The organism is Streptomyces sp. TRM49041, assembly GCF_008271805.1.
Lineage (GTDB): Bacteria > Actinomycetota > Actinomycetes > Streptomycetales > Streptomycetaceae > Streptomyces.
The window spans coordinates 1-92,634 of record NZ_VSRY01000014.1; the positions used below are offsets into that span (position 1 = coordinate 1).

84 protein-coding genes, 2 pseudogenes and 1 riboswitch are annotated in these 92,634 nt (G+C 71.9%); of the genes and pseudogenes, 65 read left to right on the forward strand and 21 right to left on the reverse strand.

The window, feature by feature from the left end:
- Window positions 1–31 precede the first annotated feature (31 nt).
- The gene (locus FVS66_RS00280; protein WP_149178902.1) at window positions 32–445 is read right to left on the reverse strand and encodes a helix-turn-helix domain-containing protein; all 414 of its coding nucleotides are present in this window, start codon (window positions 443–445) and stop codon (window positions 32–34) included.
- 135 nt (window positions 446–580) lie between these two features.
- On the opposite strand from FVS66_RS00280, the gene FVS66_RS00285 reads away from it, so the two are divergent.
- Window positions 581–1,171, forward strand: a complete 591-nt coding sequence (locus tag FVS66_RS00285) for a flavodoxin family protein (protein ID WP_149178903.1) — start codon at window positions 581–583, stop codon at window positions 1,169–1,171.
- Between the two features lie 112 nt (window positions 1,172–1,283).
- On the opposite strand, the gene FVS66_RS00290 is transcribed toward FVS66_RS00285, so the two are convergent.
- The gene (locus FVS66_RS00290; protein WP_149178904.1) at window positions 1,284–2,183 is read right to left on the reverse strand and encodes a CAP domain-containing protein; all 900 of its coding nucleotides are present in this window, start codon (window positions 2,181–2,183) and stop codon (window positions 1,284–1,286) included.
- Window positions 2,184–2,362: 179 nt separating this feature from the next.
- On the opposite strand from FVS66_RS00290, the gene FVS66_RS00295 reads away from it, so the two are divergent.
- The 4 genes from FVS66_RS00295 to FVS66_RS00310 all read left to right on the forward strand — a co-directional run bounded on the left by FVS66_RS00295 (window position 2,363) and on the right by FVS66_RS00310 (window position 8,640).
- Window positions 2,363–2,644: an acylphosphatase gene (locus FVS66_RS00295; protein ID WP_149178905.1), complete on the forward strand. Its 282-nt coding sequence runs from the start codon at window positions 2,363–2,365 to the stop codon at window positions 2,642–2,644.
- Window positions 2,645–3,043: 399 nt separating this feature from the next.
- Window positions 3,044–3,256: a hypothetical protein gene (locus FVS66_RS00300; RefSeq protein ID WP_149178906.1), complete on the forward strand. Its 213-nt coding sequence runs from the start codon at window positions 3,044–3,046 to the stop codon at window positions 3,254–3,256.
- 245 nt (window positions 3,257–3,501) lie between these two features.
- The gene (gene smc, locus FVS66_RS00305; RefSeq protein WP_149178907.1) at window positions 3,502–7,059 is read left to right on the forward strand and encodes a chromosome segregation protein SMC; all 3,558 of its coding nucleotides are present in this window, start codon (window positions 3,502–3,504) and stop codon (window positions 7,057–7,059) included.
- A 162-nt stretch (window positions 7,060–7,221) separates the two neighbouring features.
- Complete coding sequence (locus FVS66_RS00310; RefSeq protein ID WP_149178908.1) at window positions 7,222–8,640, forward strand: sugar porter family MFS transporter; 1,419 nt, start codon at window positions 7,222–7,224, stop codon at window positions 8,638–8,640.
- Here the strand turns inward: FVS66_RS00310 and FVS66_RS00315 are convergent.
- A complete protein-coding gene (locus FVS66_RS00315; RefSeq protein WP_149178909.1) occupies window positions 8,637–10,067 on the reverse strand; it encodes a cytosine permease in 1,431 nt (476 codons plus the stop codon). The genes FVS66_RS00310 and FVS66_RS00315 overlap by 4 nt on opposite strands.
- Before the next feature lie 74 nt (window positions 10,068–10,141).
- Here FVS66_RS00315 and ftsY point away from each other — a divergent pair, with 74 nt between their 5' ends.
- Window positions 10,142–11,377, forward strand: coding sequence for a signal recognition particle-docking protein FtsY (ftsY, locus tag FVS66_RS00320; protein ID WP_149178910.1), 1,236 nt, complete (start codon window positions 10,142–10,144; stop codon window positions 11,375–11,377).
- Between the two features lie 142 nt (window positions 11,378–11,519).
- Here the strand turns inward: ftsY and FVS66_RS00325 are convergent, their stop codons facing one another.
- On the reverse strand, window positions 11,520–12,224 hold the full coding sequence (locus tag FVS66_RS00325; protein WP_149178911.1) for a bifunctional DNA primase/polymerase: 705 nt from the start codon (window positions 12,222–12,224) through the stop codon (window positions 11,520–11,522).
- Window positions 12,225–12,654: 430 nt separating this feature from the next.
- Here FVS66_RS00325 and FVS66_RS00330 point away from each other — a divergent pair, with 430 nt between their 5' ends.
- The 5 genes from FVS66_RS00330 to ffh all read left to right on the forward strand — a co-directional run bounded on the left by FVS66_RS00330 (window position 12,655) and on the right by ffh (window position 20,431).
- Window positions 12,655–14,124 (forward strand): hypothetical protein, encoded by a 1,470-nt coding sequence (locus FVS66_RS00330; protein WP_149178912.1) that lies wholly within the window; start codon window positions 12,655–12,657, stop codon window positions 14,122–14,124.
- Window positions 14,125–14,499: 375 nt separating this feature from the next.
- Entirely contained in the window at window positions 14,500–15,858 is a 1,359-nt protein-coding gene (locus FVS66_RS00335; RefSeq protein ID WP_149178913.1) for an ammonium transporter, read from the forward strand.
- Entirely contained in the window at window positions 15,855–16,193 is a 339-nt protein-coding gene (locus FVS66_RS00340; RefSeq protein WP_058944845.1) for a P-II family nitrogen regulator, read from the forward strand. Before FVS66_RS00335 ends, FVS66_RS00340 begins: the two co-directional genes overlap by 4 nt.
- A gap of 12 nt (window positions 16,194–16,205) precedes the next feature.
- Window positions 16,206–18,656: a [protein-PII] uridylyltransferase gene (locus FVS66_RS00345; protein WP_149178914.1), complete on the forward strand. Its 2,451-nt coding sequence runs from the start codon at window positions 16,206–16,208 to the stop codon at window positions 18,654–18,656.
- A gap of 221 nt (window positions 18,657–18,877) precedes the next feature.
- A complete protein-coding gene (gene ffh, locus FVS66_RS00350) occupies window positions 18,878–20,431 on the forward strand; it encodes a signal recognition particle protein (protein ID WP_149178915.1) in 1,554 nt (517 codons plus the stop codon).
- 95 nt (window positions 20,432–20,526) lie between these two features.
- On the opposite strand, the gene FVS66_RS00355 is transcribed toward ffh, so the two are convergent.
- Window positions 20,527–21,411, reverse strand: a complete 885-nt coding sequence (locus FVS66_RS00355; RefSeq protein ID WP_187645315.1) for a methyltransferase domain-containing protein — start codon at window positions 21,409–21,411, stop codon at window positions 20,527–20,529.
- A 529-nt stretch (window positions 21,412–21,940) separates the two neighbouring features.
- On the opposite strand from FVS66_RS00355, the gene FVS66_RS00360 reads away from it, so the two are divergent.
- The 17 genes and pseudogenes from FVS66_RS00360 to FVS66_RS00440 all read left to right on the forward strand — a co-directional run bounded on the left by FVS66_RS00360 (window position 21,941) and on the right by FVS66_RS00440 (window position 34,989).
- Complete coding sequence (locus FVS66_RS00360) at window positions 21,941–22,534, forward strand: hypothetical protein (protein ID WP_149178916.1); 594 nt, start codon at window positions 21,941–21,943, stop codon at window positions 22,532–22,534.
- A gap of 187 nt (window positions 22,535–22,721) precedes the next feature.
- Window positions 22,722–23,165 carry a 30S ribosomal protein S16 gene (rpsP, locus tag FVS66_RS00365; protein WP_149178917.1) on the forward strand — a complete coding sequence of 148 codons (444 nt, stop codon included), beginning with the start codon at window positions 22,722–22,724 and terminating at the stop codon, window positions 23,163–23,165.
- A gap of 2 nt (window positions 23,166–23,167) precedes the next feature.
- Window positions 23,168–23,407 (forward strand): RNA-binding protein, encoded by a 240-nt coding sequence (locus FVS66_RS00370; RefSeq protein ID WP_005311361.1) that lies wholly within the window; start codon window positions 23,168–23,170, stop codon window positions 23,405–23,407.
- A gap of 82 nt (window positions 23,408–23,489) precedes the next feature.
- On the forward strand, window positions 23,490–24,089 hold the full coding sequence (gene rimM / locus FVS66_RS00375; RefSeq protein WP_149178918.1) for a ribosome maturation factor RimM: 600 nt from the start codon (window positions 23,490–23,492) through the stop codon (window positions 24,087–24,089).
- Window positions 24,089–24,910: a tRNA (guanosine(37)-N1)-methyltransferase TrmD gene (gene trmD, locus FVS66_RS00380; RefSeq protein ID WP_149178919.1), complete on the forward strand. Its 822-nt coding sequence runs from the start codon at window positions 24,089–24,091 to the stop codon at window positions 24,908–24,910. Before rimM ends, trmD begins: the two co-directional genes overlap by 1 nt.
- Before the next feature lie 129 nt (window positions 24,911–25,039).
- Window positions 25,040–25,390 (forward strand): 50S ribosomal protein L19, encoded by a 351-nt coding sequence (gene rplS, locus FVS66_RS00385; RefSeq protein ID WP_149178920.1) that lies wholly within the window; start codon window positions 25,040–25,042, stop codon window positions 25,388–25,390.
- A gap of 71 nt (window positions 25,391–25,461) precedes the next feature.
- The gene (gene lepB, locus FVS66_RS00390; RefSeq protein WP_149178921.1) at window positions 25,462–26,214 is read left to right on the forward strand and encodes a signal peptidase I; all 753 of its coding nucleotides are present in this window, start codon (window positions 25,462–25,464) and stop codon (window positions 26,212–26,214) included.
- Window positions 26,207–27,206, forward strand: a pseudogene (lepB, locus tag FVS66_RS00395) (signal peptidase I). The gene lepB (FVS66_RS00390) and the pseudogene lepB (FVS66_RS00395) overlap by 8 nt, the downstream one beginning before the upstream one ends.
- Complete coding sequence (lepB, locus tag FVS66_RS00400) at window positions 27,178–28,200, forward strand: signal peptidase I (RefSeq protein WP_399224584.1); 1,023 nt, start codon at window positions 27,178–27,180, stop codon at window positions 28,198–28,200. Before lepB (FVS66_RS00395) ends, lepB (FVS66_RS00400) begins: the two are co-directional and overlap by 29 nt.
- Window positions 28,201–28,304: 104 nt before the next feature.
- Window positions 28,305–29,057 (forward strand): signal peptidase I, encoded by a 753-nt coding sequence (gene lepB / locus FVS66_RS00405; protein ID WP_149178922.1) that lies wholly within the window; start codon window positions 28,305–28,307, stop codon window positions 29,055–29,057.
- Window positions 29,058–29,079: 22 nt separating this feature from the next.
- On the forward strand, window positions 29,080–29,631 hold the full coding sequence (locus tag FVS66_RS00410; RefSeq protein WP_149178979.1) for an NUDIX hydrolase: 552 nt from the start codon (window positions 29,080–29,082) through the stop codon (window positions 29,629–29,631).
- A 43-nt stretch (window positions 29,632–29,674) separates the two neighbouring features.
- Complete coding sequence (locus FVS66_RS00415; RefSeq protein WP_149178923.1) at window positions 29,675–29,983, forward strand: DUF2469 domain-containing protein; 309 nt, start codon at window positions 29,675–29,677, stop codon at window positions 29,981–29,983.
- Between the two features lie 106 nt (window positions 29,984–30,089).
- Window positions 30,090–30,452, forward strand: a complete 363-nt coding sequence (locus FVS66_RS00420) for a YraN family protein (RefSeq protein WP_149178924.1) — start codon at window positions 30,090–30,092, stop codon at window positions 30,450–30,452.
- Complete coding sequence (locus tag FVS66_RS00425) at window positions 30,452–32,059, forward strand: YifB family Mg chelatase-like AAA ATPase (RefSeq protein ID WP_149178925.1); 1,608 nt, start codon at window positions 30,452–30,454, stop codon at window positions 32,057–32,059. Before FVS66_RS00420 ends, FVS66_RS00425 begins: the two co-directional genes overlap by 1 nt.
- A gap of 27 nt (window positions 32,060–32,086) precedes the next feature.
- Window positions 32,087–33,286: a DNA-processing protein DprA gene (gene dprA, locus FVS66_RS00430; protein ID WP_149178926.1), complete on the forward strand. Its 1,200-nt coding sequence runs from the start codon at window positions 32,087–32,089 to the stop codon at window positions 33,284–33,286.
- A 234-nt stretch (window positions 33,287–33,520) separates the two neighbouring features.
- Complete coding sequence (whiG, locus tag FVS66_RS00435; protein WP_149178927.1) at window positions 33,521–34,357, forward strand: RNA polymerase sigma factor WhiG; 837 nt, start codon at window positions 33,521–33,523, stop codon at window positions 34,355–34,357.
- A 71-nt stretch (window positions 34,358–34,428) separates the two neighbouring features.
- Window positions 34,429–34,989: a TetR/AcrR family transcriptional regulator gene (locus tag FVS66_RS00440; protein ID WP_149178980.1), complete on the forward strand. Its 561-nt coding sequence runs from the start codon at window positions 34,429–34,431 to the stop codon at window positions 34,987–34,989.
- 204 nt (window positions 34,990–35,193) lie between these two features.
- Here the strand turns inward: FVS66_RS00440 and FVS66_RS00445 are convergent.
- Window positions 35,194–35,679: pseudogene (locus FVS66_RS00445) on the reverse strand (peptidoglycan DD-metalloendopeptidase family protein); the annotation flags it as partial.
- A 255-nt stretch (window positions 35,680–35,934) separates the two neighbouring features.
- On the opposite strand from FVS66_RS00445, the gene rpsB reads away from it, so the two are divergent.
- The 9 genes from rpsB (at window position 35,935) to FVS66_RS00490 (ending at window position 45,862) form a co-directional block, all read left to right on the forward strand.
- Complete coding sequence (gene rpsB, locus FVS66_RS00450; RefSeq protein ID WP_149178928.1) at window positions 35,935–36,834, forward strand: 30S ribosomal protein S2; 900 nt, start codon at window positions 35,935–35,937, stop codon at window positions 36,832–36,834.
- Between the two features lie 139 nt (window positions 36,835–36,973).
- Entirely contained in the window at window positions 36,974–37,810 is an 837-nt protein-coding gene (tsf, locus tag FVS66_RS00455) for a translation elongation factor Ts (protein ID WP_149178929.1), read from the forward strand.
- Window positions 37,811–37,965: 155 nt separating this feature from the next.
- The gene (gene pyrH, locus FVS66_RS00460) at window positions 37,966–38,730 is read left to right on the forward strand and encodes a UMP kinase (RefSeq protein ID WP_149178930.1); all 765 of its coding nucleotides are present in this window, start codon (window positions 37,966–37,968) and stop codon (window positions 38,728–38,730) included.
- 127 nt (window positions 38,731–38,857) lie between these two features.
- The gene (gene frr / locus FVS66_RS00465; RefSeq protein WP_149178981.1) at window positions 38,858–39,415 is read left to right on the forward strand and encodes a ribosome recycling factor; all 558 of its coding nucleotides are present in this window, start codon (window positions 38,858–38,860) and stop codon (window positions 39,413–39,415) included.
- Window positions 39,415–40,530 (forward strand): phosphatidate cytidylyltransferase, encoded by a 1,116-nt coding sequence (locus tag FVS66_RS00470; protein ID WP_149178931.1) that lies wholly within the window; start codon window positions 39,415–39,417, stop codon window positions 40,528–40,530. Before frr ends, FVS66_RS00470 begins: the two co-directional genes overlap by 1 nt.
- A gap of 100 nt (window positions 40,531–40,630) precedes the next feature.
- Window positions 40,631–41,737, forward strand: a complete 1,107-nt coding sequence (gene rlmN, locus FVS66_RS00475; protein WP_149178932.1) for a 23S rRNA (adenine(2503)-C(2))-methyltransferase RlmN — start codon at window positions 40,631–40,633, stop codon at window positions 41,735–41,737.
- A gap of 148 nt (window positions 41,738–41,885) precedes the next feature.
- Window positions 41,886–41,995: riboswitch (TPP riboswitch) on the forward strand.
- A gap of 77 nt (window positions 41,996–42,072) precedes the next feature.
- Complete coding sequence (locus tag FVS66_RS00480; RefSeq protein ID WP_149178933.1) at window positions 42,073–43,173, forward strand: thiamine ABC transporter substrate-binding protein; 1,101 nt, start codon at window positions 42,073–42,075, stop codon at window positions 43,171–43,173.
- Window positions 43,174–43,211: 38 nt separating this feature from the next.
- On the forward strand, window positions 43,212–44,834 hold the full coding sequence (locus FVS66_RS00485) for an iron ABC transporter permease (protein ID WP_149178934.1): 1,623 nt from the start codon (window positions 43,212–43,214) through the stop codon (window positions 44,832–44,834).
- A 2-nt stretch (window positions 44,835–44,836) separates the two neighbouring features.
- Complete coding sequence (locus tag FVS66_RS00490; RefSeq protein ID WP_149178935.1) at window positions 44,837–45,862, forward strand: ABC transporter ATP-binding protein; 1,026 nt, start codon at window positions 44,837–44,839, stop codon at window positions 45,860–45,862.
- Window positions 45,863–45,893: 31 nt separating this feature from the next.
- On the opposite strand, the gene FVS66_RS36485 is transcribed toward FVS66_RS00490, so the two are convergent.
- From FVS66_RS36485 to FVS66_RS00515, 5 genes are all read right to left on the reverse strand, one after another.
- Window positions 45,894–46,394 (reverse strand): hypothetical protein, encoded by a 501-nt coding sequence (locus FVS66_RS36485; protein ID WP_149178936.1) that lies wholly within the window; start codon window positions 46,392–46,394, stop codon window positions 45,894–45,896.
- Window positions 46,395–46,507: 113 nt separating this feature from the next.
- Window positions 46,508–47,707 carry a hypothetical protein gene (locus tag FVS66_RS00500; protein WP_149178937.1) on the reverse strand — a complete coding sequence of 400 codons (1,200 nt, stop codon included), beginning with the start codon at window positions 47,705–47,707 and terminating at the stop codon, window positions 46,508–46,510.
- Window positions 47,689–48,417, reverse strand: a complete 729-nt coding sequence (locus tag FVS66_RS00505; RefSeq protein ID WP_149178938.1) for an ABC transporter ATP-binding protein — start codon at window positions 48,415–48,417, stop codon at window positions 47,689–47,691. Before FVS66_RS00505 ends, FVS66_RS00500 begins: the two co-directional genes overlap by 19 nt.
- 215 nt (window positions 48,418–48,632) lie before the next feature.
- Window positions 48,633–50,012, reverse strand: a complete 1,380-nt coding sequence (locus FVS66_RS00510; protein WP_149178939.1) for an aspartate aminotransferase family protein — start codon at window positions 50,010–50,012, stop codon at window positions 48,633–48,635.
- The gene (locus tag FVS66_RS00515; RefSeq protein ID WP_149178940.1) at window positions 49,997–50,503 is read right to left on the reverse strand and encodes an Lrp/AsnC family transcriptional regulator; all 507 of its coding nucleotides are present in this window, start codon (window positions 50,501–50,503) and stop codon (window positions 49,997–49,999) included. Before FVS66_RS00515 ends, FVS66_RS00510 begins: the two co-directional genes overlap by 16 nt.
- Window positions 50,504–50,704: 201 nt before the next feature.
- On the opposite strand from FVS66_RS00515, the gene FVS66_RS00520 reads away from it, so the two are divergent.
- The gene (locus FVS66_RS00520) at window positions 50,705–52,141 is read left to right on the forward strand and encodes a gamma-aminobutyraldehyde dehydrogenase (RefSeq protein WP_149178941.1); all 1,437 of its coding nucleotides are present in this window, start codon (window positions 50,705–50,707) and stop codon (window positions 52,139–52,141) included.
- A 75-nt stretch (window positions 52,142–52,216) separates the two neighbouring features.
- Here FVS66_RS00520 and FVS66_RS00525 read toward each other — a convergent pair whose 3' ends face one another.
- Window positions 52,217–53,398, reverse strand: a complete 1,182-nt coding sequence (locus FVS66_RS00525; protein WP_262386724.1) for a beta-ketoacyl-[acyl-carrier-protein] synthase family protein — start codon at window positions 53,396–53,398, stop codon at window positions 52,217–52,219.
- Window positions 53,399–53,638: 240 nt separating this feature from the next.
- Here FVS66_RS00525 and FVS66_RS00530 point away from each other — a divergent pair, with 240 nt between their 5' ends.
- Both FVS66_RS00530 and FVS66_RS00535 read left to right on the forward strand, forming a co-directional pair.
- The gene (locus FVS66_RS00530; RefSeq protein ID WP_149178942.1) at window positions 53,639–54,049 is read left to right on the forward strand and encodes an HXXEE domain-containing protein; all 411 of its coding nucleotides are present in this window, start codon (window positions 53,639–53,641) and stop codon (window positions 54,047–54,049) included.
- A 31-nt stretch (window positions 54,050–54,080) separates the two neighbouring features.
- Window positions 54,081–54,614 (forward strand): hypothetical protein, encoded by a 534-nt coding sequence (locus FVS66_RS00535; RefSeq protein ID WP_149178943.1) that lies wholly within the window; start codon window positions 54,081–54,083, stop codon window positions 54,612–54,614.
- An 88-nt stretch (window positions 54,615–54,702) separates the two neighbouring features.
- Here the strand turns inward: FVS66_RS00535 and FVS66_RS00540 are convergent, their stop codons facing one another.
- Window positions 54,703–55,395: a glycerophosphodiester phosphodiesterase gene (locus tag FVS66_RS00540; RefSeq protein ID WP_149178944.1), complete on the reverse strand. Its 693-nt coding sequence runs from the start codon at window positions 55,393–55,395 to the stop codon at window positions 54,703–54,705.
- 25 nt (window positions 55,396–55,420) lie between these two features.
- The gene (locus FVS66_RS00545; protein ID WP_149178945.1) at window positions 55,421–56,446 is read right to left on the reverse strand and encodes an adenosine deaminase; all 1,026 of its coding nucleotides are present in this window, start codon (window positions 56,444–56,446) and stop codon (window positions 55,421–55,423) included.
- Window positions 56,447–56,533: 87 nt separating this feature from the next.
- Between FVS66_RS00545 and FVS66_RS00550 the strand changes: the two genes are divergently transcribed.
- Window positions 56,534–57,244, forward strand: coding sequence for a DUF4190 domain-containing protein (locus FVS66_RS00550; protein ID WP_149178946.1), 711 nt, complete (start codon window positions 56,534–56,536; stop codon window positions 57,242–57,244).
- A 110-nt stretch (window positions 57,245–57,354) separates the two neighbouring features.
- The gene (locus FVS66_RS00555) at window positions 57,355–57,825 is read left to right on the forward strand and encodes a DUF4190 domain-containing protein (RefSeq protein WP_149178947.1); all 471 of its coding nucleotides are present in this window, start codon (window positions 57,355–57,357) and stop codon (window positions 57,823–57,825) included.
- Window positions 57,826–57,918: 93 nt separating this feature from the next.
- On the opposite strand, the gene FVS66_RS00560 is transcribed toward FVS66_RS00555, so the two are convergent.
- Complete coding sequence (locus FVS66_RS00560) at window positions 57,919–58,503, reverse strand: NADAR family protein (protein WP_187645319.1); 585 nt, start codon at window positions 58,501–58,503, stop codon at window positions 57,919–57,921.
- A 177-nt stretch (window positions 58,504–58,680) separates the two neighbouring features.
- Here FVS66_RS00560 and FVS66_RS00565 point away from each other — a divergent pair, with 177 nt between their 5' ends.
- From FVS66_RS00565 to FVS66_RS00595, 7 genes are all read left to right on the forward strand, one after another.
- Window positions 58,681–60,237, forward strand: coding sequence for a gamma-aminobutyraldehyde dehydrogenase (locus FVS66_RS00565; protein ID WP_149178949.1), 1,557 nt, complete (start codon window positions 58,681–58,683; stop codon window positions 60,235–60,237).
- A 53-nt stretch (window positions 60,238–60,290) separates the two neighbouring features.
- Window positions 60,291–61,538: a spermidine/putrescine ABC transporter substrate-binding protein gene (locus FVS66_RS00570; RefSeq protein WP_149178950.1), complete on the forward strand. Its 1,248-nt coding sequence runs from the start codon at window positions 60,291–60,293 to the stop codon at window positions 61,536–61,538.
- A 102-nt stretch (window positions 61,539–61,640) separates the two neighbouring features.
- The gene (locus FVS66_RS00575) at window positions 61,641–62,810 is read left to right on the forward strand and encodes an ABC transporter ATP-binding protein (protein ID WP_149178951.1); all 1,170 of its coding nucleotides are present in this window, start codon (window positions 61,641–61,643) and stop codon (window positions 62,808–62,810) included.
- Window positions 62,807–63,739: an ABC transporter permease gene (locus FVS66_RS00580; protein ID WP_149178952.1), complete on the forward strand. Its 933-nt coding sequence runs from the start codon at window positions 62,807–62,809 to the stop codon at window positions 63,737–63,739. Before FVS66_RS00575 ends, FVS66_RS00580 begins: the two co-directional genes overlap by 4 nt.
- The gene (locus FVS66_RS00585; RefSeq protein ID WP_149178953.1) at window positions 63,736–64,542 is read left to right on the forward strand and encodes an ABC transporter permease; all 807 of its coding nucleotides are present in this window, start codon (window positions 63,736–63,738) and stop codon (window positions 64,540–64,542) included. The genes FVS66_RS00580 and FVS66_RS00585 overlap by 4 nt, the downstream gene beginning before the upstream one ends.
- A 32-nt stretch (window positions 64,543–64,574) precedes the next feature.
- Entirely contained in the window at window positions 64,575–65,993 is a 1,419-nt protein-coding gene (locus tag FVS66_RS00590; RefSeq protein ID WP_149178954.1) for an FAD-binding oxidoreductase, read from the forward strand.
- 147 nt (window positions 65,994–66,140) lie between these two features.
- Window positions 66,141–66,653 (forward strand): hypothetical protein, encoded by a 513-nt coding sequence (locus FVS66_RS00595; protein WP_149178955.1) that lies wholly within the window; start codon window positions 66,141–66,143, stop codon window positions 66,651–66,653.
- A 117-nt stretch (window positions 66,654–66,770) separates the two neighbouring features.
- Here the strand turns inward: FVS66_RS00595 and FVS66_RS00600 are convergent, their stop codons facing one another.
- Together FVS66_RS00600 and gabT are read right to left on the reverse strand one after the other, a co-directional pair.
- Window positions 66,771–67,289: a phosphatase PAP2 family protein gene (locus FVS66_RS00600; RefSeq protein ID WP_399224575.1), complete on the reverse strand. Its 519-nt coding sequence runs from the start codon at window positions 67,287–67,289 to the stop codon at window positions 66,771–66,773.
- Between the two features lie 385 nt (window positions 67,290–67,674).
- The gene (gene gabT / locus FVS66_RS00605) at window positions 67,675–69,009 is read right to left on the reverse strand and encodes a 4-aminobutyrate--2-oxoglutarate transaminase (RefSeq protein WP_149178957.1); all 1,335 of its coding nucleotides are present in this window, start codon (window positions 69,007–69,009) and stop codon (window positions 67,675–67,677) included.
- 242 nt (window positions 69,010–69,251) lie between these two features.
- Here gabT and FVS66_RS00610 point away from each other — a divergent pair, with 242 nt between their 5' ends.
- The 12 genes from FVS66_RS00610 (at window position 69,252) to FVS66_RS00665 (ending at window position 86,560) form a co-directional block, all read left to right on the forward strand.
- Window positions 69,252–71,453 (forward strand): ATP-binding protein, encoded by a 2,202-nt coding sequence (locus tag FVS66_RS00610; RefSeq protein ID WP_149178958.1) that lies wholly within the window; start codon window positions 69,252–69,254, stop codon window positions 71,451–71,453.
- Between the two features lie 136 nt (window positions 71,454–71,589).
- Complete coding sequence (locus FVS66_RS00615; RefSeq protein ID WP_149178959.1) at window positions 71,590–73,155, forward strand: PucR family transcriptional regulator; 1,566 nt, start codon at window positions 71,590–71,592, stop codon at window positions 73,153–73,155.
- 70 nt (window positions 73,156–73,225) lie between these two features.
- A complete protein-coding gene (locus FVS66_RS00620) occupies window positions 73,226–74,203 on the forward strand; it encodes an EamA family transporter (RefSeq protein WP_149178960.1) in 978 nt (325 codons plus the stop codon).
- A 65-nt stretch (window positions 74,204–74,268) separates the two neighbouring features.
- Window positions 74,269–75,714 (forward strand): aldehyde dehydrogenase family protein, encoded by a 1,446-nt coding sequence (locus tag FVS66_RS00625; protein ID WP_149178961.1) that lies wholly within the window; start codon window positions 74,269–74,271, stop codon window positions 75,712–75,714.
- Between the two features lie 154 nt (window positions 75,715–75,868).
- Window positions 75,869–77,806: an acyl-CoA dehydrogenase family protein gene (locus FVS66_RS00630; protein WP_149178962.1), complete on the forward strand. Its 1,938-nt coding sequence runs from the start codon at window positions 75,869–75,871 to the stop codon at window positions 77,804–77,806.
- A gap of 76 nt (window positions 77,807–77,882) precedes the next feature.
- On the forward strand, window positions 77,883–79,112 hold the full coding sequence (aroA, locus tag FVS66_RS00635) for a 3-phosphoshikimate 1-carboxyvinyltransferase (RefSeq protein WP_149178963.1): 1,230 nt from the start codon (window positions 77,883–77,885) through the stop codon (window positions 79,110–79,112).
- Between the two features lie 138 nt (window positions 79,113–79,250).
- Window positions 79,251–80,519: a 1-deoxy-D-xylulose-5-phosphate reductoisomerase gene (dxr, locus tag FVS66_RS00640; RefSeq protein ID WP_149178964.1), complete on the forward strand. Its 1,269-nt coding sequence runs from the start codon at window positions 79,251–79,253 to the stop codon at window positions 80,517–80,519.
- Window positions 80,516–81,817: a site-2 protease family protein gene (locus FVS66_RS00645; protein ID WP_149178965.1), complete on the forward strand. Its 1,302-nt coding sequence runs from the start codon at window positions 80,516–80,518 to the stop codon at window positions 81,815–81,817. The genes dxr and FVS66_RS00645 overlap by 4 nt, the downstream gene beginning before the upstream one ends.
- 170 nt (window positions 81,818–81,987) lie before the next feature.
- Window positions 81,988–83,142, forward strand: coding sequence for a flavodoxin-dependent (E)-4-hydroxy-3-methylbut-2-enyl-diphosphate synthase (ispG, locus tag FVS66_RS00650; RefSeq protein ID WP_149178966.1), 1,155 nt, complete (start codon window positions 81,988–81,990; stop codon window positions 83,140–83,142).
- A gap of 201 nt (window positions 83,143–83,343) precedes the next feature.
- On the forward strand, window positions 83,344–84,189 hold the full coding sequence (locus tag FVS66_RS00655; protein ID WP_149178967.1) for a GNAT family N-acetyltransferase: 846 nt from the start codon (window positions 83,344–83,346) through the stop codon (window positions 84,187–84,189).
- 29 nt (window positions 84,190–84,218) lie between these two features.
- Window positions 84,219–84,794: a GNAT family N-acetyltransferase gene (locus tag FVS66_RS00660; RefSeq protein WP_149178968.1), complete on the forward strand. Its 576-nt coding sequence runs from the start codon at window positions 84,219–84,221 to the stop codon at window positions 84,792–84,794.
- 68 nt (window positions 84,795–84,862) lie between these two features.
- Window positions 84,863–86,560: a proline--tRNA ligase gene (locus tag FVS66_RS00665; protein ID WP_149178969.1), complete on the forward strand. Its 1,698-nt coding sequence runs from the start codon at window positions 84,863–84,865 to the stop codon at window positions 86,558–86,560.
- 91 nt (window positions 86,561–86,651) lie between these two features.
- Here FVS66_RS00665 and FVS66_RS00670 read toward each other — a convergent pair whose 3' ends face one another.
- The 4 genes from FVS66_RS00670 to FVS66_RS00685 all read right to left on the reverse strand — a co-directional run bounded on the left by FVS66_RS00670 (window position 86,652) and on the right by FVS66_RS00685 (window position 89,958).
- The gene (locus FVS66_RS00670) at window positions 86,652–87,641 is read right to left on the reverse strand and encodes a slipin family protein (RefSeq protein WP_149178970.1); all 990 of its coding nucleotides are present in this window, start codon (window positions 87,639–87,641) and stop codon (window positions 86,652–86,654) included.
- A gap of 147 nt (window positions 87,642–87,788) precedes the next feature.
- Window positions 87,789–88,709, reverse strand: a complete 921-nt coding sequence (locus FVS66_RS00675) for an aminoglycoside phosphotransferase family protein (protein WP_149178971.1) — start codon at window positions 88,707–88,709, stop codon at window positions 87,789–87,791.
- Between the two features lie 57 nt (window positions 88,710–88,766).
- Complete coding sequence (locus FVS66_RS00680; RefSeq protein ID WP_149178972.1) at window positions 88,767–89,183, reverse strand: DUF4439 domain-containing protein; 417 nt, start codon at window positions 89,181–89,183, stop codon at window positions 88,767–88,769.
- Window positions 89,184–89,307: 124 nt separating this feature from the next.
- Window positions 89,308–89,958 (reverse strand): hypothetical protein, encoded by a 651-nt coding sequence (locus FVS66_RS00685; protein ID WP_149178973.1) that lies wholly within the window; start codon window positions 89,956–89,958, stop codon window positions 89,308–89,310.
- 158 nt (window positions 89,959–90,116) lie between these two features.
- On the opposite strand from FVS66_RS00685, the gene rimP reads away from it, so the two are divergent.
- From rimP to FVS66_RS00705, 4 genes are all read left to right on the forward strand, one after another.
- Window positions 90,117–90,617, forward strand: a complete 501-nt coding sequence (rimP, locus tag FVS66_RS00690; RefSeq protein ID WP_149178974.1) for a ribosome maturation factor RimP — start codon at window positions 90,117–90,119, stop codon at window positions 90,615–90,617.
- A gap of 2 nt (window positions 90,618–90,619) precedes the next feature.
- Window positions 90,620–91,630 carry a transcription termination factor NusA gene (gene nusA, locus FVS66_RS00695; protein WP_149178975.1) on the forward strand — a complete coding sequence of 337 codons (1,011 nt, stop codon included), beginning with the start codon at window positions 90,620–90,622 and terminating at the stop codon, window positions 91,628–91,630.
- Window positions 91,631–91,830: 200 nt separating this feature from the next.
- Window positions 91,831–92,109 carry a YlxR family protein gene (locus FVS66_RS00700; protein WP_149178976.1) on the forward strand — a complete coding sequence of 93 codons (279 nt, stop codon included), beginning with the start codon at window positions 91,831–91,833 and terminating at the stop codon, window positions 92,107–92,109.
- Between the two features lie 152 nt (window positions 92,110–92,261).
- On the forward strand, window positions 92,262–92,634 hold a 373-nt coding region (locus FVS66_RS00705; RefSeq protein ID WP_187645320.1), incomplete at its 3' end, for a translation initiation factor IF-2 N-terminal domain-containing protein.

Consider the following 92,634-nt stretch of genomic DNA (forward strand, 5'->3'; position numbering starts at 1 on the left):
GCGGGGCAACGCCCGGGGCCGCCGCCGCGTCTCAGGCCCCCGGCCCGCCGCGCGCCACGTCGTACCGCTCGCGCGCCGCGAGCACCTCCGGCATACGGCCCTCCACGAGGTGGATCAGCCCCAGGAGCCGCTCGGTGACCTCCCGGCCGAGCGGCGTCAGATCGTAGTCCACGCGCGGCGGGTTCGTCGGCTGCGCCTCACGGTGCACCAGTCCGTCCCGCTCCAGCGCGTGCAGCGTCTGGGACAGCATCTTCTCGCTGACGCCGTCCACGCGTCGCCGCAGCTCGTTGAAGCGAAGGCTGCCCTCGTGCAGCGCGCCCAGGGTCAGGCCGCCCCAGCGGCCTGTGACGTGCTCCAGTGTGCCGCGGGACGGGCACTGCTTGGCGAACACGTCGAAGGCGAGATCCTCGTCGCGGGTCACGTCCGCTGCCGCCGCTTCTCTCATACCACCACCATACGCTCCCACAGCGCTAACTGTCGGGTTGCACTAACTAGAAGTTAGTGCTTTTCTTGGAGCCGCCGACGCGGCACGCCGGTACGCAGCACGCGGCCGCCCATCCCGCCGAACCAGGAGACCCGCATGACCAAGCCTGTCGTCTCGATCGCCTACCACTCCGGCTACGGCCACACCGCCGTCATCGCCGAGGCCGTCCGCGACGGCGCCGCCTCCGCCGGAGCCACGGTCCACCTGCTCAGCGTCGACGAGCTCACGGACGCGGAGTGGGAACTGCTCGACGCCTCGGATGCGATCATCTTCGGCTCGCCCACCTACATGGGCACCGCGTCCGGCGCCTTCCATGTCTTCGCCGAGGCCACCTCCAAGCGCTGGTTCGCCGACGCCTGGCAGGACAAGCTGGCCGCCGGCTTCACCAATTCCGCCTCCAAGAGCGGCGACAAGCTGCACACCCTGCAGTTCTTCCAGATCCTCGCCGCGCAGCACGGCATGCACTGGGTGAACCTGGGTCTGAAGCCGGGCTGGAACTCCAGCACCGCGTCCGAGCACGACCTCAACCGCCTGGGAATCTTCGCCGGCGCCGGCGCCCAGACCAACAGCGACGAGGGCCCGGACGCCGTACACAAGGCGGACATCGCGACCGCCGAGCACCTCGGCCGCCGGGTCGCCGACGCCGCCCGCACCTTCATCGCGGGCCGCGCGGCCGTCACCGCCTGACGAGCACACCCACGGATACGGCCGAGGGCCCCGCCACCGAGAAGGTGACGGGGCCCTCGGCCCTATCCGTATACGGAGAACGGGTGGTCGGAACCGGTGGTCGGAACCGAGGTCAGAAGCCGAAGTTCTGGGTCCACCAGGGGCCGCCGTCCCCGAAGTGGACACCGACGCCGAGCGTCTTGAAGTCGCAGTTCAGTATGTTCGCGCGGTGGCCCTCGCTGTTCATCCACGAGGACATCACCGCCTCGGCGTCCGCCTGGCCGCGGGCGATGTTCTCGCCGCCCAGCCCCTCGACGCCCGCCTGCGCGGCCCGGTCCCAGGGGCCGTCGCCGTCCGGGTCCGTGTGGGAGAAGAAGTCCCGCGCCGCCATGTCCCTGCTGAACGCCCTGGCCAGGTCGGCGAGGTCCGACGAGGCGCGCAGCGGGCTGCAGCCCGCCTTGGCGCGCTCCTTGTTGACCAGGTCCAGCACGGCGGCCTCCGCCGCGGCCTCACGGCTGGTCGTCTTCTGCAGCGTGGTCGGCGCGGTGGTCTTCGGCGCGGTCGTCGCCGTGCGGGGCGCGGTCGTGGCGGTCTTCGTGGGCGTGGGGGACGCCGTCTTCGTACGCGGGGGCGATGAGGGCGAGGCGGTCGTCGGCGTGGGCGACGGGGTCTTCGACGGGGCCGCCAGGGACGGCGACGGGCTCGGCGTCGGCGAGGCGGAGGAGTGCGTCGCGGTCGGCGCGGCTGTGGCACCGCCCTGCGCGTTCAGCTCCGGGCTGCTCCCGGAACGTATCTGCTCGCCGGACGAGCCGCTGCCGAGGCTGAACTTCTCACCGCCGGGCAGGAGCCCCGAGGTGACGGCGACGGCACCCACCGCCATCGCGGCCGAGGCGCCGAGCAGCCCGCCCCGCGTCGGCAACCCGGCGCTCTTCTTCCGGCGCGCACCGCGGCGGCGGCCGGACGAACCGGCCGCCCCGCCGGCCGCGTACTCGTCGGCTGCGGCTGCGGCGCCGGAGCGTCGATGGCGTCCCATCTGCCCTGCCTCCTGCTTCCAGCTGCTTCCTGCTGTCTCGGGTCGATCTCTTCGATCTCCGAGCCCCGTGTTTCCGGTGTGATTCACCCGAACGAGTGAGGCTCATTGGGTGGGGACTGTACGCCATGACACGCGGGGGTGAAGTGTTGACGGCCCCATTGGCCGGTTAGCGTGCAGTCATGAACGACGACGCACGGCTCACCGCCTGGGTACGCGGACAGGTACAGGGAGTGGGCTTCCGTTGGTTCACCAGGGCCAACGCCCTGGAGATCGGCGGTCTCAACGGCTTCGCCCTGAATCTGGACGACGGCCGCGTCCAGGTCGTCGCCGAGGGCCCGAGTGAGAATTGCCACCGTCTCCTGGAGTGGCTGCGCTCCGGCGACACGCCCGGCCGTGTCGACGGGGTGACTGAGATCTGGGACACGCCGCGCGGCGGATACGACGGCTTCGCGGTCCGCTGAGACCGTCCGCCACACGGTGTCGCCGAGGGGTGTGAGAGCGTCACGGGGGCGTCCGGGCGGCCGTGCGCGCGGTCGGCTGGGGCAGAAATGACCAGGTGATTGCCGAGAAGGGGTTGTGATGGCGACCCGGGCACGCAAGGATGATCTCCACGCCCCATTAGGCACCGCGCGCGAGGCACCGCCGCACATTCAGCGGCCGCAGCCCCCGGTCGTCCCTTGATGCGGGGCGTGATCGTGTTGACCGTCAAACTTTTTGGTGAGACTCTGGAAGCCCCGCGCACCTTAGCTGTTTGGCAGTAAGAACCGCAGCGGCATCACGTACTGCCAGGCACTGCGGGTGCGATTCCCTCACGACCCACACCGCTTCGGTCGGTCACTCATTGTGGAGGACCATCCATCATGGCAAAGGCGCTTCTCGGTTATGTCGGCGGTACCGACCCGCGACTGCTCGCCGAGATGCGACGGCTTCAGCAGCGCGTCCAGGACCTGGAGTCCGAGCTGGTACGGATCCAGTCCGAGAACGACGCGCTCGCCGCTGCCGCCGCTCACCGCGAGCCGCTGCTCGAGGGCATCGACATCGACGTACCCAAGGGCGAGCCTGCGCTCACCTGACACCCGCAAGGGAACCCCGTAGCACTTGGGCCTGCGGGTTGGTGAGAAACATTCTCGCGAGAAACAGATATGCAAGGGACGCTACGGCGTCCCTTCTTTCTTTTCAGCCGGTGATCACCTGAGTGCGCGAGCGTGTTCACGCGTGTGTTCATGGAGTGTTCACCGCTGCACGCGCCGTACTTACCGACTGATCTGCCCTTCACGTTCATGGGTCAAACGAAACCCGGCCGGTAGAGTCCGGGAGCGTGCACCTCAAGGCCCTGACCCTTCGCGGTTTCAAGTCGTTCGCCTCCGCCACCACACTGCGGTTCGAACCGGGCATCACCTGCGTCGTCGGCCCCAATGGCTCCGGCAAGTCCAATGTGGTCGACGCGCTCTCCTGGGTCATGGGAGAACAGGGAGCGAAATCCCTGCGCGGCGGCAAGATGGAAGATGTGATCTTCGCCGGAACGACCGGCAGACAGCCCCTCGGACGCGCCGAGGTCTCCCTCACGATCGACAACTCCGACGGCGCGCTGCCCATCGACTACGCGGAAGTCACCATTACACGGATCATGTTCCGCAACGGTGGCAGCGAATACCAGATCAACGGAGACACCTGCCGTCTCCTCGACATCCAGGAACTCCTCAGCGACTCCGGCATCGGCCGGGAAATGCACGTCATCGTCGGGCAGGGCCGGCTCGACTCCGTCCTGCACGCCGACCCGATGGGCCGCCGCGCCTTCATCGAGGAGGCCGCGGGCGTACTCAAGCACCGCAAGCGCAAGGAGAAGGCGCTGCGGAAGCTGGACGCGATGCGGGCCAACCTCGCCCGCGTCCAGGACCTCACCGACGAGCTCCGCCGCCAGCTCAAGCCCCTCGGCCGGCAGGCCGCCGTCGCCCGCCGTGCCGCCGTCATCCAGGCCGAGCTCCGGGACGCCCGGCTGCGCCTCCTCGCCGACGACCTCGTACGGCTCCGGGAGGCGCTGAGCGCCGAGGTGGCCGACGAGGCCGCGCTCCGGGAACGCAAGGAGCAAGCCGAGGCGGAGCTGAAGGCCGCCCTGGCCCGCGAGGCCGCCCTGGAGGACGAGGTGGGACTCCTCGCGCCCCGCCTCCACCGCGCCCAGCACACCTGGTACGAGCTGTCCCGGCTGGCCGAGCGGGTGCGCGGCACGATCTCCCTGGCCGACGCCCGCGTCAAGAGCGCCACCGCGCAGCCCGTCGAGGAACGGCGCGGCCGCGATCCCGAGGACCTGGAGCGCGAAGCCGCCCGCGTCCGTGAACAGGAGGCCGAGCTGGAGGCCGCCCTGGAGGCCGCCGAGCGCGCCCTGGAGGACACCGTCGCGCACCGCGCCGAACTCGAGCGCGCCCTCGCCGCCGAGGAGCGCCGCCTCAAGGACGCCGCCCGAGCCATCGCCGACCGCCGCGAGGGCCTCGCCCGGCTCACCGGCAAGGTGGGCGCCGCCCGCTCCCGCGCCGCCGCCGCACAGGCCGAGATCGACCGGCTCACCGCCACCCGCGACGAGGCCCGGGAGCGCGCCGCCACGGCCCAGGAGGAGTACGAGCGGCTCCAGGCCGAGGTGGACGGCCTCGACGCGGACGACGCCGAACTCGTCGGCGCCCACGAGGCCGCCAAGCGCGAGCTGGTCGACGCCGAGGCCACGCTCACCACCACCCGCGAGGCAGCCACCGCGGCCGAGCGCACGCGTGCCGCCACCCAGGCCAGGCACGACGCCCTCGCGCTCGGGCTGCGCCGCAAGGACGGCACCGGCGCCCTCCTCGACGCCGCCGACCGGCTCGCCGGACTCCTCGGCCCCGCCGCCGAGCTGCTCACCGTCACCCCCGGCCACGAGGTCCCCCTCGCCGCCGCCCTGGGGGCCGCCGCCGACGCGCTCGCGGTGAACGGCCCGGCGACCGCCACCGAGGCGATCCGGCTCCTGCGCAAACAGGACGCGGGGCGCGCCGCGCTGCTCGTCGCCGGCCTCCAAGGGCCCGAGGAGCCGCGCCCGGCCCTCCCCGACGGCGTGTCCTGGGCGGCCGACCTGGTGCGCGGGCCCGAGGATCTGCTGCCGGCCGTGCGCCGCCTGCTGCGGGACATGGTGGTCGTCGGCACCCTCGAGGACGCCGAGGACCTGGTGTACGCGCGGCCCGGGCTGACCGCCGTCACCGCCGAGGGCGACCTGCTCGGCGCGCACTTCGCGCAGGGCGGCTCCGCCGGGGCGCCCAGCCTCCTGGAGGTCCAGGCGTCCGTCGACGAGGCCGCCACCGAGCTGGCCGAGCTGGCCGTACGGTGCGAAGACCTCGCCGTGCGGCAGCAGGAGGCCGCCGAGCGGCGGCGCACCCGCGCGGCGAGGGTCGAGGAGCTGGCGGAGCGGCGCAGGGCCGCCGACCGGGAGAAGTCCGGCGTCGCCCAGCGGCTGGGACGCCTCGCCGGACAGGCCAGGGGCGCCGCCGAGGAGGCCGAACGCGCGGGCGCCGCCGTGGCCCGCGCCCAGGAGGCCCTCGACCGGGCGGCGGAGGAGGCCGAGGAGCTGGCCGAGCGGCTCCTGGTCGCCGAGGAGGCGCCCGCCGAGGAGGAGCCCGACACCTCCGTACGCGACCGCCTCGCCGCCGACGGGGCCAACGCCCGCCAGACCGAGATGGAGGCCCGCCTCCAGGCCCGCACCCACGAGGAACGTGTCAAGGGCCTGGCCGGCCGGGCCGACTCCCTGGACCGCGCCGCTCGCGCCGAACGCGAGGCCCGGCTGCGGGCCGAGCGGCGCCGCACCCGGCTGCGCCACGAGGCGGAGGTCGCCGCGGCCGTCGCCTCGGGCGCCCGGCAGCTCCTCGCCCATATCGAGGTGTCCCTCGTCCGCGCCGAGCAGGAACGGTCCGCCGCCGAGACCGCCAAGGCCGCCCGCGAACAGGACCTGGCCGCCGCCCGCACCCGCGGCCGGGACCTGAAGGCCGAGTTGGACAAGCTCACCGACTCGGTGCACCGCGGCGAGGTGCTGGGCGCCGAGAAGCGGCTGCGCATCGAGCAGCTGGAGACCCGGGCCCTGGAGGAACTGGGCGTCGAACCCGCCGCGCTCGTCGCCGAGTACGGCCCCGGCCAGCCCGTGCCGCCCGCCCCGCCGGCCGACGGCGAGGAGGTCCCCGAGGACCCTGAGCACCCCCGTAACAGCGCCCGGCCGTTCGTACGGGCCGAGCAGGAGAAGCGGCTCAAGGCCGCGGAACGGGCCTACCAGCAGCTCGGCAAGGTCAACCCGCTCGCCCTGGAGGAGTTCGCGGCACTGGAGGAGCGCCACAAGTTCCTCTCGGAGCAGCTGGAGGACCTGAAGAAGACCCGCGCCGACCTTCTCCAGGTCGTCAAGGAGGTCGACGAACGTGTCGAGCAGGTCTTCACCGAGGCGTTCCGGGACACGGCCAGGGAGTTCGAGGGTGTCTTCTCGCGGCTGTTCCCGGGTGGCGAGGGGCGCCTCGTCCTGACGGACCCCGACAACATGCTGTCCACGGGCGTCGACGTCGAGGCGCGCCCGCCCGGCAAGAAGGTCAAGCGGCTGTCGCTGCTCTCCGGCGGCGAGCGGTCGCTGACGGCCGTCGCCATGCTCGTGTCGATCTTCAAGGCGCGGCCGAGTCCGTTCTATGTGATGGACGAGGTGGAGGCCGCGCTGGACGACACCAACCTCCAGCGGCTCATCCGGATCATGCAGGAGCTCCAGGAGAGCTCACAGCTGATCGTCATCACCCACCAGAAGCGGACCATGGAGGTCGCGGACGCCCTCTACGGCGTCTCGATGCAGGGGGACGGCGTCTCCAAGGTCATCAGCCAGCGTCTGCGCTGATCAGCGACTGATCTTCAATTAATGAACACAAGCTTCATAGGTCGGTCTTCAGATTCGCATCGAACAGGCTCTTGACTTCGAAACTTGAAGGCATAGTCTCTGCAACGTTGCTTTTACCTTCAAGTGCGGCCCCCGGCGACGGCGCCGGGCCCAGGAGTACACGTGACCAGCACAGCGCGGCCCCCTGCCTCCGGGGCCAGGCAGGCCCACCCCGACCACCTCAGCCACGTCATCTTCATCACGGCCGCCGCCGCGATGGGCGGCTTCCTCTTCGGCTACGACAGCTCCGTCATCAACGGCGCTGTCGAAGCCATCCGGGACCGCTACGACATCGGCTCCGGGACGCTGGCCCAGGTCATCGCCGTCGCCCTGATCGGCTGTGCCGTCGGCGCCGCGACCGCGGGCCGGATCGCCGACCGCATCGGCCGTATCCGGTGCATGCGGATCGCCGCCGTCCTCTTCACGGTCAGCGCCATCGGCTCCGCCCTGCCGTTCACCCTCTGGGACCTCGCCTTCTGGCGGGTCGTCGGCGGCTTCGCCATCGGCATGGCCTCCGTGATCGGCCCCGCGTACATCGCCGAGGTGGCACCCGCCGCCTACCGCGGCCGTCTCGGCTCCTTCCAGCAGGCCGCCATCGTCATCGGCATCGCCGTCTCCCAGCTGGTCAACTGGGCCATCCTCAACACGGCCGACGGGCAGCAGCGCGGTGAGATCGCCGGCCTGGAGGCATGGCAGTGGATGCTCGGCGTCGAGGTCCTCCCGGCCGTGCTGTACGGACTGCTCTCCTTCGCCATCCCCGAGTCGCCGCGCTTCCTGATCTCCGTCGGCCGCCGCGACCGCGCCCGCGAGGTCCTCACCGAGGTCGAGGGCCACGGCGTCGACCTCGACGCCCGCGTCGCCGAGATCGAGAACGCCATGCACCGCGAGCACAAGTCCACCTTCAAGGACCTGCTCGGCAGCCGGTTCGGCCTCCTGCCGATCGTCTGGGTCGGCATCGGCCTCTCCGTCTTCCAGCAGCTCGTCGGCATCAACGTCGCCTTCTACTACTCCGCGACGCTGAGGCAGTCGGTCGGCGTCGACCCGTCGAGCTCGTTCCTCTACTCGTTCACCACGTCGATCATCAACATCGTCGGCACCGTGATCGCGATGGTCCTCGTCGACCGGGTCGGCCGTAAGCCCCTCGCCCTCGTCGGGTCCGCCGGCATGGCCGTCGCCCTCGCCTGCGAGGCGTGGGCCTTCTCCGCCGACCTCGTGGACGGCAGGCTGCCCGGCACCCAGGGCGTCGTCGCCCTGGTCGCCGCGCACGCCTTCGTCCTGTTCTTCGCCCTCTCGTGGGGCGTGGTGGTCTGGGTCCTCCTCGGCGAGATGTTCCCCAACCGCATCCGCGCCGCGGCCCTCGGCATCGCCGCCTCCGCCCAGTGGGTGGCCAACTGGGTGATCACCGCGAGCTTCCCGTCCCTCGCGGAGTGGAATCTGTCCGGCACCTACGTCATCTACACGGTCTTCGCCGTGCTCTCCATCCCCTTCGTGCTCAAGTTCGTGAAGGAGACCAAGGGCAAGGCGTTGGAGGAGATGGGCTAATCCCCGCTGCCCCTCTCCTCGATCTCCCGACTGCCCCGGCCCGCCCCTTCCGCGCGCGCCGGGGCAGTCGGCCGTCCCGGTACGCCGTACACCACGGCCGCCACCAGCACGGTCACCACCCAGCCGAGCCCGTTACGGCCCGGCCAGCTGTCCGCCAGCGGCCCCGCGAACCAGTCCACCCGGGTGAACAGCAGCCCCACCGCCAGTGCCGCACCCCACCCGGCCACGGCCCGCCACGCGAACCCGCCGCGGTACCAGTACGCACTCGACCGGCCCGTGTCCAGCAGCGCCGTACCGTCGTACGACCTCCGTCGCAGCATGTCCGCGCCGAACACGCCGATCCACGCGGAGAACGCCACCCCCAACAGCGTCAGGAACGACAGGAACGCCCCCAGGAAGCTGCTCACCACCAGCATCAGCAGAAGACCCAGCACCAGGCTGATGACCGCGTTCACCGCCACCGCCCAGCCACGTGGCAGCCGCACCCCGAGCGTCTGAGCGGTGAAGCCCGCCGAATACATCGACAGCGCGTTGATCAGCAGCATGCCGACCAGCGCGATCAGCAGATACGGCACAGAGAGCCAGAGCGGCAGCAGGGCCCCGATGAACGACACGGGGTCATGGGTCTGCGCCAGGCCCGGCGTCGACACCGCCATCACCGTGCCCATCAGCACCAGCGGCACCACCACGACCGCCGCCCCCGCGACCGTCGCACCGACCATGGCCCGGCTCGACGCCGTACGCGGCAGATAGCGCGTGAAGTCCGGCGCCGACGGCGCCCAGCTGATCGCCCCGGCCGCGAGCGTCCCCACCCCCACCGCCATCATCGACGCCTGCCCCGGCGGCCGCCCGAACACCGCACCCCAGTCGGTCCGCGCGATCAGATGGACGAGGATCAGCACCGAGAACGCCCCGAACAGATACGCCGACCAGCGGCAGCACACCCGGAGCGCCCCGATCCCCAGCCCCGACAGCAGGAATGTCGCCCCGACGAAGAGCAGCAGCGTCACCACGACGAGCGGTGTGCCGCCCCGCACCCCGAAGAGCAGGTCCAGGACGCTCAGCAGCGCGTACGCGCCGGTCACCGCGTTGATCGTCTCCCAGCCCCACCGAGCCGCCCAGATCAGTGCCCCCGGCAGCAGGTTCCCGCGCTGCCCGAAGACCGCACGCGACAGCGCCATGCCCGGCGCCCCGCCGCGCTTCCCCGCGATCGAGACCAGACCCACGATCCCGAACGAGACGAGCGGCGCCGTCACCGCGACGACCAGCACCTGCCAGAAGTTCAGCCCGTGCAGAACCACCAGGCCCGCGCCCACGGTGAGCAGCAGCACCGTGATGTTCGCCGCGACCCACGTCGGGAAAAGCTCACGGACCCGGCCCACGCGCTCGGCGTCAGGCACGGGCTCCAGACCCCGCCTCTCATACATTCACCGCAGAATTGCCCAAATGGGACGTCGCGGCAAGAGGGCGCGGCAGCGGCTTCACGCATACTGGACGGACCATGGAATTCGTCATCCTTGCTGTAGTAATCGCCCTGGTCGCGGTCGGAGTGATCAGCGGCCTCGTCGTCAGCAGCCGCCGGAAGAGGCAGCTGCCGCCGCCCGGGGCCCCGTCGACCACGCCGACCATCACCGCTCCGCCCGCCGAACCGCATGTCGGCGAGGAGGCGGAGACACCGCGCGAAGAACCGCGCCGAACCATCGAGGAGGTCGACCTCCCGACCGCCGAGGAGATCGTCGAGGAGCCGACCGCGGTCGAGGACCCGGTCATGGCCGCGCCTCCGGTCCGTGAGATCGAGGTCCCGGCGCCGACCGCCGGCCGCCTCGTCCGGCTGCGCGCCCGCCTCGCCCGCTCCCAGAACTCCCTCGGCAAGGGGCTGCTCACGCTCCTCTCGCGTGAGCGCCTCGACGAGGAGACATGGGAGGAGGTCGAGGACACCCTCCTCACCGCGGACGTCGGTGTCGCCCCGACGCAGGAGCTCGTGGAGCGCCTCCGCGAGCGCGTCCGCGTCCTGGGCACACGCGCCCCGGAAGAGCTGCGCACGCTCCTCCGTGAAGAGCTCCTCACCCTGCTGGGTCCCGACTTCGACCGCACCGTCAAGACAGAGGGCGGCCTCGACACCCCCGGCGTCGTGATGGTCGTCGGCGTGAACGGCACCGGCAAGACCACCACGACCGGCAAGCTGGCGCGCGTCCTGGTCGCCGACGGCCGCTCCGTCGTGCTGGGCGCCGCCGACACGTTCCGCGCGGCCGCCGCCGACCAGCTCCAGACCTGGGGCGAGCGTGTCGGCGCCCGTACGGTACGGGGGCCGGAGGGCGGCGACCCGGCGTCCATCGCCTTCGACGCGGTGAAGGAAGGTATCGCCGAGGGCGCCGACGTCGTGCTCATCGACACCGCGGGCCGCCTGCACACCAAGGCCGGCCTCATGGACGAGCTCGGCAAGGTCAAGCGTGTCGTCGAGAAGCACGGCCCGCTGGACGAGGTCCTGCTCGTCCTGGACGCCACCACCGGCCAGAACGGCCTGGTACAGGCCCGCGTCTTCGCCGAGGTCGTCGACATCACCGGCATCGTCCTCACCAAGCTGGACGGCACGGCCAAGGGCGGCATCGTCGTAGCCGTCCAACGCGAGCTCGGCGTTCCCGTCAAGCTCGTCGGCCTGGGTGAGGGCCCCGACGACCTGGCCCCCTTCGAGCCCGAAGCCTTCGTGGACGCGCTCATCGGCGAACCGACGGCCTGACGCGGCCGCGGAGTCCGTAGCCCGGGGGAGGGTGGGCGCAAGGGACGCTGCCCCCTCCGGGCTCACCTCCTCGGGGGCGGCTGCCCCGGGCGATGGAGACCCGTCGGTCGGCCGATGCCGCCGGCCCCTGCGGGGACGTCCCTCAGGCCCCTGAGCGGTGGCAGATGTAGGCCAAGGTGCCCAGCAGCAACCGCGCCTGCGGCGGCGCGTGCGTGGCGTCCAGGGACGGGGCCCGCAGCCAGCGGACCGGGCCGAGGCCCGCGTGGTCCGACGGCGGGGCCGTGATCCAGGAGCCCGCCCCCAGGCAGTGCAGATCCAGATCCGCGTCGTCCCACCCCATCCGGTACAGCAGCCGCGGCAGCTCCGCCGCCGCACCGGGCGCGACGAAGAACTGCGCCCGCCCCGTAGGCGTCACGCACACCGGCCCCAGCGGCAGCCCCATCCGCTCCAGCCGCACCAGCGCCCGGCGCCCCGCCTCCTCGGCGACCTCCAGTACGTCGAACGACCGCCCGACCGGCAGCAGCAGCGCCGCACCCGGGAACCCCGACCACGCCTCGGCGACCGCGTCCAGCGACGCCCCGGCGGGCACCTCGGGGGCGAACCCCAGCGGATGGGCCCCCGGCGCCGTACAAGCGGCGTCGCCGCACGAGCACGCTCCGGACGCCGCGCGGGCCCCCGGCGCCACGTCCCAGCCCCACAGGCCGGTGTACTCCGCCACCACGGTGCACTCCGCCGCCCTGGTCGCACGGCGGCGGGCCCCGGACAACGTCAACCCTGTGAGGCCGGTCAATCCCGTCCATCCGGACCGCATTTCGCGGATGCGCGTGCCGCCGATCGTGAAGCCCATGCCCCCTCCAACGGGTTGAACTCGCCGGTGGTTACGACCCGGAGTCTTGTCGTGACACTGTGTCGCACGGTCCCTCGTTCGGGTGGCGTGCGGAGGCGCGCAGGGTGGCGTAGCACCTTTCGAGCGCTGCCTCACACGTCAGCGCGCCGGGCTCCCGATCGTCATGTGTCAAGTGAATCGCGCCCCGCGCCGGGCGAGTTCATTCGAAGGGGTGGCGAATGGTGGCGTTTATGGAATCGGGCTCGCGGGGCGGGTGATCGTAGGGCTACTTTCGGTGCACGAACTCCGGGTAGCGTCTGCACCCGTGGGTATGCCCGAGGCAAGGCGGCGTCCGGTTCGAAGGGTGCGAACCCCGGACGCGGGACCACAACTGACGGCATTCTGACAAGGGTTCGGGCAATACGGCGAGACGGCGGATGGGGGCCTTTCAGTGGGCGGCAGCGGCACAGACGGTACGAATGCCGGTAAGCGCCCGAACGACCAGCTCAGCTCGTGGTTCGTGCGCAGCGGCTGGTCGAAGGGCGAGCTCGCGCGTCAAGTGAACCGCCGGGCACGCCAGATGGGCGCACACCACATCAGCACGGACACCTCCCGCGTAAGGCGCTGGCTCGACGGCGAACAGCCGCGCGAGCCCATCCCGCGCATCCTCTCGGAGCTGTTCTCCGAACGCTTCGGCACCGTCGTCGCCATCGAGGACCTCGGGCTGCGCACGGCCCACCAGTCACCCTCGGTGTCCGGCGTCGACCTCCCCTGGGCAGGTCCGCAGACCGTCTCGCTCCTCAGCGAGTTCTCCCGGAGCGACCTCATGCTTGCCCGACGCGGATTCCTCGGCTCCTCGCTCGCCCTCGCCGCCGGCCCCTCCCTCATCGAGCCGATGCAGCGCTGGCTGGTGCCCACCCCCGCGACCGACCGCGCCGGGCCGCCGTCCCAAGGCCGCCGCCCCTACCGGCTCTCCAAGGCCGAACTGGAGATGCTGGAGTCCACCACCACCATGTTCCGCAAATGGGACGCCCAGTGCGGCGGCGGGCTGCGCCGCAAGGCCGTGGTGGGCCAGCTCCACGAGGTCACCGACCTGCTCCAGGAGCCACAGGCCGGCGCCACCTCCCAGCGCCTCTTCCGCTGCGCGGCCGAACTGGCCGAGCTCGCCGGGTGGATGAGCTACGACGTGGGCCTCCACCCCACCGCCCAGAAGTATTTCGTCCTCGCCCTCCACGCCGCCAAGGAAGCCGGCGACAAGCCCCTCGGCTCGTACATCCTCTCGTCCATGAGCCGCCAGATGATCCACCTCGGGCGGCCCGACGACGCCCTGGAACTCATCCACCTCGCCCAGTACGGCAGCCGCGACTGCGCCACCTCCCGGACCCAGTCGATGCTGTATGCGATGGAGGCCCGCGCGTACGCCAATATGGGCCAGCCCAGCAAGTGCAAGCGGGCCGTGCGGATGGCCGAGGACACCTTCGCCGACGCCGGGCTCGACGACGGTCCTGAGCCCGACTGGATCCGCTTCTTCTCCGAGGCCGAACTCAACGGCGAGAACTCCCACTCCTTCCGCGACCTCGCCTACGTCGCGGGCCGCAGCCCCACCTACGCCTCCCTCGCCGAACCCGTCATGGAACGGGCCGTCGACCTCTTCGCGAAGGACCAGGAGCACCAGCGCTCCTACGCCCTGAACCTCGTCGGCATGGCCACCGTCCACCTGCTCAAGCGCGAACCCGAACAGGCCACGGCCCGAGCGGCGGACGCCCTCACGGTCGCCCGCCGCGTCCGCTCCGAGCGCGTCAACACCCGGCTCCGCAAGACCGTCGACACCGCCGTACGCGACTTCGGCGACGTGGCGGAGGTCGTCCGGCTCACCGAGCGCCTCGCCACCGAACTGCCGGAGACCGTCGAGGCCGTCTGACCCGAGCCGACGGGCCCTCCCGCGGGCCCTCCGGCAGGCGCCCCACCCGGGCCCCCACCAGGCCCGCTCACCAAGACCCCGGCCGCGACAGCCACCCCGTACAGCCCGACTCGGTTCCCCCACCGCCAGGTCAACGGGTAGCTGTCGCGGCCGGTCCATGACAGGGGCAGAGGATACGCCGTGACACATCCGTGACCCGGCGGTTCACGGCGACGTAACACACCCGCCCTCTTCGTCACTGCGCCGAAACATCGAGTGGCATCTGCGGAAACCGCGCTGCGCCAACCTCCTGCGACATAACCGGCCACCCCTCATAGCCGCGCAGCCCCCGCTCCGCGCCCCCGCACAGGCCGACCGACGACGAGGAGAACGCCGATGCCCCCAGGCATCCTGACGCTTGCCGCAGAGGAAGCTCCCACCCTCTCTGCCGCCAACACCGGATTCATGCTCATCTGCTCCGCCCTGGTGATGCTCATGACCCCGGGCCTGGCCTTCTTCTACGGAGGCATGGTCCGCGTCAAGAGCACCCTGAACATGCTGATGATGAGTTTCATCAGCCTCGGGATCGTCACCATCCTCTGGGTGCTCTACGGCTTCAGCATCGCCTTCGGTACCGACATCGGATCGGTCATCGGCTGGTCCTCCGACTTCGCCGGCATGAGCGGCATCGGCCGCGACGCCCTCTGGGGCGAGACGAACATCCCGATCTTCGTCTTCGCCGTCTTCCAGCTGATGTTCGCGATCATCACCCCCGCCCTGATCAGCGGCGCCCTCGCCGACCGCGTCAAGTTCGGCGCCTGGGTCCTCTTCATCACCCTCTGGGTCACCGTCGTCTACTTCCCGGTCGCCCACTGGGTCTGGGGTGACGGCGGCTGGCTCTTCGACATGGGCGTCATCGACTTCGCCGGCGGTACCGCCGTCCACATCAACGCCGGTGCGGCCGCCCTCGGCGTGATCCTGGTCATCGGCAAGCGCGTCGGCTTCAAGAAGGACCCGATGCGGCCGCACAGCCTGCCGCTCGTCATGCTCGGCGCCGCCCTCCTGTGGTTCGGCTGGTTCGGCTTCAACGCCGGCTCGTGGCTCGGCAACGACGACGGCGTCGGCGCGGTGATGTTCATCAACACCCAGATCGCCACCGCCGCCGCCGTGCTCGCCTGGCTCGCCTACGAGAAGATCCGCCACGGCGCCTGCACCACCCTCGGTGCCGCCTCCGGCGCAGTCGCCGGCCTCGTCGCCATCACGCCGGCCGGCGGCTCCGTGAGCCCCCTCGGCGCGATCGCCGTCGGCGCCATCGCCGGTCTCCTCTGCGCCATGGCCGTCGGCCTCAAGTACAAGTTCGGCTACGACGACTCCCTCGACGTCGTCGGCGTCCACCTCGTCGGCGGTGTCATCGGCTCGCTCCTCGTCGGCTTCTTCGCCACCGGCGGCGTCCAGTCCGACGCCAAGGGCCTCTTCTACGGCGGCGGCGTCGACCAGTTGATCAAGCAGGCCATCGGTGTCGTCGCGGTCCTCGCCTACTCTCTGATCGTCTCCGCCGTCCTCGCCCTGATCATCCACAAGACCATGGGCATGCGGGTCAGCGAGGACGACGAGATCTCCGGTATCGACCAGGTCGAGCACGCCGAGACCGCGTACGACTTCAGCGGAGCCGGCGGCGGCGCCGCCCCCCGCAAGTCCGTGCCCGCGGCCGGTGAGACCGTGGCAGCAGCGCAGCAGAAGAAGGTGGACGCATGAAGCTCATCACCGCGATCGTCAAGCCGCACCGGCTCGACGAGATCAAAGAGGCCCTCCAGGCATTCGGAGTCCATGGCCTGACCGTCACGGAGGCCAGCGGCTACGGACGCCAGCGCGGCCACACCGAGGTCTACCGCGGCGCCGAGTACACCGTCGACCTCGTCCCGAAGATCCGCATCGAGGTCCTCGTCGAGGACGACGACGCCGAACAGCTCATCGACGTCGTCGTCAAGGCGGCCCGCACCGGCAAGATCGGTGACGGCAAGGTGTGGAGCGTCCCCGTCGAGACCGCCGTACGTGTCCGCACCGGCGAGCGCGGACCCGACGCACTGTAAGGGAGCTGCTGGGTGACGAGCCTCGAAGCGACAGAGAAGACCGAAGACTCGGGACCCAGCGGTTACGCGGCGGCCCGGTTGCGCCTCCTCCAGCAGGAGGCGCGGCCCGGGCCGCCGCGCCGTGCCGCCCTGGCCCGGCTCACCGACGACTGGCTGGCCGCACTCCACGCCGCCGCCGCCCCGCCCCGCGGCACCGCCCTCGTAGCCGTCGGCGGCTACGGGCGCGGCGAACTCTCGCCGCGCAGCGACCTCGACCTGCTCCTCCTCCACGACGGAACCGCCGACCCCGGCGCCGTCGCCGCCCTCGCCGACCGCATCTGGTACCCGGTCTGGGACCTCGGCCTCGCCCTCGACCACTCCGTACGCACCCCCGGCGAAGCACGCAAGACCGCCGGCGAGGACCTCAAGGTCCAGCTCGGGCTGCTCGACGCCCGGCCCGTCGCCGGAGACCTCGGCCTCGTCGCCGGCCTCCGCACCGCCGTCCTCGCCGACTGGCGCAACCTGGCACCCAAGCGCCTCCCCGAACTCAACGAGCTCTGCCAGGAGCGCGCCGAACGCCAGGGCGAACTGCCCTACCTCCTCGAACCCGACCTCAAGGAAGCCCGCGGCGGACTCCGCGACGCCACCGCCCTGCGCGCCGTAGCCGCCTCCTGGCTCGCCGACGCCCCCCGCGAAGGGCTCGCCGACGCCGCCCGCGCCCTCCTCGACACCCGCGACGCCCTCCACCTCACCACCGGACGCGCCACCGACCGGCTCGCCCTCCAGGAACAGGACCAGGTCGCCAAGGCCCTCGGCCTCCTCGACGCCGACACCCTGCTCCGCGAGGTCTACGAGGCCGCCCGCACCATCTCGTACGCCTCCGACGTCACCTGGCGCGAGGTCAACCGCGTCCTGCGCGCCCGCTCCGCCCGCCCACGGCTCCGCGCCCTCCTCGGCGGCGGCAAACCCCAGCCGGAGCGCACCCCGCTCGCCGAAGGCGTCGTAGAGATGGACGGCGAGGCCGTCCTCGCCCGGACCGCCAAGCCCGAACGCGACCCGGTCCTGCCGCTCCGCGCCGCCGCCGCGGCCGCCCAGTCCGGCCTCACCCTCTCCCGGCACGCCGTACGCCGCCTCGCCACCACGGCCAAACCGCTGCCCGTGCCCTGGCCCGCCGAGGCCCGCGAACAGCTCGTCACCCTCCTCGGCGCAGGCGAACCGACCGTCGCAGTCTGGGAGGCCCTGGAGGCCGAGGGCCTGGTGACCCGGCTCATCCCCGACTGGGAACGCGTACGGTGCCGGCCACAGCGCAACCCCGTGCACACCTGGACCGTCGACCGCCACCTCGTCGAGGCCGCCGTACGCGCCTCGTCCCTCACCCGCCACGTCGGCCGCCCCGACCTGCTCCTCGTCGCCGCCCTCCTGCACGACATCGGCAAGGGCTGGCCGGGCGACCACTCCGTCGCCGGCGAGACCATCGCCCGCGACGTCGCCGCCCGCATCGGCTTCGACCAGGCCGACGCCGCCGTTCTCGCCACTCTCGTCCGCCACCACCTGCTGCTCGTCGACACCGCGACCCGCCGCGACCTCGACGACCCGGCCACCGTCCACTCCGTCGCCAAGGCCGTGGGCAGCGTCTCCACACTGGAGCTCCTGCACGCCCTCACCGAGGCCGACGCACTGGCGACCGGGCCCGCCGCCTGGTCCTCATGGCGGGCCTCACTCGTCGCGGACCTGGTCGAGCGGGTGGCCGGAGCCCTGGCCGGCGACGCCCCGCCCGCACCCGAGCCGCCCGCGCCCAGTGCCGAGGAGGAGCGCCTGGCGGTCGAGGCCCTCCGTACGGGTGAGCCGGTCCTGGACCTGCACGCCCAGAGCGCGACGTCGGCGCAGGAGGGCGACGACCCCGAGCCGGTCGGCGTGGAGCTCCTCATCGCCCTGCCCGACCAGCCGGGCGTCCTGCCGGCCGTCGCCGGGGTCCTCGCCCTGCACCGGCTCACCGTCCGCTCGGCCGACCTGCGGGCCATCGACCTCCCGGCGGAGCTCGGCCCCGGGACCAGCTCGGTACTGGTCCTGAACTGGCGTGTCGCCGCCGAGTACGGCTCCCTCCCGCAGGCCGCCCGCCTCCGCGCCGACCTCGTCCGCGCCCTGGACGGCTCCCTGGACATCCGCTCCCGCCTCGCGGAACGGGAGGCCGCGTATCCCAGGCGGCGGGGCGTGCAGGCCCCGCCGCCGCGCGTGACGGTCGCCCCGACCGGCTCGTTCCGGGCGACGGTCATCGAGGTCCGCGCCCAGGACGCACCGGGGCTGCTGCACCGCATCGGGCGGGGACTGGAGGGCGCGGACGTGCGGGTGCGGAGTGCGCACGTGAGCACGCTGGGTGCCAACGCGGTGGACGCCTTCTACGTGACGGATGTCAAGGGAGCGCCATTGCCCGGGGAGGAGGCGTCGGGGCTGGCCCGGACCCTGGAGGAGACATTGCGCGCGTGACCTGACGGCGGCCTGTCCGTCAACCGGATGCGTTCCCCGCTGATGCGGGGTGGACCACCGGCACAGCAGTCATGAAGGTGGGCGACGATCGGTCCCCGCGTACGCGGGGCCGACTCCCTTGTCTGCCGGATCCGGCAGGCGAGGGCGTTCTTCTTGCGCGGCCGGATACCCTTGAGTCCGACTGTCCGCTCGCCCCCTAGACCCGAGGATCCGCGACCGCCGTGTTCGATACCCTCTCCGACCGCCTCAGCGCGACTTTCAAGAACCTCAGGGGCAAAGGTCGCCTCAGCGAGGCCGACATCGACGCCACGGCACGTGAGATCCGTATCGCGCTGCTCGAGGCGGACGTGGCCCTGCCGGTCGTCCGGGCTTTCATCAAGAACGTGAAGGAACGGGCGTTGGGGGCCGAGGTCTCCAAGGCGCTCAATCCTTCGCAACAGGTGATCAAGGTCGTCAACGACGAGCTGGTCTCCATCCTCGGCGGCGAGACGCGCCGCCTGCGCTTCGCCAAGACCGCCCCAACCGTGATCATGCTGGCCGGTCTCCAGGGTGCCGGTAAGACCACCCTCGCGGGGAAGCTCGGCAAGTGGCTCCAGGGCCAGGGACACACCCCGCTGCTCGTCGCCTGTGACCTTCAGCGGCCGAACGCGGTCAACCAGCTCAGCGTCGTCGCCGAGCGGGCCGGTGTCGGGATCTACGCGCCGGAGCCGGGCAACGGCGTCGGCGACCCGGTCCAGGTCGCGAAGGACTCGATCGAGTACGCGCGGACCAAGCACTACGACATCGTGATCGTCGACACCGCCGGCCGCCTGGGCATCGACCAGGAGATGATGCAGCAGGCCGCGGACATCCGTGACGTGGTCTCGCCTGACGAGATCCTCTTCGTCGTCGACGCGATGATCGGTCAGGACGCCGTCAACACCGCCGAGGCGTTCCGCGACGGCGTCGGCTTCGACGGTGTCGTCCTGTCCAAGCTCGACGGCGACGCCCGCGGTGGTGCCGCGCTCTCCATCGCCCACGTCACCGGCCGTCAGATCATGTTCGCCTCCAACGGCGAGAAGCTGGACGACTTCGACGCGTTCCACCCGGACCGCATGGCGTCCCGCATCCTCGGCATGGGTGACGTCCTCTCGCTGATCGAGAAGGCCGAGCAGACCTTCAGCCAGGAAGAGGCCGCCAAGATGGCCTCCAAGCTGGCGAGCAGCAAGGGCAAGGACTTCACGCTCGACGACTTCCTGGCCCAGATGGAGCAGGTCCGGAAGATGGGCAGCATCAGCAAGCTGCTCGGCATGCTGCCCGGCATGGCCCAGATGCGGGACCAGATCAACAACATCGACGAGCGGGACGTCGACCGCACCGCCGCGATCATCAAGTCGATGACCCCGGGCGAGCGTCAGGACCCGACGATCCTCAACGGCTCCCGCCGTGCCCGTATCGCGCGGGGTTCGGGTGTCGACGTCAGTGCCGTGAAGTCGCTCGTGGAGCGGTTCTTCGAGGCGCGGAAGATGATGTCCCGGATGGCGCAGGGCGGCGGGATGCCGGGCATGCCGGGGATGCCGGGCATGGGCGGCGGCGCCGGCCGGCAGAAGAAGCAGCAGAAGCAGGCCAAGGGCAAGCGGCGCAGCGGCAACCCGATGAAGCGGAAGGCCGAGGAGCAGGCCGCCGCCGAGCGCCGGGAGCAGGCGGCACAGCAGGGCGGGGCGTTCGGGCTTCCGGCGGGTCAGCCGGACAAGGACTTCGAGCTGCCCGACGAGTTCAAGAAGTTCATGGGCTGACGTTCGGTCGCAGTGCTCGGGTAAGGGGCGCCCATCCATGGTGGGTGCCCCTTACGCGTGCCGGGGCGGCCGGGTGGCCGCGCCCCGGCACGGGGTCAGGGGATTCTGGCGACCAGGTAGCGGAAGACGTTCGGCATCCAGACGGTCCCGTCGTGGCGGGTGTGCGGATGGAGCGCCTCGACGATCTCCTTCTCGACGGTCGCCTGGTCGGCGGCCTTCACGGCCGAGTCGAAAAGACCGGTGGAGAGCAGTCCGCGCACGGCGCTGTCGGCGTCCGCGTAGCCGAAGGGGCAGGCCACCCGGCCGGAGCCGTCGGGGCGGAGCCCGGCCCGTGAGGCGACGTCCTCGAGGTCGTCGCGGTGGGCGGGGCGCCAGGCGCCCTGGCCGCGCAGCCGCTCGGTGAGCCGTCCCGCGACCCGGAACACGCCGGTCGTGGCGCAGCGCTCGGGCGGGCCCCAGCCGGCCAGGACGACGGCGCTGCCGCGTTCGGCCAGCCGGACGGCGGCGGTCAGGGTGGGGACGAGACCGTCGGAGTCGCCCGCGGTGCAGCCGATCGGCTGGAAGGCGGTGACGAGGTTGTACGCCGGGCTCACGGCGTCCGCGGCTGCTGCGGCTTCGTCGGGGCCGCCGTACAGGAGTCTGGTCTCCAGGGTGGGGCCGCTGCGGCGGGGGCTGCCGCCGTGGCCGGAAGGGTCGGGGAGCAGCCGTTCTCGGGCCAGGTCCACGCGTGCGTGGTCGGTGTCGACACCCGTTACCCGGGCGCCTCGGGTGGCGGCCATGAGCAGCGCGAGCCCCGAGCCGCAGCCGAGACCGAGGAGCCGTGTCCCGGTGCCGACCTCCAGGTGCTCGTACACCGCTTCGTAGAGCGGTACCAGCATCCGCTCCTGGATCTCCGCCCAGTCTCGGGCGCGGCCCGGCGCGTCTGTCGCCGGAGGGGCCGAGGCCGGGTGGGGGTGGTGCTGGACGAGCATAGGTGTCATCGAAAGCGCCCCAATCAGCCGAGAGGTCCATCTGTGCGTCCGTGCCCTGATTGACAGCCCCCGTGTGCGTGCGCTCGCACGTTGCCGTAAGCCAGGGAACTCCGCATCCGCCCCCGCGTCCAGGGGGTTGGGCCGCAATGCTTGCGTGCCCCGGTCGTGCGCCCCCTGGCCCGGCACGAACCACCTCCCATAGTGGAGCCGCCGCGCGATTCCCGCCATGGCAACCGGGCCGGTGGCGCGCGTCGTCCTCCACCGGGGTACTGTCGCCCGCGGCGATGTGCCGTCGCCCGCTTCCGCACAGCGAGCGGGGGCCGGCGCATGGACGCGGACACGCGCCGGGGCGCGCGCCTCGGCTGTCGCTCCGTGGTCGTGCCACTACGTACCACCTTGATGCGAGCTGTGTGGCTTCTCCGCAGATCAGCGCACTGGCCCTCGTGAGGACACATCAATGGCAACTGACGGGTACGTGCAAAATATTTGGGATGCCCCGGAATGGAACCCCAGGGCTTCCCGGCTCGTTGTTCACGACGTGAGCACGACACCACCTGTCCTCGCCGCAGAACTGGCACAGGCGTGGGCCGACATTCAGCGGCACCACCCCGAGCTGCCCGATCTCGCCGCGCCCGAATCACTGATCGGAGAGTCGTCGTCCGCCTGTGGCGCCGAGCTCTCCTTCGAGCGACTGCTCCATGAGGCAGTCCACGGCATCGCCGCCGCCCGAGGTGTCCGGGACACCTCGCGCGCCGGCCGCTATCACAACCGTCGATTTCTGGCGATCGCCGAGGAGATGGGCCTCGACCACTCCGAGGAGCCGCACCCGAGCAGCGGTTTCTCGCTGGTCACGCTCAGCCCCGAGGCGAAGCGCCGGTACCGGCAGACCATCGAGCGACTGCAGCGCGCCCTCAAGGCGCACACGGCCGCCACGGCCGCCGACACCAAGCGCTCCTTCCGCGGACCCGCCGCGCGGCACGGTTCGTCGGGCGGTGGCGTACGGGTCAAGGCCGTGTGCGACTGCGGCCGGAACGTAAGAGTCGTCCCGTCGGTCCTCGCCCAGGCGCCGATCGTCTGCGGCGGCTGCGGGAAGCCCTTCCGCATCCCGGAAGCGGTGGGCGCCGCCAGATGATCCACAGCCGGGTTCCCCCCTGGGCCCGGCGACCGTGCGGGGTGTGGCACAATGGCTAGCTGTACTCGACAGTCGAACAGGACCCCTCTCTCCTACGGCTGACGCGTCCATCGGGCACTCGGGTACCGCAACCCCACGTGGCATCTCGTTGTGCCCAACCACGTCAAGACCAGGAGACACCACACCCGTGGCAGTCAAGATCAAGCTGAAGCGTCTGGGCAAGATCCGTTCGCCTCACTACCGCATCGTCGTCGCCGACTCCCGCACCCGCCGTGACGGCCGGGCCATCGAGGAGATCGGTCTGTACCACCCGGTGCAGAACCCCTCGCGCATCGAGGTCAACTCGGAGCGCGCGCAGTACTGGCTGTCCGTCGGCGCCCAGCCGACCGAGCCGGTTCTCGCCATCCTGAAGCTGACCGGCGACTGGCAGAAGGCCAAGGGCCTGCCGGCCCCCGAGAAGCCGCTGCTGGCCCCGGCCACGAAGGAAGACAAGCGCGCTTCCTTCGAGGCGTTCGCCAAGGCGATCGAGGGTGACGAGGCCAAGGGTGAGGCCATCACCCCGAAGGCCAAGAAGGCCGACAAGAAGGCGGACGAGGCCGAGGCCGCGTCCACCGAGTCGACCGAGGCCTGAGCATGCTCGAGGAGGCTCTCGAGCACCTCGTGAAGGGCATTGTCGACAACCCCGACGATGTGCAGGTCGCCTCGCGCAACCTGCGCCGCGGTCGTGTGCTGGAGGTCCGGGTCCACCCCGACGACCTTGGCAAGGTGATCGGCCGCAACGGCCGCACCGCGCGCGCGCTGCGTACGGTCGTGGGTGCCATCGGCGGCCGGGGGATCCGGGTCGACCTCGTCGACGTGGACCAGGTTCGCTGAGCGAAGTTGAACACCGGCGCACGGGCCGGGGAGGGCTACGGCCCACCCCGGCCCGTCGTCGTCCGACAGGAGAGTTCAGAAAGTGCAGCTGGTAGTCGCACGGATCGGCCGCGCCCACGGCATCAAGGGCGAGGTCACCGTCGAGGTACGTACGGACGAGCCCGAGCTGCGGCTGGCGCCCGGAGCCGTACTCGCCACCGACCCGGCCGCCGCCGGGCCCCTGACCATCGAGACCGGCCGGGTCCACAGCGGCCGTCTGCTGCTGCGTTTCGCGGGCGTGCGCGACCGGACGGCCGCCGAGGCGCTGCGCAACACCCTGCTGATCGCGGACGTCGACCCGGAGGAGCGCCCCGAGGAGCCCGACGAGTTCTACGACCACCAGCTGATCGACCTCGATGTGGTCCTCGCCGACGGTACCGAGATCGGCCGGATCACCGAGATCTCCCACCTGCCGTCCCAGGACCTGTTCGTCGTCGAACGGCCCGACGGCAGCGAGGTCATGATCCCGTTCGTCGAGGAGATCGTCGGCGACATCGACCTCGACGAACAGCGGGCGGTCATCACTCCGCCGCCCGGCCTGATCGACGACCGCGCCGTGATCGCCTCCTCGCGCGCGGAGGAGGGCTCCGACGCCTCCCCCTCGGCGGGGGACACCGAGGCGTCACCCGAGGACGGTCGCTGATGCGGCTCGACGTCGTCACGATCTTCCCCGAGTACCTCGACCCCCTGAACGTCTCGCTCGTCGGCAAGGCACGCGCGCGTGGACAGCTCGACGTCCATGTCCACGACCTGCGCCGGTGGACGTACGACAGGCACCACACGGTCGACGACACGCCCTACGGCGGCGGCCCCGGCATGGTCATGAAGACCGAGCCCTGGGGCGCCGCCCTCGACGAGATCACGTCCACCGGGTACGAGGCCGGCGCCCACGGCCCCGTACTCGTCGTGCCCACCCCCAGCGGGCGGCCCTTCACCCAGGAGGTCGCCGTGGAGCTCTCCCGGCGGCCCTGGCTGATCTTCACCCCCGCCCGCTACGAGGGCATCGACCGCCGCGTCATGGACGAGTACGCCACCCGGATGCCCGTCTACGAGGTCTCCATCGGCGACTATGTGCTGGCCGGGGGAGAGGCCGCCGTACTCGTCATCACCGAGGCCGTGGCCCGGCTCCTGCCCGGTGTCCTGGGCAACGCCGAGTCCCACCGCGACGACTCCTTCGCCCCCGGCGCCATGGCCAACCTGCTGGAAGGCCCCGTCTACACCAAGCCGCCCGAGTGGCGCGGCCGCGGCATCCCCGACGTCCTCCTCAGCGGCCACCACGGCAAGATCGCGCGCTGGCGGCGGGACGAGGCGTTCCGCCGTACCGCCCTGCACCGCCCCGACCTCATCGAGCGGTGCGACCCCTCCGCCTTCGACAAGAAGGACCGCGAGACCCTCTCCATCCTCGGCTGGGCCCCCGAACCCGGTGGCCGATTTTGGCGGAGGCCGGAGGCCGTGGAAGAATAGACCGCTGCCGTACGCCCGGCCGGCGCCCCTGCCACAGGGGGACACGACGCCGCCCCTGACGAACGGCCACCGAACCCCGTTTCTAGTTGCCGCTGATGACCTGTGGCATCAGTGAGGAAGCAGACGACCATGTCTCATGTGCTCGACACCGTCAACGCCGCATCCCTGCGGACCGACGTCCCGGCGTTCCGTCCCGGTGACACCGTGAACGTCCACGTTCGCGTCATCGAGGGCAACCGCTCCCGTATCCAGCAGTTCAAGGGCGTCGTCATCCGCCGCCAGGGCTCGGGCGTCTCCGAGACCTTCACGGTCCGCAAGGTCTCCTTCTCCGTCGGCGTCGAGCGCACCTTCCCGGTGCACAGCCCGATCTTCGAGAAGATCGAGCTCGTCACCCGCGGTGACGTCCGCCGCGCGAAGCTGTACTACCTCCGTGAGCTGCGCGGCAAGGCCGCGAAGATCAAGGAGAAGCGCGACAACTGAGCCCCGGCTCGGCCCGCACGCTCACGCTTCGGATGATCCCTCACAGGGTGGCCGGATAGGCTCTGGCCCCAATGGACACCGAAGCACAGCACACGGAGCGCGACCTCACTCCCGACGCCGACCGGCGTACGGAGGCGAGGCCGCGCTTCGCGCTTTCCTGGCGCACGGCCGGTCTGATCGGCCTGGTCTGCACCCTCTGCCTGCTGCTCGTCAGCCACTTCGTGATCCGGCCCTTCCAGATCCCCAGCGGATCGATGGAGCCCACGCTCCGGGTCGGTGACCGGGTGCTCGTCAACCAGCTGGCGTACCGTTTCGGCGCCCAGCCCGCTCGCGGGGACGTCATCGTCTTCGACGGAACCGGGTCCTTCGTCCGTAACGTTCCAGAGGAGGGCCCGATCGCCGGGCTCCTGCACGGCGCCGCGGCGGCGCTCGGTCTCGCGGAGCCCGCCGACACCCACTTCGTCAAGCGCGTCGTGGGCGTCGGAGGCGACCGGGTGACGTGCTGTGACAAGGAGGGCAGGATCGAGGTGAACGGCGTACCCGTCGAGGAGGGGTATCTGTACCCCGGCGACGCCCCCTCCCAGGTGCGGTTCGACATCGTGGTGCCGCAGGGCACCCTCTGGGTCATGGGCGACCACCGCAGCAACTCCCGCGACTCCCGCGACCACCTGGGCGCCCCGGGCGGCGGCATGGTCCCGGTCGACATGGTGATCGGACGGGCCGACTGGATCGGCTGGCCCGCAGGGCGCTGGGCCACCGTCGAGCCGACCGGCGCCTTCAGCGCCGTACCCGCGGTGCCGACGCCGGGCGGAGGCCATGGGTAGCCGCGGCCGGCGCGCCGGACACCGTGCCGACGACCGGCTGCCCACGGGGTCACGGCCGACCGACGGCCGCCCGCTGCCCGGACGTGCGGAGCGGCGCAGGCTCGCCCGCAGGGTCAAGCGGCGCCGACGCCGTTCCGCCGTCAAGGAGATCCCCCTCCTCATCACGGTGGCGGTGCTCATCGCGCTCGTCCTGAAGACGTTCCTGGTGCAGGCGTTCGTCATCCCGTCCGGCTCCATGGAACAGACGATCCGGATCGACGACCGTGTGCTCGTCGACAAGCTCACCCCATGGTTCGGGTCCCGGCCGCAGCGTGGCGACGTCGTCGTCTTCGAGGACCCCGGCGGCTGGCTCCAGGCGGAGCAGACACCGACGAAGGACGACCCGGTCGTCGTCAAGCAGGTCAAGCAGGGGCTGACGTTCATCGGTCTGCTGCCCTCCGACGACGAGCAGGACCTCATCAAGCGCGTCGTCGCCGTCGGCGGCGACACCGTCAAGTGCTGTGACCAGAACGGGCGCGTGACCGTCAACGGCGTACCTCTGGAAGAGCCCTACCTTCACCCGGACAACGCGCCTTCGGAAATCAAGTTCGACGTCAAGGTCGCATCGGGTCGGCTTTTCGTCATGGGAGACCACCGCTCGAACTCCGCCGACTCCCGCTTCCACCTGGACGAGGCGTTCCAGGGCACGATCTCGGAGGAGCAGGTGGTGGGGCGTGCCGTGGTCATCGCCTGGCCCTTCGACCACTGGCGACGGCTCGGTGAGGAGGACGCGTTCGCCTCCGTGCCGGACGCGCCGCCCGGGACCACGACGACGCTCGGCGCGTCGCATAGTGTGTCCCGGTATCCGAATGGATCGCTACGGCTCCCGACCCCTGCGGAACTCCCGCTCGTTATGGGAGTGATGGGCCTGCCCCTGCTCAGGGGGCGGGCAAGGGCACGGACTGAGGAGTGGATGTGGGGGATCTGGCGGTCGGCGCACGATCCGGACGTGAGGAGCCGGAGAAGGGGCGCGAGCAGTTCGCTGAGTCATCCCCCTCCCCGGGCGGGACGCCCGCCGCGGGTGTGACCGAGAACGCGGCCGTCCCGGGTGACGCGACGGGCGGCGCGAACAGCGCGGAGGACGCCGAGAACGGCGAGGGCGACAGCGTGGACGACGACACCGTGGACGGCGGCGAGAGGCAGCAGCCCAAGAAGCCGCGCTCCTTCTGGAAGGAACTGCCGCTGCTGATCGGTATCGCGCTGCTCCTCGCGCTGCTGATCAAGACGTTCCTGGTGCAGGCGTTCTCGATCCCCTCCGAGTCGATGATGAACACGCTCCAGCGTGGCGACCGGGTGCTCGTGGACAAGCTGACCCCTTGGTTCGGCTCCGAGCCGGAGCGCGGCGAGGTCGTCGTCTTCCACGACCCCGGCGGCTGGCTCAACGAGCCCGCCCCCGAGCCCAACCCGCTCCAGCGGTTCCTGAGCTTCATCGGCCTGATGCCGTCCTCGGAGAAGCAGGACCTGATCAAGCGGGTCATCGCGGTCGGCGGCGACACCGTCGAGTGCAAGAAGGGCGGCAAGGTCGTCCTCAACGGCAAGGTGCTGGACGAGACCGCGTACCTGTACCCGGGGTCCACCCCCTGCGACGACGAGCCGTTCGGGCCGATCAAGGTCCCCGACGACCGGATCTGGGTCATGGGCGACAACCGGCAGAACTCGCTTGACTCCCGCTACCACCAGGAGCTCCCGGGCAACGGCACGGTCGCCGACAAGGAGGTCGTGGGCCGCGCGATCGTCGTCGCCTGGCCGATCGGCCGCTGGTCGACGCTTCCCGTGCCGGACACCTTCGACCAGCCCGGGCTGAGCGCGGCCGCCGCGGCCGCCGCCGGGCCCGGTGCCCTGGGGCTCGCCGGGGCGCTGCCGCTGGTTCTGTGGCGGCGTCGTCGGCTCCTCGCGCGCGAGGCGGCGGGCGCGGCGGACGGTGTGCGGGCGCACGGCCGGGCGTGACGACCCCGAGGCGGACCGGCGTTCCGGCCGGCGTACCGCCTGGTAGCGGGCGCGGGTAGGGTGCCGTCCCGGGGCACCGATCTGCTGACGCGGGGAGCGCTGGGATGAGCGGAACGATACGTACGGGCGGCCACGGCCGCCTCGGCAGTGTGCTGTCGGGGCTGGCCGTGGCCGTCGGCTGTGTGCTCTTCCTGGGCGGCTTCGCCTGGGGGGCGGTCCTCTACCAGCCCTACATCGTGCCCACCGACTCCATGAACCCGACGGTCACGGCGGGCGACCGTGTGCTGGCCCAGCGGATCGACGGCGACGAGGTCCGGCGGGGCGACGTCGTCGTCTTCACGGACACCACGTGGGGCAACGTCCCGATGATCAAGCGGGTGGTCGGCGTGGGCGGCGACAAGGTCGCCTGCTGCGACGCCGACGGCCGCCTCACCGTCAACGGAACGGCTGTCGAGGAGCCGTATCTGCGCTCCCAGGGCTGGGGCGTGGAGGAGGCCGCGTCACCGAGCGAGTTCGCCGCGACCGTGCCGGACGGGCATCTGTTCCTCCTCGGCGACCAGCGCGCCGCGTCCCAGGACTCCCGCGTCCACCTCCAGGACGCCGGGCAGGGCTCGGTGCCCAGGAGTGCCGTCAGCGCCCGGCTGGACGCCGTCGTGTGGCCCCTGGACGGGCTGGCGGCCGTCGACCGGCCGCAGGGCTTCGCCGAGCTGCCGGGCGGGGTGTCCCAGCCAGGGCCCGTACGGCCGCTGGCGTGGGCCGTCGTGGGCGGAGCGGCACTGATTCTGGGCGGGGCGGCGTACGGGCCGCTCGCGCGGCTGGGCTCCCGGGCACGCCGGAAGGCGACCGCGCGTGGCTGACCCGGCGGCGCGTGGCGAGCGGATGGACGGGCCCGAGCCGGCGCGGGAGCAACCGCTGCCGGAGGGGCTGCCTCCGGGTGAGCTGCGCAGGGTCGCGCGGGTCGTACTGCTCGACCCCGACGACCGGATCCTGCTCCTGCACGGCTTCGAACCTGACGACCCCGCGCAGACCTGGTGGTTCACGCCGGGCGGTGGCGTCGAGGGCGACGAGACGCGCGAGCAGGCCGCGCTGCGCGAACTGGCCGAGGAGACCGGCCTCACGGACGTCCGGCTGGGGCCCGTGCTGTGGCGGCGCATCTGCTCGTTCCCGTTCGACGGGCGCCGGTGGAACCAGGACGAGTGGTACTACCTGGCCCGTACCCGGCACACCGCGGTGTCCCTGGGCGCGGACCTGACCGAGCTGGAGACCCGCAGTGTCATGGGGCTGAGGTGGTGGACGTCCGCCGAACTGTCGGCGGCCCGTGAGACGGTGTACCCGACACGACTCGCCGAGCTGCTGCGGACGCTGCTCGACGACGGCCCTCCGTCTGCGCCGGTGGTCCTGTCCCCGGAAATCGTCCAGGGGTACGGATGACTGGCGCACAATGGGAGCACGCACGGCTGAAGGGGAACATGCCATGAGCGCCGAGGACCTCGAGAAGTACGAAACCGAGATGGAGCTGAAGCTCTACCGGGAGTACCGCGACGTCGTCGGGCTGTTCAAATACGTCATCGAGACCGAGCGTCGTTTCTACCTGACGAACGACTACGAGATGCAGGTGCACTCGGTGCACGGCGAAGTCTTCTTCGAGGTGTCGATGGCCGACGCCTGGGTCTGGGACATGTACCGGCCGGCCCGGTTCGTCAAGCAGGTCCGCGTGCTCACGTTCAAGGACGTGAACATCGAGGAGCTGAACAAGACCGATCTGGAGCTCCCGGGCAGCTGAAACCACCCGTGAGGGTGATCGCGTTCTCCACAACGGGCAAGTTGTCCACCAAGATCCACAACTGAGTGCCCGAAGCGTCACAGTCGGTACCGGAGGTGGTGCCGGAATGAACGCGACGGGGGCACTCGGGCAGTACGGAGAGAGGCTGGCGGTACGCCGGCTCGGCGAGGCGGGCATGGCAGTCCTCGCCAGGAACTGGCGCTGCGGGCGCGGCGGGGAGATCGACATCGTCGCCCGGGACGGCGACGCGGTCGTGGTGTGCGAGGTGAAGACCCGCAGGGCGAGCGCCTTCCAGCACCCCTTGGCGGCGGTCACACCCGCCAAGGCCGACCGCCTGAGAAAGCTCGCCGAGTGCTGGCTCGACCGGCACGGCGGGCCACCGCCCGGCGGGATCCGGATCGACCTGGTGGGAGTCGTGCTGCCCCGGCGCGGGGCACCCGTCGTCGAGCATGTGCGGGGGGTGGCCTGATGGGCTTCGCACGGACGTGCTCGGTGGCCCTGATCGGCGTCGACGGAGTGGTGGTGGAGGTCCAGGCGGACCTCGAACCCGGAGTCGCGGCGTTCACGCTCGTCGGCCTGCCGGACAAGAGCCTCTCGGAGAGCCGCGACCGCGTGCGGGCGGCGATGGTCAACTCCGGGGCGGAGTGGCCGCAGAAGAAACTCACCGTCGGGCTGAGCCCGGCGTCCGTACCGAAGGCCGGCTCCAGCTTCGATCTGGCCGTCGCCTGCGCCGTGATGGGCGCCGCCGAGCTGATCGACCCACGCTCGATCGCCGACCTCGTGCTCATCGGCGAACTGGGGCTCGACGGGCGGGTCAGGCCCGTGCGGGGCGTGCTCCCGGCGGTCATCGCCGCCGCCGAAGCCGGGTACGAGCAGGTCGTCGTCGCCGAACAGAACGCGGGGGAGGCGTCCCTGGTACCCGGCGTCGCGGTCCTCGGCGTGCGGAGCCTGCGGCAGCTCGTCGCGGTACTCACCGACGGACCGGTACCGGAGGAGGAGCCCGCCGAGGAGGGCAGGCCCGACGCCATGCTGGCCGGCCTCGTCGTACCCGGAGCCGGGATCGGCACCGGCCTGGCCGCCGACCCCGCCGACGGACCCGACCTCGCCGACGTCGCCGGGCAGCGCGCCGCACGGCTCGCCCTGGAGGTCTCCGCGGCCGGCGGCCACCACCTGCTGCTGTCCGGCCCGCCGGGCGCCGGCAAGACCATGCTGGCCGAGCGCATGCCCGGTCTCCTACCGCCGCTCACCCCGAGCGAGTCCCTGGAGGTCACCGCCGTCCACTCGGTGGCGGGCATCCTGCCGCCCGGGAAACCCCTGGTGAGCAGGGCGCCGTACTGCGCGCCGCACCACTCCGCCACGATGCAGTCGCTCGTCGGCGGCGGGAACGGCATGCCACGCCCGGGAGCCGTGTCGCTCGCACACCGGGGCGTCCTCTTCCTGGACGAGGCCCCCGAGTTCTCCGGCAAAGCCCTGGACGCGCTGCGGCAGCCCCTGGAGGCCGGCCATGTGGTGGTGGCCCGCGCCGCGGGCGTGGTGCGGCTCCCGGCGCGGTTCCTGATGATCCTCGCCGCCAACCCGTGTCCGTGCGGGCGGCACAGCATCCAGGGCGACACCTGTGAGTGTCCCTCGTCGGTGATCCGCCGCTACCAGGCCCGCCTGTCGGGCCCGCTCCTGGACCGGGTCGATCTGAGGATCGAGGTGGAGCCCGTCAGCCGCGCCGACCTGCTGGCCTCGGACGGCGAGTCCACCGCCACGGTCGCCGCCCGCGTCCAGGGAGCCCGTGAGCGTGCCACCGCCCGCCTGACCGGCACCCCGTGGCTCCGTAACGCCGAGGTTCCCGGGCATGAACTGCGCACCCGCTGGCAGCCCGCCCCGGGTGCCCTGGCCGCCGCCGAACGCGACATCGAACGCGGCCTCCTCACCGCCCGTGGCCTCGACCGGGTCCTTCGCGTCGCCTGGACCCTCGCGGACCTCGCCGGCCGCGACCGCCCCGAGACCCGGGACATCAACCTTGCCCTGGAACTCCGCACGGGCATCTCCCGGGGCGTACCGGTGGGCCTGGGGCAACCGCTGTGAGCGGCGGCCGGGCACGGTCGACGGTCGATGTGGACGGACGTGTATCGACGTGGGGGTGTGGATGTGGTGGTCACCGATGAGGAACGGGTCGCCCGGGTGGCGCTCTGCCGGGTCGTCGAGCCGGGGGACGAGCACGGGGGGCGGTGGTTGCGTGAGTTGGGCGCCGTGGAGCTGTTGCGGCGGCTCACCGCGGAGCCGTATCGGGACGGAGCGCTGACCGGGGCCGGTGAGCGGCGGATCCGGGGATACCTGGCACGCGTGGCGAGGGTGCGGCCGTACCAGGACCTGGAGGTGGTCGACTCCGCCGGTGGGCGGTTCGTCGTGCCGGGGGACCAGGAGTGGCCCAGCCAGCTGGACGACCTGGGAGACGCGCGGCCCGTGGGCCTCTGGGTGCGGGGGCGGGCCGACCTGCGGCGGTGGGCGCTGCGCTCCGTCGCCGTGGTGGGCGCGCGGGCGTGCACGCCGTACGGGGCGCACATGGCGGCGGCGCTCGGGGCCGGGCTGGCGGAGCGGGGATGGGTCGTCGTCTCCGGCGCGGCGTTCGGCATCGACGGGGCCGCACACCGCGGTGCCATGGGCGCGGAGGGAGCCACGGTCGCCGTCCTCGCCTGCGGCGTCGACGTCGCCTACCCGCGCGGCCACGCCGGACTGATCGGACGCATCGCCCAGCAGGGGCTCGTCGTCGGAGAGCTGCCGCCCGGCGACCACCCCACACCGGGACGGTTCCTGCTCCGGAATCGCGTCATCGCCGCCCTCACCCGGGGCACCGTCGTCGTCGAAGCCGCCTACCGCAGCGGCGCGCTGGCCACCGCCCGCGACGCCCAGCGGCTCGGCCGCCACACCATGGGAGTCCCGGGCCCGGCCACCAGCGGCCTCTCCGCGGGCGTCCACGAACTCCTGCGCGGTGGCGCGGTCCTCGTCAGCGACGCCGCGGAGATCGCCGAACTCGTCGGCGACATCGGGGACCTCGCACCCGCCCGCCGTGGTCCCGTCGTCCCGAGAGACCTCCTCGACCCGGTCACCGCACGCGTGCTCGAAGCGCTTCCACCCCCCGACCGGACAGCCGCCGTCCCCGACGTGGCGGCGGCCGCGGGGACGTGCGTTGACGACGTTCTCGGCAGACTGTACGAACTCCACTCGCTCGGATACGTCGCGCGCAAGGGCGACCGATGGCGGCTGGCGCCCCCCTCCGCACGCCACCCGAACGCCCGGCGAGGCGGTGCTTGACCTGGAGCATTCGGGTGAAAAGGTGAACCCGACGGCCTACTCGGGCTCCCCCGGCGACGGCGGAGGGACCGGCACGCGCGCCGTCGGCCCATTCGAAGATGCGGCCGACGGCACGCCCCCGCCAGGGACGATCCATCCGTCTTCGCTCACCGCAACGGCCCAGTCACGCTACGCTCACCGCTACCACGCCCCCTTCATCCCCGCACACCACGGCAGAACGGCTCAAGGCGACGTATGCCCCAGCACACCTCCGGGTCCGACCGCGCGGCTGTACCCCCCGCTGCCCGGAGCAGCGTGCGGCCGACTGCTCCCTCGTCACTCGACGAGCTGTGGCGGTCGTACAAGGACACGGGTGACGAGCGGCTTCGGGAACAGCTGATCCTGCACTACTCACCCCTCGTGAAGTACGTCGCGGGCCGGGTCAGCGTCGGCCTGCCCTCCAACGTCGAACAGGCCGACTTCGTGTCCTCCGGGGTCTTCGGACTCATCGACGCCATCGAGAAGTTCGACATCGACCGGTCGATCAAGTTCGAGACCTACGCGATCACCCGGATCCGCGGCGCCATGATCGACGAACTGCGGGCCCTGGACTGGATCCCCCGCTCCGTACGGCAGAAGGCGAGAGCCGTCGAGCGGGCCTACGCCACCCTGGAGGCGCAGCTGCGGCGCACCCCCTCCGAGAGCGAGGTGGCCGCCGAGATGGGTATCGCCGTCGAGGAGCTCCACGGCGTCTTCAGCCAGCTGTCCCTGTCGAACGTCGTCGCCCTGGAGGAACTGCTCCACGTCGGCGGGGAGAACGGCGACAGGCTCAGCCTCATGGACACCCTCGAGGACACCGCCGCGGACGACCCCGTGGAGGTCGCCGAGGGCAGGGAGCTGCGCCGACTGCTCGCCCGGGCCATCAACACCCTTCCCGACCGCGAGAAGACCGTCGTCACGCTCTACTACTACGAGGGCCTCACGCTCGCCGAGATCGGCAACGTCCTCGGCGTCACGGAGAGCCGTGTCAGCCAGATCCACACCAAGTCCGTCCTCCAGCTCAGGGCGAAGCTGGCGGATGTGGGACGCTGACGGCCGACGGGCCACCGACGTCGAACGGACAGCCGTACAGTGGTCCCGTGCCAAGGATTCGAGCGGCCTCCGTGGCCGAGCACCGGACGATGCAGCGCGCCGCCCTGCTGGACGCGGCGCGCTCTCTGCTGTCCGAGGGCGGCACGGAGGCGCTGACCTTCCCCGCCCTCGCCGAGCGCACCGGCCTCGCCCGGTCGTCGGTATACGAGTACTTCCGCTCCCGCGCGGCCGTCGTGGAGGAGCTGTGCGCGGTCGACTTCCCCGTCTGGGCCGCCGAGGTCGAGACCGCCATGGAGCGGGCGGAGACGCCGGAGGCCAAGATCGAGGCGTATGTGCGCCGCCAGCTGGAACTCGTCGGCGACCGCCGGCACCGGGCGGTCGTCGCCATCTCCGCCGGCGAACTCGACGACGGCGCCCGCGAGAAGATCCGCGCCGCGCACGGCGGGCTCATCGCGATGATCGTCGAAGCCCTCGCCGAACTCGGCCAGGCGGAACCGCGGCTCGCCGCGATGCTGCTCCAGGGCATGGTCGACGCGGCCGTCCGCCGCATCGAGCTGGGCGCCGCCGAGGAGCCCGCGGCCATCGCCGACACGGCGGTCGCACTGGCTCTCAACGGAGTGCACGGCTCCTGACAGGCCCCCGGCGTAGACGCCTCCCTCCGGGGCGGTCGAGCCGCAACGGCCCCGACCGACGACGCGGCGGTCGCCGACCAGCAACCCCAGCGGCAGCAGCCGGGACGGCGCGCGTCGTAGGTGCCGGGGCGGCAGTAGCGACAGCGGGTTCAGATAGGTGTCGTCGTGCCGGAGTCCCCAGTGCAGACACGTGCCCGCACAGTGCGACGCCGCGTCGGCGGTCGTAACCGCGACCACCTGGCCTGCCCGGACCTCCGCATCCACTGCCACCAGGGCGCGCACCGGCTCGTATGTGGTGCGCAGCGGCACCGAACCCGGCAGGGTCACGGACAGGACGCCCCGGCCCGCGATGGGTCCCGCAAACGACACCCGTCCGTCGGCGGCGGCCCGCACGGGCGTGCCCGGCGGCGCGGCCAGGTCAACACCGCGGTGCCCGGGCCCGTACACCGACAGGGGTGGCTCCCAGCCCCGTACGACCGAGGGGCGTGGCGGTCCCACCGGCCACACGGCGTCCTCGACCGGCAGTGCGCCGCCCGACGGTCCGTCGGCGCGGGCCGGGCCGGCGCGTGACGCGGGGGCCGACCGTGCCGCCTGCGGCGTCCCCGCGGGTGCGGCCGCCAGGAGCAGGAGAAACGCCAGCAGAACGGCGAGCGTGGGGCGGGGCCGTGATATCGGGCTGTGTCGGTACATGGGCAGCACTGTCCTACCGAACCGTCCAACGGGCGGATCATGGACAGGATCTGTGGACAACCGGCCCGGTTGTCCACAGCGCCGTCACCTGGTGGTGTCCAGGTCCCGTACACTTCTTCTGGCGACTCGGGCCACCGGGTCGACTTCGCACGCCCCGCCACCGCCTTCATCGGCCGTGGCAGCGCTCATCGGTCCATTCGTGGAGCAGCGCGCCGGGGCGTCAGGACACAACCGACAATTCAAGGAGATACGGCCATGGCCGTCGTCACGATGCGGGAGCTGCTGGAGAGCGGCGTCCACTTCGGTCACCAGACCCGTCGCTGGAACCCGAAGATGAAGCGCTTCATCTTCACCGAGCGCAACGGCATCTACATCATCGACCTGCTCCAGTCGCTGTCGTACATCGACCGCGCCTACGAGTTCGTCAAGGAGACCGTCGCGCACGGCGGCTCCATCATGTTCGTCGGCACGAAGAAGCAGGCGCAGGAGGCCATCGCCGAGCAGGCCACCCGCGTCGGCATGCCGTACGTCAACCAGCGCTGGCTGGGTGGCATGCTCACCAACTTCTCCACCGTCTACAAGCGCCTTCAGCGTCTGAAGGAGCTTGAGGCGATCGACTTCGAGGACGTGGCCGCCTCCGGCCTGACCAAGAAGGAGCTCCTGGTCCTCTCGCGTGAGAAGACCAAGCTGGAGAAGACCCTCGGTGGTATCCGCGACATGCAGAAGGTGCCGAGCGCCGTCTGGATCGTCGACACCAAGAAGGAGCACATCGCCGTCGGCGAGGCGCGCAAGCTCAACATCCCGGTCGTCGCGATCCTCGACACCAACTGTGACCCGGACGAGGTCGACTACAAGATCCCGGGCAACGACGACGCGATCCGCTCCGTCACCCTGCTCACCCGCGTGATCGCCGACGCGGTCGCCGAGGGCCTCATCGCCCGCTCCGGCGCCGCCACCGGTGACACGAAGCCGGGCGAGAAGGCCGCCGGCGAGCCGCTCGCCGAGTGGGAGCGCGACCTGCTCGAGGGCGAGAAGAAGGCCGACGAGGCCGAGAAGCCGGCCGAGGCCGCCGCCGCGGAGGCCCCGGCTGCCGAGGCCCCGGCCGCCGAGGCGCCCGCCACGGAGGCTCCGGCCGCCGAGGCCGAGCAGGCCTGATCAGCGGTCCAGATCCGAAGGTCCGGGCCCCGGGGCCCGGCCTGACCGGTCCGGTCGTCGACGGTGGGGGCCACAAGCCCCCGCCGTCCACCCCCCGATCTTTGTAGATCTTCCAGACTTCGAGAGAGATTCACAGATCATGGCGAACTACACCGCCGCTGACGTCAAGAAGCTCCGTGAGCTCACCGGCGCCGGCATGATGGACTGCAAGAAGGCGCTGGACGAGGCCGAGGGCAACGTCGACAAGGCCGTCGAGGCCCTGCGCATCAAGGGCCAGAAGGGCGTCGCCAAGCGCGAGGGCCGCTCCGCCGAGAACGGTGCCGTCGTCTCCGAGATCGCCGACGACAACACCTCCGGCGTCATCGTCGAGCTGAAGTGCGAGACGGACTTCGTCGCCAAGGGCGAGAAGTTCCAGTCCGTCGCCAACCAGCTCGCCGCCCACGTCGCCGCGACGAGCCCGGCCGACATCGAGGCGCTGCTCGCCTCCGAGATCGAGCCCGGCAAGACCGTCCAGGCGTTCGTGGACGAGGCCAACGCGAACCTCGGCGAGAAGATCGTCCTGGACCGCTTCGCGCAGTTCACCGGCGGCTACGTCACCGCTTACATGCACCGCACCATGCCCGACCTGCCCCCGCAGATCGGTGTCCTTGTCGAGCTCGACAAGGAGAACGCCGAGGTCGCGAAGGGCGTCGCGCAGCACATCGCCGCCTTCGCCCCGAAGTACCTCTCCAAGGAGGACGTCCCGGCCGAGGTCGTCGAGGCCGAGCGTCGCGTCGCCGAGGAGACCACCCGCGCCGAGGGCAAGCCCGAGGCCGCGCTCCCGAAGATCGTCGAGGGTCGTCTCAACGGCTTCTTCAAGGACGCGACGCTGCTCGGCCAGCCGTACGCGCTCGACAACAAGAAGTCCGTCCAGAAGGTCCTGGACGAGGCCGGTGTCACCCTGAAGCGCTTCGCGCGCATCAAGGTCGGCATCTGAGTCCGTACACGACGGACACCGGACCCCGATAGGGTCGAAGCAGTCGTCCGCGTCCGCGCCGGACGACCGCAGATCTGACGAGGAGGCCATTGCCGCACAGGGACACCAACACCCCCGGCAATGGCCTTCTTCGTATGTGCACGAGGAGATCTCCAATGAATCAGGGCGCCGCACAGGGCGACGACAGCACCGGTAAAAAGGCCGGCCGCTTCCTTCTGAAGCTGTCCGGCGAGGCGTTCGCCGGCGGCGGTGGCCTCGGCGTCGACCCCGACGTCGTACGTGCCATGGCACGCGAGATCGCCGCGGTCGTCCGCGACGGCGCGCAGATCGCGGTCGTCATCGGCGGCGGCAACTTCTTCCGCGGCGCCGAACTCCAGCAGCGCGGCATGGACCGGGCCCGCTCCGACTACATGGGCATGCTCGGTACGGTCATGAACTGCCTCGCCCTCCAGGACTTCCTGGAGAAGGAGGGCATCCAGTCCCGCGTCCAGACCGCCATCACCATGGGCCAGGTCGCGGAGCCGTACATCCCGCTGCGCGCCGTACGCCACCTGGAGAAGGGCCGTGTAGTCATCTTCGGCGCCGGTATGGGCATGCCGTACTTCTCCACCGACACCACCGCCGCCCAGCGCGCCCTGGAGATCGACGCAGAGGCTCTCCTCCTGGGCAAGAACGGCGTCGACGGGGTCTACGACTCCGACCCCAAGACCAACCCGGACGCCGTGAAGTTCGACGCCCTGGAGTACGGCGAGGTGATCACCCGCGACCTCAAGGTCGCCGACGCCACCGCCATCACGCTCTGCCGCGACAACAAGCTGCCGATCCTGGTCTTCGAGCTCCTCGCGGCCGGCAATATCGCGCGCGCGGTGAAGGGTGAGAAGATCGGCACTCTCGTGAGCGACCAGGGCACCCGGCACTGACCCCGGGTCCCCCCGCCCGGGGATGGACAAAGCCCTGCCGGTCGGACACCGTGCAGGAGAAGACGCGACGCAGGTTCCGCGGCCGTGGTGCACGCCGGGACAAACCCAAAGACACGCAGGAGCAATGGTGATCGAAGAGACCCTCCTCGAGGCCGAGGAGAAGATGGAGAAGGCCGTCCTGGTCGCCAAGGAGGACTTCGCCGCGATCCGCACCGGGCGTGCGCACCCGGCCATGTTCAACAAGATCGTGGCCGACTACTACGGTGCCCTCACGCCGATCAATCAGCTGGCCTCCTTCTCGGTGCCGGAGCCGCGCATGGCCGTCGTGACCCCGTTCGACAAGACCGCCCTGCGCAACATCGAGCAGGCGATCCGCGATTCGGACCTCGGCGTCAACCCGACCAACGACGGCAACATCATCCGGGTGGTCTTCCCCGAGCTCACCGAGGAGCGCCGCCGGGAGTACATCAAGGTCGCCAAGGGCAAGGGCGAGGACGCGAAGATCTCGATCCGCTCCGTCCGCCGCAAGGCCAAGGAGACCATCGACAAGTTCATCAAGGACGGCGAGGTCGGCGAGGACGAGGGCCGCCGTGCGGAGAAGGAGCTCGACGACACCACCGCGAAGTACGTCGCGCAGGTGGACGAGCTGCTGAAGCACAAGGAAGCCGAGCTGCTCGAGGTCTGATGAACGACGCTTCCTGGGGGGCCCCGCCACGAGGCGGATACTGGGGTCCGCCCGACCAGGGGCGCGCTCCGGCCGCCCCGGCGGGTCCCGCCTACGATGAGCATGCCGCGCAGCAGACTCGGCCCGTGCCCATCGTGCCCGACGTCCCCGCTGACGGAGACCAGGACGACCATGACCGGGGGGCCGCTCGGCTGAGCGGTCCCCTGTTCCATGACGAGATGCCGCAGGAGCCCATGCCCTCGGAACCACCGGAGCCCTCCCGGCCGCAGGCTCGCTCGCAGAAGAAGCAGAGGCAGAAGAAGCAGGCCGGCCGGGACCTGCGGGCAGCCATAGGGGTCGGCGTCGGGCTCGGCGCCGTCATCGTCGCCTCGCTCTTCGTCGTCAAGGCCGTGTTCGTCGGCGTGATCGCGGTCGCCGTCGTCGTCGGCCTGTGGGAGCTCACCTCCCGGCTCGAGGAGCGCAAGGGCATCAAGGCGCCCCTCGTACCGCTCGCGGTCGGCGGCGCGGCGATGGTCGTCGCCGGGTACGTACGCGGCGCCGAGGGCGCCTGGGTGACGATGGCGCTCACCGCGCTCGCGGTGCTCGTGTGGCGTATGACGGAACCGCCCGAGGGCTATCTCAAGGACGTCACGGCCGGTGTGTTCGCCGCGTTCTACGTGCCGTTCCTGGCGACGTTCGTGGCGCTGATGCTGGCCGCCGACGACGGGCCGCAGCGGGTGCTGACGTTCCTGGTGCTGACCATCGTCAGCGACACGGGCGCGTACGCCGTCGGCTGGCGGTTCGGCAAGCACAGGCTGGCGCCGCGCATCAGCCCCGGCAAGACCCGCGAGGGGCTGCTCGGCGCGGTGGCGTTCGCGATGGCGGCGGGCGCGCTGTGTACCGAGTTCCTTATCGACGGCGGCACCTGGTGGCAGGGCCTCCTGCTGGGCCTGGCCGTCGCCGCGAGCGCGACGCTGGGCGACCTCGGCGAGTCGATGATCAAGCGCGACCTCGGCATCAAGGACATGGGCACGCTCCTGCCGGGGCACGGCGGCATCATGGACCGGCTCGACTCGCTGCTGCCCACGGCTCCGGTGGTGTGGCTGCTGCTGGTGCTGTTCGTCGGGGTGGGCTGACGCCGGTTCGGCCTCGCTGACCTGCTGTTCCTCGGGTGAAGGGCTCGTTGTCCACAGGGCGGCGAGCCCTACGTCGTATCTCTGCGACACTGGTGGGACCATGCCCAAGCCCGGAGAACTCACTTTCGTCGCCCCCCGCGGAGCCAAGAAGCCGCCGCGGCACCTCGCCGACCTCACGCCCGCCGAGCGCAAGGAGGCCGTGGCCGCGATCGGCGAGAAGCCGTTCCGCGCCAAGCAGCTGTCCCAGCACTACTTCGCGCGGTACGCCCACGACCCCGCCCAGTGGACCGACATCCCCGCCGGCTCCCGCGAGAAGCTCGCCGGTGAACTGCTGCCGGAGCTGATGACCGTCGTCCGGCATATCTCGTGCGACGACGACACCACCCGCAAGACGCTGTGGCGGCTGCACGACGGCACGCTCGTCGAGTCGGTGCTCATGCGCTACCCCGACCGTGTGACGATGTGCATCTCGTCGCAGGCCGGCTGCGGCATGAACTGCCCGTTCTGTGCCACCGGCCAGGCCGGTCTCGACCGGAACCTGTCGACCGCCGAGATCGTCCACCAGATCGTCGACGGGATGCGCGCCCTGCGCGACGGCGAGGTCCCCGGAGGGCCCGCGCGGCTGTCGAACATCGTGTTCATGGGCATGGGGGAGCCGCTCGCCAACTACAACCGGGTCGTGGGCGCCATCCGCCGCCTCACCGACCCCGAGCCGGACGGCCTCGGCCTGTCACAGCGCGGGATCACGGTCTCCACGGTCGGTCTCGTCCCGGCGATGCTGCGCTTCGCCGACGAGGGCTTCAAGTGCCGCCTCGCCGTCTCCCTCCACGCGCCGGACGACGAACTGCGCGACACGCTCGTCCCCGTCAACACACGCTGGAAGGTCCGCGAGGTCCTCGACGCGGCCTGGCAGTACGCCGAGCGGTCCGGGCGCCGCGTCTCCGTCGAGTACGCGCTGATCCGCGACATCAACGACCAGGCATGGCGCGGCGACCTGCTCGGCCGGCTCCTCAAGGGCAAGCGGGTCCATGTCAACCTGATCCCGCTCAACCCCACCCCGGGCTCCAAGTGGACCGCCTCCCGTCCCGAGGACGAGAGGGCGTTCGTGGAAGCCATCGCCGCCCACGGCGTCCCGGTCACCGTCCGCGACACCCGCGGCCAGGAGATCGACGGGGCCTGTGGGCAGCTCGCCGCCGCCGAGCGCTGACCGGCCCGCGGACCGGCACGTTCACCGGCCCGCGTACCGATAGGCGGACGTGGACCGGTACCGCGGACGCGGACCGGTACGCCGACCGCTACGCGGACCTGCGGGTGACCGAAAATCGCCCCGCTGTAGTCTGAGTTCGAACATCTGGATATTCCGACAGGGGAGCGCCACAGCGCTGAGAGTGCGGTGCCGTCAGACCGCAGACCCTCTGAACCTCGCCCAGGTCATTCTGGGTAGGGAGTTCGGTCGCTACTCGAGCTGTTGCGCCCTGCCCACCCTCCTTCCGAGCGGTGGGCGGGGCCGCGTCTCTTCCTGGTCACACCCAGGAGGAATCTGTGAGCACCACCAAGAAGATCACCGCGGGCGCGGCCGCCGCGGCGCTGGGCGCCCTGACGCTCACCGCCTGCGGCGACGGCTCCGGCAGCGGAGACGGCGGCACGACGGACGGGGCCAAGTCCAAGACCGTCACCCTCGTCAGCCACGACTCCTTCGTCGCCTCCGACGCCGTCCTGAAGGAGTTCACCCAGCGGACCGGCTACACGGTCAAGGTCCTCAAGAGCGGCGACGCCGTCGAGGCGGTCAACAAGGCCGTCCTCACCAAGGGCGCCCCGCAGGGCGACGTCTTCTTCGGCGTCGACAACACCACTCTCTCCCGCGCCCTCGACAACGACCTCTTCGAGCCGTACGAGGCGAAGGGCCTCGACCGGGTCGACGACGCCGTCCAGCTCGACAAGGACAAGCACCGCGTCACGCCCGTCGACTCCGGCGACATCTGCGTCAACTACGACAAGAAGTACTTCGCCGACAAGAAGCTCGCGCCGCCGCAGACCCTCGAAGACCTCGTCGAGCCCGCCTACAGGAACCTGCTCGTGGTCGAGAACCCCGAGCGGTCGTCCCCCGGCCTCGGCTTCCTGCTCGGCACGGCCGCCGCGTACGGCGACGACGGCTGGCAGGACTACTGGAAGAAGCTGAAGGACAACGGCGTCAAGGTCGCCGAGAGCTGGGAGATCGCCTACAACCAGGAGTTCTCCGGCTCCGCCGGCGGCAAGCAGGCCAAGGCCGAGCGGCCGCTGGTCGTCTCCTACGCCTCCAGCCCGCCCGCCGAGGTCCTCTACAGCGACCCGCAGCCCGCCGAGGCCCCGACCGGTGTCTCCACCGGCACCTGTTTCCGCCAGGTCGAGTTCGCCGGCCTCCTCAAGGGCGCGAAGAACGAGGAGGGAGGCAAGGCCCTCATCGACTTCATGATCAGCAAGAAGTTCCAGGAGGACATGCCGCTGAACATGTTCGTGCACCCGGTCGCCGAGGACGCCCAGCTGCCCGAGCTGTTCACCCGGCACGGCGTGGTGGTCGACAAGCCGCGGACCATGGACCCGGAGAAGATCGCCGAGAACCGTGACCAGTGGGTCCAGTCGTGGTCCTCGCTCGTCCTGAAGTAGGGACCGGCAAAGCCAGGGCGCGCGCCGGGGGCGGCACCGTGCGGGGGGCGCTCGTCCTCCTGCCCGCCGCCTTCTTCGCCGTCTTCTTCGCCTACCCCGTGGCCGCGATCGTCGGCCGCGGGCTGACGACGGACGGCGGCCGGGGCTTCGGCCGGCTCGGCGAGGTGCTGAGCCGGCCGGACATCCTCGACGTGCTGTGGTTCACCACCTGGCAGGCGCTCGCCTCCACGGTGCTCACCCTCCTCGTGGCACTCCCCGGCGCATATGTCTTCGCCCGCTTCGACTTCCCCGGCAAGCAGGTGCTCCGGGCGGTCGTAACCGTCCCGTTCGTGCTGCCGACCGTCGTCGTGGGCACCGCCTTCCTCGCCCTCCTCGGGCGCGGGGGGCTCCTCGACGAGCTGTGGGGCGTACGCCTCGACACGACCGTCTGGGCCATCCTCCTCGCCCATGTCTTCTTCAACTACGCCGTCGTCGTACGGACCGTCGGCGGCCTCTGGTCGCAGCTCGACCCCCGGCAGGAGGAGGCCGCCCGGGTCCTCGGCGCGTCCCGGTTCGGCGCGTGGCGGCGCGTGACCCTGCCCGCGCTCGGCCCGGCGGTCGCCGCCGCGTCGCTGATGGTGTTCCTCTTCACGTACACCTCGTTCGGTGTGATCGTGATCCTCGGCGGGCCCGCCTACCGCACGCTGGAGGCGGAGATCTACCGGCAGACCGCGACACTCCTCGACCTGCCGACCGCCGCCGTCCTCACCCTCGTGCAGTTCGCGGCCGTATGCGGCATCCTCGCCGTGCACGCCTGGACGGTCCGGCGCCGGGAGACCACGCTCCGGCTGGTCGACCCGGCCCGCACCGCGCACCGGCCGCGCGGCGCCGGGCAGTGGGCGTTCCTCGGCGGTGTCCTGGCCTCGATGGCCCTGCTGCTCCTCCTCCCGCTCGGCGTGCTGGTCGCCCGTTCCCTGGACGAGTCCGGCGGCCTCGGCTACTACCGCGCTCTCCAGTCCGCCGACGCGGGCGGCGGCACGTTCGTCGTCCCGCCGCTGGAGGCCGTATGGAACTCCCTCCAGTACGCCCTGGCCGCGACGGCCATCGCCGTCGTCATCGGCGGGCTCGCCGCCGCGGCGCTCACCCGGAGGGCGGGGCGGCTGGTGCGCGGCTTCGACGCGCTGCTGATGCTGCCGCTCGGCGTGTCCGCCGTGACCGTCGGCTTCGGCTTCCTCATCGCCCTGGACGAGCCGCCGCTTGACCTGCGGTCGACATGGATCCTCGTACCCCTCGCCCAGGCCCTCGTCGGCGTCCCCTTCGTGGTACGGACGATGCTGCCCGTACTGCGGGCCGTGGACGCGCGGCTGCGCGAGGCGGCCGCGGTGCTCGGCGCGTCGCCGCTGAGGGCCTGGCGCGAGGTGGACCTGCCCATGGTGCGGCGGGCGCTGCTCGTCGCGGCCGGGTTCGCGTTCGCCGTGTCGCTGGGCGAGTTCGGCGCGACCGTGTTCATCGCCCGCGCCGACACCCCGACCCTGCCGGTGGCCGTCGCCCGGCTCCTCGGGCGGCCGGGGCCGCTCAACTACGGCCAGGCGATGGCCCTGTCCACCATCCTGATGGCGGTGTGCGCGGTGGCGCTGCTGCTGCTCGAACGCGTCCGTACGGACCGCACGGGGGAGTTCTGACCATGCTTCAGCTCGATGGCGTGACCGTGCGCTTCGGGGCCCGCGGGGCACTGGACGCCGTGGACCTGACGGTCGCCGACCACGAGATCGTGTGCGTCCTCGGGCCGAGCGGCAGCGGAAAGTCGACCCTGCTGCGGGTCGTCGCCGGGCTCCAGCGGGCCGACGCCGGCCGGGTCCTGCTCGGCGGCGCCGACCAGGCGGGCGTGCCCGTGCACCGGCGCGGCGTCGGGCTGATGTTCCAGGACCACCAGCTGTTCCCGCAGCGGGACGTGGCCGGCAACGTCGCGTTCGGGCTGCGCATGCGCGGCGTGTCGCGGGCGGAGCGGGCCGCGCGGGTCACCGAACTCCTGGACCTGGTGGGCCTGCCGGGCGCCGAACGACGGTCCGTCGCCGCCCTGTCGGGCGGTGAGCAGCAGCGCGTCGCGCTCGCGCGCGCCCTCGCCCCGAGCCCGCGGCTGCTGATGCTGGACGAGCCGCTGGGCCAGCTCGACCGGGGCCTGCGCGAACGGCTCGTCACCGAGCTGCGCGGGCTTTTCGGGCGGCTCGGTACGACGGTGCTGGCCGTCACACACGACCAGGGCGAGGCGTTCGCGCTCGCCGACCGGGTCGTCGTCATGAACGAGGGGCGGATCGCCCAGGTGGGGACCCCTCTGGAGGTGTGGCGGCGGCCCGCCTCCGAGTTCGTCGCCCGGTTCCTGGGTTTCGACAACGTGGTCGCCGCGACGGTGAGCGGTGAGGCCGCCGACACGGTGTGGGGCAAGGTGCCCGTCCCGGCCGACACCCCGGAGGGCGCCGCCCGGCTGCTGGTGCGGCCCGCCGGAGTACAGCTCGGCGACCCGGCCGACGGGCTGCGCTGCACCGTCCAGGGGCGTACCTTCCGGGGCCATCACGTCGCCGTACTGCTCCGCCCCGACGACGCGGCGGCCCCGCTCCTGGAGGCGGAGTGCGCCCTGCGGGCCGCCCCTGACGAGGGCGCGGCGGTCGGCGTGACGTTCGCCGCCGACGAGGTGGTCGTCCTCAGCGGCTGACCAGGGCGTCTCCAGCAGGCCGAGAGGCCGGTCAGCGGGCGTCGACGACTTCCCGCGGTTCGTCCCCCGGCCAGCCGTCCGCACCGCCCGCGCCGGGCAGCACGTCTCGCCGACCTCCAGGGCGGCCGTCTCCGGCTGTCCGTCTGCCAGACGGCGAACAGGGCCCGGCCGTTGCCTCCGTCCCGCTGCCGCTACGTGGCCGGGCCGGTCGCGGCAGCGCCTCCGGTCGCCACACGTACATCCGCGCGACCGAGGTGGCCGGGTACCCGCGCCGGCCGAGTCCGGTGAACAGCTCGTCGGGGGTGTACAACAGGCCCCGGCAGGGGTCGAACGGCACGTCGGGTACGGGCGGGAAGGCCAGCGCCCCGTCGGCGCGCACCTTGGCGGCCGCGTCGGGCGTCGGCCGGCGGCCGAGGAACACGGCGGCGGTCACGTCGACGGACAGCGGCTCGTACCCACGCTCCGTCAGGTCGAGGGACTGGACGCGCTGCCCGACGAGGCTGCCGCGCGACGGCCCGGTCGGATTTCTCAAGAGTCTCGATCTCGCGGTCGTGTCCGCGCGGGTGACCGTGCCGGTGACGGTGCGCCATGCGGCCGCGAAAGCCCCAGTGTTCGGACGGTCGGGGTGTTCGGACCGGCTCGGCGTCAGGCCCTGAGCGGCAGTGCCGCCAGCGTGGCCACCGCCCAGGTCAGTGGGGTGAACACCGCGAGCAGGACCGCCGTGCGCAGGAGCGCGGCCGTGCGGAGGAGGCCCGCGGGTGCGCCGAGACGGATCAGGGCCGCGGTCGTGCCGGCGCGGCTCTGGCGGGTATCGATGGCGGCGGTGAGCAGCGCGGCCGTGGCGCAGGCCAGGACCAGGCCGGCGCCCAGGCCGGTGAGCGGGCCCAGGGGGCGGCTGATGGTCTGCCCGTACAGGGCGCCGGCCGCGATCGCCGCGGACACGACCGCGCACAGCACGCCGAGGGGGCGGCCGATGCGGTGGGACTCGTCCATCAGGGCGCGGCCCGAGAGGAGCCGGGTGGCGCCCGGCCGGTATGCCTGGATGAGCCGTCCGCACAGGTGGGCGAGGCCGGGTCCGGCGACCGCCAGGCCCAGGGCGGTGAGGGTCCAGCCGGCCAGGACCGGAACCGGGCTGCCGGGGAAGCCGCCGGGCAGCGGCGCCGCGCTGCCGTCCGCCCCGCGCGCCCCGTACACCTCGACGGCCAGGCCGACGGCGATGAGGGTGACGCCCCAGGGCAGCCCGGTGGGCGCGGGTGTCGGGGCGAACGGGTCCCGTGCCACGGACTCCGCGTCGCCGTCCTGGCCCGGCGCCCCGGCGTCCGGATCGGCGCGCGGCCGCCGGGGGCGCAGGGTGATCCCGGCCAGGGTGGACGCGGTGACCGGAGTGACGGCCAGCAGGGTCAGCGCGCCGGGCAGCGGCAGGGGCTGTCCGGCGCCCAGCAGTCCGGCGGCGGCCCCGTCGAACGGCAGGCCCGTCAGGTCGCCGCGCAGGTGCAGGTAGACGAGCAGGGCGAGCGCCGAGCCGAGTGCGCAGGCCAGGGCGGTCGACGTGGCCGCGATGAGGGTGAGCCGGGCAGGGCCGAGCCCCACGGACGAGAGGCCGGGCCGGGGCCGGGTGCTCGGGTCCGTACGGGCGACGGCGACCGCCAGGTGGACGGCGGCGGCGAGCGGCAGGACGCACCAGCCGAGCCGCAGCAGGGACGCGGACGACTGGCCCGGGTGTGCCACGGCGTGTCCGAGGGCGCAGAGCAGCAGGAAGCCCACCCCGGCCGACGCTGTGGTGACCAGCAGCCGGCGCAGCTGGAGAAGGGGGTGGGCGCCGCGGGCTAGACGGAGAGCGAGCACGCGTCGCGCCCCTCCGCTCCGTCGGGGTCGACGGCGTTGACGCGCCGGCCGTCGAGCAGGCCGACGGTGCGGTCGGCGAGGGCGGCCACGTCCGCGTCGTGCGTGGCGAGGACGACCGTGATGCGGTGTGAGCGGGCGGCGGCGGTGAGGGTCCGCAGAATCTGCGCGCGGTCCGCGCTGTAGAGGGCCGCGGTGGGCTCGTCGGCGAACAGCACGGTGGGGGTGGAGACGAGGGCGCGGGCGATGGCGACGCGCTGGCGCTGCGACTGGAGCAGAGCGTGCGGCCGCCGGGACGCGCACGGCCCCGTGTCGAGGCGTTCGAGCCATTCGAGGGCGGCGGACTTGGCGGCACGGCGGGAGCAGCCGCGCAGCAGCAGGGGCAGCGCGGCGTTCTCCCAGGCCGTCAGTTCCGGTACGAGAACGGGCTCGGGGCCGATCCAGCCGAACCGGTCGCGGCGGAGCCGCTCGCGTTGGAGCGGGCTCATGGTGTGCACGGGGGCGCTGTTGAACCAGACCTCGCCCTCCTGGGGGAGCAACTGGCCGGAGAGGCAGCGCAGCAGGGTCGTCTTGCCGCAGCCGCGCGGGCCGTGCACAGCGAGGATCTCGCTCTCGCGGACGCCGAGGGAGACACCGCTGAGCGCGGGGGAGCCGTTGTGCGTGTGGTGCAGGGAACGCGCCCACAGCACGTCGTTGTCGGGCGGGGCCACCATGTCTGTCACACCTCAGATCAGCTCGGAGCCTTTCGGAGCCATACATTTCCCCCCGAACCGGTCGGAACATAACACGCGGTTCATCGGCCCCCAGCGGTGTGGCGCGGGAAGCGGAAACGGCCGCGGCCCGGATGCACCCGCGTGGGTGCATCCGGGCCGCGGCCTGCCGACGGACGGGGTGAGCCGATCGGAGGGAACGATTCGGCTCGGACCGGTCAGAGCCTGGTCCACGCCTCGGTCAGGGTGGCGCGGAGGATCTGCTCGATCTCGTCGAACGTCGACTGGTCGGAGATCAGCGGCGGGGCCAGCTGGACGACCGGGTCGCCGCGGTCGTCGGCGCGGCAGTACAGGCCGTTGTCGTAGAGCGCCTTGGAGAGGAACCCGTACAGGACGCGCTCGGTCTCCTCCTCGTTGAACGACTCCTTGGTCGCCTTGTCCTTGACCAGCTCGATTCCGTAGAAGAAGCCGTTGCCACGGACGTCTCCGACGATCGGCAGGTCGTGGAGCTTCTCCAGGGTCGAGCGGAACGCGCCCTCGTTGTCGAGGACGTGCTGGTTGAGGTTCTCGCGCTCGAAGATGTCGAGGTTGGCGAGGCCGACAGCGGCGGAGACCGGATGGCCGCCGAAGGTGTAGCCGTGCAGGAAGGTGTTGCCGCCCTTGTAGAAGGGCTCGGCCAGGCGGTCGGAGACGACGCACGCGCCGATCGGGGAGTAGCCCGAGGTCATGCCCTTGGCGCAGGTGATCATGTCCGGTACGTAGCCGAACTTGTCACAGGCGAACATCGTGCCGAGCCGGCCGAATGCGCAGATGACCTCGTCGGACACCAGCAGGACGTCGTACTGGTCGCAGATCTCGCGGACCCGCTGGAAGTACCCGGGCGGCGGCGGGAAGCAGCCGCCGGCGTTCTGCACCGGCTCCAGGAAGACGGCGGCGACGGTGTCGGGGCCCTCGAAGAGTATCTGCTGCTCGATCTGGTCGGCGGCCCAGCGGCCGAACGCCTCCGGGTCGTCACCGAAAAGCGGGGCGCGGTAGATGTTGGTGTTCGGCACCTTGTGCGCACCGGGGACCAGCGGCTCGAAGGGGGCCTTCAGGCCGGGCAGGCCGGTGATGGACAGGGCGCCCTGCGGGGTGCCGTGGTAGGCGACGGCCCGCGAGATCACCTTGTGCTTGGTCGGCTTGCCGACGAGCTTGAAGTACTGCTTCGCCAGCTTCCAGGCGGTCTCGACCGCCTCGCCGCCGCCGGTGGTGAAGAAGACCTTGTTCAGGTCGCCGGGGGCGTGGTGGGCGATCCGCTCGGCCAGCTCGACGGCCTTCGGGTGGGCGTACGACCACACGGGGAAGAACGCGAGCTCCTGCGCCTGCTTGTACGCGGTCTCGGCGAGCTCGGTGCGGCCGTGGCCCGCCTGCACCACGAACAGGCCGGCGAGGCCGTCGAGGTAGCGCTTGCCCTTGTCGTCGTAGATGTAGGTGCCCTCACCGCGGACGATGGTCGGGACGGGGTTGTTCTCGTACGACGACATGCGGGTGAAGTGCATCCACAGGTGGTCGTAGGCGGTCTTGGAGAGGTCCTTGCTCACGGCTATCGGGTTCCCCACATGTAGGTCTGCTTCTTGAGCTTGAGGTAGACGAAGCTCTCGGTGGAACGCACGCCGGGGAGAGTGCGGATGCGCTTGTTGATCACGTCGAGCAGGTGGTCGTCGTCCTCGCAGACGACCTCCACCATCAGATCGAAGGAGCCCGCGGTCATCACCACGTACTCGCACTCGGCCATGGCCGTCAGTGCGTCCGCGACCGGGTCCACGTCACCCTCGACGTTGACGCCGACCATCGCCTGCCGCCGGAAGCCCACGGTGAGCGGGTCCGTGACGGCGACGATCTGCATCACGCCCTGGTCGAGGAGTTTCTGGACGCGCTGCCGCACGGCCGCCTCCGACAGGCCCACGGCCTTGCCGATCGCGGCGTAGGGACGGCGCCCGTCCTCCTGGAGCTGTTCGATGATCGCCAGGGACACGGCATCGATCGAGGGGGACGATCCACTACCGGTCCTGGACTCTGCGCTTCGACTGGCCACAACCTCACTGTGCACCGAGACCCGTCGATCTGGCAAGTCCAAACAGATGAAATTCGTTGTTGTGGGTCCGAGATCTCACTGAATCCGAAGTTGTGGAGCGTCGGGCCTGTCGAAAGCGTGGCATCAACGATTAGGCTGGGTGTCTCACCCACCGGACAGCATGAAACCGGGCAGAGGGTGAATATGGATACCGAAACCGACAGGAGGGGTGGCCACGTGACCACCGAACTGCGTCGTCTGCGCAACTACATCAACGGCGAGTTCCGGGATGCCGCCGACGGACGGACCATCGACGTCGTCAACCCCGCCACCGGGGAGGTCTACGCCACCTCTCCGCTCTCGGGACAGGCGGACGTGGACGCCGCGATGGAGGCCGCCGCCGCCGCGTTCCCCGGCTGGCGGGACACCATCCCCGCCGAGCGCCAGAAGGCCCTGCTGAAGATCGCCGACGCGTTCGAGGAGCGGGCCGAGGACCTCGTCGCCGCGGAATCCGAGAACACCGGAAAGCCGATCGGGCTGACCCGCAGCGAAGAGCTGCCCCCGATGGTCGACCAGATCCGCTTCTTCGCGGGCGCCGCCCGTCTGCTGGAGGGCCGCTCCGCGGGCGAGTACATGGAGGGTCTGACCTCCATCGTCCGGCGTGAGCCGGTCGGCGTCTGCGCCCAGGTGGCGCCGTGGAACTACCCGATGATGATGGCCGTGTGGAAGTTCGCCCCCGCGATCGCCGCGGGCAACACGGTCGTGCTGAAGCCGTCCGACACCACGCCGGCCTCGACCGTCCTGATCGCCGAGATCATCGGGTCGATCCTGCCCAAGGGCGTCTTCAACGTCGTCTGCGGCGACCGCGACACCGGCCGCGCGATGGTCGAGCACCCGACCCCCGCCATGGCCTCCATCACCGGCTCCGTACGCGCCGGCATGCAGGTGGCCGAGTCCGCCTCCAAGGACGTCAAGCGCGTCCACCTGGAGCTGGGCGGCAAGGCCCCCGTCGTGGTCTTCGAGGACACCGACATCCCGAAGGCCGTCGAGGACATCTCCGTCGCGGGCTTCTTCAACGCCGGCCAGGACTGCACGGCCGCCACCCGCGTCCTCGTCCACGAGTCCATCCACGACGAGTTCGTCGCCGCCCTCGCCAAGGCCGCCGCCGACACCAAGACGGGCGCGCCGGACGACGAGGACGTACTGTTCGGCCCGCTCAACAACGCCAACCAGCTGAAGCAGGTCAGCGGCTTCATCGACCGCCTGCCCGCGCACGCCAAGGTGGAGGCGGGCGGCCACCGGGTCGGCGACAAGGGCTACTACTACGCCCCGACCGTCGTCTCCGGCCTCAACCAGGACGACGAGATCATCCAGCACGAGGTCTTCGGCCCGGTCATCACCGTCCAGTCGTTCCGCGACGAGGAGCAGGCCCTCCAGTACGCGAACGGCGTCGAGTACGCGCTCGCCTCCTCCGTCTGGACCAAGGACCACGCGCGCGCGATGCGCATGTCCAAGGCCCTCGACTTCGGCTGTGTGTGGATCAACACCCACATCCCGCTGGTCGCGGAGATGCCGCACGGCGGCTTCAAGAAGTCCGGCTACGGCAAGGACCTCTCGGCGTACGGCTTCGAGGACTACACGCGCATCAAGCATGTGATGACCTCGCTGGGCTGACGCCCCTGCAGTACGAGGAGGGACACCGAGGGCGGGCCCGGGACATCGTCGTCCCGGCCCGCCCTCGGCCCTACGTCACGGCGTACGGAACAGCAGCACCGCGTTCTGCCCGCCGAGCCCGAACGACGTGCTGAGCGCCGCCCGCACCGGCCCGCGCCGCGGAGACTTGGTGACCACGTCCAGCTCGATCTCCGGATCCAGCCGGTCCAGGTTCGCCGTCGGCGGGATCGCCTGGTGCTGGATGGTCAGCACCGTGCACGCCGCCTCCACCGCGCCGGCGCCCCCGCCCGCGTGCCCGATGGCGCTCTTGACGGCCGTGACCGGCGGCGGCGTGCCCCGGAACACCCGACGCAGCACCCGCGCCTCGGCCAGGTCGTCCAGCGGGGCGCCCGTGCCCTGCGCGTTCACATGGTCGACGTCGTCCGGGGCGAGCCCGGCGTCGGCGAACGCGGCCCGGACCGCCAGCTCCACGCCCCGCCCCTCCGGGTCGACCCCGTCGAGGCCGACCGGCCCTTCCCCGGGCCGCGCCTCCGCAGAGGCGCCGTACCCCGCGAGCACCGCCCGCACCCGCGCCCGCCTGGCCCGGGCGTCCGCCAGCCGCTCCAGGACCAGCACCCCCGCGCCTTCGCCGAGCACGAAGCCGTCCCGCTCGGCGTCGAACGGGCGGGACGCGCCGGCCGGGTCGTGAGTACGGGACGACAGGGCGCCCAGGCGGCCGAACCCGGCCGCGGCGGTGCGGCCCAGGACGCTGTCGGTGCCGCCCGCGACGGCGATGTCGCACGATCCCGCCCGCAGCAGGTCCCGCGCCATGCCGATGGCGGTCGCCCCCGAGGCGCAGCCGCCGACCGTGACGAAGCTCGGGCCGAGCGCGCCCAGGTCCGCACTGATCTCCCCGGCCGTGACCGCCCGGCCGCCATCCTGCAGACCGCCGCCCGGAAGACCGCCGTGGCAGCCGCCGCTCGTCCCGAGGACGACCGCCACCCGCGCGCCCTCCCACGCCGCCGAGCAGGCCGCGTCCGCGACCGCCTCCCGGGCGGCGGCGAGCCCCAGTGGCGCGGCCCCGTCGAACCCAGCGACCCGGCAGGAGAAGTCGACCGGCAGCCCGGCCAGCCGCACGTCCCGCGCGGCCGTCGAGACACCGTCGAGCAGCCCGTCCCACGTGGACTCCGCGTCCCGGCCGGCGGGGGTGACCAGGCCCAGGCCGGTGACGGCGATGTCGTTCGGCCGGTGTGCGCGGACGCGTTCTCGGACGTGCAAGATCGGCTCCAGACAGAGGTGGAGGACGGGGGGAGAAGCGACACCCTATGGGCGGCCGGACGGGCCGCGGTGACGTCGCGGGACCGATCGGCGGCGTATCCGGGCCAGAAGCACCCGCGTGGGTGACACGCCGTGGTCACCGTCCGGTGCCCGACACCACGCCCGGCCCGGCCGATCGGCATGGGGGGTCGGCATGGGGGGCGGCATGGGGGGCGTCGACTCCGAGTCCGGAACGACGACATGAAGGACGATGATGTGAACCGCGCGGTGACCTACGGGCTCTTCGCCGCCCGGGCCCTCCACGACGCGGAGGAGGTCGCTCCGCCCCGCGCAGGCTCCGTCGCCCGTCTGCCGGAGCCGCGCGAGCGTTTTCCCACGGTGCCTGAGCTGGTCTGCAGGGCCGCCGAGTCCGTGCACCGGCGGGAGTTCGGTGTCGCGGTCGGTGTGATGGGGACGCTCGTCGGGGCCGCCGCTGTCGCGGGGGCCCGTACCGGCGGCGGGTCCGGCTTCTGTCAGGGCGCGCTCACGCCGCGCCGTGCGGGGGTGCCGCGGCCCACGCGGGCGCGTGACGCCGGGGCCGGAGCCGCCCTGACAGCAGGCGCCACCATCCTCTCGCACACCGTCGCGCGCGGGCTCACGGGGGCCCGGTAAAGGCCGGTAAACCCGGGCGTACGCTGCGGACATGACCGAGTCAAGAGCCCTGCTGCGGCGGATCCGTGTGTGGTTGCTGTTCTTCATCGTGTGCCTGGTGCTGAGCGGGGCGACCGCGTTCCCGCTCGTCACCGAACTGCGCCTCACGGAGGACGCGCTGACCGGCTGGGCGTCGCCCGTCGCCGACGCCTTCCCCAGCCTGCTGGAGTGGATCCAGCGCGTACGGACGGGCCTCGACGTGGCCGAGTCCCAGTACCCGTTCCTGCTCTACGGGACGGACTGGCTGGCCTTCGCGCACCTGGTCATCGCGGTCGCCTTCTACGGCCCGTACCGCGACCCCGTACGGAACATCTGGGTCGTCGACTTCGGGATCATCGCCTGCGCCGGGATCGTCCCGCTCGCCCTCATCTGCGGACCGCTCCGCGGCATTCCCTTCTGGTGGACGGTCATCGACCTGTCCTTCGGGGTCTTCGGGGTGATCCCGCTGCTCGTGGTACGCCGCCACATCAAGCGCCTGGAGGCGCTGACGGAGCCGGTCAACCCGTCGGTCGCGCTACGCGCATGACGTGCCGTGAAGGACGCGAACTCCTCGCGGCCGCGGGCGGCGATGGGCGGCGCGGCCTTCCAGGGTCGTTGTCGACAGTGCCGCGAAGTCACGTGCGGGCTCCCGTCAGTACGGAGGTGAGCGTGTCCACACGGTTGGTGGTGATCGAGTCGACTCCGTTGCCGATCAGCCTGCGCATGCTCCTGCGGGTGTCGGGCGTCCAGGCGGAGACGAGCAGCCCGTCGCGGTGCACCCGGTCGGAGAGCTCCGCGCTGACCAGTCCGAAGCGGTAGTTGAGCCAGCGCGGCGCCAGCGCTTCCAGGAGTGCGGGGGCGGCCGGGGCGAGCGTGGTCCAGGTCAGCGCCAGCTCGGCGGCCGGGGCGGCGGCGCGGACGAGGAGCATGGCGGGCGCCGCGGAGCAGTAGTACACGCGGTCGTCCGCGTCGCACTCGCGGACGCCGCCGACGATGGTGCGGACCGCCGCCTCGGTGGCGCCGGGCAGATCGATCATCACCCGGTGCGGGGCGGCCGCCTCCAGCGCCTCGTACAGCGTCGGCACGCCCTCCGGGCCGGTCCGCTCGCGGACCTCGGCGAAGGTGAGCGCGGCGAGCGGCCGGTCGATCCGCCACAGCCGCCGGAGGGTCTCGTCGTGCAGGAGGACCGGGACGCCGTCCCAGGTGAGCCGGACGTCGATCTCGACGGCGTCCGCGCCGCGCGCGAAGGCCGAGCGGATCGACGCGAGCGTGTTCTCCCGGACCCGGTACGGGTCTCCCCGGTGCCCGACGACGGTGACGGTGCGCATGGCCCCATTGTCGGGGCCCGGCAGGTCAGGGCGCGAGCCACTGCTCTGTGTAGGCGTCGATCTCCGCGCTGATGCGGGCCTTGCCCGCCGGGTCGAGGAAGGACGCCTCGACGGCGTTCCTGGCGAGGCCGGCGACGCCGCGCTCGTCGAGTCCGAGGAGCCGGGCGGCGACCCCGTACTCGTGGTTCAGGTCGGTGCCGAACATCGGCGGGTCGTCGGAGTTGATCGTGACCAGTACCCCGGCGGCGACCATCTCCTTCATGGGGTGCCGGTCGAGGTCGGTGACGGCGCGGGTGGCGATGTTGGAGGTGGGGCAGACCTCCAGGGCGATGCGGTGCTCGGCGAGGTGGGCGAGCAGTACAGGGTCCTGGGTGGCGCTCGTGCCGTGGCCGATGCGCTCGGCGTGCAGGTCGTTCAGGGCGTCCCAGACGGTCTGCGGTCCCGTCGTCTCGCCCGCGTGCGGCACGGAGCGCAGCCCGGCCGCGACGGCCCGGTCGAAGTACGGCTTGAACTGCGGGCGCGGCACGCCGATCTCCGGGCCGCCGAGCCCGAAGGAGACCAGTCCCTCGGGCCGCAGGTCGACGGCGAGCCGGGTGGTTTCCTCGGCGGCCTCCAGACCGGCCTCGCCCGGGATGTCGAAGCACCAGCGCAGGATCACGCCCAGCTCGGTCTCGGCCGCGGTCCTGGCGTCCTCGATGGCCTCCATGAACGCCTTCTCGTCGATGCCCCGCCGCGTCGAGCTGAACGGGGTGACGGTCAGCTCCGCGTAGCGGATGTTCTGCCGCGCCATGTCGCGGGCGACCTCGTAGGTGAGCAGCCGGACGTCCTCGGGGGTGCGGACCAGGTCGACGACCGAGAGGTAGACCTCGATGAAGTGCGCGAAGTCGGTGAACGTGAAGTAGTCGACCAGAGCCTCGGGATCCGTCGGCACCTTCGAGTCCGGGTGGCGCGCGGCCAGCTCGGACACGATGCGGGGCGAGGCCGAGCCGATGTGGTGGACGTGCAGCTCCGCCTTGGGAAGCCCCGCGATGAAGGGGTGCAGATCGGTCATCGAGGTCCTCCGAGTGGGTGAGCCGTCCCTGGTCACGGCTCATCGTAAGCGGGTCGTTAGCATGGCCGGACACGATGGGGGAGGGTCATGCCAGACAACAGCGAGCGGAACGATCCCTGGGCGCCGCCGGAGGCCCGGCAGTCCGAGCCGGGGATCGACCTGGGCAAGCCGGCGCCTCCGGCGGCCGGGCCGCACAACCAGCCGACGGTGACGTCGATGCCGACGGCGGGCTTCGGCGCCCCGGCGGGCGACCAGCTTCCGCCGCCCCCGGTCGCGCCCGGCGGACCGGCGCAGCCCGCACCGGGCCCGTACGGCTACCCGGCGCCCACGACGCCCATGGCGGGCGGAGCGGGCGCACCGGGCGTACCAGGCGCACCGGGTGGACCCGGCGGGGCGGTGGGGCCGGGTGCCGGCTATGGCTACCCGGGCTATCCGGCGCCGTACGGCGCGAATCCGTGGGGGCCTGCCCCGGCGAACGGTCTCGGCATCGCCGCGATGGTGCTCGGCATCGTCTCGGTGGTCACGTTCTGCCTGTACGGAGTCGTCAGCATCATCACGGGTGCCCTCGGCCTCATCCTCGGCATCGTCGCCCGAAAGCGGGTCAAGCGGGGCGAGGCCAACAACGGCGGCATGGCGACGGCGGGCATCATCACGGGCTCGATAGGCATCGTCCTGGGCATCCTGGTCCTCGGCGGCCTCATCTGGGCGATCGCCGAGGGCGTGTCCCGCCAGGACGACTTCGACTCGTACGACGACTCGTACTCGACGTCCATGGTCGTCCCGGAAACGGTTCGCTGACCGGGCCGTCCCCGGCCGGGAGGGCCCCCGACAGGCGCTCCGGGCCCTCCGGAGTGATCGCCGCGCATACGATGGGCGGACGACGTCCAACGGAGGGGGAATCACTCATCATGTCCGACCCGAACCAGCCGCCCGGCTTCGGGCCGCCCGGTCCGTACGGCTCCGGCGGGCCGCAGCAGCCCGGCTACGGATACCCGGCGCCGAGCACCCCTCCGCCGCCACCGGTCGGCTACCCGGCGGCACCGCCGGTCTCGCCGTACGCCACGCCCGCGCCCGCGTACGGGGCGCCCGGGTACGGGGCGCCGCGGCCCAGCAACGGCATGGGAACCGCGGGACTGGTCCTCGGCATCATCGGTGTCGTCTGCAACGTGATCCTCGTGCTGTGGTTCATCGGCATGATCCTCGGAATCCTCGCGATCATCTTCGGTGCGCTGGGCCGGGGCAAGGCGAACCGCGGCGAGGCGACCAACAAGGGCGCGGCCACGTCGGGGCTGGTCATGGGCATCATCGCGACGGTGCTGCTGCCGGCGCTCGTGCTGCTGATCTTCGCCGGCTCCCTCGGAGCGGCGAGCGGCATCTGACCCGCCGCCCGCAGGCCGTGGGCCGTACTTCCGGAGGGCCCGGCACGCGAGGCGTGCCGGGCCCCATCCGTGGGCAGGCCGGGAGCCGCCCCGCTACTGCCCGCGCAGCTCCTTCCGCGCGTCCATCAGCGCGAAGCCCAGCAGGTTGAGGCCGCGCCAGCGGGCCGGGTCGTGGGCGCGCTCGTCGTCGGCCGCGAGTCCTATGCCCCAGATTCGGTCCACCGGGCTCGCCTCCACCAGCACCCGGTTCCCGGTGCCCAGCAGGTAGTCCCGCAGCCGCGTGTCCTGGCCGAACTTGTGCCGACTCCCCTCCACCACGATCCCGTACCGCTCGCGCTCCCACACCGCCTCGTCGAAGCCGCGCACCAGCCGCCCGGCCTTCTTGGCGAGCGCCGGGTTCGCCGCCTCCACGGCCCGTCGCTCCGCCTCCGCGTCGCCGAAGAGGCGCGCCTTCGCGGCCATCATCCAGTGCTCCGCCGTCGCGTACGTGACCCCGTCCACCGTGAACGGCGACGGCCACCACTGGCTCAGACAGCTCGCCCCGATCTCCCCGTCACGGCGCGCGCGATGCCCCCAGAAGTACAGAAACCTCACCCTCCCCCAGCCTCCGGCCGGAACCTCCATCCCGCTTCGCTCACCCCTGCTGACCTGCTCGATCAGCGCATCCAGCTGCTCCATGCACGCCAGCATGGCAGCCGCCACCGACACTCCGTACGGGGATTTCCGGAGCCGCGCGACACATGGTCGACGCAATCCGTCGCGTAACCAAAAGGCAACAACGGAATCCCTTGTTGAGTGGGGACCACTCTGTCAGGATCGGCACTCAAATCAAGCTGGAACAACGGAGAGCGTCAAATGGACGACCGCTTCCAGGCAGCGGAGATCGTGGATCAACGCACCGCCACCGCCACCGAGGCGCGGCAGCGCTTCGGCGAGGGCGCGCAGTACATCGGGGGCCGCCTGCGCCCCGGCACCTCCGGCCGCACCCACACCGTGGTCGACCCCGCGACGGGCGACGACGTCCTCACATACGAGCTCGCCGGGACCGCCGACGTGGACGCGGCCGTCGCCGCCGCCCGCGCCGCCTTCCCCGCCTGGTCCGGGGCCACCCCGGGCGAGCGCTCCGAGGCGCTGCACCGCTTCGCCGCCGTCCTGGCCGAACGCGCCGAGGACTTCGCGCGGGCGGAGTCCCTGCAGTGCGGGAAGCCGCTCAAGCTGACCCGCGAGTTCGACGTCCCGGGCACCGTGGACAACGCCGCCTTCTTCGCCGGGGCGGCCCGCCACCTCCAGGGCCAGTCCGCGGGCGAGTACAGCGGCGACCACACCTCGTACATCCGCCGCGAAGCCATCGGCGTCGTCGGCTCCGTCGCGCCCTGGAACTACCCCCTCCAGATGGCCGCCTGGAAGATCCTCCCGGCCGTCGCCGCAGGCAACGCCATCGTCCTCAAGCCCGCCGAACTCACCCCGCTCACCTCGCTGATGTTCGCTCGGGCGGCCACCGACGCGGGCATCCCCGACGGCGTGATCAACATTGTCAACGGCGCCGGACGGGACGCGGGCGAGCACCTCGTCGGCCACCCCGACGTCGCCATGACGTCCTTCACCGGTTCCACGCCCGTCGGCAAGCGGGTCGCCGAACTCGCCACCGCCACCGTCAAGCGCCTCCACCTCGAACTCGGCGGCAAGGCACCCTTCGTCGTCTTCGACGACGCCGACCTCGAAGCCGCGGTGCACGGCGCCGTGGCCGGTGCGCTCATCAACACCGGCCAGGACTGCACCGCCGCCACCCGCGCCTACGTCCAGCGGCCCCTGTACGACGCCTTCGTCGAGCAGGTCGCCGCGCTCATGGGAACCGTCCGGCTCGGTGACCCGTTCCACCAGGACACCGACCTCGGGCCGCTCATCAGCCACGCCCAGCGCGACCGCGTCGCCGCCTTCGTGGACCGGGCCCGCGCGTACGCCACCGTGGTCACCGGTGGCGAACCCCCCAAGGGCCACCTGGCCGCCGGCGCCTACTATCCGCCCACCCTGATCACCGGCGCCGCCCAGGACAGCGAGATCGTCCAGTCCGAGGTCTTCGGCCCCGTCCTCGTCGTCCTCCCGTTCGACAGCGACGACGAGGGACTCGCCCTCGCCGGCGACACGCCCTACGGCCTCGCCGCGTCCGCCTGGACCCGCGACGTCTACCGCGCCGGCCGCGCCACCCGCGAGATCAGGGCGGGCTGCGTCTGGGTCAACGACCACATCCCGATCATCAGCGAGATGCCGCACGGAGGCTACCGCGCCTCCGGCTTCGGAAAGGACATGTCAACGTACTCCTTCGAGGAGTACACGCAGGTCAAGCACGTGATGCTCGACAACACCGCGGTCGCCAGGAAGGACTGGCACCGCACGATCTTCGGGGACCGCTAGCCCACAGGACGCCGCACGAACAGCGGACCGACCCAACCCGAAAGGCACAGCGCATGGAGCAGTACGAGCCCGACAGCCTCTCCGCGGCACAGCTCGCCGCGATGCGGCGCAGCCTGACGAACGGCAGGGGAGCCCTCAGCCGCCGTTCCCTGCTGCGCGCCTCGGGCGTCGGGGCGCTCACCCTCGGCGGCCTCGCCGGACTGAGCGCCTGTGGCATCCCGCCCGCCAGGCGGGAGGGCGAGGGGCCCTCCTCCACCGACTACTCGGCCGAGGAGAAGCAGCTCGACTTCTCCAACTGGACGCAGTACATCGACATCAGCGAGGACGAGAAGCGCCGCCCCACCCTGGAGGCGTTCACCCGGCGGACCGGGATCAAGGTCAAGTACACCGAGGACATCAACGACAACGTCGAGTTCTTCGGCAAGATCAAGCCCCAGCTCGCCGCCGGCCAGGACACCGGCCGCGACCTGATCTGCGTCACCGACTGGCTCGCCGCCCGCATCATCCGCCTCGGCTGGGCCCAGAAGCTCGACCCGGCGAACCTCCCCACCGCCTACGCCAACCTCGCCCCCCAGTTCCGCCGCCCCGACTGGGACCCCGGCCGCGCCTACTCCTATCCCTGGACCGGCATCTCCACCGTCATCGCCTACAACATCAAGGCGACCGGCGGCCGCAAGGTCGACTCCGTCACCCAGCTCCTCGACGATCCCAGGCTCAAGGGCCGGGTCGCGTTCCTCTCGGAGATGCGCGACTCCATCGGCATGACCCTCCTCGACATGGGCAAGGACCCCGGCAAGGTCACCACCGCGGACTTCGACGCCGCCCTCGGCCGCCTCCAGAAGGGCGTCGACACCAAGCAGATCCGCCGCTTCACCGGCAACGACTACACCGCCGACCTCAGCAAGGGCGACATCGCCGCCTGCCTCGCCTGGGCCGGCGACCTCATCCAGCTCCAGGTCGACAACCCGGACATCCGCTTCGCCATCCCATCCGCCGGATACATGACGTCCACCGACAACCTCCTGGTCCCCGCCCAGGCACGGCACAAGACCAACGCCGAGAAGCTCATCGACTACTACTACGAGCCCCCCGTCGCCGCCCAGCTCGCCGCCTACATCAACTACGTCTGCCCCGTCGAGGGCGTACGCGAGGAACTGGCCAGGATCGACCCCGAGCTGGCGTCGAACACGCTGATCCTCCCGGACCAGGCGATGGCCGCGAAGTCGCATGCCTTCCGCTCCCTCAGCACCGACGAAGAGACGGCGTACGAGGAGAAGTTCGCCAAGCTCATCGGTGCGTAGGCGGCCTGAACGGCCGTGACCCCTTCTCTCGCGCCTGAACGGCGCTCGTCCTCAAACGCCGGACGGGCTCAACATCGCCCCTGACACCTGGGACCACGATCCATGACGACTGACACGCACACCGGCGGCGACGTCCGCCTCACCGGGATCAGCAAGACCTACAGCTCCTTCACCGCCGTCCACCCGCTCGACCTGACCGTCCCCCAGGGCTCCTTCTTCGCCCTCCTCGGCCCCTCCGGCTGCGGCAAGACCACCACCCTCCGCATGATCGCCGGACTGGAGGACCCCACCACCGGCACCGTCCGCCTCGGCGACCGCGACGTCACCGACCTGCCCCCGCACAGACGCCCCGTCAACACCGTCTTCCAGTCCTACGCGCTCTTCCCGCACCTCGACATCTACGAGAACGTCGCCTTCGGGCTCCGCCGACGCGGCGTCAAGTCAGTGAAGAGCCAGGTGGACGAGATGCTGGAACTGGTGCAGCTCGGCGACAAGGCCAAGAGGAAGCCGCACCAGCTCTCCGGCGGCCAGCAGCAGCGCGTCGCCGTCGCCCGCGCGCTCATCAACCACCCCCAGGTGCTTCTCCTCGACGAGCCGCTCGGCGCCCTCGACCTCAAGCTGCGCCGTCAGATGCAGCTGGAGCTCAAGCGCATCCAGACCGAGGTCGGCATCACCTTCGTCCATGTCACCCACGACCAGGAGGAGGCCATGACCATGGCCGACACGGTCGCGGTGATGAACGCCGGCCGCGTCGAACAGCTCGGCGCGCCCACCGAGCTCTACGACAACCCGCGCACCACCTTCGTCGCCAACTTCCTCGGCACCTCCAACCTCATCGAGGCCGAGGTCGTCGAGGCCGGCACGGACCTCGTCGTCTCGGCCGACGGCGGCAAGCTGCGCCTGCCCGCCGACCGCTGCGCCACCCCCACCCGCACCGGCGGCAGGCTCCTCGTCGGCATCCGCCCGGAGAAGATCTCACTCGCACACGCCGACGACGCGGGCACGGTCCCCGCCGGACGGAACAGAGTCACCGGCCGCATCGCCGACACGTCCTTCATCGGCGTGTCCACCCAGTACACCGTCGACGGCCCCACCGGCACCGGCCTCCAGGTGTACGAGCAGAACATCGAGCGCGACCCGCGCCTCGTCCCCGGCGCCGAGGTCGTCCTGCACTGGAACCCCGCCCACACCTTCGGTCTCGACGCCACCCAGGCCGCAGACGCCGGAAAGACGGACGGGGCCGGCGTGGAGACGGTGGAGGACGCCGCATGACGACCGTCACCGAGCCCCCGCCCCTCGCCGGGCCCTCCGCCGCTCCACCCGTGCGGAAGCGCTCCACGCGCAAGCGACTCGTCCCGTACTGGCTGCTCCTGCCCGGCATCCTCTGGCTGCTGGTCTTCTTCGCCCTGCCGCTCGTCTACCAGGCGTCGACGTCCGTGCAGACCGGCTCGCTCGAGGAGGGCTACCAGGTCACCTGGCACTTCCAGACCTACTGGGAGGCGCTGCGGGACTACTACCCGCAGTTCGCGAAGTCCCTGCTGTACGCCGGGACCGCCACCCTGCTCTGTCTGCTGCTCGGCTACCCGCTCGCGTACCTCATCGCGTTCCGCGCCGGACGCTGGCGCAACCTCCTCCTCGTCCTGGTCATCGCGCCGTTCTTCACCAGCTTCCTCATCCGGACGCTGGCCTGGAAGACGATCCTCGCGGACGGCGGCGTCGTCGTCGGAGCCCTGGACGCGCTGCACGTCCTGGACGTCACCAGCTGGCTCGGCTGGACCGAGGGCGACCGCGTCCTGGCCACACCGCTCGCCGTGATCTGCGGTCTCACGTACAACTTCCTGCCCTTCATGATCCTGCCGCTCTACACCTCGCTCGAACGGATCGACGGGCGGCTCCACGAGGCGGCCAAGGACCTGTACGCGTCCCCCGCCACCACCTTCCGCAAGGTCACGTTCCCGCTCTCCATGCCGGGCGTAGTCTCCGGCACGCTGCTCACCTTCATCCCCGCGAGCGGCGACTACGTCAACGCCGAACTCCTCGGATCGACCGACACCAAGATGATCGGAAACGTCATCCAGTCGCAGTTCCTCCGGGTGCTCGACTACCCGACGGCGGCCGCGCTGTCGTTCATCCTGATGGCCGTCGTGCTGATCATGGTCACCTTCTACATCCGCCGGGCCGGAACGGAGGACCTGGTCTGATGCTGCTTCGCTGGATACGACGTCATCTCGTCGTCCTCGCGGGCGCTCTCACGCTCGCCTATCTGATCCTGCCGAACATCGTGGTCCTGATGTTCTCCTTCAACCGACCGGACGGGCGCTTCAACTACGCCTGGAAGCGCTTCTCGCTGGACGCCTGGACGGACCCCTGCGGCGTCCCCGAGCTGTGCACCGCCCTCGGACTGTCCCTGCAGCTCGCCGCCTGGGCCACGCTCGGCGCCACCGCGCTGGGCACGATGATCGCCTTCGCGCTGGTCCGCTACCGCTTCCGGGCGCGCGGCGCGATCAACTCGCTGATCTTCCTGCCCATGTCCATGCCCGAGGTCGTCATGGCCGCCTCGCTCCTCACGCTCTTCCTCAACATGGGCGCCGAGCTGGGCTTCTGGACGGTCCTGATCGCCCACATCATGTTCTGTCTGAGCTTCGTCGTCGTGGCGGTCAAAGCCCGCGTGATGTCCATGGACCCCCGCCTCGAGGAAGCGGCGCGCGACCTATACGCCGGTCCCGTGCAGACCTTCCTGCGGGTCACCCTGCCGATCGCCGCGCCCGGCATCGCGGCCGGCGCGCTGCTCGCCTTCGCGCTGTCGTTCGACGACTTCATCATCACGAACTTCAACGCGGGCTCCACCGTCACCTTCCCCATGTTCGTGTGGGGCTCGGCGCAGCGCGGCACACCCGTGCAGATCAACGTCATCGGTACGGCGATGTTCGTCATCGCGGTGCTGGTGGTCGTCGCCGGCCAGCTGCTGGCCGGCCGGCGGAAGCGTACGGAAGACCTCCGGTAACCCCTGAAGAACCCCTGAGGGAGTTGGAAGCCATGGCCCCAGTCGCCATGCGAACCGCTGCACAATCGCTCTCGGACGCCCAGCCCGTCCCCTTCTGGCTGGAAGACCCCGGCAAGCCCGCCGCACTGCCCGCCCTCACCGCCACCGAGCACTGCGACCTGCTCGTGGTCGGCGGCGGCTACAGCGGACTGTGGACCGCGCTCCTCGCCAAGGAGCGCGATCCGCGGCGGGAGGTCGTGCTCATCGAGGGCCGGGAGGCGGGCTGGGCCGCCTCCGGCCGCAACGGCGGCTTCTGCGCCGCGTCACTCACCCACGGCTTCGGCAACGGCCTGTCCCGCTGGCCGGACGAGCTGGCGAAACTGGAGGAACTCGGCGCGCGGAACCTCGACGCCATCGAGGCCGCGGTCGCCCGGTACGGCATCGACTGCGACTTCGAGCGGACCGGCGAGATCGACGTCGCCACCGAGCCGTACCAGCTGGCCGAACTCCACGAGCTGTACGCGCAGGCCGAACGCCTCGGCCTCGCCGACGGCCTGGACCTCCTCGACCGCGACGCCGTGCGCGCCGAGGCCGACTCACCGACCTTCCTCGGCGGACTGTGGGACCGGCGCGGCGTCGCCCTCGTCCACCCCGCGAAGCTCGCCTGGGGCCTGAAACGGGCCTGCCTCGACGCGGGTGTCCGCGTCTACGAGAACACCCGCGGCCTCGACCTCACCACGTCCGGCCCGTCCATGGCCGTCCGCACCCCGTACGGCAGGGTCCTCGCCCGCCAGGTCGCCCTCGGGACCAACGTCTTCCCGTCCCTGGTCCGACGCGTCCGCCACTACACCGTCCCGGTCTACGACTACGCCCTGATGACCGAGCCCCTGACCGACGACCAGCTGGCCTCCATCGGCTGGAAGAACCGCCAGGGCCTCGGCGACAGCGCCAACCAGTTCCACTACTTCCGGCTCAGCGCCGACAACCGGATCCTGTGGGGCGGCTACGACGCGGTCTACCCGTTCGGCGGCCGCGTCCGGGCCGAGCTGGACCAGCGGCCGGAGACGTATCTGAAGCTCGCCGAGCACTTCTTCCGCTGTTTCCCGCAGCTGACGGGCGTCCGGTTCAGCCACGCCTGGGGCGGCGCCATCGACACGTGCTCCCGCTTCTCCGCCTTCTTCGGCACGGCGCACCAGGGGCGGGTCGCGTACGCGGCCGGCTTCACCGGGCTCGGCGTGGGCGCGTCCCGGTTCGGCGCGGACGTGATGCTGGACCTGCTGTCGGGGGAGCGCACGGAGCGTACGGAGCTGGAGATGGTCCGCAGAAAGCCGCTGCCGTTCCCGCCGGAGCCGTTCGCCTGGGCGGGCATCGGTATGACCAAGTGGTCCCTGGCCCGCGCCGACGCCAACGGCGGCCGCCGCAACCTGTGGCTGCGCACGATGGACCGCCTCGGCCTCGGCTTCGACAGCTGAGACCGGTGCGCCCGCTGTGCGCCCCCGCGAGCCCGTTCACTACTTCGTGGCAACGGAACCCGCATATTGATCCACGATCACCCCGCTCTCCCGTGTGACCGCACCGTCCTGAGGGGCAGTCACACATGGACATGGAGGCTGTGGGCGATGACAGGTTCGGGGGCTTCGGGGAAGTCCGGCTCATCAGGAGCCAGGGCGGCGGTGGAGTGGCTGGTGTCCGTGGCGCCCGACCCCGACGCCTGCCGCTGGGAGTGGGAGCGCAATCCGCTCGGGATCGCGCTGCTGCCCGCCGGGCGGCGCTGGGACGTGCTGATCATCCCGGGGTGGCTCGGCTGTCCGACGCTGGACGTGCTCCAGCGGCTCGTCGGCCGTCCCGGGCCGGTGCTCTCCGACTTCGGCGACGAACGGATGGGGTTCTTCGTCCCGGCGGGCACGGCCGCGTGCTGGGTCGGCACCGGGGTGCGCAGCGCCGGCCGGGGCACCTGGATCGTCGTCCCTTACCCGGGCCGTACGACGGGCGGGGCGCGCTGGCTGGTGCTGCCGGACGGCGCGGGCACGCTGACGGATCCGGCGCTGCTGGAACTGGCGATGCACGAGGCGGTGGGGCGCATCGCGGGGGACGGTGACGCCCGGAGCTCTCGACCGCCCCGGAAGCGGTGAGTGGGGACCGTACCCGTCACCTCACTCCTGCGCGGCGGCGGCCGGGCCCTGCGGGCACCCCGGCGGGCAGCGACAACGCAGCCGCGCCCGGACCGTCGTCCGTCGACGGGGGCCGCTTCAACGGCGAGGGGTTCTCCCGGCACTTCGGCGCCCGCGAACGGCGCCGACCATCAGCGCCGCTCCTGTGAACAGCAGGGCGCTGCCCGCCACGTCCAGCGGCCAGTGGTAGCCACGCAGCACCAGCCCGGTGCCGGTCGCCACCGTCAGCACCACGGCGACGGGCAGCAGCGCTCGCCGGTGCACCAGGAGCGCCGCCCCGCAGTACGCCACCAGCGCCGTCGCCGTGTGCCCCGAAGGGTAGAAGCCGGTCGCGTCCGTGAGCGGTCCTGGCCGGTCGAGCAGCAGCTTCAGCGGGATCACCAGGGCCGGTACGAGCGCCATGGCCACGCCCGCGTACAGCGCCTGCACGCGGCGGCCGCGCCACACCGCGTACGCCATCGCGGCGGCCAGGACGGGGAGGGCGACGGGCATTCCGCCGAGGTCGGCCCCCAGTTCGGTGAGCCACGCCGGGCCCCGGCCGGCCAGGGCGCGTCCGGCGCGCTCGTCGAGCCCGGCCAGCGGGCCGTGGACAGCCACCTGCCAGGTGACCAGGAGAAACGCGCACAGCGAGAGGAGTGCGCAAACGGAAGCCGGCCGTCCCGGAACAGGGGGGGTTGTTCCGGGACGGCCGTCAGGACCGGTGTGCCGCGCGCCCCGGGGGGTGTGGGGCGGGCGGCGGTCCGATCGGTGAGGATCGCCGGAGCCGTAAGCGCCGACAGTGTGCGCGATGGCACGCCCAGGGCGGTACTGGGGAGGTCCCGGCCTGGAACCGCCCGCAGTCTCCTGCGGGCGGGGTTCTTCTCTCATCTGCCACCGACCGTACGGCACGAGCCGGGGGACCGACAGACGGATCTCCAACCCGCCATCGGCCCCCCACAGCTTCTTCACGTCCGGCGCGCGCCGGCGCGCGCCTCGCGTCCGATCAGATACGCGCGAAGGCGCTCTCGATGATGTCCAGACCCTCGTTGAGCAGGTCCTCGCCGATGACCAGCGGCGGCAGGAAGCGGAGCACGTTGCCGTAGGTGCCGCAGGTCAGCACCAGCAGGCCCTCGGCGTGGCACGCCTTCGCCAGCGCGCCGGCGGCCTCCGGGTTCGGCTCCTTCGTCGCCGGGTCCTTCACCAGCTCGATGGCGATCATCGCGCCACGGCCCCGGATGTCGCCGATGACCTCGTACTTCTCCTGCATCGCGGAGAGGCGGGCCTTCATGACCTCCTCGATGCGCTTCGCCCTGCCGTTGAGGTCGAGCTCCTTCATCGTCTCGATGGCGCCGAGCGCACCCGCGCAGGCGACCGGGTTGCCGCCGTAGGTGCCGCCCAGGCCGCCCGCGTGCGGGGCGTCCATGATCTCGGCGCGGCCCGTCACGGCGGCGAGCGGCAGACCGCCCGCGATGCCCTTGGCGGTGGTGATGAGGTCCGGGACGACGCCCTCGTCCTCGCACGCGAACCACTGGCCGGTGCGGCAGAAGCCGGACTGGATCTCGTCGGCGACGAACACGATGCCGTTGTCCGAGGCGAACCGGCTGATCGCGGGCAGGAAGCCCTTCGCCGGCTCGATGAAGCCGCCCTCGCCGAGCACCGGCTCGATGATGATCGCGGCGACGTTCTCCGCGCCGACCTGCTTGCTGATCTGGTCGATGGCCTGCGCGGCGGCCTCGGGGCCGCAGTTCTCCGGGCCGGTCGGCCAGCGGTAGCCGTACGCCACCGGCACGCGGTACACCTCCGGCGCGAACGGGCCGAAGCCGTGCTTGTACGGCATGTTCTTGGCGGTCAGAGCCATCGTCAGGTTCGTACGGCCGTGGTAGCCGTGGTCGAAGACGACGACGGCCTGGCGTCCGGTGTACGAGCGGGCGATCTTCACCGCGTTCTCGACGGCCTCGGCGCCGCTGTTGAACAGCGCGGTCTTCTTCGCGTGGTCACCCGGGGTGAGCTCGGCGAGCGCCTCGCAGACCTCCACGTACCCCTCGTACGGGGTGACCATGAAACAGGTGTGGGTGAAGTCCTGGAGCTGCGCGGACGCGCGGCGCACGACCGCCTCGGCGGAGGCGCCCACGGACGTCACGGCGATACCGGATCCGAAGTCGATCAGACGGTTGCCGTCGACGTCCTCGATGACGCCACCGCCCGCGCGGGCGGTGAACACCGGCAGTACGGAGCCGACGCCGCCCGCGACGGAGGCGACGCGGCGGGCCTGAAGCTCCTGCGACTTCGGGCCGGGAATGGCGGTGACGACGCGGCGCTCCTGCGGAATTTCGGTCATGCGGGGCTCCTGGGGGTGTTCCGGACGCTATGTCTCTACTTTCTCCCGCAGGCTAGGCCCGGGTACGGGCCCCGGGCATGCGCCGATAGGGAGTGGTGAGCCGGGCGTCGTTGTCCGCGACGGACATAGCGCGGCCCGGACGGCACCCGCGTCCGCGTCGACCGGCCCCAACACGCCCTCCTGGCACTAGATTGGCCGGTGCACGCACGCGCGCGGCCTGGCTGGTCAGGGGGCAGGGATTCATGGACAGGGACGGTACGTCGTACGAGGCACGGGGCACGCATGCCGACCCCGTCCCGCACCCGGCCGGCCCACCGCCCCGGCAGCCCGCCCCGGCAGCCCCGCCGCCCCCTCCGGCCGGCGCCACGTCGCCGGGAGGCGCCACCCCGTCGACCAGTGCCACCCCGGCCGCACCTGCCGCACCTCCCGCGGCCCCTCCGGCACCTCCCGCGCCGCGCCACGCACCCGCGCCCGCCACCGGGGCGTCCGTCGTGGACTGGCTGCGCACCCCGCGCCCCGATGCCGAGCCCGGCGTGTGGCGGCTCGGGCACCGGCCACGGCCGCAGGAGGAGCCCGAGCACGTACCGGCGAGGCGGCTCTTCGCCGCCGCGCTCATCTCGCTGCTCACCGGCTGGCTCCTGTGGTCCCTTCTCTGGAACGGCTACCTCGGCCACTACTGGCTCTGGCCGCTCCTCGTCCTCACCCCCGACTCCTGGCGCTCCGAGCCCGTCGTCTGGGCGACCGCCAGCTACGTCTACTACGCGCTCGTCGGCGGCGGCCTCCTCGTCTTCTTCGCCCGCATCGGGCACGTCCCGGACATCTGGCGCCGCTACGCCCGCCGCCCCCGCACCCGGGCCACCGCGCCCCCGCCGCCCCGGTCCGGCGACGCCGACCCCGCCGAGTGGCCCGAGCTGCGCGCCGCCGGACTGGCCGAAGCCGCCGCCCGGCTCGCCGAGGCCACCCGCACGGGCGCGCTCGGCGACGTGGACTACGCCCGCATCCAGCGCGCCTGGCACGGCGTACGCACCCACCCCGACCGGCTCGCCGCGTTCACCGACGCCGTACGCGTCCAGGGCGCCGCCGCCTGTGCCCACCCCTCCGGCGTACGCGACCTCCCCGTCCGTACCGCCACGCACGACCTGGCCACCGGCCAGGTCCGCCTCGGCACCGCCGCCGACCACCCCCGCAACCCTTACGCCCGCCGCACCACCGGTGTCGCCCTCGAACCCGCCCTGCTGGGCACGTCCCTGCTCGCGGTCGGCCCGGCCGCGTCCGGCAAGACCGTCCGGCTGACCCGGCCCGTCACCGAGTCCCTCTGCCTCCAGGCGCTCGCCAACCGCGCCGCCGTCGTCGCCGTCACCGCCCAGGGCGCCCCGCTCGCCCCGGACGCCGCGTTCGACGTCGTCATCGCGGTCGGCCGCCCCGACACGCTGCACGACCTCGACCTCTACGGCGGCGCCGAGGACCCCGACGAGGCCGCCCGGACCCTCGCCGAGGCGCTTGTCGGCGACCTCGTCCCGGACAGCCGCCGCGCGGCCACCGCCCTCGCCCAGCTCATCGGCCCCTACCGGGCAGCGCACGGTCACTTTCCCGGTGTGCCCGAGCTCCGTGAGCTCCTCGGCGGCGCCCCGCGGGCCCTCGCCGACCTGCGCGCCGCCGTCGCCGGCGACCCGGCGCAGCTGCGGGAGCTGGACGCCCGGGCGCGGCAGGCCGAGCGCGGGGACGACGTCGCGGTCCTTCTGGCCGAACGCATCGCGTTCCTGGACCGCCCGGCCTTCGCCGACTTCTTCCGTACGGACGGCGGCGGCCGCCGCTTCTCGCTGCGCGCCGTCGAGCACCCGCTGCGCGTCCGCGTCGACCTGCCCGAGCGCGGCCACGCCGAGGCGTCCCGGATCCTCGCCCGGCTGCTGCTCGCCCAGTTCACCGAGGCCGCCCTGGCCCGCGCCGACCGGTCGCTGTTCGCCTGCCTCGTGCTGGACGACGCGACCGACACCGTCACCGCCGACTCCGTACGCGCCATCCAGCGGCTCCGCTCGGCGCACGCGGGCGTCGTCCTGTCGCTGCGCACCCTGGAGGACGTACCGGAGCCGCTGCGCGGGCCACTGCTCGGCGCCGTCGGCTGCCGGATGGCGTTCGCGGGGCTCGCGCCCTGGGACGGCGGGAAGTTCGCGGAGGTGTGGGGCACCGAGTGGGTGCAGACGCGCGACGTCACCAACCGGCAGATCATCTCCGACGAGCCGCTCACCAAGGCCATGCACTTCATGCGCCGCCTGGTCACCGGCCGCGCGGCCACGGCAGAGGCGGTCACCGTACGGGAGGTCGAGCGGGAACGCTGGTCGGCGTCCGAGCTGGCGCACGGGGTGCCCGCGGGGCACGCGGTGCTGTCCGTGACCGGCGTACGCGGGGAGCACGCGCCGCCGCTCCTGGTCGACCTGCGGACGTGATCCCTGCCCGCTCGTCGGCCGCGCGCCGTAGGCCGCAGTCGTACGTCCTGGCAGAATCGAGGGGAGCCGTTCATACGGGACGGCGAAAAATCGCCGCCCGAAACAATCCTCCCCCTTCCGAAGGCCAGCCGGTCCCATGCCGCTCACCCTTGCCTCGCTCGTCCAGCACTCGGCGCTCAAGCTCACCGTGCGCGCCGGTGAGGACCACCTCGACACGCCCGTCCGCTGGGCGCACGTCAGCGAACTCGCCGACCCCGTCCCGTACATGGAGGGCGGCGAACTGCTGCTGACCACCGCCATGACGCTCGACGCCGAGGACGGCGAGGCGATGCGCCGCTATGTGCGCCGACTGGCCGGAGCGGGGGTCGTCGGGGTCGGCTTCGCGGTCGGCGTGAACTACGACGAGCTGCCGCGGGCGCTGCTGGACGCCGCGACCGAGGAGGATCTGCCGCTGCTGGAGGTGCCGCGCCGCACCCCGTTCCTGGCGATCTCCAAAGCGGTGTCCGCCGCGCTCGCCGCCGACCAGTACCGGGCCGTGACGGCCGGGTTCGAGGCGCAGCGGGAGCTGACCAGGGCGGCGCTCGCCGAGGGCCCGGACGCGGTGGTGGCCCGGCTGGCCGCGCATGTGGACGGCTGGGCGGCGCTGTACGACGCGTCCGGCACCGTCGTGGCCGCCGCCCCCGACTGGGCGGCGCGGCGGGCGGCGCGGCTCACCCCGGACGTGGAGCGGCTGCGGGAGCGGGCCGCGCCGGCCAGCGCCGTCGTGGGCGGCACCGAGGACCGGGTCGAGCTCCAGTCGCTGGGCAGCGGGCGGCGGGTGCGGGGCGCGCTGGCGGTCGGCACGGGGGCGCCGCTCGGCACGGCGGAGCGGTACGCCGTGCACTCGGCGGTCGCCCTGCTCACCCTCACCACGGAGCGGTCCCGGTCGTTGCAGGCCGCGGAGCAGCGTCTCGGGGCCGCGGTGCTGCGCATGATGCTGGCCGGGCAGCCGGACCATGCCCGTACGGTCGCCGGCGACCTGTACGGCGGGCTGCTCGACGCCCCGTTCCGGCTGCTGATCGCGGAGGCCGCGGGCGACGCCGACCCGGCCGCCGAGGCGCCCCTGTCGGTGCTCGCCGACGCGCTGGAGGCGGCCGCCGCGCGCGCGGGAGAGGCCGTACTGACCGTGCCCGAGGGCGACGACCGGCTCGTCGTCCTCGCCGAGGACGGGGGAGCGGTGGGCGCCGCGTGCGAGGCGTACGCGGCGAAGGAGGCCGACGAGACGGGCGCCGTCATCGGCCTCTCGGCCCCGGCCGGCCCGATAACCGCGGGCACCGCCTACAAGCAGGCCGAACAGGCCCTGTCCGTCGCCCGCAGGCGCGGCCGCGCCCTCGTCGAACACGAGGAGCTGGCCACGGGCTCCCTGCTGCCGCTGCTCGCCGACGACGCGGTACGGGCGTTCGCCGACGGCCTGCTCCGGGCGCTGTACGAACACGACGCGACCGGCCGCGGCGACCTCGTGGCGTCGGTCCGCGCCTGGCTCTCCCGGCACGGCCAGTGGGACGCGGCGGCCGCCGAGCTGGGCGTCCACCGCCACACCCTCCGCTACCGGATGCGCCGCGTCGAGGAGATCCTGGGCCGCTCCCTGGACGACCCGGACGTCCGCATGGAGCTCTGGCTCGCCCTGAAAACCACCGGCGACCAGCCTCCGAAGCCGTCGTAACTCCGCTTCTCCTGCCCGAATTCGGGCAAATTCTTTGCCGATCGCTCGCAAGATCCATACTCTCCTGCTCATGACAACCGCACGCATCAGCGGCGCCGTATGGACCGCACTCGCGATCGTGTACCTCGTATGGGGCTCCACCTACCTCGGCATCCGCGTGGTCGTGGAGACCATGCCGCCCTTTCTCTCCGCCGCCGCGCGGTTCGTCGTCGCCGGTCTCGTGCTCGCCGCGCTGCTCGCCTGGCGGCACGGCCCCGGCGTGCTGAAGGTGACCCGGGCCCAACTCGCCTCCGCCGTGGTCGTCGGCGTCCTCCTGCTCCTGGGCGGCAACGGCCTCGTCGTGCTCGCCGAGACCACCGTGCCGTCCGGACTCGCCGCACTGCTGATCGCCGTCGTACCGGCCTGGGTGGTCCTGCTGCGCACCGCGTTCGGCGAGCGCCCGGGCCCCGGCGCGTACGCCGGTGTCCTCCTCGGCCTCGCCGGGCTCGCGGTCCTCACCCTTCCCGGCCTGAGCGGCGAGGTCCGCATCGGCGGCGTCCTCACCGTGATCGTGGCGACCCTGATGTGGTCCGCCGGGTCGTTCTCCTCCTCGCGCATCCCGATGCCCCGCAACCCGTTCACGGCCAGCGCGTACGAGATGGTCGCCGGCGGCCTCGCCTGCCTCGTCGTCGGGCTCACCCGCGGCGAACAGCGCGGCCTGGACCTGTCGGCCGTCTCCGCCCGCTCCTGGACCGCCCTCGGCTACCTGATCGTCTTCGGCTCGCTGATCGCGTTCACGGCGTACGCCTGGCTCCTCCAGACCGCTCCGCTCTCCCTCGTCGCCACATACGCGTACGTCAACCCGGTCGTCGCCGTCCTCCTCGGCCGGCTCGTCCTCGACGAGGCGCTGACCTGGCCCATCGCGGTCGGCGGCACGGTGGTGGTGGCCGGCGTGTGGCTCATCGTCCGCACCGAACGCCGGGGCGCATCTGCCGAACCGGCGGACCCGGCGCCGCGACCACTCCACCGCGGACAAACACCCACCCGCTCCTCCGGCCCTACCGTGTGACCCGGGAGCAGCGCACACGCAAGTCGCTCCGACTACTCCGACTACTCCGAAGGGCCGGGACCGCGATGACCGCCACCCACGCCTTCTGGCTCGCCGGCCGCCAGGCCACCGGCGAGGCCACGTTCGACGTCACCTCCCCCTGGGACGGCCGCCTCGTCGGCCAGGTCAGCGTGCCGACCGAGGCCCAGGTCGAGGAGGCCGTGGCCGCCGCGCACGCCGTCCTGGACGAGTTCGCCGCGACCCCCGCCCACGTCCGCGCCGCCGCCCTCGACCATGTCTCGAAGCGGCTCGCCGAGCGTACCGAGGAGATCGCGCAGCTCATCTCCGCCGAGAACGGCAAGCCCGTCAAGTGGGCGCGCGGCGAGGTCGGCCGCGCCGTTTCCGTGTTCCGTTTCGCCGCCGAGGAGGCGCGCCGCTTCAACGGCGGCGACGCGCAGCGCCTCGACACCGACGCCGGCGGCACGGGCCGGCTCGCCCTCACCCGCCGCTTCCCCAAGGGCGTCGTCCTCGGCATCGCGCCCTTCAACTTCCCGCTGAACCTGTGCGCCCACAAGGTGGCCCCGGCCATCGCCGTCGGCGCGCCCATCATCCTGAAGCCGGCCCCGGCGACGCCGCTGTCCGGGCTGATCCTGGGCGAGCTGCTCGCCGAGACCGACCTGCCCGCCGGCTCCTGGTCGGTCCTGCCGGTCACCAACGACCGCATGCCCGCCCTCGTCCAGGACGAGCGCCTCCCGGTCATCTCCTTCACCGGCTCCGACAAGGTCGGCTACGCCATCCAGCAGTCCGTGCCGCACAAGCACTGCACCCTGGAGCTGGGCGGCAACGCCGCGGCCGTCGTCCTCGCCGACTGGGCCTCCGAGGAGGACCTGGACTGGGCGGCGACCCGGATCGCCACCTTCTCCAACTACCAGGGCGGCCAGTCCTGCATCTCCGTCCAGCGCGTCATCGCGGACGCCTCGGTCTACGACCGGCTCGTCCCTAAGATCGTCGCGGCCGTCGAGGCGCAGGGCACCGGAGACCCGTCCGACGACAGCACCGACGTCGGCCCGCTGGTCAGCGAGGACGCCGCCAAGCGCGTCGAGGCGTGGGTGGACGAGGCCGTCAAGGACGGCGCCGCCCTCCTCACCGGCGGCAAGCGCGAGGGCGCCGCCTACGCCCCGACCGTGCTCGCCGACCTCCCGGCCGACGCGACCCTCGCCCGCGAGGAGGTCTTCGGACCGGTCCTGACCCTCCACAAGGTGGACGGCGAGGCCGCCGCCTTCGCCGAGGTCAACAACTCCAGGTTCGGCCTGCAGTCCGGCGTCTTCACCCACGACCTGCGGACCGCCTTCCGCGCCCATCGGGCGCTGGAGGTCGGCGGCGTGATCATCGGCGACGTCCCGTCGTACCGCGCCGACCAGATGCCCTACGGCGGCGCCAAGCAGTCCGGCGTCGGCCGCGAGGGCGTCGCCTACGCGATGGACGACTACACGTACGAGCGGGTGCTGGTCCTCACCGGCCTGGCCCTGTAGGTCACCCGCACGGCCGAGCCGACGGCCGGAGCCCACTGTGCGGGGGCTCCGGCCGTCTTTTCGTATGCGTCGCAATCGGGTAATACGGTCGAGTAGCACCGACCGGTACGACCACCGGCCGGCCGCCCCCGAACCCGCGGTGAGGTGAGCCCACATGTCCGGCCCACACCACAAGCCCAAAGTCTCCGAGCGCGAGGCCCGCCAGGTCGCCGAGGCCGCCCGCCAGCAGGACTGGCACAAGCCCAGCTTCGCCAAGGAGCTGTTCCTCGGCCGCTTCCGACTCGACCTGATCCACCCGCACCCGCTGCCGCCCGCCGACGACATACAGCGCGGTGAGGAGTTCCTGGCGAAACTCCGCGACTTCTGCGAGACGAAGATCGACGGCGCACTGATCGAGCGCGAGGCGTGTATCCCCGACGCCGTCATCGACGGCCTGAAGGAACTCGGCGCGCTCGGCATGAAGATCGACACCAAGTACGGCGGTCTCGGCCTCACCCAGGTGTACTACAACAAGGCCCTGGCACTGGTCGGTTCCGTGAGCCCCGCCGTGGGCGCGCTGCTCTCCGCGCATCAGTCGATCGGCGTACCGCAGCCGCTGAAGATCTTCGGCACGCCGGAGCAGAAGGAGACCTTCCTGCCCCGGCTGGCCCGCACCGACATCTCCGCCTTCCTCCTCACCGAGCCCGACGTCGGCTCCGACCCGGCGCGCCTCGCCACCACCGCCGTCCCCGACGGCCCCGACTACGTCCTCGACGGCGTCAAACTGTGGACCACAAACGGCGTCGTCGCCGACCTGCTCGTGGTCATGGCGCGCGTACCGAAGTCCGAGGGCCACAAGGGCGGCATCACCGCGTTCGTCGTCGAGGCCGCCTCCGAAGGCATCACCGTCGAGAACCGCAACGCCTTCATGGGCCTGCGCGGCCTGGAGAACGGCGTCACCCGCTTCCATCAGGTCCGCGTCCCCGCCGCCAACCGCATCGGCCCCGAGGGCGCGGGTCTGAAAATCGCCCTCACCACCCTCAACACCGGCCGCCTCTCCCTGCCCGCCATGTGCGCCGGCTCCGGCAAGTGGTGCCTGAAGATCGCCCGCGAGTGGTCCGCCGTCCGCGAGCAGTGGGGCAGGCCGGTCGCCCGTCACGAGGCCGTCGGTGCGAAGATCTCCTTCATCGCCGCCACCACCTTCGCCCTCGAAGCCGTCCTCGACCTGGCCAGCCAGATGGCCGACGAGGACCGCAACGACATCCGCATCGAAGCCGCCCTCGCCAAGCTGTACGGCTCCGAGATGGCCTGGCTCATGGCCGACGAACTGGTCCAGATCCGCGGCGGCCGCGGCTACGAGACCGCCGACTCCCTCGCCGCCCGCGGCGAACGCCCCGTACCCGCCGAACAACTCCTCCGCGACATGCGCATCAACCGGATCTTCGAGGGCTCGACCGAGATCATGCACCTGCTGATCGCGCGCGAGGCCGTCGACGCCCACCTCGCGGTCGCGGGCGACATCATCGACCCGGACAAGTCGCTCGGCGACAAGGCCAAGGCGGGCGCCCACGCGACGGCGTTCTACGCCCGCTGGCTCCCCAGGCTGGTCGCCGGCCGCGGCCAGCTCCCCGCCGCCTACGGCGACTTCCACCCCAAGGGCCACCCGGACCTCGCCCAGCACCTCCGCTACGTCGAACGCACCTCCCGCAGACTGGCCCGCTCCACCTTCTACGCCATGTCCCGCTGGCAGGGCCGCATGGAGACCAAGCAGGGCTTCCTCGGCCGGATCGTCGACATCGGCGCCGAACTCTTCGCGATGAGCGCCTCGTGCGTACGCGCCGAACTCCTCCGTACCAACGGGGAGAACGGCCGCGCGGCGTACGAACTGGCCGACGCGTTCTGCCGCCAGTCCCGGCTCCGTGTGGAGGAGCTCTTCGGCCGCCTCTGGGCCAACACCGACGACCTGGACCGCAAGGTCGTCAAGGGTGTCCTCGCCGGCCGCTACACCTGGCTGGAGGAGGGCGTCCTCGACCCCAGCGGCGACGGCCCCTGGATCGCGGAGGCCACCCCGGGTCCCTCGGTCCGGGAGAACGTCCACCGCCCGATCCGCTGAAGGACCCCCGGCCGGCACCTGCCCACCACCTGAGACGCCCGGCGCCCGTCCCGCCCCACCCGGCAGGATGGGCGCCGTGACCGTCATCGACATACCCGGCTCCAAGTCCGTCACGGCCCGCGCCCTCTTCCTGGCCGCCGCGGCCGACGGCACCACCACCCTCCTGCGCCCCCTCTCCTCCGACGACACGGAGGGCTTCGCCGAGGGCCTGACCACCCTCGGGTACGAGGTCGGGCGCACCCCGGACGCCTGGCGCATCACCGGCCGCCCCACCGGGCCCGCCGTCGCCGCCGCCGACGTGTACTGCCGCGACGGAGCCACCACCGGACGGTTCCTGCCCGCCCTGGCCGCCGCCGGGCACGGCGACTTCCGGTTCGACGCCTCACCCCAGCTGCGCCGCCGCCCGCTCGGCCCGCTCACCGAGGCGCTGCGCACCCTCGGCGTCGACCTGCGCCACGAGGAGGCCGAGGGCCACCACCCGCTGCGGATCGCCGCGGCCGGGATCAAGGGCGGAGACCTCACCCTGGACGCCGGCCAGTCGTCCCAGTTCCTCACCGCGCTGCTGCTGCTCGCCCCGCTCACGGCCGAGGGCCTGCGCATCACCGTCACGGACCTGGTGTCGGAGCCGTACGTCGAGATCACCCTCGCCATGATGCGCGCCTTCGGCGCCGAGCCCACCCGCGACGGCGACGTCTTCACCGTCCCGCCCACCGGCTACCGCGCCACCACGTACGCGATCGAGCCCGACGCCTCCACCTCCAGCTACTTCTTCGCCGCCGCCGCGCTCACCGGCCGCGAGGTCACCGTCGAGGGCCTCGGCACCGGCGCCCTCCAGGGCGACCTGCGGTTCGTCGAGGTCCTGCGCCGCATGGGCGCCCGCGTCGACATCGCCGCCGACCGCACGACCGTACGCGGCACCGGCCGGCTCGGCGGGCTCACCGTCAACATGCGCGACATCTCCGACACCATGCCCACGCTCGCCGCCATCGCGCCCTTCGCCGACGGCCCCGTCCGTATCGAGGACGTCGCCAACACCCGCCTGAAGGAGTGCGACCGCCTCGACGCGTGCGCCGAGAACCTCCGCCGCCTCGGCATCACCGCCACCACGGGCCCCGACCGGCTGGAGATCCACCCCGGCACTCCGCGCCCCGCGGAGATCACGACCTACGGCGACCACCGCATGGTGATGTCATTCGCCGTCACCGCCCTGCGCACCCCCGGCATCACCTTCGACGACCCCGGCTGCGTACGGAAGACCTTCCCCGACTTCCACCACGTGTTCGGCGCGTTCCGCGGCCGCTCATAGTCGAACCCTCGCCGAAGCGCGCTGTCCGAAGGCCGACGCCGGTCGGCGCGCCGGTCGGAGAAGCTCCGGGCGGCCCACGACGCCGCCTCTGAGGGGCACCTGGTCGGGGCACGCGGTGGATGCGGCAAGAATGGGGGCATGAGCGACAGCCCAGCACCCCTCGCCGACCCGCACATCGCCTTCGATCCGGCCGAAGGCCGCCGGGACATCGTCGTCCTCGGCTCCACCGGGTCCATCGGCACCCAGGCCATCGACCTGGTGCTGCGCAACCCCGACCGGTTCCGCGTCACCGCGCTGTCCGCCGCGGGCGGCCGGGTCGGGCTCCTGGCCGAGCAGGCGCACCGGCTGCGGGTCCGCACGGTCGCCGTGGCCCGCGAGGACGCGGCGGCCGCGCTGCGCGACGCGCTGAAGGAGCGGTACGGGACGGAGCCGCTGCCCGAGATCCTGGTAGGCCCCGACGCCGCAGCCCGGGTCGCCGCCTCCGACTGCCACACCGTCCTCAACGGCATCACCGGCTCCATCGGCCTCGCTCCCACGCTCGCCGCCCTCGAAGCGGGCCGCACGCTCGCCCTGGCCAACAAGGAGTCGCTGATCGTCGGCGGCCCGCTGGTGAAGGCTGTCGCCAAGCCGGGCCAGATCATCCCGGTCGACTCCGAGCACGCCGCGCTGTTCCAGGCCCTCGCCGCCGGCACCCGCGCCGACGTCCGCAAGCTCGTCGTCACCGCGTCCGGCGGTCCCTTCCGCGGCCGCACCCGCGCCGAACTGGCCGGTGTCACCCGCGAGGACGCCCTCGCGCACCCCACCTGGGCCATGGGCCCGGTCATCACCGTCAACAGCGCCACGCTCGTGAACAAGGGCCTGGAGGTCATCGAGGCCCACCTGCTCTACGACATCCCCTTCGACCGCATCGAGGTCGTCGTCCACCCCCAGTCGTACGTCCACTCCATGGTGGAGTTCGTCGACGGCTCCACCCTCGCCCAGGCCACCCCGCCCGATATGCGCGGCCCCATCGCCATCGGCCTCGGCTGGCCCGAACGCGTCCCCGACGCGGCCCCCGCCTTCGACTGGTCCACGGCCTCCACCTGGGAGTTCTTCCCGCTGGACGCAGAGGCGTTCCCGTCCGTCGGCCTCGCCCGGCACGTCGGCGAGCTGGGCGGCACGGCCCCGGCCGTGTTCAACGCCGCCAACGAGGAGTGTGTCGACGCGTTCCTCGCCGGACGCCTGCCGTTCACCGGAATCATGGATACGGTGACCGAGGTCGTCACCGAACACGGAACCCCCTCTCCGGGAACTTCACTGACGGTGACGGACGTCTTGGAAGCGGAGACCTGGGCCCGCGCCCGGGCCCGCGAGCTCGCCGAGAAGGCGGCGAAGGCGGCGAAGACTACGGCGGAGGTTCGCGCATGACAGTCCTGTTGACGATCCTCGGCATCGCCCTGTTCGCCGTCGGACTGCTCATCTCCATCGCCTGGCACGAGCTCGGCCACCTCTCCACCGCCAAGCTCTTCGGCATCCGCGTGCCCCAGTACATGGTCGGCTTCGGCCCGACCCTCTGGTCCCGGAAGAAGGGCGAGACGGAGTACGGCATCAAGGCCGTCCCCATGGGTGGCTACATCCGCATGATCGGGATGTTCCCGCCGGGCGACGACGGCCGTATCGAGGCCCGCTCCACGTCCCCGTGGCGCGGCATGATCGAGGACGCCCGCACGGCGGCGTACGAGGAGCTCCAGCCCGGCGACGAGAAGCGGCTGTTCTACACGCGCAAGCCGTGGAAGCGCGTCATCGTCATGTTCGCCGGGCCCTTCATGAACCTGGTCCTCGCCGTCGCGATCTTCCTCGGCGTAGCCATGTCCTTCGGTTTCGCGACCCAGACCACCGAGGTCGCCGGCGTCCAGAAGTGCATCATCGCGCAGAGCGAGGAGCGCGACACCTGCGCCAAGACCGACAGGGAGTCCCCGGCCCACGCCGCCGGCCTCCAGGAGGGCGACCGGATCGTCGCCTTCAACGGCGAGCCCGTCGCCGACTGGGCCACGCTGTCCGCCCGTATCCGCGACACGATCGGCCCCGCCACCGTCACCGTCGACCGCGGCGGCGAACAGATCGTCCTCCACCCCACCCTCGAGAAGAACATGGTGGTGAAGAAGGACTCCGACGGTGAGCCCGTGCCCGGCGAGTACATCGCGGCCGGCTACCTCGGCTTCGCCGCCAAGACGGAGATCGTCCCGCTCGGCTTCGGCGAGTCCGTGGACCGCATGGGCGACATGGTCGAGAACGGTGTCCAGGCCGTCATCGCGCTCCCCTCCAAGATCCCCGACCTGTGGGACGCCACCTTCGGCGACGGCGAGCGCAAGGAGGACTCCCCGGTCGGCATCGTCGGCGCCGCCCGCATCAGCGGCGAGGTGATGAACCTCGACATCCCGACGCAGAACATCGTCGCGTCGTTCCTGCTGCTGCTGGCCACGTTCAACCTGTCGCTGTTCCTCTTCAACATGCTCCCGCTGCTGCCCCTCGACGGCGGCCATATCGCGGGCGCCCTGTGGGAGTCCGTACGGCGGCATGTCGCGAAGGTGTTCCGGCGCCCCGACCCGGGCCCGTTCGACGTCGCGAAGCTCATGCCGGTCGCATACGTCGTCGCGGGAATCTTCATCTGCTTCACGCTGCTCGTGCTGCTCGCCGACATCGTGAATCCCGTGAAGATCACATAATCGGATGCCCGTCACTCGGGACGCACGGCCGGGCGCGAAGGCGCCCGGCCGCTCCCGCCGGGTGGCACGCCTCGCCGCGATGTGCTGGCGGAGGCACGCCACCTGTAATCTCGAAGCCTGGAGCCCGCCGATATCGGGACCTCGATCCACACCTTGGGGTTGCACAGCAGATGACCGCGATTTCTCTCGGTATGCCGTCCGTTCCGACCAAACTGGCCGACCGCCGGGTCAGCCGCAAGATCCAGGTCGGCACGGTGGCCGTCGGCGGCGACGCACCCGTGTCGGTGCAGTCCATGACCACGACCAGGACCTCCGACATCGGCGCCACGCTCCAGCAGATCGCCGAACTGACCGCGTCGGGCTGCCAGATCGTCCGTGTCGCCTGCCCCACGCAGGACGACGCCGACGCCCTCGCCACCATCGCGAAGAAGTCCCAGATCCCTGTGATCGCGGACATCCACTTCCAGCCGAAGTACGTCTTCGCCGCCATCGACGCCGGCTGCGCGGCCGTCCGGGTCAACCCGGGCAACATCAAGCAGTTCGACGACAAGGTCAAGGAGATCGCCAAGGCGGCCCGTGAGACCGGCACCCCGATCCGCATCGGCGTCAACGCCGGCTCCCTCGACCAGCGCCTCCTCCAGAAGTACGGCAAGGCCACGCCCGAGGCGCTCGTCGAGTCCGCCCTGTGGGAGGCGTCCCTCTTCGAGGAGCACGACTTCCGCGACATCAAGATCTCGGTCAAGCACAACGACCCGGTCGTCATGGTCAACGCCTACCGGCAGCTCGCCGCCCGGTGCGACTACCCGCTGCACCTCGGCGTCACCGAGGCGGGCCCGGCCTTCCAGGGCACCATCAAGTCCGCCGTCGCGTTCGGCGCGCTGCTCGCCGAGGGCATCGGCGACACCATCCGCGTGTCCCTGTCCGCGCCGCCCGCCGAAGAGGTCAAGGTCGGCATCCAGATCCTGGAGTCGCTGAACCTGCGCCAGCGCCGACTGGAGATCGTCTCCTGCCCGTCCTGTGGCCGCGCCCAGGTCGACGTCTACAAGCTCGCCGACGAGGTCACCGCCGGCCTGGAGGGCATGGAGGTGCCGCTCCGCGTCGCCGTCATGGGCTGCGTCGTCAACGGCCCCGGCGAGGCCCGTGAGGCCGACCTCGGCGTCGCCTCCGGCAACGGCAAGGGCCAGATCTTCGTCAAGGGCGAGGTCATCAAGACCGTGCCCGAGTCGAAGATCGTCGAGACGCTCATCGAAGAGGCGATGAAGATCGCCGAGCAGATGGAGAAGGACGGCGTGGCGTCCGGCGAGCCGGAGATCTCCGTCAGCTGACGGACGCCCCGCGCCGCCCGTCGCCCGGCGGGCCCGCACCCCCTTTCTCATGGCACCCGAGCCCCGCCGCGGCCCACCGCCGAGGCGGGGCTCAGGGCTTCCGACGCCCAGGCCAGGAGGGCCCGCCGCCGGGCCGTCCCACCCCCCAGGAACGCCAGGTACAGTGCGAAGACTGAACATACCCACTGGTGAGGCCCCTCCGTGTTGACGCACACCACCACTCGGGTCCTCGAACCCGGGGACCTCGGCGCCGCGCTCGCCGTCCTCGAGAGCGACCCCGTCGCCAACGCGTTCGTCACCGCCCGCGTGCAGGCCGCGGGCCTCGACCCCTGGCGGCTCGGGGGCGAGATGTGGGGCTGGTACGAGGAGGGGCGGCTCCGCTCCCTCTGCTACTCGGGCGCCAACCTCGTACCCATCTGCGCGACCCCCGACGCCGTCCGCGCCTTCGCCGAGCGCGCCCGCCGGTCCGGGCGCCGCTGCTCCTCGATCGTCGGCCCCGCCGAACCCACCGCCGAGCTGTGGCGGCTCCTCGAACCGAGCTGGGGCCCCGCCCGCGACGTCCGCCCGCACCAGCCGCTGATGGTCGCCGAGCGGCCCTCGCCCGACATCGAGCCCGACCCGCTCGTCCGCCGCATCCGCAAGGACGAGATGGACGTGGTCATGCCCGCGTGCGTGGCGATGTTCACCGAGGAGGTCGGCGTCTCCCCGATGGCAGGCGACGGCGGCCTGCTCTACCAGGCGCGGGTCGCCGAACTCGTCGGCGCCGGCCGCGCCTTCGCCCGTATCGAGAACGGCGAGGTGGTCTTCAAGGCGGAGATCGGCGCGGCCACCCCCAAGGCGTGCCAGATCCAGGGCGTCTGGGTCGCGCCCGAGTACCGGGGCCTGGGCCTCTCCGAGACCGGCATGGCGGCGGTCCTGCGCTATGCCCTCGCCGACGTCGCACCCGTCGTCAGCCTCTACGTCAACGACTACAACACCCCTGCCCGGGCCGCGTACCGCAGGGTCGGTTTCCGTGAGGTGGGCGCCTTCATGAGCGTGCTGTTCTGAACGCGCGCGCTAGACGTAGGGTTCGGCCCATGGATGACGTCGTGGTGGTCGGACCGCTCGACCTGGCCGCACGGGTGGACGAGGCACTGGCCGTACAGGCCGTCGCCTTCGGCCTCAGCGAGGGTGAGGTCGCGGTGCGCCGCCACATCGTGGTCCGCCACATGGCCTGCCGGGGCGCCCGCGCGTACGGCGCGACGACCCCGGAGGGGCGCCTCGTCGGCTTCGTGTACGGGATGCCCAACGACCGCGCCCACTGGTGGTCGACGGTCGTCCAGCCGTACCTGGTGCGCGAGGGCAACGACGGCTGGCTCGACGACTCCTTCGTCATCACCGAACTGCATGTCCACCCCGCTCACCAGGGCCGGGGCATCGGCACGGAGCTGATCACCACCATCACGGACACGGCCGACGAACCCCGCTCGATCCTCTCCGCGATCGACACCGACAGCCCCGCCCGCAGGCTCTACCGCACGCTCGGATACGTCGACCTGGCCAGTAGGGTGCGCTTCCCGAGCGCGTCCCGTCCGTACGCCGTGATGGGTGCCCCGCTGCCCCTCGCGGGGCCCGCGGCGGAGCCCCGGAACGGGGCGGACCGGGCCAACTGATTTCCGCCTGCCGGGGCCGCCCGGCTAACCTCCTGCCCATCACACTTTTCACCGCAGGAGAGTTCCCCATGGCCCAGGTCCAGCGCATGTCCCGGTTGATGCTCAAGACACTGCGCGACGACCCGGCGGACGCCGAGACGCTCAGCCACAAGCTGCTCGTCCGCGCCGGTTACGTCCGCCGCAACGCCGCGGGCATCTGGTCCTGGCTGCCGCTCGGCAAGAAGGTCCTGGAGAACGTCGCCCGCGTCGTACGCGAGGAGATGGACGCCATCGGCGCCCAGGAGGTCCTCCTGCCCGCCCTGCTGCCGAAGGAGCCGTACGAGGCGACCGGCCGCTGGGACGAGTACGGCGCCGAGCTGTTCCGTCTCCAGGACCGCAAGGGCGCCGACTACCTGCTCGGCCCCACGCACGAGGAGATCTTCACCCAGCTGGTCAAGGACCAGTGCACGTCCTACAAGGACCTGCCGGTGATCCTCTACCAGATCCAGACCAAGTACCGCGACGAGGCCCGCCCCCGCTCCGGCATCCTGCGCGGCCGCGAGTTCCAGATGAAGGACTCGTACTCGTTCGACACGACGGACGAGGGCCTGGCCGAGTCGTACGCCCTGCACCGCCAGGCGTACGTCAAGGTCTTCGAGCGTCTCGGCCTCCGGCACAAGATCGTCTCCGCGGTCTCGGGCGCCATGGGAGGCTCGGCCTCGGAGGAGTTCCTGGCGCCCGCGCCCGCCGGCGAGGACACCTTCGTGTACTGCCCGTCCTGCGACTACGCGGCCAACACGGAGGCCGTCACCTTCGCGGGCGGCGAGGCCGTGGACGGCTCCGCGCACGGGCCGGTCGAGGAGCTGGACACCCCCGACACGCCGACCATCGAGACGCTCGCCGAGCACCTCGGCGTACCGGCCTCCGCGACCCTCAAGAACCTGCTGGTCAAGGTCGACGGCGAGATCGTCGCCGTCGGCGTGCCCGGTGACCGCGAGGTCGACATGGGCAAGCTGGAGGACCACCTCGCCCCGGCCGTGGTCGAGATGGTCACCGCCGAGGACTTCGTGGGCCGCCCGGACCTGGTCCGCGGCTATGTCGGCCCCCAGGGCCTGGACAAGGTCCGCTACATCGCCGACCCGCGCGTCGCCCGCGGCACCGCCTGGATCACCGGAGCCAACAAGCCCGACACGCACGCGAAGAACGTCGTGTGCGGCCGTGACTTCGAGGTGGACGACTACCTCGACGTCGTCGTGGTCGAGGAGGGCGACCCCTGCCCGAACTGCGGCACCGGCCTGAAGCTGGACCGCGCCATCGAGATCGGCCACATCTTCCAGCTCGGCCGCAAGTACACCGACGCCTTCCAGCTGGACGTCCTGGGGCAGAACGGCAAGCCCGTCCGCGTCACCATGGGCTCGTACGGAATCGGCGTCTCGCGCGCGGTGGCGGCCCTCGCCGAGCAGACCGCCGACGACAAGGGCCTGTGCTGGCCGCGGGAGATCGCCCCGGCCGACGTCCACGTGGTCGCGGCCGGCAAGGCCCTCCAGACGGAGCTGGCCCTGGAGGTGTCCGAGAAGCTGCGCGAGGCGGGACTGCGCGTCCTCGTCGACGACCGTGCGGGGGTGTCCCCGGGCGTGAAGTTCACCGACGCGGAGCTGATCGGCGTCCCGAAGATCCTGGTCGCGGGCCGCCGCTCGGGCGAGGGCGTCGTGGAGCTGAAGGACCGCCGTACGGGCGAGCGTGAGGAGCTGACGGTCGAGGAGGCCGTCGCGCGCCTCACCGCGTAAGCCCGGACTGCCTGCGACGTCCGTCTGCCCGTCTGCCCGTCCGCCCGTCCGCCCGTCCGCACGGGCGGACGGGCGGACGTCTCGGGGTGCCTTACAGGCACCCCGCCGTACCGGTGTCGTCGTCCCGCACGGGGACGGTCGACGCCGGTGCGCGTGCGGCGGGCATCCCGGTCCTGGCGGGCCGCTGACGCCCGCCGGGCAGCTCGTGGTCCGCCACGTCACGGCCGGCCACCTCAGGCTCGGCCGCTCCCTGCTCGGTCGGCTCCTGCCCGGCCGGCTCACGCGTCACCGTCCCGTGCCCGGCCCCGTCGTGCTCCTGCGAGTCGACGGGCCGCTCCAGGAAGCGCAGCAGCTCCACCGGGATCGGCAGCACCAGCGTGGAGTTCTTCTCGGCGGCGACGGCCATGACGGTCTGCAGCAGCCGCAGCTGGAGCGCCGCGGGCGTGTCGGACATCTCGCGGGCCGCCTGGGACAGCTTCTTGGACGCCTGGAACTCGGCGTCCGCGTTGATCAGCCGGGCCCGCCGCTCGCGGTCGGCCTCCGCCTGCCGAGCCATGGAGCGCTTCATGGTCTCCGGCAGCGAGACGTCCTTGATCTCGACGCGGTCGATGGTGACACCCCACTCCACGGCAGGGTTGTCGATCATCAGCTCAAGGCCCTGGTTGAGCTTCTCGCGGTTCGACAGGAGGTCGTCGAGGTCGCTCTTGCCGATGATCGAGCGCAGCGAGGTCTGCGCGATCTGCGCTACGGCGAACCGGTAGTCCTCGACCCGGATGACGGCGTCGACCGGGTCGACGACCTTGAAGTAGACGACCGCGTCCACCCGGACCGTGACGTTGTCGTGGGTGATGCCCTCCTGCGCGGGGACGGGCATGGTCACGATCTGCCTGCTCACCTTACGCATCCGGTCGACAAACGGGATGATCATGGTGAACCCGGGTCCCCGCACATCGCTGCGCAGGCGCCCGAACCGCAGGACGACGCCCTGCTCGTACTGCCGGATGACCCTGGCGGCAGCGGCGACGTACGCGAGTGCGGCGATTCCCGCCAGCACGATCGCGGTCAACAGTTCTTCGCCCATGACGACCCCCTGCCGTCGGTCGAGCCCAGATGTAATAGGTGGGTTATGCCCCATATTGCACCCGTATAGCCGAACCCGGGAGTCGTCCAGGTCAGGGAGCCGGCCCGGCCCGGGAGCCTGCCGTGCCCGGGAGCCTGCGCTCGCCGCTCAGAGCCAGCCGGCGAACTCCAGGAGCAGCTCGGCGTCCCGCCCCCGCCCAGCGGCCAGGGCCCGGGTCGCCGACTCGACCGCGCGGAACAGGGTCCAGCCGCGGAGCCGCTCACGGTCCACGTCCAGCGAGTCGGCCAGCTTGTTCACCCGGCGCCGGGCCGCGGAGGCGCCGGCCGTCGTCGCCACCAGGTCCTCGACGCGGTCCCGCACCAGCCGCGCCAGGTCGTACGCGCGCTCGCCCACCACCGGTTCCGGCCCCACGGCCAGCCACGGGGACCGGTCACCCGCCAGGACCTTGCCCTGCCGGAAGCAGCCGTGCAGCAGCACCGTCTCGGACGCGCCCGTCACCAGCTCGTCGCGGGTCTCCAGCGCGGCCACCACCAGGGAGCCCGCCACCTCGTCCGCCCGGTGACCGGCCATCGCCGACGCCTGCCGCGCCGTCCGGTCCGCCACCGACTCGAAGCGGTGCCCCTCCGGCGGCTCGACCCACAGCCGCCGCACCGTGCCCGCCGCCTCCAGCAGCGCCTTCGCCTCCGGCAGGGACCGCAGCGACACATCCGCCTTGAGCCGCTCCAGCAGGAGTCCCGGCCCCTCGGCCCTGTCCAGCAGCCGCACCGCGCCCCAGCCGTCCCAGTGGGCCAGCGCGTCCCGCTCCAGGCCGGGCGCGGCGAACGGCGGCGCCAGCTTCAGCGCGGCGGGCTCGGCGTCCGGCCGCCGCACGAGGACGACGAGGCTGCTGCGGCCGCCCGGCTCCACCACCCGCTCGGCCTCCACCCCGCGCCCGGACAGCGCCTCGCGGGCCGCCTCCGGGAGCCGTTCGAGCCACTCGCCCGCGGCGGCCTCCCCGTACGTCTCGCCGAGCGCCCGCACAAGGCGGTCCGGTGGTTCGAAAACGGGGGCGTCAGCGGCGTAGGCCATGCGTGCGTGGTTCCCTTTCGTGTGCTGCGTGAGCTGCGTGAGTTCCGTGTGCGGGGCTCACGGTCGCTCGGCGAGCCCAGGAAAGGCTACGCCGCTGCCGCGCCACCGCACGGCCCGCACCGCCGCCTCCCGCAGCGCGGCAGCCGCCTCCCGCCGCAGCGCGCCCCCGGAGGCCCGTACGAGGTCCGCGTACACGCCCGCCACCCGGTCCTCCAGCTCGGCCGCGAGCCGCACCGCGGCGGCCGCGTCCGCCACCGGGAACGGCAGCGCGTACGCTGCCGCCGACGCGGCCGGCGTCCCGCCCAGGTCCCTAACCGTGCGGGCCAGCGTGTCCCGGCGTGCGCGGTGCGCGGCGTGCGCGGCCTTGGCCTCCGCCCGGCGCGCCTCACCGACCCTGGCACCGACGACCCCGTACCCGTACACGGCCGCGTGCTCCGCCGCCAGCGCCGCCTGCGCGGCCACCAGGGCGCTCATGACGCGCTCCCCTCACCGAGCGGAGAGTCCCGGCGCCCGCGGTGCGCGACGCCCGCCGCGGGCACCTGGCGGGCACGGGTGCCTGTGTACGCGCACGTGGCGGCGTGCTCCGCCGCCCGGGCGCTCATGACCGGCTCCCTTCACCGAGCAGATATGCCTGCGCCGCACCCGCCGCGGCGACCGAGGCCAGTAGCCGCGCCAGCTCCGGGGGCGCGTCCGCCAAGGCGGCGGTGTGGGCCGCGGCGGTACGCGCCACGGCCCCGGCCAGCTCCTTGAGCGCGGCCCCCGGCTCGGCGGGCACGCCCCGGGGCAATGGCCGGGAGGAGGACCCGCGGTCAGGCGCGGCACTCGGCGTCACTGAGGCGTCCGCCCGGTCGGCGCGGGCCGCCGTTCCGGAAGCCGAGGTCCGGGCGGGCGGGCCGCCCGGGTCCGGCGCCGTCGCCGTCGGGACCGGACCGCGCGACGGCGGCGCGGTCGCCGCGGCCTCGCCCGGAGGGGCCAGGGCCGTCACATGGCGGGCCGTCGCCTCGCGCAGCGGCGACAGACGGGACCCCAGGGCGGGATGGGCGCTCATGACCTCGTCGTAGGCGGTCAGGAGGTCCCGGCTCACCGCCGCCGACCTGCGGCGCGACGCCGTCTCCGCGCGGCGGGCGCGTTCCGCCGCCGTCAGGGGCGGCGCGGGCGCCTTCTCACCCGGGCCGCCGGAGCAGCCCGCCAGCAGGCCGGCCCCCGCCGCCGCGAGCGCACGCCTGCGCGTCAGCCACGTGCGCCCCACGCGTCACTCCTTCAGGTACACCACTTCGAAGATCACCGCAGGCGAGCGTACCCGTGGGTCGGTCCGAGGTGGACGGCAACACCCCCCGGGACCGGATACCCTTTGGTCTGACACGCGACGAAACCCACAACAGCACACGCGGCCGAGGAGTCACCCGGATGAGCACCACCCAGAGCGAGAGGCTGCGCGGGCTGCTGGAACCGCTGGTCATCGCCCGACAGCTGGATCTCGAGGAGATCGAGGTGTCCCGGGCAGGCCGCCGCCGAGTGCTGAGGGTCGTCGTCGACTCGGACGACGGCGTGGAACTCGACGCCTGTGCCGAGCTGAGCCGGGCCGTGTCCGAGAAGCTCGACGAGACGGACGCGATGGGCGAGGGTGAATACGTCCTCGAAGTGAGCTCCCCGGGCGCCGACCGCCCTCTCACCGAGCACCGCCACTACGTACGCGCCACCGGCCGCCTCGCGAGGCTGCAGCTGCGCGAGGGCGGCGAGCTCGTGGCCCGCATCCTGAATGCGGACGACGACGGTCTCGACCTGGAGGTCCCGGGCGTGAAGGGGCGCAAGCCCACCGCCCGGCGCGTGGAGTTCGCCGAGATCGCCAAGGCGCGGGTGGAGATCGAGTTCAGCCGCAAGGACAAGAAGGAAGAGGAGGAGGCGTAGCCGTGGACATCGATGTGAAGCTTCTCAAGGGCTTGGCACAAGAGAAGGAGATCCCCTTCGAGCTGCTGGTCGAGGCGATCGAATCGGCCCTCCTCATCGCCTACCACCGCACCGAGGGAGCCCGCCGTCACGCCCGTGCCGTGCTGGACCGGCAGACCGGCCATGTGACGGTGTGGGCGAAGGAGGACCCCGCCGACCTGGAGGAGGGGCAGGAGCCCAAGGAGTTCGACGACACCCCGTCGGATTTCGGCCGTATCGCGGCGACGACCGCCCGCCAGGTCATCCAGCAGCGGCTGCGCGACGCCGAGAACGACGTGACGTTCGGCGAGTACGCCCGCCGCGAGGGCGATGTCGTCGCCGGTGTGGTGCAGCAGGGCAAGGACCCCAAGAACGTCCTGGTCAAGCTGGACGACAAGCTGGAGGCCATCCTCCCGGTCCAGGAACAGGTGCCGGGCGAGGACTACTCCCACGGCCTGCGCCTCCGTACGTATGTCGTACGCGTCGCCAAGGGTGTGCGCGGCCCGTCCGTCACTCTTTCGCGTACGCATCCCAATCTGGTGAAGAAGCTCTTCGCGCTCGAGGTCCCGGAGATCGCCGACGGTTCCGTCGAGATCGCCGCCATCGCCCGCGAGGCCGGTCACCGTACGAAGATCGCCGTCCGGTCCACCCGCTCCGGGCTGAACGCCAAGGGCGCCTGCATCGGCCCGATGGGCGGCCGTGTCCGGAACGTCATGGCCGAGCTGCTCGGCGAGAAGATCGACATCGTGGACTGGTCGGACGACCCGGCCGAGATGGTGGCGAACGCGCTCTCGCCGGCGCGGGTCTCCAAGGTCGAGATCGTGGACCTCGCCGCCCGCTCCGCGCGGGTGACCGTGCCGGACTACCAGCTGTCCCTGGCGATCGGCAAGGAGGGCCAGAACGCCCGCCTCGCCGCCCGCCTCACCGGCTGGCGCATCGACATCCGCCCGGACACCGAGCAGCCCGCGCCCGCCACGCCCGACGACGCCTCCTGACCACCCGCCGCCCGGAAAAGTCGCGCGACCGGACCGGGGGCGGCCGGGCACACTGGGCGGAGCTGGGAATAGTCCCGGCCGCGGTCACGTTGGGGACGGCGATGCCGGCGATGCCTCGACGGGGATGGCGGGATTACGACAACAACCGTTCGATTTTTGCCCCAAAGGGGTGAGGTCGGTGCGGGGAGGTAGACTTAAGCGTGTCTGGCCGGACGCATGCCCGCGCATGCCCTGAGCGAACCTGTGTGGGATGCCGGGAGCGGGCGGCCAAGAGCGATCTGCTGCGGATCGTGGCGATCGAGGGCACCTGTGCCCCCGATCCACGCGGTACGCTGCCCGGTCGGGGTGCCTATGTGCATCCCGTCCCGTCCTGTCTCGATCTGGCGGTCCGCCGCCGGGCGTTTCCCCGGTCCCTCCGGGTCCAGGGTCCGCTCGACACCGCGGATGTCCGTTTTCACGTCGAGCAGGCGAAACCGTAAGAAAGAAGTACGGCACGGGGTGAACCCGTGCGGTCAGGTACCTCGCGAGTTGGAAGTAGGTCGAGATTGCGATGAGCACTCGATGAGTACGCGATGAGTACGCCCATGAAGTAGCGACGGTCCGGCGGTAACCCGGACCTAAAAGGAGCGAAGTGGCTAAGGTCCGGGTATACGAACTCGCCAAGGAGTTCGGTGTGGAGAGCAAGGTCGTCATGGCCAAGCTCCAGGAACTCGGTGAATTCGTCCGTTCGGCGTCTTCGACCATCGAGGCGCCGGTTGTTCGTAAGCTGACCGACGCTTTGCAGGGACCCGGCGGCACCGCCGGCAAGTCCGCTGCCAAGCCCGGCGCGCCCCGCAAGGCCGCGCCCGCCGCCCCCGCCAAGCGCGCGGGTGGCACCACCCCTACGTCTGCCAAGCCCGCCGCGCCCTCCCCGGCGCAGGCGGCCCGTCCGGCTGCCCCGAAGCCCGGCGCTCCCGCGCCGAAGCCCGCGGCCGCCGAGAAGCCCGCGACGCCGGCCGCAGGCC

Coding starts and splice junctions, on each gene's coding strand:
- FVS66_RS00280 (WP_149178902.1), bottom strand. CDS start 445: ATGAGAGAAGCGGCGGCAGCGGACGTGACCCGCGACGAGGATCTCGCC.
- FVS66_RS00285 (WP_149178903.1), top strand. CDS start 581: ATGACCAAGCCTGTCGTCTCGATCGCCTACCACTCCGGCTACGGCCAC.
- FVS66_RS00290 (WP_149178904.1), bottom strand. CDS start 2,183: ATGGGACGCCATCGACGCTCCGGCGCCGCAGCCGCAGCCGACGAGTAC.
- FVS66_RS00295 (WP_149178905.1), top strand. CDS start 2,363: ATGAACGACGACGCACGGCTCACCGCCTGGGTACGCGGACAGGTACAG.
- FVS66_RS00300 (WP_149178906.1), top strand. CDS start 3,044: ATGGCAAAGGCGCTTCTCGGTTATGTCGGCGGTACCGACCCGCGACTG.
- FVS66_RS00315 (WP_149178909.1), bottom strand. CDS start 10,067: ATGTATGAGAGGCGGGGTCTGGAGCCCGTGCCTGACGCCGAGCGCGTG.
- ftsY (WP_149178910.1), top strand. CDS start 10,142: ATGGAATTCGTCATCCTTGCTGTAGTAATCGCCCTGGTCGCGGTCGGA.
- FVS66_RS00325 (WP_149178911.1), bottom strand. CDS start 12,224: ATGGGCTTCACGATCGGCGGCACGCGCATCCGCGAAATGCGGTCCGGA.
- FVS66_RS00335 (WP_149178913.1), top strand. CDS start 14,500: ATGCCCCCAGGCATCCTGACGCTTGCCGCAGAGGAAGCTCCCACCCTC.
- FVS66_RS00340 (WP_058944845.1), top strand. CDS start 15,855: ATGAAGCTCATCACCGCGATCGTCAAGCCGCACCGGCTCGACGAGATC.
- FVS66_RS00355 (WP_187645315.1), bottom strand. CDS start 21,411: ATGACACCTATGCTCGTCCAGCACCACCCCCACCCGGCCTCGGCCCCT.
- FVS66_RS00370 (WP_005311361.1), top strand. CDS start 23,168: ATGCTCGAGGAGGCTCTCGAGCACCTCGTGAAGGGCATTGTCGACAAC.
- trmD (WP_149178919.1), top strand. CDS start 24,089: ATGCGGCTCGACGTCGTCACGATCTTCCCCGAGTACCTCGACCCCCTG.
- rplS (WP_149178920.1), top strand. CDS start 25,040: ATGTCTCATGTGCTCGACACCGTCAACGCCGCATCCCTGCGGACCGAC.
- lepB (WP_149178921.1), top strand. CDS start 25,462: ATGGACACCGAAGCACAGCACACGGAGCGCGACCTCACTCCCGACGCC.
- lepB (WP_149178922.1), top strand. CDS start 28,305: ATGAGCGGAACGATACGTACGGGCGGCCACGGCCGCCTCGGCAGTGTG.
- FVS66_RS00410 (WP_149178979.1), top strand. CDS start 29,080: ATGGACGGGCCCGAGCCGGCGCGGGAGCAACCGCTGCCGGAGGGGCTG.
- FVS66_RS00415 (WP_149178923.1), top strand. CDS start 29,675: ATGAGCGCCGAGGACCTCGAGAAGTACGAAACCGAGATGGAGCTGAAG.
- FVS66_RS00420 (WP_149178924.1), top strand. CDS start 30,090: ATGAACGCGACGGGGGCACTCGGGCAGTACGGAGAGAGGCTGGCGGTA.
- FVS66_RS00425 (WP_149178925.1), top strand. CDS start 30,452: ATGGGCTTCGCACGGACGTGCTCGGTGGCCCTGATCGGCGTCGACGGA.
- dprA (WP_149178926.1), top strand. CDS start 32,087: ATGTGGACGGACGTGTATCGACGTGGGGGTGTGGATGTGGTGGTCACC.
- whiG (WP_149178927.1), top strand. CDS start 33,521: ATGCCCCAGCACACCTCCGGGTCCGACCGCGCGGCTGTACCCCCCGCT.
- rpsB (WP_149178928.1), top strand. CDS start 35,935: ATGGCCGTCGTCACGATGCGGGAGCTGCTGGAGAGCGGCGTCCACTTC.
- tsf (WP_149178929.1), top strand. CDS start 36,974: ATGGCGAACTACACCGCCGCTGACGTCAAGAAGCTCCGTGAGCTCACC.
- pyrH (WP_149178930.1), top strand. CDS start 37,966: ATGAATCAGGGCGCCGCACAGGGCGACGACAGCACCGGTAAAAAGGCC.
- FVS66_RS00470 (WP_149178931.1), top strand. CDS start 39,415: ATGAACGACGCTTCCTGGGGGGCCCCGCCACGAGGCGGATACTGGGGT.
- rlmN (WP_149178932.1), top strand. CDS start 40,631: ATGCCCAAGCCCGGAGAACTCACTTTCGTCGCCCCCCGCGGAGCCAAG.
- FVS66_RS00490 (WP_149178935.1), top strand. CDS start 44,837: ATGCTTCAGCTCGATGGCGTGACCGTGCGCTTCGGGGCCCGCGGGGCA.
- FVS66_RS00505 (WP_149178938.1), bottom strand. CDS start 48,417: ATGGTGGCCCCGCCCGACAACGACGTGCTGTGGGCGCGTTCCCTGCAC.
- FVS66_RS00530 (WP_149178942.1), top strand. CDS start 53,639: ATGAAGGACGATGATGTGAACCGCGCGGTGACCTACGGGCTCTTCGCC.
- FVS66_RS00535 (WP_149178943.1), top strand. CDS start 54,081: ATGACCGAGTCAAGAGCCCTGCTGCGGCGGATCCGTGTGTGGTTGCTG.
- FVS66_RS00540 (WP_149178944.1), bottom strand. CDS start 55,395: ATGCGCACCGTCACCGTCGTCGGGCACCGGGGAGACCCGTACCGGGTC.
- FVS66_RS00545 (WP_149178945.1), bottom strand. CDS start 56,446: ATGACCGATCTGCACCCCTTCATCGCGGGGCTTCCCAAGGCGGAGCTG.
- FVS66_RS00550 (WP_149178946.1), top strand. CDS start 56,534: ATGCCAGACAACAGCGAGCGGAACGATCCCTGGGCGCCGCCGGAGGCC.
- FVS66_RS00555 (WP_149178947.1), top strand. CDS start 57,355: ATGTCCGACCCGAACCAGCCGCCCGGCTTCGGGCCGCCCGGTCCGTAC.
- FVS66_RS00560 (WP_187645319.1), bottom strand. CDS start 58,503: ATGGAGCAGCTGGATGCGCTGATCGAGCAGGTCAGCAGGGGTGAGCGA.
- FVS66_RS00565 (WP_149178949.1), top strand. CDS start 58,681: ATGGACGACCGCTTCCAGGCAGCGGAGATCGTGGATCAACGCACCGCC.
- FVS66_RS00570 (WP_149178950.1), top strand. CDS start 60,291: ATGGAGCAGTACGAGCCCGACAGCCTCTCCGCGGCACAGCTCGCCGCG.
- FVS66_RS00575 (WP_149178951.1), top strand. CDS start 61,641: ATGACGACTGACACGCACACCGGCGGCGACGTCCGCCTCACCGGGATC.
- FVS66_RS00580 (WP_149178952.1), top strand. CDS start 62,807: ATGACGACCGTCACCGAGCCCCCGCCCCTCGCCGGGCCCTCCGCCGCT.
- FVS66_RS00590 (WP_149178954.1), top strand. CDS start 64,575: ATGGCCCCAGTCGCCATGCGAACCGCTGCACAATCGCTCTCGGACGCC.
- FVS66_RS00595 (WP_149178955.1), top strand. CDS start 66,141: ATGACAGGTTCGGGGGCTTCGGGGAAGTCCGGCTCATCAGGAGCCAGG.
- gabT (WP_149178957.1), bottom strand. CDS start 69,009: ATGACCGAAATTCCGCAGGAGCGCCGCGTCGTCACCGCCATTCCCGGC.
- FVS66_RS00610 (WP_149178958.1), top strand. CDS start 69,252: ATGGACAGGGACGGTACGTCGTACGAGGCACGGGGCACGCATGCCGAC.
- FVS66_RS00615 (WP_149178959.1), top strand. CDS start 71,590: ATGCCGCTCACCCTTGCCTCGCTCGTCCAGCACTCGGCGCTCAAGCTC.
- FVS66_RS00620 (WP_149178960.1), top strand. CDS start 73,226: ATGACAACCGCACGCATCAGCGGCGCCGTATGGACCGCACTCGCGATC.
- FVS66_RS00625 (WP_149178961.1), top strand. CDS start 74,269: ATGACCGCCACCCACGCCTTCTGGCTCGCCGGCCGCCAGGCCACCGGC.
- FVS66_RS00630 (WP_149178962.1), top strand. CDS start 75,869: ATGTCCGGCCCACACCACAAGCCCAAAGTCTCCGAGCGCGAGGCCCGC.
- dxr (WP_149178964.1), top strand. CDS start 79,251: ATGAGCGACAGCCCAGCACCCCTCGCCGACCCGCACATCGCCTTCGAT.
- FVS66_RS00645 (WP_149178965.1), top strand. CDS start 80,516: ATGACAGTCCTGTTGACGATCCTCGGCATCGCCCTGTTCGCCGTCGGA.
- ispG (WP_149178966.1), top strand. CDS start 81,988: ATGACCGCGATTTCTCTCGGTATGCCGTCCGTTCCGACCAAACTGGCC.
- FVS66_RS00660 (WP_149178968.1), top strand. CDS start 84,219: ATGGATGACGTCGTGGTGGTCGGACCGCTCGACCTGGCCGCACGGGTG.
- FVS66_RS00665 (WP_149178969.1), top strand. CDS start 84,863: ATGGCCCAGGTCCAGCGCATGTCCCGGTTGATGCTCAAGACACTGCGC.
- FVS66_RS00670 (WP_149178970.1), bottom strand. CDS start 87,641: ATGGGCGAAGAACTGTTGACCGCGATCGTGCTGGCGGGAATCGCCGCA.
- FVS66_RS00675 (WP_149178971.1), bottom strand. CDS start 88,709: ATGGCCTACGCCGCTGACGCCCCCGTTTTCGAACCACCGGACCGCCTT.
- FVS66_RS00680 (WP_149178972.1), bottom strand. CDS start 89,183: ATGAGCGCCCTGGTGGCCGCGCAGGCGGCGCTGGCGGCGGAGCACGCG.
- rimP (WP_149178974.1), top strand. CDS start 90,117: ATGAGCACCACCCAGAGCGAGAGGCTGCGCGGGCTGCTGGAACCGCTG.